This window comes from Ruminococcus flavefaciens, assembly GCF_900108555.1.
In the GTDB taxonomy this organism is placed as follows: domain Bacteria; phylum Bacillota; class Clostridia; order Oscillospirales; family Ruminococcaceae; genus Ruminococcus; species Ruminococcus flavefaciens_P.
Genome location: NZ_FNWV01000008.1, coordinates 1 through 107,274, shown reverse-complemented (window position 1 = coordinate 107,274; position 107,274 = coordinate 1). Strand labels below are relative to the sequence as shown.

Below are 107,274 nucleotides of genomic sequence, written 5' to 3'. Positions count from 1 at the left end.
CCGCCGAAATCGCCCCAGTTCATTCCGCCGCCGTTGCCGTCGAAGCCGCCGCCAACATTGCCGCCGCCTGCATTTCCGCCTGTAGTATTTCCTGTTTCAACAGTTACATCTGACTGACCTGAACCTGTCTTGACTGAAACGCTCTTAACGTTAGCTGAACCGTTTGATCTGTAGCCTTCGATATTGAGTGAAACTTCATAAAGTGTACCCGACATATCAAGTCCTGCTTTTTCCCAAGCATCAAAATGACCGCTTACGTCGATAGTGCCCTTCATGTAGTTTGTCTGATTGTTAGCTGAACCACTTGTCTTACGAACGCTCCAATACTGAGGGAATGTAGCTGTACCGTCAAGTGATGGCTGGTTGTAGCGCATAGACTTGCGGATATCATAAGTGTTGCCGTTGAGAGTTACGGTACCCTTATTTTCACCGTCATTTCCGGGTGGTCTCCAGTCGCCCCAGCCTTCAACGATGTAATATTCCATGAGAGGGTTTCTCGTCCAGCCGTATACGCACATATACGAATTACCCTTTGGTGTGTACTCTACATCGTATTCCAGTGTGATACCGTTCAACTTCTTGTAGTTGATCTTCTGGCTGTCATAGTTCTTGCCCATACGAGCAAGGAAGTTCTCAATGTTGCTCCATGAACAGGTGAAGGATCCTGCGCTTGGATTCATTGAAGCCTGTCCCTGACCGTTCTGATTCCACATTTCGTAATCAAAACCGCCGATGTTGCCTCGTGTCTGCTGGTCAGCAGCTGATGCAACTGATGGGATACTTGCAGCGATCATCAATGCAGATACGGTTCCGCTGATGACCTTTTTGAGTGTGTTTGATCTCACTCTAATCACTCCTTTGTTTAAACATTTTTATTTTTGTGTCGACAAATTAATGATTAAATAAACCCCAGATGAGCAAATGCTCTATATATTTCCCTTACAGGATAAACTATTTGGCTAATAAACACAAGCCAATACTTGCTGTAATTAATTTAAGTTGCCATAATTTGCTATTTTAATTAAATGTAAGAATTGGTACTACCAATAAGCTTTAACGATAAGGTGTAAAAAATGCGGTTTAAGTGGATTTTATACCATTCGTGATTGAATTGCTTTAAAAAAACAACTTTTAGTTATATTGTTAACAGTGGTAATTCCTATATCAAATCAGCAGTAAAACCACACATTTTTATCAAAATGAGATACAAGTAACACAAAAACAAAAAGGCAGCCGCTTCCTGTAAATGATCTCAGAAACGGCTGCATAAACGTTTAATTAACTTTTAATCACGACTTATAAAAGCGCAAAAATGAGTTGTTTTTTTATTATGTACATCATTTGTTCTTCTTTTCGTATACGGAAAAGCTCAGTCCAAGATCGTCTCGGCGTTCATGCTGTACAAGCTCATATTTGCTTTTGTCAAACTCGGGGAAGAAAGCATTTCCCTCATATGGGCGGTCAAGCTCGGTAAGGTAAATACGGTCGGCTATCTCAAGTCCCTCGGCGTATATTCTCTTTCCGCCGCAGAGGTAGATCTCCATATCTCCGCCGCACTGCTCTGCACATTTTTGAGCGAGCTTTACAGCTTCGTCAAGACTTTTCACTGTACGCAGATTGCGCGAAAAAAGGCTCTGCGATGAGGAAACGACTATATTTATCCTGTCGGGCAGCGGTCTGCCTATGCTCTCATAGGTCCTTGTGCCCATTATACATATATTTCCTTTTGTAAGCTTGCGGAAAAAGGCTCTGTCCTCGGGAATATCCCACGGTATCTTCCCATTGCTGCCTATAACACCATTTGCAGCTACTGCTGCCACTATATTGATCATTTTTCATTCAACCTTTCAAGAAGTTCCGAAACTTTGCAGCCCAGTACAGGGTGTACATACTCGGGCATAAGCTCTGCTGCAGGTCTGAGTACGAAGTCTCTGTTCTGCATATCAGGGTGTGGTACTGTGAGATCGGGCTCGGATATGATACTCCTGTCGTAGAATATCAGGTCAAGGTCAAGAGTCCTCGGTCCCCAGTGTATCTCACGGGTTCTGCCTGCTTCATTTTCTATACCATGCATAAGATCAAGGAGTCCGCGAGGTGAAAGCACAGTCTCGCAAATAAGTGCTCCGTTGAGGAAATCGTCCTGCTCCGTATAGCCATAGGGCTTGGTAACTATAAGTGACGACTGCTTTACGCTGCGGATATACTCGTTTTCCTCCAGTTTTTTTACTGCCTCTGCGATAATGCTTTTGCTGTCGCCTATGTTTGAACCGAGTGCGATAAGTGCAGTATGCCAGCTGCGGCTTATTTTTACCGATACAGAGCCGAATTCCATATCTATAGGCGCTTCGGGTTTCCTTATCTCGATATCTGTGCGGACTATGAGCGGCGAGCTTTTCAGCACAGCGAGTGCTACAGCATGCGCAGCTGCTTCTATAAGCTTATACGTATGCTGCGTCATGGCTTCTTTTATGACTCCGCAGACCATGCCGTAATCCACTGAATGTTCCAGTTCATCGGTAAGACCTGCCTTTTCGGTATCAACATAAAGTACAGCGTTAACGTAGAAATTCTGTCCGTTTATGTTCTCATGCTCAAATACACCGTGATGAGCAAATATTTTCAGTTCATCAATGCATATCCTGTCCATTTTTATAGCCTTTCATTACTGCCATTGTCATTTTTACGGCGCGAACGTTTTCTTTTATATCGTGAACGCGGAGAAAAGCTGCCCCTTTCATTGCTCCGATGACGGAAAGAGCTATAGTTCCCTCAAGTCGCTCATCTGAGGGCAGATCAAGAGCAATTCCTATGACGGATTTTCTCGATGCTCCCAGCAATACAGGATAGCCCAGCCTTTTACAAAACTCGTCCATGCGGTCCATGACTTCGAGATTGTTCTCGTATGTCTTGGCAAAGCCTACTCCGGGATCAAGGATTATCCTGTCACGGGCAATGCCAGCTTTTTCCGCTATTTTAAGGGTTTCCTCCATATCGGATACAACATCATCGAAGTAGGAAGTGTAATCCATGTTCTCCCTGTTATGCATAAGACAGCAGGCTTTTCCACTTTTGGCTATCAAAGAAGCCATTTCACCGCTATCGTATTTAAGTCCCCATATATCGTTGATAAGGTCTGCACCTGCACTAATGCCTGCTTCTGCAACTTTATATTTGTAAGTATCGAGAGATATGGGCACATCAAAGCGGCTCTTCACAGCCTCGATAACAGGTGCTGTACGCTGTATCTCCTCATCATCGGATATCTTTGTATATCCGGGACGGGTAGATTCTCCGCCGATATCAAGTATGTCAATTCCCTCTTCTATCATCTTTTCAGTCTGTCTCAAGGCTGAGTCCATATTATTGAAACGTCCGCCGTCCGAAAAAGAATCGGGAGTAACATTCAGTATCCCCATAATATAACAATTGCTGCTTACGTCAAATTCTTTATTGCCTATCTTCATTTTTATACCTCTATATTCTTATTCCGCTTTTCATATGGCCAGTTACATTCGTCCTGTGCCTTGCAGAAGCTGCACATTCTCGACTTTTTATCAGCTTCGTAAAATACAGCTTCAAGTGTATCGGCTTTGTCGCCCTCACTCCTGTGAGAACGTATGATACCGATTATTTTCTCTGCTTTTTTACTGCCGCAGCCGACCTCGGACAATATCCGCTGTGCCGTTTCTGCCCCCACTGTCTCATGGTGAAGCCCCTGCGTATACTCCTCAACTCTGCCTATATCATGAAGCAGGGCTGCGGAATAAACTATATCCTCATCGGCAGTTATACCTCTCTCTATGCATATGAGCATGGTCATCCTCGCCACAGCAAGGAGATGTTCAAGCCCGTGTCCGCAGAAAATACGCTCCTTTTCAAGCTCTTCAAGCTCCTCCAACTTTAGGCGGAAAGTGCTGTTTTTCAGTATTCTGTTTGCAGTTTCCAACATCATCTGCACCTCCTATGAACAGGTGGTTTCAATTAATTATATCACATAATATAAAATAAATCAATAAATGTCTAATTTATAGTTATTTATTGAATTTTCTTGTACAAACAGTCAATAATAATTGACTTATTATATAATATATGATATAATAATTACAAAAGATAAATGATAAATAATATTATAAGTATCCTAATTATCTGATCTGGCTCTATATGCTTATTTATCGGAAAGGAAAGCGCTTATGAACAGTACAAGAAAAAAGCTCGCATTGTTTGTCGGACAGGCTGACGAAGAATATCAAAGCCGTTTCATCAGTGGTTTCCTCAAGAAAGCACTCGCTGCAAATTATGACGTATGCATTTTCTCAATGTATCTCAAATATCAGGATACGCCTGAGCGCGAACAGGGTGAGTCAAATATCTTCTCACTGATGAATCCCGAAAAATTTGACGGTGCTATTATCCTGAAAGACAGCATACAAACAGAAGGGGCAGCAGAAAAGCTGGAAAACAGATTAAAAGAGACATTTGACAAACCTATCGTTGTTATAGAAAAAGAAAGCGACCTCTTCCCGAGTATATGCACCGACGGCTATTCTGCCGTATTTGAGCTTATCACTCATCTTATCGAGGCACACGGCTGCCGTGATATCGCTTTCGTTTCGGGTAAGAAATGGCATAAGCATTCAAAGGAGCGTTTAAAAGCCTACCGCGATGCAATGCAGAATGCAGGTCTCAATGTATCGGAGGATCGTATCTTTTACGGTGATTTCTGGTACAGGAGCGGTGAAGTGTACGCCGAAAAGCTTTTAGCCGATACTCCCCTGCCCGATGCTGTAGCCTGCGCAAATGACCAGATGGCTATAGGTCTGTGCAAGATATTCGCCGAACACGGCATACGTGTTCCCGAGGATATCGCGGTCATCGGATATGATTCAACATACGAGGGCAGAACAAGTCCCTGCTCTCTTACTTCTTCTCTTATACCTGCCTATGAGTTTGGCGAGTACGCATTCGGCTTCCTTATGGACAGAATGAATGATAAGACTCCCGACTCTTTCAAGCTGAAACCTCAGATGCTCTTAGGCGAGAGCTGCGGCTGTCACAACGAATCTATGCCGCAGTATCAGATAAAGCGCAGCGAATGGGGCACAGATATCTCAGAAGAGGGTTATGACTCAGTTTTCAATAATATGAACGAGAACCTTATCACTCAGTCATCTCTCACGGAATATCTCAGTACCGTTTATTCTTACGCTTATCAGCTCAAAGGTATAAGTGAATTTCATCTTTGTATAGACAGCAAATGGCAGAAGATCGGTCTCGGGGTAAGTGTTCCACATAACGGCTACAGAGATATGATCCACGCCATAAGATACAACAGCGATCACAAAAACAATATGGCTGGTCTGGAGGAGAAATTTTCAGCTGCTGAAATGCTCCCCGACCTTGAATTTGAACGCTCATCACCTGCCGCTTACTTCTTTACACCCGTTTACTTTGAAAACGAGTGCTTCGGCTATGCGGCGGTAAGATATGAAGATCCATGCAATTCCTACGACGATATCTACAGACGCTGGGCAGGTGCGGTATGCAGAGGCTTCGAGATACTCAAACGCAATATCACTCTCAAGCATATGCAGGATCAGCTTGACCGTCTGCGAAATAATAAATTCGCTGTTTATTCCTACGCCTACGGAAGTCTTGACGAAAAGGAAAAGAAAGAGTACGATCTTGTTGCAAAAATACTCGACGAAAATCTACTGGATTATCACTTCCAGCCTATCGTCAATACCACAGACGGCAGGATATACGGCTATGAAGCTCTTATGCGCTCAAAGACCGTTCCATACGTAAGTCCCCTTTCTATCATCAAGTTCGCAACTATGCAGGAACGCCTCGGTGATGTGGAACGCGCTACATTCCTGAACGTACTCCGTACAATAAAGGAAAAAAGCGAGTCATTGGGCAAGGTAAAAATATTCATTAACAGTATCCCGGGTGTAAGGATAAACAATGATGATCTTCCTGTACTCAAAGACTATCTGGACAATAATTCAACAGAAATAGTCGTTGAGCTTACGGAAGAAGCCGAACTCAGCGATACCGACCTTTCGAGACTCCAGAATTTCTATAGCCAGTACAACATCAGCTTTGCTGTTGATGATTACGGAACAGGTTATTCAAACGTGAGCAATCTTCTGAGATATATGCCCGACTATGTTAAAATAGACCGTTCTCTCCTGAGCGGCATACAGGATCAGCCTAAAAAACAGCACTTTGTCAGCGAGATCATTGATTTCTGCCACGATAACAATATCATGGCTCTCGCAGAGGGTGTTGAAACATCGGAAGAACTGCGTACTGTGATACATCTTGGTGCAGACCTGATACAGGGCTTCTATACTGCAAGGCCATCGGCAGATATCATTCCTCAGATAGACGAAAAGCTCAGAAATGAGATAAAACAATATCATCAGGAGCATATCGACGGCAGCAGCAAGAAAGTCTATTCAGCAGGCAAGACCAACCGTATCTCCCTCACAAAGCTGGTCAAGAACGGCTATACCGATATAGTTGTGGGCAAAGAAGAAATGGTATATAAAGATATTTCCATTATCGGAACTCCCGAAATGAAAACCAATGTCCACCTGCGCGTTGAAGCAGGCTATAACGGAAGCATAACTCTTGAGGACGTAGTCTTTACAAATATCAAAAAGCGTCCCTGTATCGAGATAGGTGCAAATTCAAACGTTACTATCGTTCTCTGCGGAACAAATCACCTGCTCGATTCGGGTATTCAGGTACATGAATCCTCAAAGCTTGTCACGGAAGGCGACGGCACTCTCAATATCGACCTCAATGCACCCGAATACTACGGTATCGGAAATGCTCTTGACGCCCGTCACGGTGAACTGGTATTCGAGCAGGACGGTGCGATAAGGATAAACTGCCGCGGACAAAAGGGTGTCTGCATAGGCTCGGGTCTTGGCGGCACTATAAGAATAAACCGCGGAGAATACAACTTCAAATCCTGCACCGAGACCTGTGTGGGCATAGGTGCTGTAACCGGCGAGACAAAGCCTGAGATAAATATGTGCCTTATAGAAGCGGATTTCACAGGCGAAACAGGTTTGCTCATCGGCTCGCTCGAAAACAATGCCTGTGTTTCAGTCAGCAAAAGCACTGTACATTTTTACGGCAAAAGCAATACTATGTGCGTTGTCGGCTCATTAAACGGAAATAAGGCTACTGTAAGCACAGACAGCTTCGGAGCAGTATTCAACGTTATGTCCGATAATGCAACTATATTCGGAGCTTTAAACGGCGATTCCGATATTGATTTCTCCGACTCCTCATTAAAGCTTGAAGGAACAGGCAAGAGATCACTTATTTTCGGCGGATATGACGGCGATACTTCTCTGAAGATCTTCAATTCCGATATCAATGCCGTTGTACGCTCTGCTATAGGAAAAGATACATATGCTCCCGAGGAAAGCATACATATCGTAAACGGAAGGATAAAGATACTTGTAAACGATAAGGAGATAAAGCATAATATCGTTTTCAACTATAAATGACAGATAATACGATCAAGCCGTGATCATCGGCAAAGTCGCAATAATATGCAGATCTCTCATTGGAGGTGAAAAAAACAATGATCAATTCCCTGAAAACAATAGCATTTTTCGGATGCGCTCTTACAAGCAGATACAGAAGCGGACTCTGCAAATGCTTCAATAAGGCAGCCAAAAAGATCAATGCAAATATTGTATATTTCAACTCTCTCGGAAAAATAGGAGAAAAGACTCTTGAATTCTCTGAGGGTGAATATGACCTGATAGATTATATCGACCTTGAACAGTTCGATGGCATAATCTACGACGGCGAAGGCTATAACGTAGAAGGTGCGGAAGAAAAGATCATCAAAAAGCTTCGTACCGCAAAATGCCCTGTAATATCCATAAGTACCTACGTTGACGGATTCTATAACATAGAATTTGAAGATGCATCGGGTATGCGCAGACTTGTGGAACATTTTCTTGATGTTCACAAGCATACAAAAATAGGCTTCATGACAGGCTATCTGTCACACCCTGACGCACAGCTGAGACTGAAAGTGTTCAGAGAGGTAATGAAAGAAAGAGGTCTGCCAGAGGACGGTGTAGGAATATTTGAGGGCGATTTCTGGTTCCACAAGGGCGAGGAAGCCGCAGATTTCTTCCTGTCACGCCCCGAGCGTCCCCAGTCTATAGTATGTTCAAACGACTATATGGCTATATCGTTGTCAACTGCACTTAAAAAAAGAGGGATAAGGATACCCGAGGATATCTCTGTATCAGGCTATGACGGCTCACTTGAAGGCAAACAGTTCGTTCCCCATATCACCACCGCTACACGTGAAAGAGAAGATATTGCCGAAAAGACAATGTCTATCTTGGCACAGCTTATGGACAACGGTACGTTCAGCGGTGACAATATCGTTTCTCCGAGAATACTCCTCTCTCAGTCATGCGGCTGTGAAAAAATAATATATAAGGAAGAGATTCATACTATTGATGAGATCAACAATAATATCAGATATTTCGATAACTGCGTAAACGATGCACAGGCTGCCATACTCAAGCTGAATAAAGTCGAAAAGCTGGACGAGCTTGAACATTCTTTCAGAGAGTGCGCAACAAACTTCGGTGATTACAGCGCTTTCTTCCTGTTCACTCAGACCGATACTAAAGGACGGCTTTCATGTACCAGTGAGTACTCCGTTCCGTCAGATAAATTCGTACCGCTGATATGGATAGATAAGGAAAATGAATATCTGAGAACGGACAAGCCTATGAGAAGTGCAAATATGGTACCGCAGGTAAAGTCTGAAGTTCCGCATTTCTATTACATAATGTGTATATACTGCTCTGAGAGAATGTTCGGTTATACCCTTATCGAAATGGAAGATGACGATATCTTCACCGATTTCTATAACATCTTCCTGCTCAACCTTTCGGTAACTATCGAACGTCTGTGGAAAAATGACAACATCAATAAGCTTTACGAAAAGCAGAAGGGACTCTACGAAAAACAAAAGCAGATAAGCATACATGATGCGCTCACAGGTATGTTCAACCGACGTGGTTTCAACGATGCATCGGAATATGCTATTAATAACCTCGAAAGAAAAAGTATCGTCTGCACAATGGTACTTGATATGGACGGTCTTAAACATATCAATGATGTTTACGGTCACAACGAGGGCGATGCTGCTATCAAGGCAGCAGCAGATATAATCACACAGTGCTGTACCTCAAATGAGATAGCAGGCCGTGCAGGCGGCGATGAATTCTACATCTATGCATCTGATTATTCGCAGGAAAAGCTTGATAAGTTCAATTTTGATCTGACGCGTCTGTGCAATGAGTATAATGCGAGTCAGGGCAAGCCCTACAAGCTCGAACTCAGTCACGGTGCATATCTCATTGAGGCTGATAAAAATACCCGCATTGAGGACCTTCTCAAAATAAGTGACGCAAGAATGTATAAGCAGAAAATGTCAAAGCCGGGAAGGCAAAAAAGATAATTAGTAAAATCATACCCCCGAAGCACCGTAAAAATGGCTCTTCGGGGGCGTTTTTTGTATTTTCATTACTTTTGTACAAACAGAAGCTATCTTGTTTATATATTTTGTCGATTTAACAGTTATTTAATAATATCAAATAATTGCAATAATATAACAAAATGTAAAAAACCGTTCTTTTTCTACAAAAATCATCATTTTTTGAGTTGACAGTAGACAAAAAACATGATAATAATAAATATATATATTGTATTTTTGGCATAACTGCATACTCTTACCGTTAATTCCCTCTACGGATAAAAATATCGTTATGATAAATATATGCAGTAATGTCTTAATTAATTTTTTTCTTAGGAGGATTGGAAATGAAAAAGAAAATCTTATCAATCGTGTCAGCCGCGGTGCTAACCCTCTCCTGTACCGCAGTTGCACCTGTCTGGGCAGCGGAAAGTGATTACCTGCTGCACAGCACATTCGAGGAAGGAAGCGAACAGTGGAGCGGACGCGGTGCAGCATCTGTAAAAACAGTAACAGACAAATCCCGTTCGGGTGAGGCTTCCCTGTACGCAAGCGGCAGAACAGCTTCATGGAACGGTGCTACAGTAAGTCTTGGTTCAAGCTTCAAAGCAGGACAGGATTACGCTTTCAGTGCTTATGTAATGACGGAAGATACTTCATCTCCTGTTACGTTCTATCTCACATTGCAGTACAGTGACGGAAGTACAACAAGCTATCCAAAGATAGCCGAAGTAACTGCTGAAAAAGGTCAGTGGGCACACCTTGAGAAAAGCAGCTTCACTATCCCGTCAGATGCTAAGGATATGCAGCTCTATATAGAAACTGATAAAAGCACTTGCAGCTTCTATATTGATGAAGTAGTGGGCGCAAGTGCAGGCACTGAGATCAGCGAACCGCCTGCTGCCGTACAGATGAGCAAGGGCGATATCAACTATGACGGATCTATCGACTCACTTGATATAGTCGCTGCAAGAAAGTGCCTTATCAATGAGACAAAGGACAAGAAAACTCTTAAAGCTGCCGATGCTGACAGCAACGGCGTTTTTGAAATAAACGATGCTCTGCTCATTATGCAGTTCGTTGCAGGCAAGATAAAGGAATTCCCTGTTGTTGAGCCTGTTGTGGTTCCCGGACAGCGCAAGTATACTATGGAAGAACTTACAGATATAGTTCAGAAGTCTCTTGTAAACAACGAGCCTAACGATTCTCATATGGAAAAGAGCGGCGTTAAGTACGGAACTATCAAGAGAGAAACTTACTTCTCCAAGAAGGCTAACAAGAACAAGCCTTACAATATCCTGCTCCCTGCTGATTACGATGAGAGCAAGCAGTACCCTGTACTCTACCTCCTCCACGGCTTCTTCGAGAACGAGAACCGTATGATAACAACAGGAAACGGTACGATGTATACACGCCAGATCATCGGCAACGCTATCGCTTCAGGCGAAGCTAAGGACATGATCGTTGTTGTTCCTTTCGTATTCACAAGTGCTACTATGAATGACGCTACAGGCTTTGCTGATGCAGGCTCAAACGAGGGCTATGACAACTTCGTTGACGATATCGTTGACAGCCTCATGCCGCATATCGAGTCCAAGTACAGCGTTGCTACAGGCAGAGAGAATACTGCTGTTACAGGCTTCTCAATGGGCGGACGTGAGTCACTCCAGATCGGTATGAAGCACGGCGACAAGTTCGGCTATGTTGGTGCTATATGTCCTGCTCCGGGCGCATCAGGAGCATGGAAGTGGAGCAGCGAGGACGAGACTCCTTACCTGGTAATGATCACAGGCGGTACACAGGACGACGTTGTTGGTCTTAACACTCCTGAGGGATACCACAACAACTTCACAAAGAACAATGTTCCTCACGTATGGCACGTTGTTCAGAACGGTCACCACGGTGATGACTCTATCCATTCACACATTTATTCATTCGTAAGAGGAATTTTCCAGGCAACTGAAGGCGGTTCAGTTTCATCATCTGCAGCAACTCAGACTCCTTCAACGACTCAGTCCCCTTCAACTACTCCAACTGAGACACCTTCTACAACACCGACCGAGACTCCTTCAACAGGTCAGCGCAAATATACAATGAAAGAGCTTACAGATATAGTTCAGAAGGCGCTTGTAAACAATGAGCCTAACGATTCTCACAACAAAAAGAACGGTGTTCAGTATGGTACTCTCAAGAGGGAGACTTACTTCTCCAAGAAGGCTAACAAGAACAAGCCTTACAATATCCTGCTTCCTGCAAACTATGACTCAAGCAAGAAGTACCCTGTACTCTATCTCCTCCACGGCTTCTTCGAGAACGAGAACCGTATGATAACTCAGGGCAACGGTACCATGTATACACAGCAGATCATCGGCAATGCTATTGCTGAGGGTGCAGCTAAGGATATGATCGTTGTTGTTCCTTTCGTATTCACAAGTGCTACTATGAACGACGCTACAGGCTTTGCTGATGCAGGCTCAAATGAAGGCTACGACAACTTCGTTGACGATATCGTTGACAGCCTCATGCCGCACATCGAGTCCAAGTACAGCGTTGCAACAGGCAGAGAGAATACTGCTGTTACAGGCTTCTCAATGGGCGGACGTGAATCACTCCAGATCGGTATGAAGCACGGTGACAAGTTTGGTTACGTTGGTGCTATATGTCCTGCTCCCGGTGCATCAGGCTCATGGAAGTGGAACAGCGAGGACGAGACTCCTTACCTGGTAATGATAACAGGCGGTACACAGGACGACGTTGTTGGTCTTAATACTCCTGAGGGATACCACAATAACTTCACAAGGAACGGCGTTCCTCACGTATGGCACGTTGTTCAGAACGGTCACCACGGTGATGACTCTATCCACTCACACATTTATTCATTCGTAAGAGGAATTTTCCAGGCTACAGAATGATATAACTCATAATAAAAAGATCTCCCTGTATTTCGCAGGGAGATCTTTTTGCATATTATTCTCTTATAAATGTCTTGTCCGTATCAGAAACTCCGCTCTCATCGGAAATATAACATTCCACCTTAGTATTATGTATAAAATATTCGCTCCCCGAACTCTACGGAGCGTGGATTGACGAAATATCAGCTATGGAGTATAATTAAAGCATGGATCGATAAGTACATTTTCAGAGAGGTGATAAATATGGATCAGATCAAAACAGGAGAGCTTATCAGACGTTTCAGAACAGAACTCAACCTCACTCAGAAACAGCTGGCAGAACGTATAAATGTAAGCGATAAGGCTGTATCAAAGTGGGAGCGCGGAAACGGCTGTCCCGATGTGTCATTGCTCTCTGCACTGGCTGAGGTTTTCGGGACTGATGTACAGGTGCTTCTGTCAGGTGAGATAGATAAAAACGAAAGTGAGAAAGGTAATATGAAAAAGATAAAGTTTTACGTATGCAGCAAGTGCGGTAATATCATTACTTCAACTTCAGAAGCAGCAGTCACCTGCTGCGGCAACAAATTAACTCCTGCCGAGCCGCGAAAGGCTGAGGAAAGCGAAATGCTAAAGATCGAGGATATAGGCGGTGAATGGTACATTTCTTCCGACCATGAGATGACTAAGGAGCACTATATCACATTCGCGGCTTATGTTTCGGACAGCAGCATAATGATGTTCAAGCAGTACCCCGAATGGAATTTGCAGTTCAATCTGCCAATGTACAGAACAGGCAGGCTCATGTGGTATTGTACCAAGTGCGGACTTTTATATCAGGATATCAGACCTAAGAGAAAGTAACATCATTATTCGCGTTTTCTGAATAAATGAACGAAACTGTAAAAGTTATCATAACAATTATACATCATTAACCAAAGAAATTCAAGCAAACAAAAAAGTCTCTGAAAACAGAGACTTTTTTGCTTTTTTATTGGAGGGGTTCATCTCATTTTTGAGAATGACTAAGCTGGTTTATTATTTTTTCTGCCCGTAATAAGCATTCGCACCATGCTTGCGGAAGAAATGCTTATCAAGCAGACGCTGGGGCATATTCGGGGTATCGGAACGAAGTGTCTTTGTTATCCACGCCATTGCGGAAAGCTCTTCAAGAACTACTGCATTGTGGACAGCTTCCATGCAATCCTTGCCCCACGCAAACGGTCCGTGATTTGCCACAAGTACAGCGGGTATCTTGTCATAATCCTTGCAGCATTCAACTATGACCTTGCCTGTTTCAAGCTCGTAGTCTCCGTTTACTTCTGTATCGGTCATCTCCCTTGTACAAGGTATCTCGCCGTAGAAATAATCTCCGTGAGTAGTTCCGAGAGGTGGGATACCCAGACAAGCCTGTGCAAAAGAAGTTGCATATCGGCTGTGGGTATGTACTACTCCGCATACACCGTCAAAATTTCTGTATATCTCCAAATGTGTAGGAGTGTCACTTGACGGTGATAATTCCCCTTCGACTTTCTCACCGTCAAGTGTCAGTATAACTATATCATCTGCTGTCATTGCGTCATATTCGACACCGCTGGGCTTTATGGCAACAAGTCCGCTCTCACGGTCATATTCGCTGACATTGCCCCATGTGAATGTAACAAGTCCGTACTTGGGAAGAAGCAGATTGGCTTTAAGGACACGTTCTTTTAGCTCCTTAACGTCCATATATCACATCTCCGATCATAATATCACGTTCGAGCTTTTCCTTTGTGGTATCCTTGTTGATTACCACAAGCTCTATTCCCAGAATACGTGCAAAATCACGTACAGTTTCATCTGTTATATCATATGACAGAACTGTATGATGTGCTCCGCCTGCGATTATCCAGCATTCAAGTCCTTCAAGGAATGACGGTGCAGGCTTCCACATAGTTCTTGCTACAGGGAGATTAGGCATTGACTGGAATGGCTTTTCGCACTCAACGTCCTGTGAGATAAGTCTGAATCTGCCGCCGATGTCGATAAGTGACAGTGCCTTTGCCGAGCCTGCTCTGCCCTCGAATACTATTCTTGCAGGTGCTTCCTTGCCTCCGATACCGAGCTTGTGTACCTCGATGCGAGGCTTGTCAGCTGCGATAGACGGGCATACCTCGAGCATATGTGAGCCCAGTATGAGCTCATGTTTATAGTCGTATGTATAGTCTTCCATGAAGGAGGTGTTTCCCTCAGGATACATTGCCTTTACGATCGCTGTCATACCTGCTGTTTTCCAGTCGCCCTCTGCTCCGAAGCCGTAGCCCTTGTGCATAAGGTGCTGTGTTGCAAGTCCGGGGAGCTGACGCATACCGTGAAGATCCTCAAAGGTATTTGAGAACGCCTTTGCACCCTCGCGTACAAGTATCTTCTCGATAGCTATCTCTTCACGAGCCTGATATCTGATAGTTTCTTCATCAGCCTTATCATAGTCGTAAAGCTCTGCGTACTCTTTCATAAGTGCGTCGATCTCTGCATCTGTTACAGCGTTCATTATCTCAACAAGATCGCCTACTGCAAAGGTATTTACCTGCCAGCCAAGCTTGAGCTGTGCTTCTATCTTGTCGCCCTCGGTAACTGCAACTTCACGCATATTATCGCCGAAGCGCACTATTTTAAGGCTCTTGCTGAACAGTGCTCCCACTGCTGCGCGCTGCCACTCTGCTATCTTTCCCTGTACCTTCTTATCCTTCCAGTGTCCTGCAACAACTGCTCTCGGCATACGCAGACGAGCTCCGATAAAGCCGTGCTCTCTGTCGCCGTGGGCGGACTGATGAAGGTTCATATAGTCCATATCTATACCCTCATTTGGGATAGTCTCATTGAACTGTGTGTGGAAATGCAGCCACGGCTTCTGTAAAAGTGCAAGTCCGTTTATCCACATCTTTGAGGGAGAGAATGTATGACAGAATGTGATTATTCCTGCGCACTCGTCGTCATAATTTGCTTCCTTTATTATACGCTCTATCTCCGACTCTTTCTTAACTGTCATTTTGTATTCAACAGGAAAAGGCAGATCAAGTCCGTCAACTATCTTCTTTGAGTCCTCTTCGACCTGTCTGAGAGTCTCTTCGCCATACAAAAACTGTGATCCGGTTACAAACCAAAATTTCATCCTATACCTATCCTTTCTATTTTTCGGGAACAGCTGCTTTTACTGCTGCAAGTCCCGAAAGGTAATTTCTCATATATTTATTGATCCCGTCCATGTCATCTGACTGTGGAGAAACTGTATTTCCTTTCATATCGGCAAATACTCTGTTATTAAGGTAATCCTCAAGAGTTTCGCCGCTTTCCTTACGGACCATATAATCCGCAAGAAGTGCTATTCCCCATGCGCCGCCTTCACCTGCGGTCTGCATAAGTGTTACGTCTGCACCGAGAGCAGCCGAAAGGAAATTCTGACTTGGCACGGGAGTCTTGAAGAAACCACCGTGTGCATATATCTTTTCGAGCTTTACGTGTTCCTGTTCCGTGAGTATGTCCATGCCTGCTTTTAGAGAAGCTATGCATGAATACACAAGACTGCGCAGAAGATTTCTTATATTGAACGCTGACTCGGGATCGCGCATCATAAGCAGCTTGCCGTCCTTAACTCCTGTTACGGGCTCACCTGCAAAATAGTTATATGAAACTATGCCGCTGCAATCTGTTTCGCCATCAGCTGCAAGGCTGTAAAGCAGGTCGTAAAGCTTGCCCTTTGGCATATCGCAGCCTGCTTCTTTAAGAAGCTCGCCAAATATGCCAAACCATGCGTCAAGATCAGATGTACAGCTGTTGCAGTGTACCATTGCTACAGGAGCACCGCAGGGGGTAGTAACAATGTCTATCTCACGATGAACAGAAGCGAGGTTCTCTTCAAGAACTATCATGGAGAATATAGACGTTCCTGCCGAAACATTGCCTGTTTTCGGTGTTATGCTGTTAGTGGCAGCCATTCCTGTCTGTGCATCGCCCTCGGGCGGACAGAACGGAGCTCCGGCTTTGAAAGTTCCTGTGGGATCAAGGAGCTTTGCACCCGCTTCTGTAAGTTTTCCTGCACATTCGCCTACGCGGACTATACGAGGCAGGATATCTTCAAGCTTTGCCGTAAGTTCTGTACCCTTTGCAAGCTCATTGAACTTTGCTGTCATTTCAGCATCATAATCGCAGGTGTCCTGAGCTATGGGGAATATACCCGAAGCATCGCCCGTTCCTATCACCTTTTCACCTGTAAGGAGATAGTGGACATAGCCTGCAAGGGTAGTCATAAATGATATCTTTCCAACATGAGGCTCTTTATTGAGCATAGCCTGATAAAGATGTGCTATGCTCCAACGCTGCGGGATATTGAAGCTGAATACTTCCGTCAGCTTGTCAGCTGCTTCCTCTGTCATGGTATTGCGCCATGTTCTGAACGGTACAAGCTGTTCATCTTTTTCATCGAACACGAGATAGCCGTGCATCATTGCAGATATGCCTATAGCAGCAGCTTTCTCAAGCTTTGTCCCGTATTTTTCTTCAACATTTTTCATCAGGTCTGCAAAGCAGTCACGAAGTCCTTTTCTGACATTATCAAGAGAGTATGTCCATACTCCGTCAAGCAATTCGTTCTGCCAGTCGTAAACACCAACTGCCAGAGGAGCACGTTCCTCATCTATAAGGACTGCCTTGATACGTGTCGAACCGAATTCGATCCCTATTACAGCTTTACCGTCTTTTATTATCTCTGCACTGCTCATTTTTTTACTCCTTTTGTTTCCATGGACTTTGCTGCTGAGAGATTAGTCTTTTTGCGCTTTGCTATAATGATACTCTGGACTACAAGGAATATGCACAGCATAGATGCATTTGTTATTCCTGTCCACCAAGCATCATCAAGTCCTACAGATGATACTATATTCTGGATAAGAGCAAGTGAAAGTACGCCGAAAAGTGTTCCTATAATATTTCCGACGCCGCCCGTAAGCATAGTTCCGCCGATGATAGAAGAAGCTATAGCATTCATCTCAGCTCCCGTTGCATGAGACGGAGATCCCGAACCTACGTGCATAAAATATACAAAACCGCCAATTCCACCTAAAATTCCGCACATAAGGTATGCAAGGAATGTGGTTCTCTTTACATTTATTCCAAGCATGAGTGCGCTTTGTTTATTTCCGCCTACTGCATAGAAATTTCTTCCTGTCTTTGTCCATTTAAGGAAGAGGAAAAGTGCAGCGACGATAACGAGTGCTACTATGACACCGATCTCTATATATGCATCTATGTAGACACCACGTTTATTTACCCAACCCATTTTGGGAATTATTATTCTTGTTTCTTTAAGCTTTACAAACGCCTCGTTCTGAACATTGAACTGATCCGGGTTTACAATGGTAGTCATACCTCTTGCAAAGAACATACCCGCCAGAGTTACTATAAACGGCTGGATATCAAGATAAGCTACAAGAAATCCCTGTATAAGTCCGAATGCAAGTCCGATGCCAAGTGATATCATCATTGCTCCGAATACGCTTCCGCTGTGTTTGTCAAGAAATACAGCTGAGCTCATGCTCACAAGAGCGGTCATACCGCCTACCGATATGTCGATGCCGCCTGTTATCATTACCAACGTCATACCGCAGGCAAGTATGATAAGTGCAGCGTTTGCATTAAGCATATTGAAAAATGTCTGTGCTTTGAGGAATCCCTCACCAAGTCCGAATATCGCATAAAGATACATAAGTATGAAAACGATTATCGTTATGGACATGAGCAGATTAGTGTCTGTTATTCCTCTGAGCAGATGTCGGCGCGGTTTGCCGACAGTCATGTCTTTTTGCGGCATATATTATTCCTCCGTTCTGCCCTGTGTTTTCAGCTCTTGCTCTCTGCATTCACAGGTGAACGCAGACTCTTGCAGAAAGCTGCTATCTTTTCACGTACTATCGGTGCGCTCAGTATAACAAGAAGTATTACTACTACTGCCTTGTATGCAGGAAGAGCGTCTGACTGTACATTGAACTTATAAAGCGTTGTTGTGAGGAACTGTATAACATATGCTCCGAGTATAGAAGCGGATATGCTGAATTTTCCGCCGCTGAGCGAGTTGCCGCCCAGTGCGACTGCAAGGATAGCATCCATTTCAATATCCTTTGCAACTACTGAATAGTTGATCGTTGAAACACGGCTTACCTTGATAAATGCTGCAACTGCTACACAGAGACCAAGTATAACATAGGTTATGAACTTGATGAATGCAGGATTGAGACCGTTCAGACGAGATGTCTTTTCATTGATACCTACAGCCTGTGCGTACAGTCCCAGAGTAGTGAATTTCAGAACAAGCCATATAACAATAAAGCAGGCTATTGCAATAAATACCGGTGTGGGTATCGGTATTCCCGGAATATATCCCCCGAAATAGGCAAATGTCTTATCATTAACTACAGGAAGCTTGTTATGGTTTATCCATGCTGCTATGGAACGTCCTGCCGTAAAAAGTATAAGTGTTGCGACCATTGGCTGTATCTTGAATATTGATACAAGTGCTCCGTTGAAAGCACCGAAAGCCATTGCAACAAGACAGCTTATAAGAAATGCAACTATTATAGGAGCCTGAAGCGTAGCAGCGTCTGCATTAGGTCCGCAGAGGATCCTGAGAACAACGCTTCCGCTTATTGCCATAGCTGCTCCCACACTGATATCCTGTCCGCGTGATGCTGCTGTTACCAGTGTCATACCTATTGCAAGTATGGCAAGCTCCGAACCGTAGTCGATTATGGAAATGATATTTCCCGAAAGCACAGGATCTCCCGCACTGTTATGTCCAAGGGTTATATTGAAGAATGAGGGATCCATTATAAGATTGAATATTGCAAGTAAGAGCAGGGCAGCTATAGGTATAAATATCTGCTTTTTTACGATACTTGCCAAGAAAGAGCTTTTTTCAGCACTTTTCGGTGTTGCTGTCATTCCTGCTCACCTCCTGCGATAGTATTCATTATTGTAGTCTGTGTAAGCTCATCGCCTGTAAGCTCGCCTACAAGCTTACGGTCGCGCATTACAAGCAGTCTTGAACAGGTACGGAGCATTTCATCTGTCTCAGATGAGATAAATGTTATGCTCATACCCTCAGAAGCAAGTTTCAGTACAAGCTTCTGTATATCTATCTTTGTGCCGACATCGATGCCGCGAGTCGGTTCATCAAGGATAAGATATTCGGGGTGTGTCAGCAGCCAGCGTCCAAGTATTACCTTCTGCTGATTTCCGCCTGAAAGAGACTTTATAGGCGTATTCACCGATGCTGTCTTTATATCGAGGAGCTTGATATACTCATCGGCAAATTTAGTTGCCTCAGCCTTTGTAAACGGCTTGAAGAAGCCTTTCTTTACCTGCAATGCAAGTATGATATTGTCACGGACGGAAAGGTCGCCTACTATTCCGTCACGCTTACGGTCCTCGGGAAGATAAGCAATGCCGTTCTTCATAGCGTCTATAGGCTTGTTTATCTTTACTTCCCTGCCGTTTACCTTTACTTTTCCCCCTGTTACCTTATCCGCTCCGAAGATAGCTCTTACACACTCGCTTCGTCCTGAGCCGAGAAGTCCCGTAAAGCCGTTGACTTCGCCCTTGCGGATATTGAAATTGAATGGTTTTATGCCTTCCGAACTGCATAAACCCTCAGCTTCATAAACGTAACCTTTGCCCTTCTCTTCAAAAACAGGTATATCGTTTTTGATGTCTGCCATATCATCGAGCTCTTTGCCGAGCATCTTTGATACGAGCTGTACACGGGGAAGATTTTCTATCTCATATTCACCTACCAGCTGTCCGTCACGAAGAACAGTTATCCTGTCGCACACTTCGTATACCTGATCGAGGAAGTGTGTTACGAATATTATACCTACTCCGCGCTCTTTAAGCTGTCTCATAAGCACGAACAGCTTTGCAACTTCCGATTCATCAAGAGATGAAGTAGGTTCGTCGAGAATAAGCACACTGCATTCCATATCAACTGCTCTTGCTATTGCGACCATCTGCTGAACAGCTATGGAACAGCTTGCCAGCTGCTGTGTAGGCTTGACTGCTATACCAAGCGAGTCAAGAAGCTTTCCTGCATGACGGTTCATATTTCTCCAGTTAACAAGTCCGCGCTTTCCTCTGCCAAGAAAGATATTCTCTGCCACTGAGAGGTTGGGACAAAGAGATATCTCCTGATATACCGTACTTATGCCCATATTCTGAGCATCCTGCGGAGAATGTATCTGGACAGCTCCGTCCTGTCCTTTTATATAAATATCCCCGCTGTCCTTTATATGCACACCTGTGAGCACCTTTATAAGAGTTGATTTGCCTGCGCCGTTCTCGCCCATAAGTGCATGGATCTCGCCCTCACGAAGCGTAAAATCTACGTTTCTGAGTGCCTTGACTCCCGGAAAGGATTTATATATACCGCGCATTTCCAGCAATGATCTTTCCTGCATTGCTTTTCCTCCTAAGTGAGTTTCAGCCTTTTCCGCACCTATTATACGGAAAAAATCTGTAAAATTAGTGCGGTGACTAAATACCCGAACGCGCCACCGCACTTATTTTATTATATAATTAATGTCCTGTAAAATTATTATCAGATACCGTAGTTATCTACATCTTCGGCTGTGATAGTCTTTGCATCAAAGCCCTTTTCGTCCATGATAATGGTTTTCTGAGAGAGAGTTTCACCATTTTCAAGCTTGTCGATAACTTCCTTGATATATGTTGACTGGAAAGGATTGCACTGTCCGTCATAGTTCCATGTGCCTTTTTTGAGTTCTTCAAGTGCCCACTTGTTGCAGTCAAAGCCTATAATGACTACGTCCTTGTCAACACCGTGTGAGATATTTGCTCTGTCAAGAGCAGCAACTGCGCCCTTAGCCATATCATCATTCTCAGCGTAAATTACGTTGAACTTCTTGCCTGAGTCGATAACAGACTGAACTATCTGCTGCGCCTTTTCAGCATTCCATTCAGCTGTCTGCTGTGTAAGTATGTTCCAGCCCTTTGCTTCAGCAGTTTCAGTGAGAGCACCCGAACGTCCCTTCTGAGCTGCCGAACCGATCACGCCCTGGAGATGAATGATGTCATATGATGCAAGGTCCTGTGATTCAAGCCATTCAACTGCCTGCTGTCCTTCCTTTGCCATATCGGAAACGATAGAAGCTTCGTAAAGGCTCTCATCTGCGTCAATTGTACGGTCAAAGAGGATAACTCTTGTGCCTGCATCTTTTGCGTCCTTGAGGACTGAATCCCAGCCTGCGGTATCAGCAGCCGAGAGAAGCAGGTAATCAACTTCGTCCTGTATGAACTTCTGCGCATAGTTGATCTGCTCTTCGTTCTTCAGACTGTAAGCAAACGATGCATCAAAGCCGTTTTCCTTTGTGAAAGTTGCTTTCAGGTCATTAACGTTAGCTGTACGGTAGCCTGACTCATTAGGATCGTTATTGATAATGCCTATCTTGATAAGATCACCCGATGAGCTTCCGCCGCCGTTGTCGTCAGAACCTTTATCAGCAGTAGTTTCTTCCGCATCTGTTGCTGCATCTGTTTTCTTTTCAGCCTCTGTTGTACTGTCAGAATTAGATGAACTGCCTGAGTTTGATGATTCGTTTGTGCTTCCGCAGCCTGTCAGCATTGCACCGCAGAGAAGCGTACTTACTGCCATTGCCAAGACTTTTTTCATTTTCATAATTAAAATTCCTCCATCCGAATTTATTATGTCATTAACGTCCTCGCCGTTAACTTGTATTTACATTATAGCCAATTTGTACATACATCGCAACCGAAAATGTTACACAAAATGTTTATTATTTTTGGAATATCATTACCAGTATATTTACGGACAAATATTGGCACTGTTCTGAAATTGTCTTGGAGTCTGACCTGTGTATTTCTTGAATATCTGGCTGAAATATCGATAATCCTTGAATCCGACGTCATAGGCTACCTCATATACCATTTTGGAAGTGCAGCATAACAACTCCCGTGCATGAGCTATTCTTGACAGTGCAAGATATTCAAACAAATTCTGACCGTACACCTTTTTGAACTGTGTACTGAGATAGGACGGACTGAGCCCAACCGCGTCTGCAACAACTATAAGCGAAAGCTCATCGTTCATGTAGTTTTTATCGATGTAATCCTTAGCCTTCGCAACGATACTGCTGCTGCTTCCTTTTGCCGATTCTATGCGCCATTTTATACACTCACGTATAAGAGTATGCAGGAATTTCATCGTATCCTCAACCGTCATAAGCTCATTGCCTATCTCATCGGCAGTACCGAAAGTGCTGTAGAATTTTTCGCTGCTAACGCCTATTTTCTGAGAAAACAAATAGGCTGTAACGTATATCTCCATACAGACGTACAATCTGAGCATCAGCGACTCTATGTATGCAAATTCCACATCTTCAAGCAGCGTATCCAGCATATCATCGCAGTTTTCAAGGCTTCCGCTCTGCAGCAGTTCCTCTGCTTTTTTGATGTCTATACGTTTGACATCATTGACCTTCTCCATATTTTTTTTCATAATAATACCCCACAAATTCTTTTATACTTCCAGACTCAAACACTTTACACTCAAATACTCTTTACCGATTCACGCACCCTTAACTCAGGTGGAAAAATAATGTCGCCGCTGTCCGAAGGATAGGTATTTATCAGGTCTATGAGCTTCTCGGCTGCTGCCTCTCCCAGCTTGCGCTGCGGGTGAACAACAGTTGTAAGCGGTACATCGCATATGGAAGCGAACTTCGAGTCGTCTATACCTATTACAGACAGATCGTCAGGAACGCTTATGTTATGCTCCTTGCAGAATTTAAGGAGCTTTATGGCTATGTTATCATTGTAGCAGACAAAAGCCGTAGATTCGCTGATAAGCTCAAGAAGTCTGGTACAGCCCGAAGTAAATACCGAATTCTTATCCGATGTTGCGAACCACATTACGTTGTCCTCAGCGTTTCTTATACCGTGGACAATACAACTTTTTGTAAAGCCGCTGTAACGCTTATGTCCCTGTATATCGTCAAGTGCGAATATTCCTGCGATCTTTTTGTGTCCGCAGTCGAACACCCTGTCTGTAGCTATCCTGCCTGCCGCTTCATCATCAAGGGATACGCAGGGACAATCAGACCACGGATATTTTGCATTAAAGAACACAACGGGGATATTCTTGATCTTCAGTTCTTCGTAAAGATCCATATTAGGATTTGGAAGAGCACTTTTTGACGGTTCTACAATAAGTCCCTGAACTCCGCCCGATATCATGCTCTGCAAAGCCTGTCGCTCTTCAGCTCCCCTGTTATGTGTTATGGCAAGCTGCATCGAATAGCCCGAATCATTGAGCACACTTTCGATACCCGTCACAATATTCGGGAAAATGTAATCATTGAAATAAGTTGATATAACGCCGATATTCCTTATCTGTCCGGCAGCAGGCTCACTCTTTGTATAGCCCGATGAAACAAAAGCTCCGCTGCCTCTTACGCGGCAGATAATGTTTTCTTTTTCAAGGCAGCTCAGTGCCTGTCTGACTGTCTGACGGCTGACACCATGTATCTCACACAGTTCCTTTTCTGTCAGAAAGCGGTCTTTCGGCTTTAGTTCTCTTGTACTTATATATTTTTTAGTCCATTCGACTATCGCCAAATATTTATAATCTTCCATATGTACCTCCCAAACCCACATCACACCGGATTTTTCTTCATAATAACACATTATTCATATTTTGTAAATACAACTTATAACAACTTTGCAAAATTTGTATGTACACACAAAAGATGTTTCTTCTCTTTGTGCAACACGCCAATAGTATTTCATGTTTCAACAATACAATTTCTCCTCATTCGCCAAAGTTGTATTGTTTTTTGAACATACAGCCATTCATATCAAACATTTTTCATAGCTTATCATGTCACATAAAAAGGCTCATGTACTAATTGTACATGAGCCTTTCAATAATATTTGTCTTATTCTGCATTTTTCAGTGCAAGCACTTTAGGTATTTTGCGTATACGTATAAAGTCAAGAACTGTAATGATGAGATATGCTGCAAATACAAGGAGAAATTCCTTTACAAATCCTGAAACGGGAAGTATAAATGCAAACCAGCCGCTCATCTGCATCATAATAAGCTTCCAGAAGAGATCCATAAGCTTATAGCCTATGTAAATTGCAAGAAATTCCGAGAAGAATACAACCAACGCCGTTGGGATAAGGTACAGCGATGCTATTTCGCCGTTTTCGTAGCCAAGTATCTTCGTCATTGAGATAGAGCGTTCGTTTTTCTCGATTATTACTTTCGTGAGCAGATAAAGAATTATAGCCGCCACTATAAAGCAAACATACTGGAAATACTTCATATATGCGCCCATTGATTTATCCAGCTGGTCAGCAACCTTTATCATATCCTGAGAAGTTATTTCCTTTGCGATATACTCCTTGCTGATATCGGTGATCATACTGTTGGAAATATATCCGCTGAAATCGTCTGCTTCCTTGTCGAATACTCTGTTGAACTGTTCGTTCTCCATAAATACGGCAACACCTGCGGAATAGTCGTAGATGTCATGGACCTTCCATTTGTAGTCTTTATGCTCATATTTCTCCGAAAGTGTAATGGTGTCGCCTGCACTTACACCGTATTTCTCGGCATAAGCCTTTGATATATACACCTCGTTATCATCGCACTTGTTCAGCTTTACGTATCTGCTGCCGTTTACGATACCCAAAACCGAGACTTCCTCATTATAGTCATCAGATCTTCTCTCCAGTGAAGCTATCGAAAAACGTTCCGCTCCGCTGTTGGCAGTTGTTATGATATTGCCGTCCTCGTCCTCTGTACTGCTGAGTATCAGCTGATCCTCGGCAAACATCATATCACCCATGGAGTCCTGATAATACGACAGAGTCTCAGGCATTCCCACTGCCATTGAGATAAGCAGCATAACAAATGTGATACCTACAAAAAGCATTATGTAGTTTGGTATGTTCTGTAAGAACACACGTATCCTGAAACGCTTGAAAAACTTCCATTTCGGCAGTCTTATCGCCTTTTTTCTCTTTTTGCGCTTCAGATCATGGCGTAAAAATCTCAGCGGAGAAAGTTTCAGCATCTTTGTTATCACAATGACGTTTATCACAAGCATGAGCACTGTAGGTACAATAGTTGTACGTATAAACGCTTCGGGAGTCCACATTGTTTCAAAGCTTGGCAGACTGTAGCTGCTGTAGTACATATCTGCGACTATATTCTTGAACATGGTATAGCCGAGAATATTTCCTATAACGGCAGCCATGATAACTATAAGCAGCGGAGCACTCATATAATAACGCAGAAGCTCTCCGCGAGTATAGCCCGATGCTCTGAGAGTACCTATTACGGACGACTCCTGTTCAAGAGTAGTGCTGATATTTACTGCAAAAATAAATGCCAGAACTGCTGTAAGGATATAGAGAAGCACCTCTCCCATAGCCTTGTCCTTGCCGATATCGTTCCTTGCAAAGCTCATAGCCTGATTTGCATATGCAGGAACATAGTCCTTAATTTCCATATTCTCGGTATCGGATACAGCCGTTTGCGTGATGAGAGCTTTCAGGAAATTCTCAGACATTTCCTTTTCCTCATACTCGTCAGCAGGCTTTTTATTGTAGGTGAACGCATAGTTTGCAGTAGTATTCGCGTGAATACGCTCAAAGCCTTCCTTCGTGGTCATACCGATATCAAATGTAAGTGCATCGAACATTGTATCGGTGTTGTTTTCATATAATGCACTGTAATCCACAAATGCAGCAAGTCCGACTACCTCAAAATCTGTATCTCCAACCGAAAGAGTATCTCCGACTTTTATTTTTACATTGTCGGCGTGCATACGGTCAATTATTATCTCATTTTCATTCGCAGGAGCACGTCCTTTGAGGATATCATAAAGGTCAATGTCACCGCGCTCACCGTAAACACGGATAGTTCCTGAATATTCGCTGTCTGAGGGGATATTCTCGTCAGCGTCCTTGTAGAAAAGCTCATAGACCGTAACAGGTACGTGAGTTGTTTCCTCGTTGAGTCCGTAGCGTTCTGCAAGCTCGCTGTACTTTTCGTCGATCTCCTTGTCTATCTCCTTTTTTGCTTCGTCCATTGCATCGGACAAAGCTTTTGAGTAGTCCTCGGAGTCCTTGGCAGTCTTTATTGCATCATCATAAGCCTTGTCATAGTTCTCGGCTATGGCAGTCTCATAAGCAGAGCTTATCATGCTTTCACGCTCTGCCTCGGGAATTTCCGCACCCATAACTTTTGCAGCTTCTATCTGCTCATCAGCTGCGGCAGTTACCTGTGCTTTTATAGCTTCTCTGACCTGTTCTGCAACCGTTTCTTCCATTGCTTCATTAACGGCTTTTTCAACTTCGTCAGCAGCTTCATCGTAAGCACGTTCACGATATACAGCAGCAACGTCAGCGCGCTCACCTGTTTCGATAGCTTTTACCGTAGCTTCATCTGCTTTTTTTGAAAGTGCGAAATGACCGTCCTCACGCTTCATATCCTCAATACTGTTATCAAGTTTGTTGAGCATACTGTTGTTTGCAACATACATTCCCGACACAAAGCCGATAGTCACGATAAGCATTAGACATATCATCAGATAGCGTTTCCAGTCGCGGAGCATATCCTTCCAGACACGCTTGCGAAGGGGATCTTTCGGACGCTTTCCGAAAGAGATCTTTTTCTTCTCCATGTCCGAGCCCCCCTTACCAATCTATCTCAGCAGCGGTGAGCTTTTCACTGTTGATATTATCGTGTCTTATCTTTCCGTCGCGTAGCTTTATAACATGGTCAGCCATTTGTTTTATGGCTTCGTTGTGAGTGACCATGATAACGGTATTTCCGTACTTCTGATTAACTTCCTCGATGAGCTGCAATATCTCCTTTGAGGTCTTGTAGTCAAGAGCTCCCGTAGGCTCATCGCAAAGGAGTATATCGGGATTTTTCACGATAGCCCGTCCTATGGACACTCTCTGCTGCTGACCGCCTGAAAGCTGGTTCGGAAGCTTGTGGCGATGCTCGTAAAGTCCGAGTATTTTAAGCAATTCGTCGATATCCAGCGGCTTATCCGACAGGTAAGCACCTGTTTCAATATTTTCCTTTACATTGAGATTAGGGATAAGATTGTACATCTGGAACACATAGCCAAGATGCTTGCGTCTGTAGCGTGTAAGACTTTTCTCGTTCATTTCCTCCAGCTTATCGCCGTTTATGGATATGTCACCCTCGTCTGCACTGTCTATGCCGCCCAGTATATTGAGCAGAGTTGACTTGCCTGAGCCCGAAGGTCCAAGAAGTACGCAAAACTCACCCTTACCTACCGTAAAGTCCAGTCCCTTCAGGACTTCCTGTTTGGTTTCGCCGCTGCCGAAGCTCTTTTTCAGTCCGCTGACCGAAAGAAATTTTTTGTCCTTTTCACTCATAGTGTTTTCCCCCTGTATCATTGATGTCAGCCATTCATTTCAGCAATCAGTTCAGATGAACATATGAATGTCTATTCATATGTTAGCATATATTTACTGATCTGTCAAGGGCTTTTTTAGTATTTCGTCAGTTTGGATATTAACAATTATTTTAGTTTGCAGCAATGTGTTAGTATATACAAATATTTATTTTTTAACAATTATTGATATATGAAAATTCCCCGCAGCTGCGGGGAATTTGTAGACTTTTAAGTTCATTGATTTTGTCATGTTTTATGGCTGATATCAGCTTTTTTCCTGCCGCCTGCAATGTCCAGACCTAAGCATACTAAAAGCATGATAATGCCAAATACGGAAACTGCTTTTCCTACTGCAAGAAGAGGAGCTTTGAAGCGTATCTCTACCTTATGTGAGGAGCTTTTTACAGGGAAGCCGAGAAACGCAGTATTCACCCTGACAGGCTCTACTTCTTTCCCGTCTACTGAAACGCTGAAGCCCTCGTTCATGACCAGACTCGTTGCAGCGATGCCGTCATAGTCGGCAGAAAAACTTCCCGATATAACATCACCGTGAGTTGCGGACATATCTGCCTTGAAAGGTATAAGTCCCGAGGAAGCTGCCGTCAGCTTATCCGTATCAATGGCATAAGCTTCGATATCGGAAATACGCACATCTCCTCCTGTGATAATGATATCGAGCTCATTGCTCATATCAGATATGACATACTCAAAAAAGTTATTGCCGTTTTTGTATTTCCATTCAGGATTGCAAAGGGTATTTTTTATGCCGTTTATATTGATCCTTACATCGCCTTTGTTCTCCCAGCTCATCTTACCCTTTTCAACGGGATCAGCAACATGAAAGCGCAGCATGATTATCCTGCCGCAGGCTTTCTCGGGCAGCTTATAGCTGAATTCAGCTATACCGTCATTAGTATCAATGATCTTTTCGCCGTTTCGCTCTTTCAAGACTGCACTGTCGAAAATATCGCTCATATCAACAGCTTCAAGCTCAGTGTCGAGCTCCACATCAGGCATATCCTGCGGCACTATAGTATAATTCATAAGTGCGATCATCTTATCGGGATATTTCAGTGTATCATACTGTCTTTCACTCATTACATCTCTGCGGATATATGCCATAGGAAAGGCACTTTTATTCTCATAAAGGTAGTATTCACCGTCATTCTTTATAAGCTCCAAGCCGTAATTTGAAACAGGCTGATTTGTTATGTAGTAGCGATCGCCCATGAATGAATTGAAGAATATATTCTTTGAACGTACAGTCAGTGCAGAATTTCGGTATTCATTCTCATTATACATCTCGTTGAAGTAGAAACTGTTGTAATAGGGCGAATGGAGCGAGGAATATATCGTATCGCTGTAATGCCGCTTAGAATAAACTTTATTTACTGTGTAAAGCCTTCTTGTATCAACTGCAGTGCGGTAGATATCATCGTCCGGCATTTCAGAGAACATTTTATATACTTCCTTTGAATTTGCTGTATCATATCCTTCCTTTGAAGCAAGCTGGTCGTAGTTGTTGGCAAACAGGCATACTACCATAGGTACAGCAAATGTCAGCACAACAAATACGCTTTTATGAGTTCGGATATAGATATACAAAGCAACTGCAACTACAGCTGCGTCTGCAAGGTATGCGCCAAGCATAGGGCTCATTCCGCTTATGAAAAAGGATAGTACCGAAAACAGCACGAAAAATACCAGAAACTTTTTGCTTTTGAACTCAGGAAGCCCGTTCAGCATATCAGCTGTCAGTGTAAGAGCCATAGGCAGGAACGGAAACAGCACCTTCGGATCGGTATAGAGCGTACCGTTGAGCAGATACAGCGTTACGGGAAATATAGGGAATGAAAGTATCAGTATCGCAGCAAAACGCTGGTGCTTTTTTCCCTTGAAAAGATAATACAATCCTGCAAGCACACCGAAGCCTGACAGTCCCATTGCCGAATTGTAATATGTCAGCTTGTCAAATCTCAATGTCGGGAGAAGTTCCTTTAGTGATACTGCATTTGCCGAAGCATCTCTGTTCTGAACAAGAAGATATGCAGTCGGGAGAGTCAACACTGCCGATGCGAGCAGTCCTGCTGCTATACAAAGCGAATAGGGTATGAGCTTTTTAAAGCTGATACTGCCGTTTTTCTCAAGTATGAGCCATACACCGTATGCGATAACAGCAGCTGCTTCCGCAGGTATAAAATAATAATTGCACATTGCCGTCAGAAACATTCCGAACGCAAGCATTGCTTTCTTTCCGCTGTGGAAGAACCTTTCAGCTCCATGCAGTGTCATGAGCATGAACGGCATATATGACGTGAACACTATCTGTCTGTGAGTATTGAGTATCAGCGGCACTGACAGTACGAAAAATGTAGTCGTGAGCAGGCTTATTGACGGAGTATAGCGTCTGCGCAGAAGCAGGTACAGTTCACACTCGGAAACAAGTGCAGCTATAAGCGAAGCCAGCATTATATATATTCCCATAGGTACAAAGGGAAGCAGATACGAAGGAAGTATTACAGGCGAAAGAAATCCGTAATACGAAAGCGAGAATATACTCTCTCCTCCGCCGATATTAGGTGCATACGAAGGTATGAGCTGCCCCGTATCGTAAAAAAGTGTACGGAAATATTCGGGGATAGCATAATGCTGCGATGCCCAGTCGGTCTGCGAACCATAGACCATGTCAGGCGACAGGAAGGCAGGTATTATCAGCATAGTCATAAGCATGAAGGATACAACAGCTATAATATCGCTGCGTAAATTCAGCTTGTCTGTAGTATTTTTCATTTGCTGTACTCCTTCCAGTTCTCAAAAGGAAACATATGTGAGAGCTTTTCCATTGTGCGCTTCTGAGAGGAGTAGATGTCGCAAAGCTCCAGCTTTTTCTGCATCACTTCATCAGGTATAACAGAAACGCCTGCCTTTTCGATATCGGAGGCTTTGTAGTAATCTCCGAAGAAATACAGCTTATCTGCACCCTGTGTCTCATTAAAAGCCTGAACTGTAAGAGCATTGGTCATCTTATGGTGGATATGACCATACTCCCCCTTTGGATTATGCGTAACTATGAAGTCCCAGTGCTTTGCGGACATGATGCGGCTGATATCGGACTCTATCCCATTTTTCGCGTCAGACCAGTCATCACGCATGAAAAATATCTTGTCGGGATAGCTGAGTATCAGAGGAGTATTTCCCGACTGCTCAACAGCTCTGCGAAACTCGTCAGTACGTTCAGTATTATAGCCATTGGTTATACATACCACAAGGTAGCCGCCGTCAAGCAAATGAACTCCGCCCCATATCGTCTCGTCATCAGGGTGAGCAACTATCATAAGCTTTGAAGCATTGCTGATATCAATATCATCAAGCTGCTCCTGACTTAATGGTGCAGGGATACTCCTTTCTCTTTTTATTCTTATTGCACCGCTGATACCAGAAAATATGCAGAAACATAAGATCAGAAATATCAGACATTTTATTTTTGCTTTGTTTTTTTCTTTCATTTTATTATTCCCATTGATCGTTTTATTGTTGTTCCATTAACAGCAGCAGGCACCAAAACAGTCAAATAGCCCGAATGTTCGGGCTCATGCTTCTGTATCATAATTTTTATAGCAAAAGACGTTATCTTAAATTTACTATTTGTCTCTCACATTGCATCAAATTAAAATGCGCAGACGAGATAATTGAAATTAAGCTGAAACCTGTACTGTTATGCTGCATATGATATCTCATCACAGGAGATATCATATATTTTACTTTTTGTCACTACCATTATAACCCATAACAAGCAAAAAATCAACTTTTTATATCAAATGCCTTCATATAGCTTGAATATACACCTTTTTCACGCCATTCCCATATCATTTTTTCATTCTTTGCGGCATAAAAAAATATTTTCCCCAAAGCTAAAAAGCTCTGAGGAAAATATCGGATATGAAATGATACTATTATTCACAGTTGGTTACGATGAACTTTCCGTTGCCGTCAAATTCCCAAGTATATAACTTATTATAATCCTTATCATCAATAACGAATGTGCCTACTAATGGGCTGCCATTTTTGAAGCTGCCGTAGAGTTCCTTAGTAACAACATCTTCTTCGATCACAATGTCTTCAACTCTTGTTTCAGGAGCATTCTGATAATTGAGAATTATCTTTCCGTTTTCATCAAACTTGAAATAAACATCGTTTATCTTGAAATAATTATCCTTAAATTCAACTGCGCATTTACGTGTAAGCTTGCCGTTCTCAAATCTCCATGTGAAGTTATCACAAGTGTATATACCGTCTAATGGCTCACCATTACCGTCTTTACCGTAAATATCGTTGCTTCCGATGACCTGCTCGATTCTTACATTTTCAACTGCCTCGTTGTTCTTATAGAGAAGAATATCGCCATTTTTATCGAACTTGAAATTAACACCGTTTATGCCGTAATATCCATCATTGAATATGAAAGCATCTGTGCTTGTGACAATGCCGCTTCTGATCTTCCATGTATGACCATTGCAAGTATATTCGCCGTCAAGTAAATTACCATCGAAATCAGTTACTATATATTTTCTGTCTTTTTCAAAGACCTTAGCAGTAACCTCTTCAGAGCCCTTGGTGAATACCAGTTTTCCTGAACCGTTGATATAGTACTTTACTGAACCTATCTCTATCCAAGTAAAATATACACTCTTTGCTTCGCCGTCAAAGAACTTCTGTGTATCATCATTAAAGCCGCCTGCTGCAAGATTCATATTGTTCTGTAAGTAATAATCGTTGCCGATTATCTTATTATGACCATACTTAAATATAACTACGCCTGTATCATCTTTAGTGAATATCTCACCATTTGTAATGCTGTTTACCGCTTCCAAAACTTTATCATGATCAATTTCTTTTCCGTATGAATAGATCATATGCTTGCTTCTGTCTGCATTGTAAATGAAACGATAGTTTTCGCTTCCGCTGATATGCTTTCCTTCGGACTTTTCAAACAGATCAAAGAAATCCTTTGCCGTAAGCCAAGCATTTGCGTGCTGAGATTTATCCATTATACAGTAGTACCACTGAGTAGGTTTATTGATAACATTGTAAAATTCATCATATATCTCAATATGCTTGACAATTTCACTGTCGCAGTTATCACTGTATACGAAGTTATTGTTATCATCAAGATCAATTGTTATAGAATCATCGTAGCATCTGTAATCGCTGAAATTGATATTGCTGTTTGCCTTTTCCATTATTTCCTTAGCTCTTGCGCCGCAGTGACCCGAAAGGTCAACAGTATACCACTTACCGTCTATATAAACCTGATTGAGAGCGTGAGCTGACTCTCCCATTGTAAGATTCTTAACACCGAGCCAGTCAAGAATGAGTGCATATGCTCTTGAGATACCGTCGCACTCTGTAAAACGTACATTAAGAGCTGCGTTCTCTGAACAATAAGCACCTCTTGCTATATCAATAGTCTGATAAAGTGCATTAGGATAAAGTGAGAACTCAGTATTCTGTGTAGCCCATGCACTGTAGTATGTATTGTTTACAAGGTACTTAGCAGCGACAAGAGCCTTTTCAGCGTCATTCATCTTATCATAGTTCTTGACGCTTGTGATCTGGTCTGTGATCTTTTTAAGCTGCTTCTGAGTTTCATTTGCCATAAACTGTGTGGTGTTGAACGAGCTTATGTATCTGTACATCAGATCCTGAAGATGCTCATTAACGTATGTAAAGGCAGTTCCGTTTACTGTCAAAAGGCTCTTGCAGCCGCTGAATGCGTCTTCGCCAATGAACTTTACATTATAATTATCATTTTTGTCCTTTTCAAACTTTATGTTCTTCAGCTTGTCTGCCGATTCTTTAAGTACATAATCATTACCTTTTTTATCATGCATAAAATGTTCGTTGATAGCAGTAACATTTGCAGGGATAGTAAGTGTGCCGTTCTCATCAATGGCTGTATCAAGGTCAACATCGTATGCAACAACTGTTCTGTTTTCATTTTTATCAGCTGAACCCTTTAATGTAATAACGCCCTTATAGTTGTTATTATTGTCTCTTAAAAACGGAGTACCGTTGAAAGCATCTTTTTCAACTGACACATTCTGTGGGAACACAACTTCTGAAAGAGATGAGCATTTTTCAAAAGCGTGGTCTTTGATGATCAGAGAAGTGCAGGCTGTGATCTGTCCTCTTGTAGCAATACGGTTGCCGTACTCATCGTACCAGTCAGGCTGTCTGTAATCAACAAACTCAACCCTTGAAATATTCTCATTGCCTTTAAATGCACCGCCTGCGATCTCGGCAACAGGGTAAATTCTGTCAGTTTTTGAATCATAGACCTCAGCAGGGATAGAAAGTTTACCTTCTACCTTAACGCCTTCTTTTAAGCCCTTTATTGTTGCATACAGCTGTGTGTTTGTACCATCATTTACTGATACTTTGATATCAAATTTATCAGAAATAACTTTGAGATAGCTGCAATAATCATCCGGAGATAATGCACCATCACCGTTGAGATCGAAGTTTGAGAAGTAATCCTTGTTATAATAGTAAATTGCATTTTCAGGATCTATCTTTTCAGGATCTATCTCCTTATTAACGACTCTTTTATCAAGTTCTTCAAAAACGATCTTATTAAATTCTGATACAAGGCTGCCGGTATTTTTATAATATGCTGTCTTTGTTATAGGATACAGCTGATTGATAAATTTCTCTGCGGTATATACGTCTCTATAATCGCATACACCATCATTATTGAAATCATATTTTAAATTGCCTTCATTATCTTCTTCTTTAAGATCGATCTCAACGAGATCTGTTCTGATCTTCTCAGGGAAACTTCCCTCAGCTGCATTTGTACTTGCAGGAACTGCTGCATTTACAGTACAGCAAGCCATTACCATTGCTGATAAAAGTGCACTTGTTTTTCTTCTATTGCTCATAATTTATACCTCCAAAATATTTATCCTTTTAAATTGACAGTAGGTTTATAATATTCTCATTTGTGCTGAGATTCTTTGGCTCATTATAAAACTCCTTTCTGTAATTTAGTTATTGATTTTTTAAACAGTGCGAGCCAAGTGATTTAATCTAAACTTACTGCTTATTGAGTACATTCGCTGACGTTTATGGTGGTCGGACAAGATAATGTTTTTTTGTTTATTCAAATACTTTTAGTCCTTATTTCTTGAAATATATTATCTAATTTATCAATATCTTTCAACAAAAAGCAATCGAATGAGTTAACGGAGCGTATCGTTCGGCAGTTGTTGTGCGATAATTTTTCACGCCCTGCTGATCACCCTCTTGCTAAAGAAAAAGCCGTCACACGCAAACAGCTGAAGAAACTGCCGCTTGTAGTGACGAGCCGTACAGCTCTGAAAAGCGAGATAGAAAAATGGCTGTGAGTATATTTCATAAAAAAAGTCTTATCCCTGTGATTTTGGGATAAGACTTTCTTTTTTACAGCAAATAAACTTATATCATTATAGAGTAGTATTTCTCAGTTTATGTCAGTTCATCGCCTTTTCCAATGCCTTGCGAGCCGCGTCGATGATACCGTTTGAACTGTATGTTGCTCCCGAGCAGGCATCAATACCGTCTGCGCTTACCTTTGCTCCTATCTGCGGAATGACCTTATTCATAGCGTCGCCGAAATACTCGGGATCGTCATCGTCAGCCCATGCGGAAATACTTGTGATCGCATCATTTTCAATGCTCAGCTTTACGTATACCTTTCCCGCATAGCCTTCTGCTTCTCCCTCGTATTCGCCGTTTCTGTATTTATATGTGACCTGCGGCTCTGTTGCAGGAGTTTCTTCCTCATGCTGCTCCTGTTCGGGCTCGTCATTATGATCCTGTTCTTCTTGTTTTTCTTCCTCAGCTGTGGGAGTATTTTCGTCCTTTTTATTTGTAGTTGCAGGCTCTGCGGCTGTAGTTTTTGATGTTGCAGCCACTGTGGTTGCGGAAGTCTTTTTGCTGTCGCTTGCAGTAGTCACAGCTTCTTCCGTAACGACTGTTGTAGTGGGGGCAAATGTAAAGGTCGCTGCATTTTCACTCACATCAGCCGACGGCTTCGCAGACTTAGTGCCCGTACCGTATGAAACAGCTCCCACAAGTGCAAACGGCAGGACAAAAGCGCAGGCGCATACTGCATTTGGGACAAGCTTTTTATCGGGCTTTTTATTTGCAATGTAATACTTCCTGATACGCATTACAGCATAGCCGATGAAAACTGCGCTGTACACAAGTACACTTAGGAAATAGCCCTCTCTTCCCTTCTGAGCCTTGGGTATAAACAGTACAAGGATATGGATATAGATAAGACCGTAGAAAATATACGCAAAACGCTGTATCTTCTTCCATGTTTTAGCGTTCATCTTTTTGCGTATCTTCTTCACTGACATTACCGTCAGTGGTGTCATAATCAGCACCATTACGATGCATACAATGCTTGTGATAACGAAATCCGAGCCTGTTCTGCCCTTGATAAGATTTGATATGTATGTCAGACCGTAGATGATGATGTGCGAGAAAGTAAGTATAGCCGCTGTTATGGAAAGCTCACCGCGTATGGGCATGAGCTTCTTTATGGGAGCTGAACCGTTTGGCAGTGCTCCTGCCCACATGACGACTGCCCAGAATGCAGTACCTATAGCTCCGCGTGAGAATATCCCGAGAACGTAATCGCGGACAAATCTGCTCGAAATATTTATGTCTGACTGAGTAATAACTACAGATGTCACGGTCAGTACAGCTGCTGTCACATAAAATGCCGCAGGACATTTTTTCAGCGGCTTGTCAAGGCAGAATGCGGTAATAACCGCTATGAAAAGTGCAATCAAAAATAACATATTATTTACCTCTTTACAGTATTTGACCTCCGCAGCATAAGCCGCAGAGGTCATTGTATCATGGAGAGTTAATCAAGATTTCTTCTTTCTGAATACAAATGCAGAAGCTCCTGCGATCGCAAGGAATGTAACGGGCAGTGCTGCTCCGCTTACTCCTGTTTTAGGACTGTCTGTCTTTGAAGCAGTTGTTGTCTTTTTAGCTGTAGTAGTTGTTGCTTTTGCTGTTGTCTTAGATGTTGAAGCTGTATTTGTTGATGTTGTGGTAGTTGTAGTAGTTGTTGTTACTGAAGCCTGATCGTTTATCTCAAATTCATAATTCTTCTCATATCCTGTTGCTTCAACAGTGAGTTTGTACTTGCCCGAGCCGTCAAAAACATTTTCCTCGCCTGACTTAGCATCAAGCTTGATCTCACCTGTCTGAGAGTCGATGACAGTTACGCCGCGTCTGCCTGTAGCATACTTCTTTTCGCCAACTGTTACAGATGTGATATTTTTGAGGTAGTTTGCTGCGTCTGTAAGAGAAGCACCGTCAGCTGCCACAAGCTTGCCGTCGGAATACTTAACAGGGATAGCATCAGTTGTAAGTGTGAAGCTTCCTCTTACGTCGGAATATTTGCCGTTTTCATCGGAAACAGTAAGCGTATAACTACCCGGCTGTGCGTTACTGTAGCTTACAGTATTTCCCGAAACCGTGAATCCGTCTGCAACTGTGCCCTTTAACTTGTAATCGGCAGGGAATGAAGTATTATCAAATGTAACAGAACCCTTGCCCGACTTGCCGCTCTCGACTGTAAGGCTGTCGGCGAATTTTATGGGAAGATATACATTCTGTCCCGAAAGAGTGCTGTAGCCGTTAAGTGTGATGAATGTTACGTCAGTGATAGTCTGTCCCTGAGATGTCTTGTAGTGTTCCGATGACAAAGTATTGCCGTGAGGCTCTTTCTCCTTTATGCCTGTGCCCCATGCTATCTGTCCGTTGCGCCAGATGTTTTCAAGAGCTCGCATACCGTAGTCAGTACCCTCTTTTGTCTTTACGATGACACCGTAAATATCACAGTTGGAAGGTATGCCCTTAACGTTTATCTGATAGTCGCCCCAGCTTGTAAGGCTCGATACGGTCATCTCACCGCTGAGAGTTTCAGCTCCGTCTGCATCCACAAGCTTGCCGAATGAAGCCTTGCCGCTCTCAACTGTAACAGGCTTGTATGCCTTTGGCTTTTCGGAAAGCTCTGTAAAGCCGTACTTATCGGTAAGTGCTTCAAGATCAGCCTTTGCGATCTCAACGGGATAGGTAACGCCGAGTATCTTTCCGCCGCCGTTTTCAGTCTTAACATTGAATGTACCTGCTGCAAGTCCGCCGCTCTGCCATTTTCCGTCATCGCCCATTTTTCCTGTACTGTTGCCATTCCACTTGCTTGTAGTTGCGGAAGAAACTGCGTCAACAGGAACGCTGTTATTAAGCTCTGCTGCATAGAAATCAGCATAAGGTATATTCATTGTGCCGTATACTTTGTCGCCGTCGGCAGCATTAGCTGTAAAAGGAACTGCTGCGGCTGCAAAGCAGGCTGCGGCGCATATAAATGATGTAAATTTCTTCATGGACCTGTCTCCTTATGCAAGCTGTGCAGCAAGCTCTTTAAGCTTTGAAAGATCGTCATCTGAAGCAGCTTCGTTTACAATAAATCCCTCATCGCCGATGAGCTCTGCGCCTGTAGCCTTTGTACGGTCATACCAGTTGCGCATCCACTCGCCGTCACCCCAGCCGTATGAGCCGAAAAGAAGTACCTTCTTGCCGCTGAGCGAAGTCTCTATTGATGTGAAGAACGGCTCGAACACATCTTCTTCAAGGACCTCTGCGCCCATTGCAGGGCAGCCAAATGCAAAAGCATCATAGTCTGCTGCATTGCCCTTGAACTCTGATACCTCAAAAAGCTCTGCATTTGCACCCTCGGCTGCTGCCTTGGCCATAGCCTCGGTATTGCCTGTGCCGCTCCAATAAATTACTGCTGTTTTCATATATTTTCCTCCTTGGAAATAGCCTGAAACAAGTTCAGACCTTGATTTAATCTATCGAACAGGATATCCCTGCAGCGATCGTAAGTTTTAAATGTCTGCTGTGCCTTTTCGGCGTTATCATAGACCTTCCAGTAACCGCACAGCAGACAGTTCTTTCCGCTGTTACTGATAAAGCCCCTGATATCCTCAACGGGATATCCTAGAAATGCTCCTATCTCATGCGGGAAACTTCCACAGCTTATACGGCATGATAGCCTGCGGAGCTTTTGTTCAATGCTCATATCGCAGGTATAGCCGTATTCTGAAAGGAATTGCTGAACCTGCGGCATATTGAGCCACGCTGTCAGCATTTTCGGGTTGTATATGTATACAAGTGTGCGTTCACGGCATTTGCAGAGCTGTACAGCGATCAATCCATTTTCAGACAAACTGTCTTTTGAACCGTTCAGATACTCCGCTATTATCCGCTCATTTCTGTCAACTGAAATAAGATTGGCACACTTTACTCCCAGAAGCGTGGGAGCACTGTGAAATGCAATGGTATTGTCAATACTTCTGCGTTCAACTTCGGACATATTTTTTCCCCTTAATGTCAGTAAGAAGCTGCTTCAGCGCACTTACGCTGGAGCTGTGAACGTGCTCAACAGGCACGCCGTTTTTCTCGGAGCTTTTCTTTACTGCTCCAAGCATTTTATGGGAACAAGTCCCCGTGAAAACTACCATAAGATCAGGAGTACCAAGCTTGTTCTCGAAGTCCGCAGGCATTTGAGTGAAGACCTTGGACTTGTGGTTGAATGATTTGCAGATATCCTGATAACGTGTTGCCATGCGGTCATTGCCGCCAACGATTACTATGCTCATTTTTACCTCCTTATATTAGCTTATACTAACAAATGTGCTTTTGTATGGGGCGATGACTGCATCGCCCCGTTGTTATGATGATCGATGTTTATTTTGTATGGCACTTCCCGTGCATAGCGCAGTGTTCGCAGCCGCAGCCGCATGAACCCTTGCCGCTTTTCTTGTCCTTTATCATCTTTACGATGATAAGTAAGACTACAGCAATGAGTATAAGTGATACGATGATAGTACCAAGATTTTCAGTCAGCCACGCCAGCATATTACCACTCCTTAAAGCCTTACGCTTTTACCTTTACATTGCCCTTGAGCTTTGAAGCTTCGTGATACTTCTTCACAAAGAGCATATAGCACATGAATACAAGTATTGCAGCTGCTGCAATAACACCGATAATGTTTGACTCGCCTGTGAAAAGTCCGCCAAACTGTGTTATCATAAGTGCAACAGCGTAAGCAAATCCGCACTGATAAATGATAGCAAATGCTGTCCATTTTGCATTATTCATCTCACGCTTGATAGCTCCGATAGCTGCAAAGCATGGTGCGCAGAGCAGATTGAACACAAGGAAAGAGAAGCCTGTGATGCTTGTGAACTTTGATGCAAGTGTCTGCCATACAGTTCCGTCGCCTCCGCCGTAAAGAACACCCATAGTTCCGACAATATTTTCCTTTGCAACGAGACCTGTGATAGATGCAACGGCTGCCTGCCAGTTGCCCCAGCCCAAAGGTGAGAATATCCACGCAATAAGTGAGCCGAAGCTTGCAAGGAGCGAGCTGTCAAGCTGATCTTCTTCAAGCATTGTAAAACTGCCGTCAACTGTTCCGAAACGTGACAGGAACCAGATGATGATCGTTGAGATAAGTATGATAGAGCCTGCCTTTTTAATAAAGGACCAGCCGCGCTCCCACATTGAGCGGAGAACATTGCTGAGTGTAGGCATATGGTATGCAGGGAGCTCCATAACGAATGGTGCAGGCTCGCCTGAGAACATAGCCGTCTTTTTCAGCATTATACCCGATATGATTATAGCAGCCATACCGATGAAGTATGCTGATACCGAGATAAGCGGTGAACCGCCGAAAATAGCTCCTGCTATCATTGCAATGAACGGTACTTTCGCACCGCAGGGAATGAACGTGGTAGTGATGATAGTCATACGTCTGTCGCGCTCATTTTCGATAGTTCTTGAAGCCATGATACCAGGAACTCCGCAGCCTACGCCTACAAGCATAGGAATGAAGGATTTACCCGAGAGACCGAACTTTCTGAACACGCGGTCGAGTACGAATGCGATACGAGCCATATATCCACAGGCTTCAAGGAAAGCAAGCAGGAAGAACAGTACTAACATCTGCGGTACAAATCCGAGAACTGCGCCCACACCTGCGATAATGCCGTCAAGGATAAGACTTTTCAGCCAGTCAGCTGCACCAATTTTGTCAAGACCTCTTTCAGCAAGATTGGGGATACTTGGTATGAATACGCCGTAGTCCGCAGGATCAGGTTCTTCACCGATACGCTCAATAGTTGCAAGTGCATCGTTGTAGTCCTCGATAGTTGCAGTTTCATCTGTTGTTTCGAGTGTTTCCTCGTCCTCGACAGAGTAAGTGAACTCGCCGTCGGGAGCTGCACCGTTTTCCTCGATATATGCGTCATAGCCGTCGATTATCTGCTGTGCGCCTGCATATTCATCTGCAATTTCAGAATACTTTGATGAACCGATACCGAAAAGGTGGAAGCCTTCGTCAAAGAGATTATCGTTAGTCCAGTCCGTAGCCCAGGCTCCCGGACCTTTCATTGCAATGAGATATACAAGTGTCATTATCACTGCAAATATAGGAAGTCCAAGCCAGCGGTTCGTAACGATCTTGTCTATCTTATCCGAAGCTGTAAGGCTGCCTGCGTTTTTCTTCCTGTAGCAAGCCTTTATAACTTCAGCTATATAGATGTAACGCTCATTGGTGATGATGCTCTCAGCGTCGTCGTCAAGCTCCTTTTCAGCAGCAACGATATCATCTTCTATGTGCTTATGTATGCTTTCCAAGATATTCAGCTTCTCCAGCACCTTTTCATCGCGCTCGAATACCTTTATAGCGTACCAGCGCTGCTGCTCCTCGGGCATATCGTGAAGAACAGCTTCTTCGATATGAGCGATAGCGTGTTCAACAGGACCGCTGAATGTGTGCTGTGGGATAGTCTTGCTGTTTCTTGCAGCAGCTATTGCAGCCTCGGCAGCTTCGTCAACTCCCGTACCTTTCAGTGCGGAGATCTCAACTATCTTGCAGCCCAGCTGCTTTGAAAGCTCGTCTATCTTTATTTTGTCCCCGTTTTTGTTTACCACATCCATCATATTGATAGCGATAACTACAGGTATTCCAAGTTCAACGAGCTGAGTGGTAAGGTAGAGATTACGTTCAAGGTTTGTGCCGTCAATGATATTGAGTATAGCGTCAGGTCTGGTTTCTATAAGGTAGTTTCTTGCAACGACTTCTTCGAGAGTATAGGGCGATAAAGAATAGATACCCGGCAGATCGGTGATGATGACATCACTGTGCTTTTTCAGCTTTCCCTCCTTCTTCTCAACAGTAACTCCGGGCCAGTTTCCTACGAACTGATTTGAACCCGTAAGCGCATTGAACAGAGTGGTCTTGCCTGCATTAGGGTTGCCTGCAAGTGCTATTCGCAGTTCCATTTATATCTTCCTTTCATGTTATTTGAAACTAACATTTTGTTAAAATTCAAGGACTTAGCATAGTCCTTGTTATAGTTATTCGACCTCGATAAGCTCAGCGTCTGCCTTTCTGAGCGAAAGCTCATAGCCGCGCACCTTTATCTCGATCGGATCTCCAAGCGGAGCGACCTTGCGGACGAATACCTCTGTACCCTTTGTAAGTCCCATATCCATGATACGGCGTTTTATCGCCCCCTCGCCGTGGAGCTTCTTCACCTTTGCTGTTGAACCTACAGCTGTTTCTCTAAGTGTTTTCATATTCTCACTCCTATCAGACCATTATTCTCCGTGCCATATCTGCACCGATAGCGATGCGTGACTCCTTCACCTTAACGATGACATTTTCCCCAAGCACGTTTATGAGCTTGACTGTCCCCCCCACTGTAAATCCCAGATTTTCAAGATGCTGACGTATCTCGGGAGTACCTCCCAGCTTCTTGATAGTCAGTTCCTTTTCGGGCTCTGCTAAACTTAACGGCATCATTTTCATCCTTCCGTTTCATTTATTATTTTGTATTCAGTTATGTAGAGAATATTTGATTATGGGTTAGTGCTATATAACATATTTATATTATCACCACAGCTGCGATTTGTCAACCGTTTAAAAGTTGTTTTTTACAATGTTTGTATACTGTAACATATTGTGAGCTTTGACTAACATATTTTTTGTTACTTAGTATATAATACGGCATTTCATTAATTATCAGCATGAACTAAAGGCTTTACGCTGTGAAGCAGCTTTAACTGATGTTTTGTTATATAAACATTAAATATATTCAGTCAATTCCAACACTATAATCACCAAATGCTTATCTCATTATATTAGTATTGACAAACTGATAAATATCCATTGACAAAAATGTTATATAATGATATAATATTTATGTTAGTTATTTCTAACAGAATAAATCATTATAGCAGGCTCCTTTCAGGTTTAAAAATGATAAGGTACGAATATCCTGCATACAAGAGCCTGCAACGTCAATAATGTTGATGCTCGCCTTTACTGTGATCTATCCATATCTTTCGACTGAAATTCCGTTTATCACCGTTGTACTTCTCGCCATACGCTGTATGCCTTTGTCGGCCGCCTTGATAAACATAATTTATGTTCAAGATCTATCGGATATCCCACAGCAAAGGCAGACATATCACATTAAATATATCAAAACAGGAGAAGACTATGGACTATTTAGAAATTGAAAAGGTCGTTGGACGCGAGATACTTGATTCACGCGGAAATCCTACTGTAGAAGCTGAGATAACTCTCGCTGACGGCACAGTTGCAAGAGGAACTGCTCCAAGCGGTGCGTCAACAGGCGAATTTGAAGCACTCGAGCTCCGTGACGGCGGTGAACGTTACCTCGGAAAAGGCGTAACAAAGGCAGTTGAGAACATCAACACTGTTATTGCCGAAACAATCACAGGTATGGACGCTTCCGACATTTACGCAATTGATGCAGCTATGATAAAGGCTGACGGCACAAAGGACAAGTCAAAGCTTGGTGCAAACGCAATACTTGCCGTATCTATCGCCTGTGCAAGAGCAGCTGCCACCTCACTTGATATTCCGCTTTACCGTTTCCTCGGCGGTATTCAGGGCACTAAGCTCCCTGTACCTATGATGAACATTCTCAACGGCGGTGCTCATGCTGACAGTGCTGTTGACACCCAGGAATTCATGATAATGCCTGTTGGAGCTCCTTCTTTCAAGGAAGCACTTCGCTGGTGTGCTGAGGTGTTCCACGCTCTGAAAAAACTGCTTAAAGATATGGGTGACGTTACAGCAGTCGGCGATGAGGGCGGCTTTGCTCCAAACAAGCTCACATCAGACGAAGAAGCTATCGAAAAGATACTTGAAGCTGTTAAAGCAGCAGGCTTTGAGCCGGGCAAGGAATTTATGATCGCTATGGACGCCGCTTCCTCAGAGTGGAAGAGCGAAAAAGGCAAGGGCTTCTACAAGCAGCCAAAATCAGGCAAGGAATTCACTTCCGACGAGCTTATCGCTCACTGGGAAGCACTTGTTGACAAGTACCCGATCATATCTATTGAGGATGGTCTCGATGAGGAGGACTGGGAAGGCTGGCAGCGAATGACCGCTAAGATAGGTCACAAGGTACAGCTTGTCGGTGATGACCTTTTCGTTACAAATACAGAACGTCTTGCAAAGGGTATCTCTCTCGGCGCAGGCAACTCAATACTCATCAAGCTCAATCAGATAGGCTCGGTATCCGAGACTCTCGAAGCTATAAAAATGGCTCACAAGGCAGGATACACAGCTATTTCTTCTCATCGTTCGGGTGAAACAGCAGATACAACTATCGCTGATCTCGCTGTTGCACTTAACACCTGCCAGATCAAAACAGGTGCGCCCTCACGTTCAGAGCGTGTTGCAAAGTATAACCAGCTTCTCCGCATCGAGGAACAGCTTGGTGCTGCTGCCTGCTACCCGGGTATAGGTGCTTTCAACGTTAAGAAGTAAGTATACGATACTGATATCTTCATGGACCTTCCTATTTTTTTATAACAAAACTCGCCTGTACTTTTCGGTACAGGCGAGTTTGCATTATATACGCTTTTATCCGAGTGCAACATCAAGTATCATCATGAGCGTAAATCCCACAGAAAACATGATAACGCCGATATTTGAATGTTCACCCTCTGACATTTCGGGTATGAGCTCCTCAACGACCACATATATCATAGCACCTGCGGCAAAGCTCAGTAAATAAGGCATTGCAGGCAGGAAAAGTCCTGCAAACAGTATCGTAAGTGCCGCTCCCATCGGTTCAACAATCCCCGAAAGCACACCGTCCGCAAATGCTCTGCCTTTGCTTTTTCCCTCGGCGTGAAGCGGCATGGAAATGATCGCGCCTTCGGGGAAATTCTGTATCGCAATTCCAAGAGCCAATGCAAACGCTCCACCCGATGTCATATCAGATGAGCCCGACAGAAAGCCTGCATAAACTATACCTACAGCCATACCTTCGGGGATATTATGAAGAGTTACCGCAAGCACCATCATAGTCGTTCTCGCAAGCCGTGACGGTACGCCCTCAGCTTTTTCGGCATTCATGTGCAGATGAGGTATAACACTGTCAAGAAGCAGAAGAAAAAGTATACCGCACCAAAAGCCGATAACAGCAGGCAGAAAAGCAAGCTTGCCTTTATCTTCTGACATATCCATTGCAGGAATGATAAGGCTCCATATCGAAGCAGCCGTCATAACGCCTGCTGCAAAGCCTGTCAACGCTCGCTGTATTTGTTTGCTCAGACTGTGCTTCATGAAGAATACACAGGCTGAACCGACCGCTGTACCAAGAAACGGCAGCAGCAATCCTGTTGTAACTTCTCTTTGCATAATAAACTACCTTTCTTTACCTTATCAGCTGTCATAATGTAAATAGCCTGCGCAGAGCTTTATAAACGTATCAAGTCAAGCTGTGCAGTAACGGTCTCAGAACAAAGTTACCATGTGAAAGTCGCCCAGCGGTCATTTAACTTTGGCAGAAGAAGCGCAAAAATTTTCGCACGAATACTGTATTTTTTCATTTCTTCATTGAAGCTGTGTTCCTCCACGAATTGTATGCCGTCTGTCAGATCGGCTATCTCCTGCCCCGAATCCGTACCCGACACGAAGTGTGCATTGGTGTTTTTTACTGTATCATGATGTTTTTCGTTTTTCTGCATCATCTTGCAGTTCTGCTCTGCGATAAGAGTACCGCCGTCAGGGAAATTATTTTTCAGCACTTCGAGAAATGTACGTATCTGTTCAAGTGTCAGGTACATGAATAATCCTTCAGCGATGATAACGGGCTTTGACTTTCTGCCAGCAAGAGACTCCCTTACCTGTCCGCACCAGCTGTCCTCCAATGCACTTCCTGCTATCATGGTAACACGTTCACGCTCAGGGAAAGCCTTTCTTCTTGCAGCTATCGCATCTGGAAGATCAAGGTCGAACCACAGTATTTTTCCGTTATCGACTCTGGAAAAACGATCATCAAAGCCTGCTCCCACATTTACGATAACGGTATCAGGATTTCTTTTAATGATACCTTTGAGCTGACGGTCGAGCATGATCGTTCTTGCAACAATGCCTTCGTGGGACATGAATTTATCATACTTCGCTGTATCTATGTTCAGCGTTCTGATGATATCGACAGCCATATTGTCTCTGATACGTGCATTTTTCCGCAGCGTCTCACTTGCCTTGACCGCAAGCGGGATAAGTGCAGTGGTTTGAACATCACCTAATTTAAGTTCCATAACAGATACTCCTTTTTTACTTTTATTTCCTGTACCCGATCATTCGGGTACGAATAATAAATTCAATTGTTTATTAAGTTAGTGACTACAAACTAAATATCAAAAAAATAATTCCTTTAATCCGCTATTCTCTTGTGATACGATCTCGGGGTGATTATGAAGAAAGAAATCCAAAAGTGCTTTATATGACTCATCGCCCATACTGTGTTCCATTTTACACGCATCAATTTTGGCGTTTTCTTCTCCAACTCCCATATATCGGAGCATCAAAAGGAAAAAACAATATCTTCCTTTTATTTTTTTAGCCAGCTCTATGCCTTTCCTTGTAAGAATTATATTGTAGCTGTTGGTACACTGGATATATCCTTCTTTTTCAAGCTCATGCACAGCAATACTTACCGTTGGCTTTGAAACACCAAGCTCACCGACGATATCAATGCCTCTTGCACTGCCGCACGTTTCCTGGATTTTTAGTATTGTTCTAAGATAATTTTCCGTTTTTTCTTTTCCAAGCATTAAAGCACATCCTTTTTTATTTAAAGATCATCATACACAAGACAGCTGACATTACGATTTTATATTGTTAGTATACGATAACTTCCTGAAACAAATTATATCACATATCTATCGTCTTGTCAATATGTATCACAAGAAGCCGTAAAAAATCCCGAAAAACAAATCAAAGTATAATACAGGCATTAGCCGTCGGCAGGATAATATGCTTACAGTTTTGTCTATAAAATAACAACGCTCAGGATATTTATTCCTGAGCGTTTCAGTATATCCGATCTATTTCAGCTCTGTCATGCTTTTCAAGCCTATGGCAAGAGTTGAAGCATTATGCAGCAGCGCAGATGTCGCAGGCGGCAGGACTCCCAGAACACCAAGTCCGATAAGTCCGCCGTTAAATCCTATTATCGTACGGTAATTCCAGCCGATACGCTTCATCAGAGCATTGCTCATTCGTTTCAGTTCCACAAGTGCGTACAGATCGTCGGCAGATATGGTTATATCCGCTATTTCACGGGCAATTGCAGCACCTGTGCTTATAGCTATACCTGCATCAGCTTCGCTAAGTGCAAGAGAATCGTTCACGCCGTCGCCTATCATTACGACCTTGCGCCCTGCCTCATGCTCGGCTCTTATAAACGCAGCCTTGTCCTCAGGAAGTACTTCTGCGTGATACTCGTCAACTCCTACTTTTTCGGCGACCGCCTTTGCTGTGCGTTCGTTGTCTCCCGTCATCATTACAACTCGGGATATGCCGTATTCGTGGAGCTTCTTCACCACATCGCCAGCTTCTTCACGGAGCGGATCTTCAATACATATTACAGCTGCAACTTCTCCGCCTATGGCAAGATACAGGTGTGAATACTCCTTGGGCAGATGTCTGAAAATACGCTCATCGGGCGGAGTACAGCCCTCGTCCTCGATAATGAAATGATGACTTCCGATGAGTACACGCTCATTCTCCACCATGCTTGAAATACCGTGTGCAACCACATACTCTACCTTTGAGTGGAACTCCTCGTGCTCAAGCCCTTTATCGGCTGCCGCAGCTACAACAGCATTTGCGATAGAGTGTGGATAATGCTCTTCAAGGCAGGCTGCCAGACGCAGCATTTCGTTCTCATCGCGTCTGCCGAAGGTTATGACCTGAGCCACTCTCGGACTTGAATGAGTGAGCGTACCCGTCTTGTCAAAAACTATCGTATCAGCCTCCGCAACAGCTTCGAGGAAACGTCCGCCCTTGACAGTTATCCCCTCGCGGCTGCAATCACGCATAGCGGAAAGCACTGATATAGGCATTGCGAGTTTAAGAGCGCAGGAGAAGTCCACCATAAGTATAGACAATGCCTTTGCAGCGTTTCTTGTCAGCAGCCATGTGAGCAGTGTACCGCCAAGACTCCACGGTACAAGCTTATCCGCAAGATGTGAAGCCTTGTCCTCGGCGGAGGATTTAAGCTTCTCGGACTCCTCTATCATCTTGACGATACGATCATAGCGTCCGCCGCCTGCGGTATTCTCCACACATACAGTACACTCGCCGTCCTCAACAACAGTTCCTGCGTAAACATACGCTCCCTCGCTCTTGTGAACAGGCACGGATTCGCCTGTCATAGAGGACTGATTTACCATAGCGTCACCCGAAATGACCTTGCCGTCAAGAGGTATCATAGAACCTGTTCTGACTACTATCATATCGCCCTTGTGTACTTCGTTGACAGACATGAGGACTTCCTGACCGTCGGCAGTTTTTGTCCACACCTGTTCTACTCCAAGAGACATGGTACGGGCAAGGTCGTCAATGGACTTCCTGTGTGTCCATTCGTCGAGGATATCTCCCACATTCAGCAGGAACATCACCGAGCCTGCGGTCTTGAAATCGTTGCGGAGAAGTGAAACTCCGATAGCAGTAGCGTCAAGTACAGACACTTCAAGCCTGCCTTTAAGCAGGCATTTCAGTCCGCGAAATATGTACCTTGCAGCTTTTATGACAGCAATTATCCTGCGAATGGACTGCGGCAGTATCAGCTTATTTATACCTCTTCTTATAACGACAGCCGCCAGCTTTTCCTCATAATGCTTATTCAGTTTTCTGCCTGTCTGCTCGGGTACAAGAGATATGTTTTTCTCATCATCGAAAGAGAAACTTGAAAGCTTCTGCACGATCTTGTCCCTGTCACAGTTATATGCAATGACCACATCGCAGGTACGGTCAAATACCTGAACTCTCGTTACTCCTATCACGGCAGAAAGTGCATATTCTGCAATATCCGCCTGCTTTACGGTCATTCGCTTTATACAGAAGCGGACTCGCATACGCCCTCTTGTTTCGTGAAGTATCTTGCATTTCATATTATATCCTCCTATAAAAACAGGTCGGAGGGAAGCCCCCTCAGGCGGCTCGTGGCATAAAATTACCGAGCCCATAGTTTTAGACTCGGTAACCCGCTTTTTTGCCAACAGAAGCCAACTTATCGGTCTGTTTCGTTTTATTCTTCGCTTGTATCTGCTATCTCTTCGCACTCATCTGCGATAACGGCAGCTTCTTCCTCAAGGGCTCTCTGCTCGTTTATCTCCTTTGCGTCAGCGAGGATATCATCGCAGTTCTCACGCACCTTTGAAGCAGTTGCCATTACGTCTGTCTTAGCACGGAGTACAGCCGCAGTCGCCTGTGTATAGCACTTCTTTGCGTCCTTGCTCGAAAGCACTCTGATACCTGCTGTACCGAAAAGAACTCCGCCTGCAAAGAGGCCTAATTTTTTCCATGGAATATCATTGAATTTCATAATATCACCTCATAAATTGTCGAAAGAATTGGTTTCGTTGATATTATGATACCATATAATAAGGCTCTTTTCCGCTCCGAACAGAAAAAGTTGGTATATGATACTAATAAGCAAAATTCTCCGATATAAAGCAATTCTGCCGAGTATTCAGCTTTTTGTGCTCCGTTTGGAAATACTTGGGATTAACTCCTATCACTTCACGGAACGCGCATGAAAACTTGCTTGCATTGCAGTATCCCACTTCCTCTGCAATATCTATTATGCGCATATCAGAAATGCTCATAAGCTCCGCAGCACGGAACATCTTCCTGTTTTTGGCATAAGCATACACAGGACAGCCGTAATACTGCTTGAACGCACTTTTCAGCGTAGTCGGATTGATACCGAACATTTCCGAAAGCTCGGAAATAGTATAGTGGTCCGATACGTTCCGACATATAAAAGCTCCAACCTGTTCTATAATCTCCTGCTGCTCACAATGAGATGTTTTCTGTTCACTTAGCAGCATAAGCAGCTCCAGCACCTTTATTCTAAGTATAGCAGCTTTTGAAGTTCCCTGTTCTTTATAAATTTCAGAAAAGAGCTTCTCTATTTTTTCATCTGCACTGAATATGCAGCTCTCACCGTGAGACATTTTTCTCATTATATCCTGCATATCAAGGATCTCCGAAAAAGCAGTGCTTTTGAACTGTGAGTCTATCAGCAGCGTTATACCGCAGTAATCAGAGGAATATGAGATCGCCGTATCAGAACTGCTTCGCAGAACGATACAATTCCTTGCTTTCAGATAATAGTATTTTTGCCCTACAGAGTATTCGCATATGCCGCTGATACAGAAACTTATTTCTGTCCCATTCGATACAAAATCAGTATCATGCCTGCCGATCATAAGTTTTATATCGGGGAACAATTGGTACTCCTCCACTTTCTCGCCACCTTTTAGTTAGCCTTTTATAACATTATAAATATTATCACTTAGAAACTCGCCTGTCAATGATAATAACTTATTTTTGTATTGTTATCTATAACAAACAACAATAATGTGGATATTTTTGTTAGTATATACAAATCGATATTTACAGATCTTTATATGATGCGAATGATGATAAAAAAGAGCTTATACATCAAAGTATAAGCTCTTTTTCGCATTATTTATTCCCTGTTTTTAAGTACCTCAGCAGGTGATATTTTCTTTATTTTTCCCATGAGGAGCCTGTTTATTACTGCGTATATAAGGATAACCGCGCAGTATATAAGTACATACAGATACCACGGGAATGCGAGCTTCATAGAACACGCAACATTCGGGATAAAACTCGGGAATATCATATCCACAGCCTTTTTCGCAAGAGGTACAGCTATCACCGCTCCGACAGCAACTACCAAAAGATTTCCGTTGAGATACAGCGACCTTATTTCCTTGGGACGATAGCCGAATATCTTGATAAGGGATATTCCCATTGCCGACCTGTCTATCATAACTCCCAGCATAAGATACATGACTACGCAGAATATAACAGAACCTGCTGCAATGAGAGTTGAAACAAGTGAAAACATCAGCTTTACGAACACGCTTGCGCTCCGCTCTATATCGTCCTTTGTCGTAACGGAGTACAGTCTGCCCTCGTCGATATCAAGCTCCTTATCGGAGTAAACGGTATTGAAATAATCCTCGTCCTGACCAAAAAGCTCGCGCATACTGCCGATATCCATAAATATTGTAAATCCAACAGAATAATCGCTTATGTCAGTAACTGTAAAGCTGTAATCAGCGTCAGCTGCCGAGTCGCTGAAAACTACTCTGTCGCCCACCTTGTAGCCGTAACGCTCCACAAGCGACGAATTGATAACTGCCTTCGTCTTGCCTTTTTCGGGCTTCGCGTCGAAATATCTGCTTTTGCCGTCAATGCCTATAACGGTAACGTCAAGAGTATAGCCCATACAGTCGGTGCTGAGAGTTTCGATGTATGCCGCTTCACCGCCATCGGGAACTGTATTTTCGGGATATTTGTACAAATACTGATACTCGTATTTGGTATCGCTGACGGTATAGTCCCTGACGCTGCTGCACATAACATAGCAGTCCAGTCCAAGCATGATGACTATGATCGCCACAAGCATACCAAGCACCATTGTAAGTGCCGAACGTGATTCTCTGACTAACTGACGTATAGCAAACACTTTCGGGAAGCTTTTTGTTTTCAGTTTGAACTGCCTGTAGTTGCCAGCAGACTGCTCGTTTCTCATAAGTGAAAGAGCTGTTCGGGACAGCTTTTTATTGATAACGAATGCATTTACAACAGCACATATCACAGGCGGCAGAACTATGGCGTAGGCAATAAGATAAAGCGGATATACAGTATCAAATTCGGGTATTGAAAAATAGCTGTAAGTATCCTTTGACTGCGAGCCTACACCTATAGGTGAAAATCCAAGTACAGCTCCGATAACTGCCGCAATAAGAGCTATAAGCGTCGGCATCGTTATATAGTGCCGCATAAGGTTTTTCTTCTTCACTCCAAGGGCGTACAAAGCACCTATAACGCTTTGTTCCTGCTCTATCTGATGAACTACGAATACAGATATCACATAGGCAAACAGCGCAAGAACTATTACACCGGCAATAAGACCTGCATTCCTGTCCATTACCACATCTCCTGCCGCAGCAGCGATACGGATATTGTCCTCAGCGGTAACAAATGAAGTGAGGTTTTCAATATCTATTTCAAACAATTCGTCAAGGAGCTCGTCTGTTTTCTCTTTCAGCTCCTTTGTACCGTCAGCAAGCTCCGCTGCACCGTCAGCCGCAGAATCCGCACCCTCGGTATAATCGTAAATGCCGTTTTTGAATTCAGCTATGTCATCAAGGCTTTTCATAAGGGCTGCAAGCTGCTCGGAATGAGTCAAAGCTATCATGTTTTCAAGGGTATCATGATAGTTTTCTTCAGTCAGCACCATATTCTGTCCCATTGCCGCAAGTGAAGAATTTGCCTGTGAGAGATAGCCCTCGAAGAGATTATCTGCCGCTTCACGCATATCGGAGCTATGACCGCTGAGTTCAGCAAGCCCCTCAGAGAGCTTATCTGAGCCGTCATTCAGCTCTTTTACGCCGTCCTCTATTTCATTGCGTTCATCAAGTATCTCGTCGATCGTTTCACGGAAATACTTATCCTCAACCTGCTCGTAACTTATCTTTATCCCCCTTATTTTATCTTTCAGCTCATTGCTTGTTGTATTGCCGAGACGGTAAGCATAGGTGTACTCCTCCGCATTCAGGTCGCCGCGGTTTTTAAGCTCATCATACTGTTCCGCAGTAATGAACAGCAGTCCGAAAGAGCTTCTCTCAACGGCAGTATCGCTGAAATGAGCTATGCACATATCGTAATCGGGAACAGAACCGATACCCGTTATCGTAAAGTCTGTGCCTCCTGCTTTTACAGTATCGCCCACATGGAGCTCATGTGCAGAGGCATAGCCCTTTTCGATAACAGCTTCACCCTTTTCAGAGGCGAGCCTGCCTTCATCAAGCTGTATGAGGTCTATATTTTCCCTTGTTCTGAACATACGAAGAACGGCATTATCCTCTGTTTTTAGGTCAAGTGAAAACATTGGCTCGATCTGAGTACCGTCAGCCGTCAGATCGGATATATCTTCATCTATAAGGGGCAGAAATACTGTAAACCGGCCGTCCTCCACCATATTTACAGACTTGCGGTCATCAGTACCCTGTATTATCATCTCCGACGCACCGACTATGGAAACCACAAGGTAAATTCCCATTGTAATCAAAAGAAACAATGCGAGATATCTGCCGAAATTTGCCCGAAGGTCGCGCAGAAGACGTTTTCTGAGTATCTTATCCATTATAAGTCCTCCAGTTCTGCGGCAGGGACTCTCTTTTCGTTTTCATACTCTTTCTTTACAAGTCCGTCTTTAATGATAATGACCTTGTGTACCATGTTTTTTATGGAATTATTATGAGTAACTATCAGCATAGTCGTTCCGTATTTTTCGTTTATCTTTTCAAGGAGAACAAGGATATCGCGGCTTGTTTTTGAGTCGAGAGCACCTGTGGGTTCATCACACAGAAGGAGCTTCGGATTTTTAACAAGTGCTCTTGCAATAGCGCATCTCTGCTGCTGACCGCCCGAAAGCTGTGCAGGGAACTTATTCTGATGCTCGGTAAGTCCAAGAGTTTCGAGAAGTTCGTCTATATCAAGGGGCTTTTCAGCTATATACTGGCATATCTGGGTATTCTCCCTGACAGTCAGATTAGGCACGAGGTTATAAAACTGAAAGATAAATCCGAGGTTATCACGGCGGTAATCGGACAGCTGTGCAGGCTTCATACCGAAAATCTCTGTTCCGTCAACTTTTATCGAGCCAGAATCCATCGTGTCAAGTCCGCCTATACAGTTGAGCAGAGTGGATTTGCCCGAGCCGCTTGTGCCCTGAATAACGCACATCTGCCCTTTTTCAAGTCCTGTGCTTATCCCTTTCAGCACCTGTATGTAGCTTGTATCCTTGCCGTAGCTTTTCTTTACGTCCTTCACCTGTAAATACATTATCTATCCCTCCAATGTAAGTGTATACTAACGCATATTCAAAAGCAAAGGGAGTTCATCTCCCTGCTTTAGGCATCATCGCACAAAGCACACCTTGCGTTTTGTGCTGAATATTTGTGTGGTGTTGCCTTATTCTATAACATAATTTATCCAAGTCTCAACCAGCATATCCATAACGGGTTTTATCTCTTTTACGGCACGTTCCTTTTCTTCAACGTGGGTTATAAGATGAACAAATGCATTTATCTGCACATGAGAAAACCAGTGCAGCATATATTCATTGATGCGCTTATCAGGAAACGCCGCAAGATAATTCTTAGCAAGCGCGTAATTATACTTTTCTATCATTCCTACAAAGCGGTCAACTATGCCGTCATAGCTTGAACCTGACGCTTTTTCAAGCATGATTATCATTGCATCGCGGTCAGCATAAAGAGCTTCTATCATCTGCTCTGCAAAGTCGTCGTGGTCACCGGAGGTATGCTGAAAATCCGCAATATCGGTTTCCATATCCTCTGAAAAATGCTGCTCTACCGCTGTGATCACTTTTTTCAGTGGCTCATCTATAACTGCGCCGAACAGTCCGTTTTTGTCCTTGAAAAAGAAGTATATCGCTCCCGTAGTCAAGCCTGCCGCAGAGCATATAGCCCGCAGAGAAGCCTTTTCAAAGCCTTTTTCCATAAACTCTTTTTTAGCGCAGACAATAAGCTTTTCACGGCTTTCTTTTTCGTTGTCCATAGCTCCACCTCACAAGATAACAGTGTTACGTAACAATGTTATCTTACCACATATCCAACGATTTGTCAAGTATCTATATAAAAAAATAACAGGCTTTTCGGAAAGCCTGTTTTGTATTATATTAAAACAACGTACATATCCACGCCGCAAGTGCAGATGCGGCAGGAAAAATAACAAACAGCTTCAATAGCTGGCTTTTGATGTTGTATCCGTATTTTCTGCCCGAATATACACTTTTGACCTCAGGAAAGTAAAACTGAAAGAACTGAAATTTCATCAGAAGAAAATAATCAAAGCATATCATGTCGTATAGTTTGTAAATGGTGAATATGGAAACAAAGCGCAGAAAGAACTGCCAAAACGTAAAATCACTTCTGAAACCGTTCCATATTGATATCACACCTACGCCTGCTATCATTAGTATGCTGAATATCATCAGCGTCCAGCCTATTACTCTTGCACCGTAGAATAATTCATTTTCTCTCGGCTGAATAGCTTCCTGTGCTTCCTTCGGTGCGGACGCGAAAAACTCTTTCTTCTGGATAAATGCGACTGCTGATAAAAGCATGATCGTGATAGCAGCACTGAACACGATCGCAAGAAAAATCGTTAAAAGCATAATATACGACCTCGATTTCAAGCTCTGCTTTTTCTGATAACGGCGTGCAGACGGCAAAAGTCTCTTTTTTCAAAAGATTCCAAGTGAAGCCCTGCATTATCGCACAGTTTCTTGATGTCAACTCTGCCATAAATGCGAACATCACCCTTGCCGATCAGATGCGCAAGCGGCATTTCAATATGATTGCAGAACCAGCGCACAGCAGCGGAATTCATCGTCATATCACGCAGAATGAATCTGCCATTCAGGCGGAGTACACGATAAACACTATTAAAGAAGTCCTGCGGATTAGGATAATGATGAAAGCTCTCGGAGCATATCACCGCATCGAATGAATTCTCTGCAAATGGCAGATTCTCGCAGTCACCGACTACAAGTTCAACATTTTCCATTTTCTTTGCTTTTGCGACTTCTATCATTTTGGGAGTCAGGTCAATGCCTGTATAGTGCTTGTCGGGGTATTTCTGATGCAATAGCGTCAGCATCGGTGCTGTTCCGCAGCCGCAGTCCAGCAGATCGTTAAACGGCTCTTTTTCCAGCTCTGCCAGTATGTCGGGATAATCTTTCTTGCACATATTATATACACCTGCATGATCCGATTCGTATATCTCGGCAGCTTTTGTAAACTCCTTTACGGATAGATTTTTGTATTCTGTACTTGTCATGTTAATAATTCCTTTCAGTTTTGTTTCAATTGTACACTCATCTCACATTTGCAGTTATTTTCCACTATATGCTCGTTGGGTGAAGCGTTTATCAGTCTTTCGGGCGTGATCAGAACTACGCATTTGAGTTCCATAGCTCCCTTGAAAGTGTCCAGCGTGAGCTGACTGTAATGCTCATAGGCTTCGCCCTCATAGACAAGCTCCGCTGTTCCTTTAACTTGATAGGCTTCCGCTGTCAGCGGATTTGCACAGGCTATAGCAACCTTACCGTTTGCCTTGATATTTTCAAGCGTTGTTTCAAGGAGAACAGCGCCTATCGCAAGTTTTCCGTCATCACATACACGCTTGAAGCCAACGTGAACGACATTCGGCGCATCGCCGCAGGTCGCTATATACCAAAGATTTTCATTGAAAACCTTTTTTACATTGTCAGGTATCATAGCGATCAAAGCTGCTGGTTCAGCCAGTTCTGGAGACCGATCTTTTCGATCAGTTCGAGCTGCTGCTCATCCCAGTACAGGTCTTCTTCCTCGTCCTGATAATACACTTTCAGAAAATCGAAGGTCTTGTAATCGTCCCTTGCTTCTTCAACAAGAGTTTTCAGCCAAGCAAGACCGTCCTTGGAAGTCTGGAGATCATACTTGATATACTCTACAATATCCGTGAAAACAGGTTCTTCTTTCTTCGCACCGTTCTTAACCTCTCCGCCGAGATCAAGGATACGGTCGATGCACTTGTCAACATAGCCTCTTTCCTCTGCTGCGTGTTCTGCGTACTTTGCTCCGAGCTTGGAAAAGCCCTGTGCTGCGAATATCTTCGACTGGATAGCGTGACCGTCTGCCTGCTGTGCGAGATCGGTAACGATGATCTGTAAACCTTCAAGAATCTTTTTTGTATCTGCCATGATGACATACCTCCGTTTATTTATGTTTTTCGGCAGGCTGTCTGCCTGCCATAGCTTTATCTTAACAGACGAGGCGGTATATGTCAATTTAGAAATACCCCCACTTTACAAAAGGATTTTGTAAAATGGGGTAAATTACAAAAATTCAATTGTTTTCAGTGGGATAGAGATACTGTTTCAGCGGTTCGGGCAGGCTCTTATCCCATATTTCAGCCACCTGTTCAGGCGAGAAGTTCATATCTCCAAGAAGCCATTCCAGCATAAACTGCACGAGTCCATAAGCATAGAACTTTATCATTCCCATGGTCTCATCGGGGATATACTCAGTCATCAGGTGTTTCTGAACTTCTGCTTTCAAAGCTGCTGTATTGATTCTCCGGACGTTCTCAACGAACGAATCCTGACCGCTTGTGTGTTTCAAAGCATTTTTGATAAACTCGGAGTTCTCGGAATAGTATAAGGCGGTACCAAGCAGGCAATCCTTCCACAGAAAAGTCTTGTTGTCGATCCTACACATGATCTCACGCACATGGTTTGTATATATCCATACGATCATATCGTACTTGTCTTTGAAATGATTGTAGAAGGTCGGCTGGGACATACCGCAGTTATTGGTTATCTCGGTTATTGTTATCTTGTCGATACGCTTTGTCTGCACAAGCTCCAGAAAGGACTCGACAAGGAGTTCTTTTGTGGTTTTTCTTTTCATTGCTATCACCTTGAAAAGCTGTTGTTTTTATTATTTTACCATAAATTGCTGTGCAAGTCAAACAATCAAAAGACATATGTATATATTTTTATTTATACCATAAAACACGCCCTGTATCACTGAATACCAGTGATACAGGGCTCTTCATATCTATTCTCATTTCGATGCTGATCGTCACACCCGACTTGAACCGGAATTCCAAGTAGTCGTCGTGGACGATTACCTTTTATTAGTTCCGTTTATTTCAGCTTGTTGTAATCTTCACCAGAAACAGCCTCACACCATTCGGTGCTGCCGTCCTCGCCCTCGATCTCGATAGCAAGATGTGAGAACCAACTATCGGGTGCAGCACCGTGCCAGTGCTTGATATTCGCAGGGATATTCACAACATCGCCCGGATGAAGCTCTCTCGCTTCCTTGCCCCATTCCTGATAATAACCCCGACCACCGACACAGATCAGCATCTGACCGCCGCCGCTTGTTGCGTGGTGGATATGCCAGTTGTTGCGGCAGGCAGGCTCAAAGGTCACGTTGAAAACAGAAAGCTGTTCCTTTGACACCTGTGCAAGATAGCTCTGCCCGACAAAGTAATCGCCGTAGGGGTTCGGTTCGCCTATGGGGAAGAATATCTCGTTCTGATACCTGTCCTTGTCGGTCATTTCGGGAGATTTCTCGTTCCATACTTCTTTTGCAAGGGTGAACACTGCCCAAGCGTGCGGCCAGCCTGCATAAAAGGCGGTATGGGTGATGATCGCTGCGATCTCTTTCTGTGATACGCCGTGGTTCTTCGCATTCATCAGGTGGAATTTCAGTGCATCGCTCGTCACGCCCTGCGACATGAGAGCAACAACAGTAATGATACTGCGTGTTTTCAGGTCGATGTCGGTGTTGTTCCAGTTCTCCCCGAAAAGAATATCATCGTTGTAATGGGCGAAATCGGGAGCAAACTCACCGAGGGCATCTCGCCCTGCGGTCTGTACTATTTTTTCAGACATAGTGTGACCTCCTTAAACGCCGAGTGATTCCACCCACTTTTTCAGCTCATCGACTGATGTGCTTGCAGAGAAACGCTTGCCGTCCTTGATGACTGCCGTATCGGAAACGCTTGTTTTTAGCTCCTTTGAGGAATTGCCCATTCCGCTGCCGCCAGAGGTCGCAAACAGAACTATGGTCTTTCCCGAAAAATCATAAGCTTCAAGGAAGGTATTGATGATTGTTGGAGCGACATACCACCAGATTGGGAAGCCAACGAAGATCGTGTCATAGTCTGCGATATTCGCATCTGTATCTGCAATTGCAGGGCGGAAGGACTTGTCATTCATCTCAACTGAGCTTCTGCTGTTCTTGTCCTGCCAGTTGAGGTCTGCATTTGTGTAAGGCACGGCAGGGCGTATCTCATAAAGGTCTGCTCCTGCGGCTTCTGTGAGGTTTTTAGCAAGTCCGGCAGTCACACCGCTTGCTGAAAAATATGCTACTAATTTTTTACTCATGATTATTTCCTCCTTGATCAAAGATCTTCTCTGATAAAATGTGTAGACTGCCACGGCTCTTTCTCAGGCAGTCCGTATTTTTCCTTTCCGAGAGCGATAGACTTCATCAGAAAGCTCATATTCTTTGCGAGCGTTCTCATGGTCTGCAAGCCCTCTGCGTCCTTTGCAGCTTCACCGATCTCACGCCCGTGAACGCTGTTCCAGTATTGGCTTGAAGCTATGGGCATATTGCTTATGGTAAAATACTTGTTCAGCTCGTCAAATGTTGCCGAACAGCCGCCTCGCCTTGCTACGGCAACACTTGCACCGATCTTCATGGTCTTATCGAAGTGCGTGCTGAAAAACAGTCTGTCAAGACAGGCAATGAGCGTTGCATTTGCCGAAGCATAATACACAGGTGAAGCCACTACAAGACCGTCCGCCGCTTCAAACTCAGGTGCAAGCTCGTTGACAACATCGTTGAACACGCAATGACCAAGCTCCGCACACTTTCGACAGGCGATACAGCCGCGAATATCCTTGTTTCCTATGTGACAGACCTCCGCTTCAACGCCCTGCGCTTCAAAGGTCTTTACAAGCTCATTCACAGCTATCGCAGTGTTGCCGTTTGCATGGGGACTGCCGTTTATTATCAATACTTTCATAAGTTTTTCTCCTATTTCACAATGAATTTCGTATCCTTATCAGGTATACCGCCCTCATCGGAGATATACCTCTCAACTTTCATTTTCAGTCCATACTTTTCCCGAAGCTCTGTAATTGTCTGCATCATAGGTGAAGCGTGGTGGACATCAATAGCGTCCTGACTTGTCCATTGGTCAATCAGCAGTACCGTTTCGGGATCGTCAAACGGCTGAAAATAGTCGTATCGGAGATTACCGTTCTCGCTGCGTATCCTGTCCACCGTACCGCTTTGTATCATTTCCTCTGCGAATTTACGGGCATTTCCGTTTTCACCCGTGTAATAGATGTTTACCGTGATACTCATACTCTCACCAAGTCATCGCAAACTCGACCTTTTCGGGAACTTCGGGATTTCCGATCATCGGCGCAGCCTTGTCGAGCGCCTGCAAGGACAGCATCTCGACCCCGGTCAGCTCAAAGTCAAATATGTCGATGTTTTCCCTGATACGCTCGGTATGCACTGACTTCGGGATAACTGCAACATCGCTCTGCACAAGGAAACGCAGAAGCACCTGTGCTGGCGTTTTTCCGTATTTCTCAGCAAGCTCCTTCACAGCAGGCTCGGAGAACATTTCATTCGCCCTGCCCTGACCGAGAGGTGCATAAGCCTGATGTGCGATGCCGTACTTTTCAAGCCATTCCTTTTCTTCAAGGCGCTGGCAGTAAAGGTGCGTTTCGATCTGGTTGAGCGCAGGCTTTATCTCGTTGAAATTGATGAGGTCGATGAAGCGGTCAGCTTCCATATTTGAAACGCCGATAGCCTTGATCTTACCTGCCTTATAGTATTCCTCAAGCACACGCCAAGCGGCATACACATTGCCGAAAGGCCAATGCAGAAGCACCATGTCGATATACTCCACACCGAGTTTTTTCATGGACTCGTCAAGGCTCTTGCGACAGTCCTCTGTCTCAAAGGAGCGAAACCACACCTTTGTTGTGATGAAAAGCTCCGAGCGTTCGCAAAGTCCCTCGTCAAGTGCCGCCTTAATGCCTGCACCGACAGCTTCTTCATTGCCGTAAGCCTGTGCCGTGTCGATCAGACGATAGCCTGCCCGTATCGCTTCAAGCACGCTGTTTTTGCACTCCGCCGCATCGGTCACCTGAAAAGTGCCATAGCCGAGCATGGGCATTTTTACGCCGTTGTTCAATACCTTGTAAATCATTGCGTGATCCTCCTTTTTCTGTGTAACAGCTATTTCGTATTGTTCCGGGCTTGTTACATACTCTCTTTCAGTATCTTAACGACCTCATCACGGTCAAGCACTTTATAACCGCCGTTCAGGATAATTGTTGCATCGGCAATGCCCTCTATCATATCCTCCGTTGCGCCGAGGTCTTTGAGGTTCATCACAAGCCCGATCTCCTTCATCCAGCTTTCCATAGCGGAAAGTCCTTCGTTTGCAAGCTGTTCGTCGGTCTTGCCCTCGGCAGAGATACCCCAGACCTCGGTTGCGAAACGGGCAAACTTCTTCAAGCCGTAGGGCATGATATAGCGGTAATAGGGCAGAGATACCGCCGCAAGTGTCATTCCGTGGGTAGCGTCGGTGTATGCGCCCACCGCCTGACCAAGCATATGCACCATCCAGTCGGTGGATTTGCCCCTTGAAACAAGGGTATTGAGCGCCCATGTGGCAGTCCACATGATATTGGAGCGTGCTTCATAGTCCTGCGGGTTTTCGACAGCTATGCGGCTTGCGTGGATAAGGCTTTTCATAAGTCCCTCGCTTATATAGTCGCTTGTGTTATCGTCCTCGCCTGAGAAATACTGCTCGCAGATGTGATTGAGAATATCATAAATACCTGCCACCATCTGATATTTCGGCAGTGTCATGGTGTATCTCGGGTTGAGGATAGAGAACTTCGGCATAACATCGTCACCAAACACATGACCTATCTTCAGCTTTGCTTCGTGGTTGGTGATGACCGAACCGCCATTCATCTCCGAGCCTGTGCCTGCCATTGTCAGCACACAGCCCACAGGAACGATCTCGCAGGTCGGCTCTTCAAAGCGGATATAGTATTTCTCCCAGGGGTCATCATCACAGTGGACAGAGACCGATACCGCTTTTGAGTAGTCGCAGACCGAGCCGCCGCCCACCGCAAGGATAAAGTCGGTCTTATGCTCACGGGCGACAGCTACACCTTCACGGAGCTTATCAACAGTCGGGTTCGGCATAACGCCCGAGACCTCGGAAACATTCTTGCCGCAGTCTTTCAGGATAGCGATGATCTCATCATACAGACCGCTTTTCTTGATTGAACCGCCGCCGTAAACGAGCAGAATGTTCTTGCCGTAGTTTTTCATCTCATCTTTCAGATAGCCGAGAGAGTCCTCACCGAAATAGAGCTTGGTCGGGTTGTGGTAGCTGAAATTTCCTAACATGATACATACCTCCGTTTATTAGTTTTTGTTTTCCGTGCACCATATCACATAGTCGAGCCTGTCGAGCAATGCTTGTTCCCTGTGGATAGAATCAAGGAGAGAACGCCTTGCACTGCGCAGTACACGCACCTTTTCGGCACAACAGTCCTTACCGCAGCAATCGGAAAGAAAAGCCTTTATCTGCTTGTCGGTCAGCCCTGCCTGCGATAGTACCTCAGCTATTTCTTTGTCTGTAACACTTGTATTCGTCACTTTCATTCTATCACCCCACAAAACAAAAAGAGTACAGGTTTTATGTCCTGTACTTATTATAGCATAGTTTCCTTGATATGTAAAATGCTTATATTCTATACTTTGGTATGCTCAAAATGTATACTTTTGTTTCTGACAGCCATTTGCCGCTTTCTCATATTCTGCCAACTGAAAAAGCTGTATATGTCATTTATGAGAAAAACCGAAAAGCAGACAACTACCGATATATACCTTGTGTCCGCTATACTTGCCATGATCCATAATACGATCAGCACAATGTCATTCGCAGCGTAGGCGACCGCATAGAACGGACTTCGCCTGAATGTCAGATAGACGGCTATAAAGCTCGTGGCTACCGATAGTGTACTCGGAAAGATATTCGCTGTACCGAAAGCCTGCAAAATAAAGAAAAACAGTATCGTTACCGCTAACATCAATACAGACATAAATATGGCTTCTCTTCTGCTTATGCTGTTTACTGTTACCTCCGATTTATTGCCGTTAAATGGATTTCTGAGCCATGAGATGAGCGCAAAAACAGCCATCGGCATTGTCATTCCAAGATAGGTCACCATTTCTCCGTAATAGGAAAAGGAGTAGGATATTATCCCGTACAGCAGGCTGAATATGATAACAAGCACCTGACCTATCGGATTTCCCTTTGCGTTAAGGATAAGGTAGGTCACTCCGATCAGCGATGCCGACAGGGCAAGATAGTTCTCTCTGTCGAACATGAAGAACGAAATAAGAACGCAAAGCGTTGAAATGCCCCACAGCATCAGCTCACCCTTTGAAAAATAATCCTTTATCTGTTTTAACAATCTGCATACCTCCAAAAAAATAAAGCATCTGCGTACACATCTTCTAAGACCTAACGATGTGTATACAAATGCTTATCGCATATACTACCCGGTGGCAGTTTTCATATTTTCTTTATTATAGCAGAGAAAGAAGAAAAAGTCAATTATTACTGTGTGGTAAAAATTCTTTTATTGCTCTGCGTGAACACTCTTGATATATTCAAGGAATTTCCCTGCCGCCCCCGAATAGGGACTGAGCTTCTTCCACGCAAGCACCGATGTGAACGACAGCTCAGGTGTCAGCGGACGGAAGGCAAATCGGGCAGGATCAAACATTGTTGTCGCTCCCTCAATCGTCAGCACACAGGCTATACCACGCTCCGCAAGAGGTGCGGCGTTGTTGATGAGGTTCATTGTTGCAACGATGTCCAGTTCCGATACGGGACACCTCAGCCATTCTTCGATCTCGCTTTTCAGAGCTGTACGGCTCGTCAGAACTAATGGCATTCCCTTTAGTTGTTTTCGGGTGATCGCTTTTTCCTTTGCAAGCGGATGATCCGCAGGCATCAACAAGCCCCATGTTTCCTTTGCAGGCAGGCGGATATAATCGAACTTCTCAATATCCACAGGCTCCAGCAGGATACCGAAGTCGAGCAGACCGTGTTCAAGCCGTTCCTTCACATGGTCAGCCGTACCCGTGTGAAGCTCAAAGCTGACAAGCGGATAGCGGTCACGGAAATGCGCTATAAGTTCGGGAAGAACCTCCGCTGCTTTCAGACCTCCGCTGCCGACCGAGATCACACCGCTGATCTCTTCCTGCTGTTGAAACTCACTGTCGATCTTCTTCATAAGCGACACGACTTCCTCTGCTCGTCTGCGGAGCATTAGCCCTGAATCGGTAAGCGTGAGCCGTTTGCCCCTGACAAACAGCGTAGTATGCAGCTCGTCCTCAAGCTCCTTCATCTGCCTGCTGAGTGTCGGCTGTGTCACATGAAGCACCTCGGCGGCTCTTGATATGTTTTCCTCACGAACGACCGTCAGGAAGTATTCCAGTAAACGCAGTTCCATGTTCATTCCTCCAAGCAAAGCAGAATATAGGATAATTATACCACATCAGTGCTGAAAGGTCAATCTGCATATTACAGAGATAGGGAAATGATACATCTGTATAAATAATATGCTTTTATTGACTTTTACAGTATTATGTTGTATAATAAGAACAAAACCTATCGAAATGCCGTCAGTATCATTAATCTGAGAGACTATTAAATGTGTGTTTCATCAAAGGAGAAGCGTATGAAAGATGATAAGGAAGCATTAAGCCAGATCGCACTTACACTTACACATCATTTTGACAGCCTGTATTATATTGACATCGAATCGGGAAACTATACCGAGTATATCCCTCACAAACTGTTTAAAGGATTGGATATCCCGGCTTACGGCGAGGATTTCTTTTCCGAAGTACAGGAAAGCGCCTCAAAATGCGTTCACCCCGACGATCTTGAGCTTGTGATAAAACTTCATGACAAAGAAGCTATGCTCGACAGGCTTTACAGCAACAAGTCCTATTCTGTTGTATACCGACTTATTCTGCATGGGAATATTATGCATATGCGGCATTTTGAACTAATGTGTGATGACAGAAAGCATATTATCTGCTGTCTGGAAAACATTGAGGAAGAATTCCGCAGAAAGGAAGAACAGGAAAAGGATCTGCAGTCTGCCAGACGTATGGCAAGAATGGACGCGCTGACAGGAATACGAAACAAGACCGCGTTCACGGAGTATATCGCAACTGTTGATGAGAGGATCAAAGCAGCCCCCGAGAGCTGTCATTTCGGCGTGATAATGTGCGATGTCAACGATCTTAAAAAGATCAACGATACCCGTGGACACAGCTTCGGAGATGAAGCAATACAGAGAACCAGCCGCCTGATTTGCGATACTTTCGATCACAGCCCCGTATTTAGGGTCGGCGGAGATGAGTTCGTCGTCGTACTGGACGGACGGGATTTTGATATGCGTGAACAGCTGCTTGCAAAGCTGCGGGAAGAATCCCTTGCCAATAAACGCTCGCGTTCGGGACCTGTGGTCGCTTGCGGAATGGCGGTTTTTGATCGTGTCAGCGATGACAGCTTTGAAGCGGTCTACAAAAGAGCCGACATGGAGATGTACGAGAATAAAAACGAACTGAAATCCATGAAGATAGTCGATTATTTCATGGGAATGAACAGTATGGATATACCGATAAACGCCGAGAGAAAACGGCTGCTTGACGGTATGTTCGGTGCGCTTTATACGGTCGCAGGCGAGGGGTATGTTTATCTTAACGATCTGAAGCATGATTTCTCGCGCTGGTCGCTGACTCTTGTAGATGATTTCGGTATGCAGTCGGAATATATGTACCATGCTGATAAATACTGGCAGAAGCATATCCACCCCGATGATATGAATACCTACCAAGAAGCTATCGACGCTGTTCTATGCGGAAATGCTGAGGTCAGACCGATACGCTACCGTGCAAGGCGTGCCGACGGTACATACGCAGTTTGCCATACAAGAGGCTTCGTATTGAGCGACAAAGACGGCAATCCCGAATATTTCGGCGGTATAATTATTGCAGAATAAAAAACTCTTTATTAGATTGAGAGTGACATATAAAACAATATACCGCACAGGGATACGTCCTTGTGCGGTATATTTATTTGTAACTTTGACTCCGGTTCAAAGTTTGTATCAGGTCTTAGTATCCATTCGCTTATACGCATATTCAAGCATACTGATGTTCAATGCAGCGAAGAATATAAGATATATTGGCATTATCCCGATACCAACTGCCTGCTGGATATGACCGAATACCATCGGCATAAAGGTGCTTCCAATGTATGCGGAAGCCATTTGCAGACCTATGACTGCTGCGCTGTTTTTTCTGCCGAAATTGTCAGGTGCCATGTGCTGTATGGCGGGATATACAGGTCCCATTCCGATACCTGTTATGACAAATCCAACAGCCGCTGATATATAGCCATCAAACGGCAGAAGTATCAACAGGATACCGACCGTTTCAACGACAATACCAATACGGATCAGTAATCTGTCACCAAGCTTGTTTGACACAAAGGCGGATATCAGCCTGCCAAGCATCAGACCTCCGAATATTAGAGAGCCGAATGCGGCAGCAGTCTCAGCCGATATCATCTTTGTACCGATAAAATAGCTTGATGTCCACAGGAAGCAGGTACATTCGCCTGAGCAGTATGCAAAAAATGCGATCAGTGTAGGGATAACGCCTCGGATCTTAAGAGCGTCTCTGATACCTGCGGCGTCATGCTCGCTGTCATCTTCTGCTGCTTCGTTTTTCTTCCAGAGAGGAACAGATAACAGACATACAAGCATGATGCCTGACTGTATATATGCAGTCCAGCGATATCCCTCATTCCAGTAAGCCTTTGCAAGTGCAAGAGACATGATATACGGACTGATCATAGCACCTACACCATAGAAGCAATGCAGAAAATTCATCACCGAAGAAGAATAGTGTTTTGCTACATAGTTATTAAGTGCTGAATCAACTGAGCCTGCACCAAGTCCATAAGGCACCACGAAAATGAAAAGCATGGCATACGATTTACAGCATGAAAAGCCGATCAGACCTATAACTGTCAGGAATACAGATGAAACGACTATCCATTGTGTTCTTACTCTTTTTATGATCGACGGAGCAACCAATGCTGATATGATCGTCATAAATGATATTGCCATAGACACATATCCGGCGTATGATGATGGAACGCCGAAATCTGTCTGCATTGTCGGCCAGCCTGAACCAAGAAGCGAATCAGGCAAGCCGAGACTGATAAATGCGAGATATATTATCGCAAGAAGAAGTGAACCCATATCATACTCCCCCCATTTTCTTGAGAAGTTCTCTCTTCATCAGGCAAAGGTCAAAGACATCAAGTTTATCATCCTTGCAGAGATCTGCTGCTTTCCAGTTCTTCAGATCGGTATTCGGAACGGCGAGCAGCCACTTCTGCAATAAAACTACATCTTCAATATCAAATGTTCCGTCAGCATTGACATCACCGACAAGGTACTCATCTTCAACAGGAACAAAAGATAAATGTTCGATCTTCACCTCGCCGCTTCCGCTAAAATTAAAGGCAAGCGAACAGTTGAAGTCAGTCGTGCCGGCTGTGAATATTTTTTCATAATGCTGCTGTTCTGCGGCAACAGATACGGAATCAGATTCATACCCTCTGTAATTATCGTGATTTGCCTGAAGTCTATAGCTGAGTTTAGCAGTTGATGCTCCGCTGTAATCATAACTTATCTTGTATTTATGACCTTCCTGCATCATCAAACCGGATGAGAGTGCTTGTCCGAAGCCTGAACCTGCCTGTGCAGTAAAACCTGGGCTGTTCGCATCTACTTCGCCTGTCATACCCCAGTAATTCAGAATGCTCACATAGACAGCATTCTTAGTGTCTATTGCCTTATTATTTTCATCCAGAAAAACACCGTTAGTGAAATCGTCAGAGTGGTAATAGTTATCAAGCCATGTAATGCGCTGTGTCAGCCAATCAGCAAGATACTGTGCGTGTGCCTGATGTGTAGCCAGTGCTGCTTCCTCTTCCGGCTCATTATAGATTGGCTTGCCGAGCAGATCCCATTTTGTAAAGTTGCGGTCATATGAATCCTGATGCACAGCGGCTTCAGATGTTACAAAGTCAGGGAGCGTCTGTATTTCACTGAGTTTCTCATTCCAACGTTCAACTATCATCTGCCTGAGCCAGTCACAGTTGAGCGCATAACACAGCCACGAATTTGAGCTTGCAGAGCAGTCTGTTACATCGAATATTCCCATACCGACAGCACTTTCAATTCCTTTTGCCTCGGTGTTGTTGCCGAGTGCAAGGTCATAGTCCCACATTGGATGAAATGTCAGCTTGCCTCCTGCGTCCTTTGACAGATAATAGCTGTCCCAGCCGGCATCTACATCTTTGCATATCCCATAAGCGATGCAGTTGTCTACAAGGGACGAAACATCAATATATTGCTCGATATCGGACTTATTTCCGCTTTTCAATGCGTGCAGAGCTTTCTCTGTATAATCAGAAATATACCCGATCTGCTGCTCTGCGACAGTCTGATCCGTTGAAACATCACTCTTTACTTCATATGTACAGCAATCGACAGTAAATACATTCTCTTTTGCATATCTGGACAGTTCTATCAGATAGCCGTTATCCTCAATAAGTGAAGGTTCTTCGGTTATTGCGATCCTGCTTTTAGCGACATTGACCGCTTCGCAAAGCAAATAAACGCCCTGATATTCTCCGTTCACATACACCTCAACGGAGCGCGTGTTTGCTGAATACGGCATATTATCCATCATATCACCAAGATGATAGGCGGTCATATTTCGGAGAAGCGATGCATCATAATAGTTTGCTACAAGATTCCATGATTTTGCAGCTCCATCGCCAACACCAAGAGGATTTTCTTTTTTCTGAAATTTGAAACGGTAACTCTTTTTATCTGCAAACAGCGTTAGATTACCACGCAAACGTATCTGAATGTCGGCGTTATTTGTGTCTGTTTCTCCGTTTTCATCGTAAATAGAAATTCTGGCATCGGTATAGCTGTTTTTGTAGTTACGCTGTTGCCCAAGGTGTCTATTGAGATGATAGGCATTGAAAGCTGTGAGGAGAGAATTTCAGTGTCATCAGCAGCATATACCGTATTTGTATTTATAAGTCCGCTGTATGAACTGATACTCATTGCAATCGCAGAAATAAATGCCACTGTTTTAATAATTGGTCTCATGTGGACTGCTCCTTTCATTTTTGACAAGTCGGACAATAGCAGCTGCTCCGTCCTCCAACGATGATCTTTTCAAACAGGCTGCCGCAGTTGTATATCTCGTCATAAATCGGCATTAGGTGCGGATATTTTTCCTTGATATATGAAAGTATATCCGCCTTATAGCTCCTACGGAGGCTGAGATTTTCAAGCCATATCAGGTTGCACATATCCTTTGTTCGCTCGATAATTGCTTTCACATCGGTAATTTCGGGGAATATTCTCTATAACACACTATATTGTGGAGAACGGATTGAGCTTTGACACATATTCGCCGTTCAGCTCCTTACATTTGAATACGGGGATAACGACATAGGGTGCATTTTTGAGCATAGTAAACTGTCTCGGCATAACCGAGCCGAACTCAGCTTGACTTTCTCACCAAATTGCTCACTCCTCCTTGTTTTCATATCCCCACGCACACATAGCATTCAGTATAGGTATAAGCGTTTTTCCTTTATCAGTTAAAGAATATTCGACCTTTGGCGGTATCTGCGGATATTCCTCACGATGAACAAGTCCGTCACGCTCCAGTTCTTTCAGGTTAGTGCTTAAAGTTTTGAACGATATTCCCTTGATATACCTCTGCATCTCGCCCCAGCGAATCACCTCAAACTGTGCGATCGTGTAGAGAATAGACATCTTGTATTTCCCATTTATCAAAGCCATAGTATAGTTGAAGCCTGTGTTCTGTATACACACCCTCGCTTCACACAAAACCTTGTTCTGTTCCTCTGTTGACATCTCGTTAAACTTCATGATCATCGCCTGCTACAAGGAGAAAAGAATGATTATAGTTTTCAAACGGATATTTTCAAGAAATTTCAGCGTCAGTGGGCAGTAATCACCGCAGGTTCGGCAGAGAAAAACAACAGTATGCTCGTGGCATGGGGTTCGATGGGAACGCTTTGGGAAAAGCCTGTCGTGACGGTCTATGCCGCTCATTCCCACTATACACACCAATTCCTTACGGAGAGCGAATATTTTACCGTATCATTTTTCCCGAATGATTTGCGCAAACGGATCGTAAAATTCGGCACAAAGTCTGGACGGGATACCGATAAGAATGCACTTGCAGGTGTAACACCGAGGTTCACAGAACATGGCTTGACTTTTGAAGAAGCAGAGTCAGCCATCATCTGCCGTAAGTTGTATGCAGATGATTTTGAGCTTGCAAAGCTTCCGCCTGAAATCGCCAAGATCTACCCCAATACTAACGAGATACACACGATGTTTATCGGTGAAGTTGTGGAGCTTATCCAGAAATAATTTCATTATTTGAAGAACAGAGAAGCTATAAATTACCACACTATGCAATGGAATAAAACAACAAGCAGCCGACTTTCAAAGCCGACTGCTTGTTTTACTTTTCAAGGCTCAAGAATCACTCAGTATCAGTCTGAAGCACAGGTCTTGTTTCTGTCCTGACAGTTTCGGGACTTATCTCCTTATAAGTCCTGATGATAAGGAAAAGTGCCACCACAAAAGTCAGAATATCCGCCACGGGCATTGAATACAGCACACCGTCAAGCCCGAAGAATACAGGGAGAAGCAATGCAAGTCCCACGCCGAACAATATCTCACGAATGACCGAAAGTGCTGTTGATTCGACCGCTTTGCCCATAGCCTGCAAGAAGATAAAGCATGACTTGTTCACACAGGCGAATATCATCATACAGAGATAAATACGGAAAGCCTTGACTGCAAAATCGGTATAGTAACTGCTCTCGTTGGCGGCACCGAATATACCGATAAGCTGATGTGGGAACAGCTCAACGATGACAAGTGCCACAGCACCCACACTTGCTTCTGCGATCAAGAGCTTTGTGAACAGCTCACGCACACGGCTTTTCAGCCCTGCACCCCTATTGAAGCCAACTATCGGGATACAGCCTGCCGCCATTCCGACTACGATAGAAATGACGATCTGAAAGAACTTCATCACGATACCGACCACAGCCATTGGTATCTGAGCGTACTGCTCCTGCCCGAAAATATCGTCCAATGCGCCGTATTTGCGTATCATATTATTGATAGCTGCCATAGCCGCTACAAGTGCTATCTGCGAAAGAAAGCTGGTCAGACCGAGAGTGAGTGTTTTTCCTGCAATAGTTTTGTTCAGCCGAAAATCGTGCTTTGAGGGCTTGACCTGCTTCATGTTCAGCAGATACCATACCGAAAGCACCGCTGTTGCGACCTGTCCGATGACCGTTGCGACCGCTGCCCCCATCATACCCCATTTGAAGCCGAATATGAATATTGGATCGAGAATCATATTGATGACCGCACCTGCAAGGGTTGAGAACATAGCGAATTTCGGACTGCCGTCAGCACGGATCACGGGGTTCATCGCCTGCCCGAACATATAGAACGGTATACCAAGCGAGATGTAGAAGAAGTATTCCTTTGAGTGCCTGAATGTTTCGGGATTGACCGTACCGCCGAACATTGCGATGATACTGTCGCTGAATATCAGATAGATTGCACACAGCACAAGACCGCCGATAATGCTCATAACTATCGAATTGCCGACGCTGTGCTTTGCCTTGTCATTTTCACGTTTTCCGAGACTGATACTCACGAACGCACAGCAGCCGTCACCGATCATTACGGCAATAGCGAGGGCTATGACCGTCAGCGGAAAGACTACGGTATTGGCAGCGTTTCCGTAAGAGCCGAGGTATGTCGCATTGGCGATGAATATCTGGTCTACGATGTTGTAGAGCGCACCCACAAGCAGAGAGATGATACACGGCACAGCGTATTTCTTCATCAGCTTGCCCACAGGCTCACGCCCTAAGAATTGATTTGCGGTTTCTTCCATTTGTTTTTCCTCCTAAAAAAAGTACAGCGTGAGCCATAAGCTGGATTTATGCTTTTGGCTACACGCTGTTTTTGATGATATTAAGTTGTATTAGTCGAGATAAGAGCCGACAGGAGAAGTATTGTACTGCTTCTTTATCTTTATGATGATCGAGCCGTCGGCCTGTTCGGTCTCCTCGATTATCTTGTATTTTGTTCTGGTCTTGTCAAGACTGGCTTTGTACTTCTCAACTTCTTCCTTTACAGCTCTGACAGCATAGTCGTGACCGAAATCCTCCTTGAGCATGAAGTGAAGTGTCTGGCAGATACACGCTTCTTTGATTCTTTTCATTTTGATATACCTCCATAAAAATATTAAAACGAGCAGCAATAACCGGACTTACGCGGAATGCTGCTCGTTATGTACTAATAATATCAAATTTTTCATATAAATCAGGCTATGTGCTTTTCGATATAGTCAACGACCTCGCTCCTGTCAATATCGAGAGCGTATGCGAATTCCTCATAGAGCATATTCTCTGCAAGAGTAAGATAGCTTCCATCAGAGGAACGGAGCTTTTTCTTCTCAGCGTAAAGCTCCTTACGGCGAAGATACAGAGTTTTTATCAGCCTTATGATCTCATGTTTATTGCCTTCCTTGATGATACGGCTGTATTCTTCTTTGCGCTTTATTTCGTTATCTATCCATATAGGAGCTTCAGCGTTCATGTGTCCGATAAGTTCGTCTACATCTGCTTTGGAACACACCTTATGAAGTCTGCTGACTGCCAGTTCGTTGTCAACAGGCACATAGAATGTATTTTTTTCATTATAAACATGGCGAAGGATATAATAATCATTTTCCTCGCCCATAAAGTCACGCTTTTCTATCGAAGCTATCTTACATATCCCGAATGTGCCATACATCACAACATCGCCAATGTTATACATATTATCACCTCGCAAAATAAAAAAACGAGCAGCAATAACTGGACTTACGCAGAATTGCTACTCGTTATACATATATTATATCACACTTTTCAGGCTTTTTCAAATGGTGTTTTTGCACAAAGTTTCATTCAACACTATTTTATGTCTCACACTTTCCGCAATTACTGCACCCGTTACAAGTCGGGCGCATACCGCAAGAATTGCACTTCTCACGGAAATAGGGCTTATATTTGTCCTCCTATATTGTCTCGCCGTTTTCTCGCAGAAAACGGCAGATTTCAATACACTTCAGGTGTAATAAACGCAGAATTTCAGGGCTGAAAAATGGTGATTCGTCATAATAAACAAATAGTTCCGCCTCTCGCAAAAGGCGGAACTACGCGGCAAACGCCGAATTAAGATTTGTGTCACCTATACAAAATGTATGACATATGACAAATGACTATTCTCCGTCAGAAAACGTCTATAGTTCATCTGCAACCATATTTATCTCCTGCATCATAGCGCGGCGATTGCAATAAAGCTCTCGCCACCTTTCGATGATTTCATTCACAGCTTTCTCTCCGTTATTTATATTTTTCATATGCCTGAGCTTATCCGCCCAGCATTTATAAGTCGGACGATCAGCAGTACGCTCCGCGGCTTTATTAAGCTCATTTGCATATGCGCCAAGAACCAATTCCGAATAGTCATCAACAAGAAGAGATTCATATTTTTCTATCAAATATATATTATTATTTTCAAAAACATAGTCTGCAAGCCTGTCGATCAATCCTTCTTCAATAAAGTATTCAGGAAGCATTGCCTTATATTTCATCGAAGAAAACAGTTTTTCCCTGTTCTCTTTCCATTCATCATCGGCAAAAAGAGATTTGTATTCAAGGTAATAATTCAAGTCTGTATTGCTGCATTTTGTAAGAATGATCCACAGTTCTTTGACATAGTTCCTTTTATCTCCGATCTGTTTATAAATGTCTTTAAGTTTGCTGTGAAGTGCTTCAAAAGCATTAATACTGCCCTTTTTAATTTCAAGTGATTCCTTAAGAACAGCTACTGCTTTTTCAGTATCTCCGTTTGCTAAATACTTATCTGCAAGATACTCGCGGACATCGTTGTATTTCCAATATCTTTTACAGAAAAATTCAATATCTTCAAAGGAGTAGTCAAGCTTTCCCATAAGCTCTATATGATAAACTATCCACTCCTCCAATTCATAATCATCAATGTTCTTCTTTAAAATAACTTTATCAGAATAATCAAGCATTTTTTCAAGAAATTCATCTTCATCAAAGCAGTTCCGAATAAAAAGAAAGTATATTTCACTGAAATAGCTGAAACGTGTGTCAAGCTTTTGGAAAGCCATATTGAATAAACGCCGCTTTGTATTTAGATCCGAAGCCACAGCTATAGCTTCAAGGATCTTGAAGCATTCACTCTGAAAGTAACTGATATCTCCGTCATCATCAATAGCTGTTATCATTATTTCATCATTATAATAGCTTGATATTTCAAACGCATCAACGAATCGTTTCCATTTGATCAGATTTTCAGTACACTCTTCCAGAAGTGCAACAGCATCGCCGATAAATGGACTTGCATTTTTCCAGTTTATAAAACCGCTCTTATCTGAGTAGTTCTTAACAAGTATTGAAAGGCGAGTTTTGTAATCATCTATATTGATATTTCCGTTTTCAGCACTGATAAAACGAACAAATCTATCTTTAAGAGCTGTATCGAATTTCATTGCATTTATAAGAAATTTCTTTATCAGCTCCGCATCTGTACTATTGAGCAGACCTTCCATATCAGTTACAGTCGATCCCGACATCTCTTTCAGACCTTCAGCCATGTATAATACTGCCGCCATATGCTTGCAGTTTTTTCCGTCCACAGCATATGGACAATCGCAAAACATATCATCTATCTCATTGCCGGAATAATATATATTTACTTCATAGTCATCTGTACCTGAAACAACTGCGCCGATCTCATCAGACGAAATAGTTGTTATCTCAACTTTATTGCTGCGATAGTAGTCGTATCCTCTTTCAAGTATCCTTTTTTCAAACAGTTCCTTCCAGTCCATATTTGCTCCTTATTGAACATTATCGGTCGTAATGATGATAAATTATTGCTCCGATCTGATATATTTCATATTTTATTATACAACAGATCAAATATAAAAGCAAGGCAATCTGCTTTTCAACTCAAATAATGTTGACGTATTCCAATTTATCAACTATAATATTCACACCGACAAAATGCGGAATAAAAGCATAGGAGTAATAATCATGAAACGATTATCAAAAGAAGAGAAGAAAGACTTGTTCAGCGTTGTATATCAGGTGAGAGTGTCACTTCTCTTGCAAATGAATATGGAATTTCAAGATGCTCAATATATAACTGGATCAAGAAATACAAAGTAAAAAAGAATTTAAAGGTGAATATTGGCGGATTCAGAAAGCTCAGTCAAAAATGTGAAAAGCTTGAAAGGATAATACAATTGCTTCAAGAATCACCATTTATAAAAGACCTGTCACACTCTGAAATACTTCCGTATTTAGAACAGCTTAATGAAAAAGGGAAAAACGTACACCTAATATGTGAAGCATTCAATGTACCTCGCGGAACTTTTTATAATTATATTCTCCGTGGTAAACACGGAAATACAAAAGCTGCACAAAATCGGAAAGAGCTTCTTCCGTTGCTCGAACAAATCTATTCTGACAGTGATTATAGATATGGTGCAGGAAAAGTTGCTGCAGTATCGAATAACAAAGGATATACAGTTTCAGACAGATTAGTTGCTCGCATTATGCATGAAAACGGTATGTTCAGCATAAGAGGCGGTGCCAAAAAGATGTATATGCAAAGGATGAGAGAAAACATAATCAAACAAAAGTTTAAAGTTACCAAGCCAAATGAAGTTTGGGCAAGTGATGTTACTTATTTCAAGTTTAAAAATAAGCGCTATTATATATGCGTTATAATTGATTTGTTCGCTCGTAAAGTTGTAGGTTATAATATATCGCTCAATAATAATTCTTCACTTACAAAAAGAACAGTCCGAGATGCTTATGCAGAACGTGTTCCTCAAGAGAGCTTGATTTTACACTCTGATAATGGCAGTAATTATATCTCAAACTCGTTTACGAACTACCTTAGTGAATTAAACATTATTCAATCATTCTCAAAAGCAGGCATTCCTTATGATAATTCAGTCTGTGAATCGTTTTTTAAAAATATGAAAACCGAAGAGCTGTACCGCAGAGATTATACTTCCGAGAAGCATTTCAGAAGATCTGTAGACGAGTATATAAGATTTTATAATCACGACAGGCCTCACTCAGCAAATATAAATTGCACACCTGATCAAAAAGAAGCACGATATTTCACTGATCATCGTGATTAACACTGATCGTTTGAATGAACACTTTTGTTCGATTATAGGATATTCCAGAATTTTCTGTCTGATTTTAAGCAATTTGGATTAAAGTGTTTTTTTTCAAGTATGTACTACAAATTCAAGCATATAAGCATAAACAGCATAAGAAAATCCCGAAAAATGAACATATTTGTTCATTTTTCGGGATCAATTCAATTTTCGTTATTGAGAATAACGCTCTCATCATGCATCAATTGCTCACCGCTGTGCAGAGCAATGAGCTTATCACCCATTATCTCTTTCATCAGTTCAAATGCTGGGATACCCGTGCAGTGACCGCTGTAAAATACGGTATTCATCTTTGCGAGTTCCTGTGCTGTCTGAATGATGACCGCTTTTTCTTCTTCGGTGTGCTCGCCGTCCTTTTTCATCATGTGGAATCCTGTGATAACGCAGTCGGGAGCATTTCCGAATATCTCCCTGTATCGGTCAAGAATATTGAGAATACCGTTATGAGAACAGCCCGAAAGCAGCCAGTACTTGCCGTTCTGCGTTATTACAAGGCACTGCTCATGTGCGAAATCATCTGGGACTTTTTCACCGTTCTCCATACGTGACAGCTTGTGGTTGCCCTGCGGATAGCACCGCCTGCCTGTGATACCGCTGAACAGGAACAGTTCGTCGTCAAGCCGAACATCTCCGTCAATAAGCCGCACATTCGGAAGGTCAAGAATAGACCTGTCGATACCGATATAGCGTTCGCCGTTGTAGTGAGGCTCGGCAGCTTTACTCTGCATGATTATCTGAGCGGTGTGGTTTATTTGCGAGAACGGCAGAATACCACCGGAATGGTCGTAGTGACCGTGGCTGAGCACCACCGTATCCACCGCGGACAGTTCTATACCGAGGACTTCTGCATTCTTCACAACTGCGTCGGTCTGCCCAGTGTCAAGCAGCAGCTTGTGCTTCTCAGTCTCAATATATAGAGAAAGCCCATGCTCCGCTATACACGCCTCATGTCCGCAGGTATTCTCAACAAGGGTCACGATTTTCATCAGTGGTTACCACAGCTGTGAGTTCCGCAGCCATGATCTCCGCAGGAATGACCTTCGCCGTGTTCGTGATCGTGATGATCACAGGTAGGGTTCTCGTTCTGAACAAGTGTCTGTGCAAGGAATGCCTTTACAGCTTCGTCAGCGCTTCCCATATTGCCGCCGTAGAGAGCGATACCAGCCTCCTGCATAGCCATCTGAGCTCCGCCGCCGATACCTCCGCAGATCAGAACGTCAGCCTGAGCGTTCTTCAGAAATCCTGCAAGCGCACCGTGTCCTGCACCCATTGTTCCTACTATCTGCTCGTTGATTATCTTTCCGTCGGCAACATCGTACAGCTTGAACTGCTCTGTTCTGCCGAAATGCTGAAAGATCTGTCCGTTTTCATAGGTTACTGCGATTCTCATAATACTGCTTCCTTTCCGTGCGATCTCCTCCGAGATCGTGTTATCAAGAGTATAATTTCCGCCTGAAATGATGATGCGTCTGCCCTCGACCAAAGCCTGAGCAAGTTTTTTTCTTGCGGTATCATAGATAGCCGTGACAGTTGTCCTCGCCACGTTCATCTCCTGAGCGCATTGTTCCTGCGTCTTTGACTGATAATCGATCAGACGTATCGTTTCAAACTCATCAAGCGACATAACGACCGTATCGTTTGCTGTATCCTGATCGGGTGCAAAGCTCCAGTAATCGGGATAACAGCAGATACGGCGTGATTTCTGAGGTCTTGGCATAATAGCATCTCCTTTCTGACTTATGTCAATTATAACATATTTATTGACTTATGTCAAGTATATTCTTGTCGTTTTCGGATATTGACGGATATTGCTTCATTTGGTATAATTTCTTTGTAGGAGTGATACAATGAATAAGAATCTTGATCTGTTCCTGACCTTTATGAAGATCGGGACTTTTACCTTTGGCGGCGGTTATGCGATGATACCGCTGATACAGAAGGAAGTTTGCGAAAACAAAAAATGGCTGAATGAAAAAGACATCACCGATATTGTTGCGATCTCTGAGTCAACGCCCGGACCGATCGCTATCAATGCCGCAACCTTTGTAGGATATAAGACGTCGGGCTTTCTTGGGGCTTGTATGGCAACACTCGGTGTTGTTCTGCCCTCGTTTCTTATAATCTCGCTTATATCCCTGATATTGACGCAGTTTCAGAGCATAAAAGCCGTCCACTATGCTTTTATGGGTATCAGGGCAGCTGTACTTGCACTGATACTGAAAGCCCTGTGGATGATGTTCAATTCAGTGAAAAAGAAAAAGAAACCATTTTCTTACGTGATAATGGGACTTTCACTTGTTCTGACTGCTTTTCTGAAAATAGATGCTGTATTTGTCATCATCGGATGTGGATTGTTCGGGCTGCTGTGGTCGCTTCTGAACAGAAAGGAGCAGAGCAATGGCACTGATTGAGTTGTTTCTTGCCTTTCTGAAAATAGGTGCGTTCACCTTTGGCGGCGGATATGCAATGATCGCTATGATACAGGCGGAAGCAGAACGTCACGGCTGGCTGACGCAGGAGGAGCTTGTGGATTTCGTCGCGCTGAGCGAAAGCACACCGGGACCGCTTGCAGTCAATATGGCGACCTTTGTAGGTATCAGGACAGGCGGAATTTTAGGGGCGATAATAGCTACCCTCGGTATAGTTTTGCCGTCCTTTATCATCATACTTATCATCGCAAAGTGCTTTGAAAAGTACAAGAAAAGCAAAGCGGTGGGCGGTATCATGTCGGGCTTGAAGCCTGCCGTTGTCGGAATGATAGGAGCCGCATTCATATCCGTTGCGAGGACGGTATTCTTTCTGTCAGGTATCAGCGTATCGGCTTTTTCTTCAGCGGGCTTTTGGATATTCCTCGGTTTATTCGCCGTTACCACCGTGCTTGCGTTCAAAAAGGTACACCCAATCAAGATCATTATTCTGTCTGCGGTAATAGGTGTAGGTGCAGGGTACGGATTGGGATTATAATAGAATTTAGAAAAACATATTGACATTTTTCTATGTGTATGATATAATATAGAAAATCTTCGATATGAGGTGAGGACGTGGAGTTATCAAACAAACAGATCACGGTAATATTCAAAGCCCTGTGTGATGAAAACAGAGTGCAGATATTCAAAATCCTGCAAAACGGCGAGCTATGCGCCTGTCATCTCCTTGAGGAGCTTCACCTGAGTCAACCGACACTCTCTCACCATATGAAGGTGCTCTGCGACAGCGGTCTTGTGGTCGGCAGAAAAGAGGGCAAGTGGATGCACTACTCTATTTCAGCAGAGGGCGTAAAAGTCGCTGTGGACTGCCTGAAAGAGATCACGGCAGTGACTGAAAACGAGTGTAATTGCTGTAATAAATAAGCCGTATGACTATACGGCTTAAAATAGTATCATCAAATAGATATATCTAAATATAACAATTGGAGGAAATGAAAATGGATATTGTTTCAAAAGCAGTTCAGTATTATGAGAATGGCTATAAGTGTTCGCAGGCGGTATTTGCGGCGTTTGCGGAGCAGTTCGGCATTACCGAAAAACAGGCTCTTCAAATCGGTGCCTGCTTCGGCGGAGGAATGGGCAAGGGCGAGGTCTGCGGTGCTTGCACAGGAGCTCTTATGGTTCTCGGTATGAAGTATGGGCAGTTCGACCTTAACGACACTGAAAGCCGTGCCCAAAGCGGAACTATGGCTGTCAAGTTCCTTGACGAGTTCGAGAAACGCAAGGGCTCGTATATCTGTCGTGATATTCTCGGCTGTGACCTCAGGACTGAGGAGGGTAAGAATTTTGCACTGTCAAACGGTCTGTTCAGGATGCTCTGTCCCGAAATGGTAAGGACGGCGGCAGAGATACTGACAGAAATGTTGGAAGGTGGAACTTAAGCGTGCTGAAATTTATACAAGACGAGATATTCGGCATGAAATGGCTTAACAGGCTTATCGGCTCACTGCTGAACGCCTGCGGTCTTGATACCGAAAGCAAACTGGGCGGCAGTCTGCAATTCTTCATCTATGATACGATAAAAATCACGGTACTGCTCGGCGTTCTGATTTTCGTGATAACCTATATACAGAGCTATTTCCCTCCTGAAAGAACAAAGAAGATCCTTGGCAGGTTTCACGGTATTGGTGCCAACTGCATTGCCGCTCTGCTCGGCACTGTCACGCCTTTCTGCTCCTGTTCCTCAATACCGCTGTTCATGGGCTTTACAAGTGCAGGACTTCCGCTGGGAGTGACGTTCTCGTTTCTTATATCATCGCCAATGGTTGACTTAGGCTCGCTCGTTCTGCTGATGAGCATTTTCGGCTGGAAGGTCGCTGTAATATATGTGATAGTGGGACTTGTAATTGCAGTCGCGGGCGGAACGCTTATCGAAAAGCTGCACCTTGAAGATCAGGTGGAGGAGTTTATCCGTAACGGAAGGAGCATTGATACTCCGCAGAATGAGCTGACAAAGCGCGATAGAATGAGATACGCCTGGGAGAAAGTTGCTGGAACGGCAAAGAAAGTCTTGCCATATATCATAGGCGGTGTTGGTATCGGAGCTATTATTCATAACTGGATACCGACAGAATGGATCGTTAAAGTTCTTGGCGCTGGAAATCCGTTCGGTGTTATCATTGCCACGATATGTGGAATACCGATGTATGCCGATATCTTCGGCTGTATCCCCATTGCAGAAGCGCTTGTCGCAAGAGGAGCAAATCTCGGCGTAGTTATCGCTTTTTTGATGGGCGTTATTACGCTGTCACTGCCGTCAATGATAATGCTGAAAAAGGCAATAAAGCCTAAGCTGCTTGGCATTTTCATCGCTATCTGTACGGTCGGAATTATCCTTGTCGGATATTTCTTTAATCTCATTCAGAATTACATCATTTAGGAGGAATATATCATGGCATTATTCGGGAAGAAAAAAGAAGAAAAGAAAGAGGGAGCTCCCTGCTGCTGTTGCAGTGGAGAGCAGACTATAGGCGAGACTGCATCTACTTGTTGTGGTGAAAAGGTTGACAGTATCTGCTGTATCAAGGTTCTCGGTTCGGGCTGCAAAGCCTGTCATCAGCTCTACGACAACACTGTCGAGGCTGTCAAGGGTATGGGCATTGAGGTCGAGTATGTCACCGACTTGCAGAAGATCATGGAGTACGGCGCAATGTTAATGCCTGCACTCGTTGTCAATGAGAAGCTCGTTTCATCGGGAAAGGTTTTGAAGCCTACGGAAATCATAAAACTAATAAGAGGATAATAACTTTGAACCCAATGGGATCAAAGTTGGTTATATAAGCTTCATAAGGTATGTGACGAATGTGACAAAACCTCATATACATTCCCTCAGATACTCCCCCGTCTTAGACCTTTCACATTTCAGCAGTTCCTCGTGCGTACCGCTGAACATGACCTCGCCGCCGTCCGAACCGCCCTCCGGTCCCATGTCGATGATATAGTCCGCCTGTGCGATGAGTTCAAGGCGATGTTCCACAATTATGACCGTGTTTCCGCCAGTAACGAGCTTCCGCAGGAGTGCAAGGAGCTTTTCAATATCCTTGCCGTGAAGTCCAGTGCTCGGCTCGTCAAGGACATAAATCTCGCCTTTGCTTTGCAGATGACTCGCCAGCTTGACACGCTGGACCTCGCCGCCCGAAAGAGTGCTTGTGGGCTGACCGAGGGTGAGATAACCAAGCCCTACATCTATCATGCTCTGCAAGGCGGAGCGTATCTTTTTGCTGTCGAAAAAGTCCATAGCCTCGGCTATCGTCAGCTTCATCACATCTTCGATATTCAGCCCCTTGTACTTGTAGGAAAGCGCAGTCGGGTTATACCGATGACCGCCGCACTCCTCGCAGGGGACGATCACTGGCTCGGCAAACGCCATATCATAGCTTATCTGCCCCGTACCCTTGCAGACCGCACATCCGCCCTTTGAATTATAGCTGAACCAGCTTGCAGCCACGCCGTTTTCCTTGCCGAACAGCTTTCGTATCTCGTCCATAACGCCTGTGTATGTGGCAGGAGTGGAACGGATAGATGTCCCTATCGGCTTCTGGTCGATGACGATAGCCTGCGGATACCGCTTCACAAATTCACAGCAGACAAGGGAACTTTTTCCCGAACCTGCAACGCCCGTAACGGCGGTCAGAACGCCCTTCGGTATCGTGACAGTAACATTTTTGAGGTTGTGACAATGGGCGTTTTCTATTTTATACCCTTCTGTTGCTGTCAGCGGTGAGGTGTTTATCTCTATCTTTTTGTTCATCATCTGCGCTGTCAGCGTATCGGCAGAACGCAAGCCCGACAGGTTGCCCTGATATACGATACGACCGCCATTCGTTCCTGCACCCTCGCCAAGCTCGATGATATGGTCTGCAAGCTCTATCATCTGACGGCTATGCTCCACGATGAAAACATTGTTGTGCTTGTCACGCAGATCGAGCAGGAGCTTTCCGATACGCTCCGCATCGGCAGGGTGCAAGCCCGAAGTCGGCTCGTCGAATATATATGTGATATTTGAAAGACTGCTGCCCAAGTTACGCACCATTTTGATACGCTGCAATTCACCGCCCGAAAGGGTGTCTGTCCGCCTTGAAAGAGAAAGATAACCGATACCCACATCTACCATTCTTTGCAAAATCGCCTTTATCTGCCTTGCAAGCGAAACACCCCTCGGCTCGGTGATCTTATCCAGCACGGGCAGAAGCTCCATCACTGTCATATTGCCATAGTCCACGATATTCAGCCCGTTTATCATTGAAGCAAGTGCAGCAGAATTTAAGCCAGTACCGCCGCAGGTCGGGCAAGCGCCCTTCTCCACAAGAGACATAATTTCGTCCTGCAAGCTCTGTTTCAGCTTTGTGATGTCACGGCGCAGATACAGCCGATAAAATCGAGGGATAACGCCCTCGTAGTCCACCTTATCCACACGCCCCGTATTGTTGGAGCGTATCTCCACCTGCACCTTGTCCTTTGCCCCGTGTTTCAGAATATCCATTTCTTCGGGCGTGAAGTCGCAGAGCCTTTTGTGCGGATCGAGCAAGGGATTGTTCTGATAAAGATAGGTCTGCCAGCCTGCCGAAAACTGACTGAACCGCAAAGCACCCTCCGCAAGTGTTTTGCTCATATCGAACATTCTGTCCTCCACAAGCACAAGCTGTTCACCGATGCCTGTGCAGTCGGGACACATACCGAGAGGGTGATTGAAGCTGTACGCCATAGAACCGCCAGCGGAGGGCTGTCCGATACGGCTGAACAGCAGGCGGACAAGCGGTGCGGCATCTATCGCCGTACCGACAGTGGAGCGTGTGCTTGCGCCCATAGCTCTTTGGTCTACCACGATCGCAGGGGTAAGGTTATGTATCTCCTCGACCTTCGGACGTTCATAATGCGGCATTTTGTTCCGCAGATACAGCGGATAGGAGCTTTGCCACTCACGGCTGCTCTCGACCGCTATCGTATCGAAGGCAAGAGAGCTTTTCCCCGAACCAGACACGCCTGCAAATACCACAAGCTGACCTTTCGGTATCGTGACATTGATGTGCTTCAGGTTGTTTTCTCTTGCCCCGATGATCTCTATGTTGTCAGCCCTTTGCATCGCACAAGCCCTCCCGTTCAAATTCATTATGCAGATGTTTAAAAAATTCCTCATACAGCGTTACGAAACGCTTGATATCTGACATCTCGGACACGGCTCGTTCCTCCGCATGTATCATACGCAGAACGGTTCTCTCCGCAAAAGCTCTGCCTTCATCGGTCAACAGGATACGCTTGCGATTTTTGGTATTCGGTATCATTTCAAGCGTGACATAGCCGTTCTTCGCAAGCCCCGCCACAGCGGAATTGATCGTCTGCTTCGGGAACAGCATGAGTTCAATCAGGTCTTGCTGAGAAAGCGGCTCCTCGGCACTTTGCAGATAATACAGCACCCACATCGAGCAGTCGGAGAGCCCGAAGGCTGCCGCTGCTCCACGATAGAGCGAGTCATATTTCTTTTCACAGCCTGCAAGAGCTGCGAGATATTCTTTGTTTTCCATGTTATATACCTCTTTAGTCCGAAATCGGACACTGATATTATAACATAGGGCGGGGGCTATGTCAAGTACAACAAAAAACAGCCGACATTGCTGCCGACTGCGTTTCTTGCTGTTATGCTATAATCATAAATAAGAACGATAAGCGCAATGAACTGCTTTTAAAGTTCATATAGCATGACCGCTCATGATCCTGAGCGGTTTCATTTTATTTGACCTTTCGGTATTTTTGATTCTTACTGTTAGGCTTGTCGGGGATCGTTCTCTCGATTATTCCCTTTTCCAATGCAGGAGCAAGGTAATTTTTGCGGAAGGTAGGCCGATGAGAGAGTCCGAGTCCGGTCATAATATCAGTCGCCGACATCTCCCTGTCACCGAGGACTTTGGTTAACCTGCTGATGTTATCATCTTGGTCGGTATCTTGGTCGGTATCTTGGTCGCTAACTTGGTCGGTCGACCGACTAACATTTTCCATCTCCTTCAATGTTGAATAAATAATATCAAGCATAAGCTCTACAAAAACAGCGCTGTCTGCACTCTTGTCTGCCTTGCCCAAAGCGTTATAATATTCAGCTTGCTTTGATCGTATCAGTTCTTCGATTGGGAGCCAATAGAAAAGTTCCTTCCATTGTCCGAGCAGCAGGCTGTGCCACATTCTTCCCATACGTCCGTTACCGTCAGCGAATGGATGAATAAACTCAAATTCGTAATGAAAAACGGCACTTTTTATAAGAGGATGCACTTCAGAATTCTTATACCATTCAAAAAGATCAGCTATCAGTTTCGGAACAAGGTCAGTAGGCGGAGCCATATGAATAAGCTGCTCACCATCGAAGATACCAACGCCCTTTGAACGGAACCTGCCGTTTTCAGGAACAAGTCCCTTCATCATAAGTCTATGAGCCGATAACAGGTCTTCCACAGAATTGGGATCAAGTTTCAGCATAAGCTCATATGCTTCATAGGCGTTCTTGACTTCCTGTATTTCATTAGGGCTTCCAAGCACACGTTTACCGTCGATAATAGCTGTGACCTGATCAATTGTCAGCGTATTATGTTCAATTGCGAGAGAGGAATGGATAGTTCTTATTCGGTTTTCTCTTCTCAGGCGAGGATTGATCGTGCCTTGATGCTGGATCGTTATTTTACCTATCTGCTCACTTATATCAGCAATAAGAGCTACTATCCTGTCAGTTACTGTAAACGGCGGTCTGTAATCAGCCATATGAACCTCCCTGCAAATAAAGAATCTATGTGTATATTATACCATAGAATAGATAGATAATCAAGTTTACAGGTGAGAAAAGGCTTGCCGTTCCTTTAAATTTGTATTTTTTATTATAATAGAATTGATTTATGAAATTCGATATGGTATAATATGTGAAAATGACGGAGGTAAGCCTTATGGAAGAGTATAATGAACTGGATTCAACCTGCGGCGTAAGCGATGATGAACTGACAAGGCGATTCATTGAAGCAGTTCGCATTGATGATGAAATACGCCGTATAAAAGGACTCCCTGTTTCACGGTATGATTACGGCAAAAAAATGCCGTATATCGAGTATCCTGACGGCAGAAAAATATATGACACAGATCAAATAGCTGCAACTACAGAGGAGAAATCTAATGGCTAAAGTATTAAATATAAATGGAATGGTCATCAATGTAATAGAACCTCATGAACAAGACAAATATCTGACTCAGGATGATATAGATATGGACATAAGGGCAACTGCCGCTGTAAGAGCTGCACTTAAAAAGGCGAAAATCTGTAGGAAACCAATTGCACATTATGATATGCTTATTCACAGAGCTTATATTGAGAATGCTGACGGTACAATAAAATTTATCAAATAAAAGGTTATAATTTTTATCATAATAATTTATTGAGTCAATCCCGAGTCTATCCTAAAATTTGTGTAAACCTCTGAAGTAGTGTATAATAGAAGAGACACTACTTCGGAGGTTTTAATTATGATCAGAAAACGAAGAAACGAAACAGAAGAACAGCGTGCAAGAAGAGAGCTGATAAGCGATTTTCTTTCGGCGGCAAATATCCAAAGCATGGACGATATCCAGGTGCTGTTCAAGGAAGCACTTGCAGGATTTATGGAAGGCAGCCTTGAATCAGAACTTGACGACGAGCTTGGATACGATCCATATGACGTTAATGCTGATGAGTCCGTACAGAAACGGCACTGCATCGACCACTCGCTTGATAACGGAATTTGTCTTTGTCTGCATTGTCAGCCCTCCTTTGTTCAGTTATATTTGCTTATCCAAGTTTTTAGCTCGTCCTCGGAGATACCCCCGTCGAGCCTGTCACCGTCAAGCCAATTTCCACTGCCTGCCTGTGAAGCAAGATTGCTGCCGCTTCTGCCGATACCGCTACCGCCCGATGTGCAGAACGGAATGACCGTCAGACCGCTGAAATCGTGTGCTTCAACAAAGGTACTCATGATCCTCGGAGCGTCGCCCCACCATATCGGATAGCCGATATATACAGTAGAGTAACCGTCAAAGCTGATCGTATCATCAGCGATAGCAGGACGGGCATTCGGATCGTTCATTTCTATTGTGGTACGGCTGTTTTTATCGTTCCAATTAAGATCGGCATCGCTGTAAGGCTCGGCAGGGATTATCTCGTAAAGATCGGCATTCGTGACACTTGCGATACGCTCCGCAATTTTTTTCGTAGTCCCTGTTGCGGAAAAATAGACAACTATCGTATCCTTGCCCGATGATTTGGCTTCGTCTGCCGTTTCGGGTGCTGCCGCAGTATCGGCAGGAGTTGACTTATCCTCTCTGTTTTCGGTTTGCTTTGCCGTTTCTGTCTGCTGTGTTTCTGTTTTGGAAGTTGTTGCCGTTGAAGAAGTATTCCCATCATTTTCCGCACTTCCGCAGGCGGTCAATCCAAGCATACATGTATATCATCTGGAAGAAGTATCAGGTGTTCTCTCCGATAGCAGAACTGTTTCTGAAAAAGCTGAAAGAAGATTATAACTAACTGAATAGGCTTCTAAAAAGAAAAATAAGGGCTATGCCTTCCGTACATAATACGGAGGACATAGCCCTTTGGCTTATATTATTATAAAAGTCTACATGTTTTTCAGCGAATCCGCTGTGAATGCGTGGGAGATCGTCTATAAGATCGGCGGCGTGTATAAGCTGTACATCTATTGGGCGAAGAACGGTTACAAGGAAACGCTGCAGGAAGTAGCGGAGCTTGTGGGGATATGAACGCTGATACAATTTGATAGATAGGAAAAGCGATGCTTACTATTTGGTAGGCATCGCTTTTGCTTTAATGTTTAGATAGTAGTTAGATTATTGTTTCATCGAATTTGGTCTGCTTGTTATGGGGTTACTTAATGGCTATTTGTCATTCCAGTCAGCATCAGATCTCCATTGACACTCTGTAACGGTCATATCGGTAAATACAGCTTTGAATGAACCTGTAGTCGGACTTGCGGCATAAATACCGAACTTTATACTTTCCGCCCCTGCGAACATATGGAAGATACGCATCTGCTTAAAATCTTCGCCGTCCCTGCTGCATTCGATACAGAAGTCGCTCTCACGGCGGCTGAAACGATACCACATTTCCTTTATATCGGAAGAAATATCAGTAGTCGCCCAGTCGGAATAGCCGTTGTTCGTGACAACACTGCCAAGCCGCTGACAGTTTTCGTACTCGTATTCAATAGAAGCCTTGAACCAGTTGTCACTGTCGAGATACATCGCCACACCGCACTGATCGAAGCGGTCTTTGCTTGCGAACTGCGTCTTTACAATGAATGAGAAGTACTTCTCGTCGGTCTGTGCCTGCAATACAGGTGCATTATCGTTCGTGAAACCGTAATATGTCCTTTGCCAGAGATCGGTGCCGCTTTCGGTAATGATCTCGATCCTGTCATCCGATAATGTAACATTATTCGGCTTGCGTACCCATTCGGGGGACATTTCGGTAAACTTTCTGTTTGTCATAATAATTCTCCTTCACATATTATTTCGGACTGCTTTTCATTCTTGTTTACGGTCAGGTCTTTCACCCATTTGTATTTTCGCAGACGCAGCATGACCCAAGGTATTTTTCCAACTTCGTCAAGACAGGTGCAGGCGTAAACAACGAGAACGGGAAAATGAAATACGAATGCACAGAGCAGTGCCAGCGGGATAGCTATGCACCACATACACACGAACAGACTGTACATATCGAAAACAGTATCTCCGCCGCCGTCAAGTACACCGTTTATCGTGACGGTATTAACGCATCTGCCTATCATATATACCGACATTATAATCATCATTCCGGTGAGGTAGCTTCTCGCTTCATCGGTCAGCTTGACGGCGTTCACCACAACGGGCGTCACCGCCAGTACCAATGCTGTTGACAAAAAGCCGATCACAAAGGATATATTTTTCAGCTTTATCCCGTAAGCCTTTCCTGTGTCCAGCTTTCCTGCCCCAAGCTCGTTACCGACGATGATACCCGCCGCACTGCCGATACCGTTGCAGATACAGCAGATCAGGTCACGCACCACCGATGCCACTGAGTTTGCCGCTGCGGCATCCGTTCCGATATGTCCGATGATAGCCGTATATGAGGTAAAGCCTACGCCCCAGAAAAGTGAACCGCCCATAAGCGGCAGACATTGCTTCATAAAATCCTTAGTAAGCTGTTTGTTTGTGCTGAAAAGACTGCTCCATACAGGACGTATATGCTCTTTGCCCGATGTCAGATACACCGCAAGAATAAGCTCTGTGACACGGGCTAAAGTCGTTGCAAGTGCCGCCCCTCTTGCTTTCATGGCAGGGAAACCGAGCATACCGAATATCAGTACCAAATTAAAAATGATGTTGAGTACCACCGCACATGAACTGACAAAGGCACTTGCTTTCACTCTGTCGGTGACCTTCATCATCGTAAGGTAGCACTGAGATATGCCTGTTATCAGATAAGACCAGCCTGCTGTCCGCAGATACGCCGAGCCTATGCCAATTATTACTTCATCACCTGAAAATATCTGCATTAGCAGTGAGGGGATAAGCTCGCAGGCTGTGAAGAATATCAGTGAAACGATGCCGCTGACACGCAGCATCAGGCAGAATATTTCCTCCATAGTGCGTCTGGCGCCCTTGCCCCAATATTGTGCTCCGAGTATCGCCCCCGCACCTGTCACGGCGGAGATGAACATATTCTGCACGAACTGTATCTGCGTCGCAAGAGATACCGCAGTCATTTCGTTCTGCTCTACCCGTCCGAGCATAAGAGCGTCACAGGCGGCTACAAGAGCGAGCATCAGGCTTTGAAGTGCTATCGGCAAGGAAAGCATTATAAGTTTATGATAGAACGCTTTGTTTTCTGATCTTGACAATCAACCACCTCCGAAATATTGACTTTATCATTGCTCTGTGTTATACTGATTATATTATATACGATTTTTTCAGACTGATTCAATGCATAAAATCATATTTTTATTACACAATATCACAAATAATAGAGAGGACGGTGAATATATGCCTGACAGCAGCTATCCGAAAATATCAGCGGACGAAACTTTCCGTGAAACAGTCGCTCACGGAAGTAATGAGTATCCGTTCAGATACTATTATGAAGATATATGGGAGTTTGAGCTTCATACGATCGACTGGCACTGGCACAGCGAGGTGGAGTTTATCCTTGTGGAAAGAGGAACAGCTTACCTACTGGCAGGCTGCAAAAGGTATGTACTTCATGAAGGCGAAGGCGTTTTCATTAATTCCAGAGTGATACACCGTCTTGAATGCGAAGGCAGTACGGTCATTCCGAACATTGTATTCTCGCCATGTTTGCTTGCAGACGAGGGCAGCCTGATATACGAAAAATATATCGAACCTGTCATCAACTCGACAAATGGATGTATGGTTTTCACACGGAAAAACAGCGCCGAACAGAAGATCATTTTTATTATGAAAGAGATATTTGACCTGCAAAGCGAAAGTGATAATGAGATAAAAACTGTCAGTGCATTACTTGAATTATGGAGACTTATATATGAGATCTCCGCCCCGGCGAGACAAGTCTCGTCACAAAGCACTACATCTCTGACACGTTCGAGATTGCAGATGATCCTGCAGTATATCCATACCAATTATGCCCGTCAGATCACCCTTGATGAGCTTGCGGCTGTAATCTCCCTCAGCAAAAGCAGCGTTCTGGAGCTTTTTAAGCAGTATCTTCACACTTCTCCTGTCAACTATCTGATAGAATACAGACTCAAATGTGCGGCAAGGCTGCTTTCGGATACCGAAAAGAGCGTTTCAGCCATTGCTGCCGATACAGGATTTGAAAATATAGGGTATTTCTGCCGCAAATTCAAGAGTCTGTTTGGTATGACCCCATCGGAATACAGAAAAAACTGAACAAGAAATGCTCTGCAGGTTTGTAGGATATGATCTAAAGTTCTTTATAACAGTTTTTCTAAAAGCACCGCAACCTCAATAAATCATCATGAACCATATTCTATTGATACTTTGCTTCGGCAAGTGCCTTTTAACTATTTAATTGGAAGAACGATTTTGAAAACAGTACCGTTTTTTTCATTTACAGCTTCAATTCTTCTGTTGTGAAGCATTATTATTTCGTGTGCAATTGAAAGACCGATACCTGAGCCGCCCTTATGTCCTGTATAAAAACGATCAAAAATATGTGGCAGCATATCAGGTTGGATCGATTCACCATCGTTACGCACAGTCATTACTATATCTTTTTTATCGTTCACACATGAAACGATAACTTCCGTACAGCAATGATATACCGCATTTATGACTATATTGGATATTGCACGCATTATCTGTTCCTCATCGCATTTGACAAGCTGCGTCTCTTCACTGAATTTCGGAACGACTGCGCACTGTTTCTTTTCTGCAAGAGGTTCTGCAAAGCGTATACAATCATATATTATCTCATGTATGTCTATTTCCTTCATATGCAGCTCAAGCTGATTTGCGTCTATCCTTGAAATATAAAGCGATTCATCGACAAGCTTTGCCATACGCTCGCTTTCTCTTAATATTACTGATGCAGCTTTTTTCGGTTCGTCGACCTCCATCTGTATTCCTTCCGCATATCCCTGTATTGACATCAGCGGAGTTTTTAATTCGTGTGAAGAATTCTGAAAGAATTTTTTCTCAGCTTCTCTTGATGCATCTAATATGCTTCCGATTTTAGATCCGATAATGCTCATAAGAACAGATACACAGATATACAGCAGAAAAATAACCAGATCAAGAGTATGAGTGTGATCCAAAAACGGCTTAATATTGATATACATTATCACTATCATATCATTTTCGACTATATTCATATAAAAACCTGTCATTACATAGTATGAGCCCGTAGTTTTATATGTATAGCATTGTCCGCCTGATATTTCAACATCTTCACAGAAATCACTTATCTCAGACCGTTCCTTGTTCAGTTTGCTGCGATACTGTTTAAGGCTGTTATAAATATCTTTTTCGTCAATATAAAGCTTGCCGTTCTCATCAAGGAACATATATGATATACTGCCTGAAAGATAAGTCGGAGAATAACTATGCTCGGTATCATTTGCAAAGAGTTCATACTCTCTCATAAGAGCTTTTTCAGCGTCACGCTTGTAGGCTTGCGGTATCAGTAAATTGAAAGCCACAGTTATTACAAGAAAAAGCAGTGTGTTTGAAAGCAATATCAGAAGCAGCAGCTTATATTTTATCCTTTTCATTATTCTGCTCCTTCAAGTTTTAGCTGATATCCATAGCCCCAGACTGTCCCGATAGTTACACTGCTTTCAGCAATGGACAGTTTCTTTCGTACACGGCGGAGCATTTCATCTACGACTCTCGACTCGACTGCGTTGGTATACCCCCATATATTTTCAAGAAGCTCGTCACGAGAAAAAGCTTTATCGGGGATAGTCATCATATACACCAGCACCTGCTGTTCAAGTCTTGTAAGACTCATCTGCCGTTTTCTGCAATACATGATGTTCTTTTCCGAATCGAAGGAAAGATCTCCAAACGAAAGATTTCCGCCGTTTGCTTCACTCGTTCTGTCCATATTCATTCTTCTGAGCAGTGCTTTTATCTTCATAAGAAGTATCGTTGGTCTGAATGGCTTTGTAAGATAATCGTCGCTGCCGGTAGTGATACCCTGAACGTAATCAAGCTCACTATCCTTTGCAGTAAGCATGATTATCGGTACATTGGTACGCTGCCGAAGCTCTGCGCAGCATTCCAGACCGTCCTTTTTCGGCATCATGATATACTATGATGATATAGATGAAGAATTAAAAGAAATTCTTTGCAATTTAGGTGGTAATGTGGAAGAAGAATTAATTAATAAAAATCTTGTGCGTTACCCAGTATTTGAATCAAGGAATAACAATTACATTGCTGAAAAAATCAGTAGTAAGATTAGGGAAGAACTAACAAAAGAAAACAGTAATTCAAATTTCAGACGAAGTAATGAAACTCAGCAAACTTTTACAAAACTAATTATTTGGTTTATGAGGCATCAAGAAGAAGCAAAGCAATTATTCCCTGATATATACGAAAAACAGCATTTATTATGTAAACCAGAAGATACGATAAAGAAATTGGAGATTGCCAACCAAGTTGAAACCGCTATGAAAAATAACAATCTAAGCATGGATCAATTAGACTCCGTTATTTCAAGCATAGGAGAATTAGCCCAACTGCTTAATGAAGATAAGGACCTTCCAGAAAAAGCTAAGAAATTACTCAAACACATAACTTCTCATAGTCCATATTTAGCACAAAGAGTTCAAGAGATGATTGAAAGAAGTATCGGAAATGTTTACAACGTATTAAAGAAGAATCCTATATACAGTGTAAGTGAAACATTAGAAAAATGGAAGGACGAACGAGCCTCCAAAACAGTCTTTTTTGCAAAAAAAAGCAAATAAAGACATACGAATTGTAATTCGACCAAGAGATTACAATAAAGTAATTTTCTTTGAAGACGCTGAATTTGATGCAGTAGATGATTACGAATATGAATTATGGACAGACGACGGAAATAGCGTTAAACAAATTACCTTAAAAGACTTATTAAAAACTACAGGAATAACATGTTTTCCGTTAAAAAATTTATACAAGTGAGGGATAATAAATGTATGAAACCATCATGAAATACTTAAAAGACTACAGTGAAATAAAAAATACTGTTTTTATTTATCCTGCTAAAGAGTTAGATTATCTTGGACGTTTGATATGTTCTTTTATGAATTCAAATGGCGGAGTAATTGTATTTGGAGTAGAAGATACTGGTGTTTCAATCAAAATAAAAGGTTCCCATTACGATATAACTGGCGTTTATGAAAAGCTAAAAAATTTGTTTCCAGATTATTGTGATTTTATTAAATATGCGAATTGTAGTATAGATGGAGAAAAGATTGATTATATTACAGTATCACCATCAAAAACTAAAGTCACTTTAAATAACAAAGCATATTACTATGACAATGATTCACATTTGGCTATTGAAAAAAAGGACATTAATATATTCTTATCGTATTGCTGGAATGATAGTAACATAGCAGATATAATAGACAGAGACATTCCAATAAGAAACAAGCATATTAATATCGTTCGTGATACCAGAGAATTAGAGTATAAAGATAGCATTGAAACGTATATGCAAACAATTAAGGAGCAGGATTATGTTTTATCCTTAATTAGTGATTCATATTTAAAATCTAAGAATTGTATGTATGAAATATGTGAACTTAAGACCACGCTTATGTTCTGCAGGAAGATCATTTTCACGGATGAAGGTGTTGATATCATCCGCATATCCAGCCATATCTGCATTATCAAGAATACAGTTATCCTTCGGATGATCCTTGATATGCTGATATATTTCTATTGGACAGCAAAGGTGTATTTCGTTCAAGTGAGAATCGAGAAACTGTTCATAAATGTATTTGGCCTGTGGTATATACTGAGCGTATCGTGTGTAGGTGCTACCCTCAGATTCTATAAGTATCCAATCACCAAAATCGATATCATAGAGGAGAATGCAGTGATACATATTTTCCTCGTCATCATAGTACATGAAATCCTTGTTTCTTTCTAGAAACGCCAAACTCATAAAAGGGAACCGTGAGATATGCTCGAAGTTTTTATGAGTTACGGCAATTGCCTTTTCGATTACACATTTTTTAACATTAAAAGTGGCAGGTTTCTCCTCAAGATGTGTGTTCAACACCAGCTTATCAGAAAACTCCATAAAGTGATCTGCAAACAATTTTTTGATGCCGTTTATACATCTGGCATCACTACATAAGATGGTTTTAAAAATTAAATCATGATCTGCAATGTTATCCAGAATTCCACAAAGATTATTGAGTTCAAATAGATTATCATTATTACATAATCTATCTATAATGAGATCATCAAGTGGGTTATTGGTATAGAGACCGACAAGATACTGTTCTTTGGCACTGCTTCTGAGCTTTAGTTTTTCAGCAGGCAGGTCTATTCCTGCCTTTTTCAGATCTGCTCTCAGCTCATCATTACATTTAGGTAATATTGTTGATAGTTCTTTTCCCTTATATCGGATATTAACGTTTATCATTAAGTAGCTCACCTCACATTCTCATGCCGATATCCTCTGACGGTGACTCAGGAGCCGCCTTTACTTCTTCCTCAGTCATAAGTTCCCATGCACCGCAGGTGTCATAGAAGCTGACGTAGATATCTCCCTCGGAAGTGTGGATCTCATGCTGCTCAAAAGACTCGGCCCACCCATCACTTGCTTGTCCACGGAGCTCTTGAAGCAATTCGTCATACTCGTAACTGTCAAGCTCACCGCAGATCTGGCAGGTAAACACTCCCATGAGCCTGTCGCCGACATTCTCAACGGAGGGGAATATGGAGTAGACCTTATCTGCGAAACGCTTTCTGTCGCCGAGATATGCCATTATTCCACGGTTTTCTTCCTCGTCTGACTGATATGCCTCAATAGCTCCGCTGATCTCACTTTCGTACTCAAGTACCTCGAAATCCGAGAGTTCCTCGGTGTCCTCAAAGAATTCGTCTTCATCCTCATCAAATGAAGGTCTGATTTCTCGCTGAACCTTAAGGGGACAGTAGAACTTCAGCTCGGTGAGCTTCTCAGCCTCAACATGGATATCCGGCTGAAAGTCTACGCCGATATCCGTATTCTTAGCCATTTTGATATCATACCTCTGAGCGAGCTGCTGTACGATAGCATTTTTGACAAGACTCTCGACCTCGTCCATGTCGATCATATCAGCCGATGTGAAGTCTGTCTTGTCTGTGTGAGCAAGTTCAGCGATCTTTTCAACAGTATCCTTGATCATGTCGTGAAGTTTCAGTTCGGGTTCGGAAGTCTGGTACCTTTCGTAGATCGACTTAGCATCAGGTACGAACATGGAAAGGCGAGGATAATCAAATCCTTCCGCTTCGATGAGCAGTCCGTCTTCGCCGTACTCATCAAGCAGCATTATGCAGTGGTAGGCATTATTGTCCTCGTACATAAGGTCCCTGGCGGCAGTTATCGCTTCATGCTCCTGATATGGGTTTGCTTTCAGCCTTTCAAAGTCGGAGTGAGGAAGAAATACCCATTTCTCGACCTCACAACGTTTGGTGTTGTGATCGGAAGCCTTGTGTATCAGCTTACCGTTCATGTAGAATTTGTTCATCTGTTTTCCTCCTGTCATAATTATTCCATAGACTGCAGGCGTGATCTGCTTTCTATGTATCTGCCTCACAGGAGGCTCAAAAATCGCTCACAGCGGCTTCAATCGCTCTCGGTGGCGCAGTTTCCCGACCAACCACCAATGCCGTCAGAAACGGCTCATAAATCGCTGAGAGGTTTACTATCAATTGGCGTTCGGGGAAACAAAAAAGGACTCGATCCCAGTGTTTTCACATTTCGTGAAAACCACTAAAACCGAGTCCGAAACTTTGTATACTATTTTTTACTGATAAAATCGAGATTTACCTGTATTTCGACCTTGAGTGGGCTGGAAACAAGCTCGTGTGAGGGGTCAACTCCCACCAAAGTGGTAAAATAGCCCAATGTCAACATTCGTTTTTTATAGTTTCTTTCGACTTTTTAGCCGTGTCAATATTTTTATTCGGCTAAGATGGCGCAGTGGGTGGGATTCGAACCCACGTCCCTCAAGGGGCATCATGATTTCGAGCAAATTATAAAACTTCCCATTTGGTCACTTATCGTCTTAAAAAAACGCCGTTTTTCCCTGATTTTGAGCACTTTTCTGCGAGAATTCGGAAATTTGCGAGAAAAGTGCGAGAAAACTGCGAGAAATTTCAGGCGGCTAAAGCGAAAAATGAAAGGAAAAAGTGACAATGAACAAGGAAGAAAAACGTAGAGAATTAGAGCGTATGCTCAGAAGATGTCCCGAGATATTATCACCGATAAAAGCCGCCAGGTGGTCTCCGCTTGGAAAGAACAGAGTCTACGAACTCATACACAGCGGCGAACTTCGCTCCTTCGTGTATCAGGGCGGATACATACTTAGCAAGGATGACCTCATCGACTATCTGCTCAAGCACTGCGATGATGAACCTGCACGTTCGATAAAGCGAGGCGGCAAGGATGAATGATTACAGCTACCTGTACGATGAGTTCCCCGAAGTGATATCGGGAGAACAGCTTCGTAAGATACTCCATATCAGCAAGCGGAAGTGTGCATGGCTCCTCCAAAGCGGAGCTATTCCTTGCACTAATAACTGCAATAAAACTCGCCGATACGCTGTGAAGCTCGATGACGTTATCGAATATATAATACGGACTGAGAACGCAGCAGAAAGGGTTCAGCCGCAGCGACCGCCGGAGTGTTTCCGTGAACAGCTGAACGATGTGTGGTTCGATGTACCTGATGTGCTGACTATCACGGAGGTGTCAACCATAACAGGCTACACTCCCAATGCCGTGGACCGATGGATAGTGAAAGGCAGTCTCCGTTCAGTAATAGTACAGACAGGACTCATAACCTGCCGCGAATGGCTCATCGACTTCTACTGCGGTGACGGATATAACATCGTGAAAAAGGTTGATATGCACTTGGAATTGCTTAGAAAGCTCATATGACATTACCGCTCAGGAGCAATCCTGAGCGAAGCCTTTCTTAGTTCTGAGTGGTTTCCTTTTTCTTCTTTATTGCAGCAAGAATATCATTAACATTATCGGTATTTGCAGCATCCGGATAGTCTTCTTGGAACTGTAAAAGAATATCCTTATTATCAGCTTCCATTCGCCTTACACTTTTATACATTTCCTCATAACTCTTATCAGAAATTGCTTTCTCAATAAAAATTCTGGAGTGTTCAGGAAGTTTATCATAAGAATCATATAGATTACTTACTGCTTCTCTTATCATATCTATGGTAATTGGATTGTTAGCTTTTTCATGTTCCCATAAGATGCCGATAATATCGGATAAATCGTATTTGTATTGACGACCTGCCATAAGTTTCATTGCTATGAGGTATTCGCCTGTTACTGTACGGAAAGTAACAATATTGGAAAAAGTGCGGTAAAACTTGGAATACCGAACAATTTTCGGAGTATATGACGTTGTTTTCATGAAATCCGTATTCAGCCAACCGTTTGGTAAGTTGAATTTATCACCAACATGATTGATAGCGTCTTTCATAGAAGAAGCAGCATTTATAACTGCGTCCATATCATATGTCATTTCGCGGAATCCGTAATTAATTACTACAGAAGCTCCGCCAATAAGAATAATATCGGCAGGCATATTTTTACCATTAATTTTTCTGAATTCCTTTGCAAGTTCCTTCAGATACTGATCAAGGTTTTCTTTTGTAAATGGCTGCTCAAACAACGTTTCTCACTTCGCTTTCGATAATATTAAATCTTCTGAATTCAGGAATAGCCTCTTTTTCTGCTATTCGCAAAGGTTCATCTGATTTTAAAACCTCGCTGTTAAGCAACACGCCTACTGGATATATGGGCTTTTCCAGTTTCCTCATGCGAAGATCGTTATACTTGGAACAAAGCGGTATTTCGTTAATCCTTGATAAATAATCGAGCATAGCAAGTAAATAAAGAGCTTCGGGATACCAATGCTTGTTATAGAGCTTGCGGACTTCATCGGATTCCAGCACAACTACAATAAAGTCCAGATCACCCATATCCTTTACATGATGACAGGTATTGCTTTTAAATATTTCAAAGGAACTGCGAATATCATCTTTGGCTGAGTCTAATATAGACTCTATTGATATTCCGAGAACTTTTGCTATTTTATAGAGTGTTCCTGCCGAGCATTTTTCAAGGTCGGCTTTTCCGCTGCAAATATCATTGATAGTTGCCTGTGGCACTCCGCTGTCCTTACTTAGACGATACTTGGTCATATTGATTTTTTCGAGCTTTTCATTTATCAACATGAAAATCCCTCCTCTCTTACATATATTATAACGGTTTACCGAAGTAATTGCAACAGAAAAATGTGTTCAAATGATGAAATTTTTTCATACACTTCCTTTGATGTCAACCTTTCTCTTTGAGTGTTTATCGAGACATAACAGCACACTGTGAATTCTTTCATTATGCAACATAATAGATCACTCCGCTTTCTATGAGATTTCGCAAAGCCTTGTCAGGAAAAAACGGCGCATATTTTGTAACAAGTTCCTGAGAAATATTACATTTTCTGATCCAGTTTTTGATGACAGCTTTTCTTTCATCGTCAAAATAGCCCGATGAGGTGCTGTTCATCATTTCAAGGAACTGCAAAACGAATATATTGTCATTATCTATTGTAACTCTTGCCTTTCGTAAAATAACTTCCTGATTTCCAATTTTAACTCTGCGGAGCTTAGAGTTTTCATTATTCGTTTGAATTTCGGGGATATTCGACATCTGCGTAGAAAGACCTGCCTGTTGCAATGCAGTGATTCCGGTGTAAAACCCGATTCGCTTTCCTTTTTCGGATAAATACTTTCGCTCAATGATCCTGTTTGGATTCAGAATACTGTTTCCAAACGGTGTTTTGATAGGGATATAGTAGATACCTCTTTCGTAACGAATGATCTGGCCGCTGTCACAGAGCTTGGCAAGCTCTTTTTTGAGCCAGATATCAGAGTAATCCTTATAACGAATATCCGAAAGGAATATCGGTTCATTCTTACCAAACGTTTCAAGAAGATAATCATACAGCATATTTAGCACCTCCCATGTTGTACTGAATTTATTATACCATATTTGACTCTACAAGTCAATAGAAATATATTTTTGAAATTTAATCTAAGTGTTTCTTAGTATTGGCGGAAAAGCTCAAAGTTTGGAACGCAAATCGATCATAGTGATGGTACTGTTATTAAACGGCTGTCCGTGATCAGACATATTGATCTCTCTGTAAATAAAAAACATGCTATTATTTTATTGTAATAGAATTGATTTATGAAGCCTGATGTGATATAATATGTGAAAAACACGGAGGTAAGCCTTTATGGAAGAATTAAATGAACTGGATTCAACCTGTGGAGTAAGCGATGATGAGCTCACAAGACGCTTTATTGAAGCAGTCAGAATAGAGAACGAGATACGTAGTATTAAGGGACTCCCTATCTCCGGATATGATCATGATAAGAAAATGCCATATATTGAGTATCCTGATGGAAAAAGAATATACACCGGAGAACAGGTAGTTGCAGATACAGAGGAGGTCTTCAATGGCTAAAGTAGTAGAATTAAACGGAATGACAATCAAAGTAATAGATTCTCAAGAAAAAGATGCTTTCCTGACTCAGGATGATAAAGATATGGATATAAGAGCCATAGAAGCTGTCAGAGCAGCACTGAATAAGGCTAAAATTTGCGGAAAGCCAATTGCACGTTATGATACTGTCACTCATAGAGCGTACATTGAAAATGCGGACGGGACGATAAGAATGGTTAAATAATACATCATTTTTCTGAGGTATAGTCAATTAATCCCCCAATATTCACAATTCATTTTCGACTTCTATGGTTATTATTTTCCTGTCTTGTTTCACAGCATAGTGTGTTCTCAATCATTTCTGTTGTACACTGGAATACTCTACTTTTAGCGAGCGACTTCATGCTCAGAAAAACAACAGTGCAATCCTCAGCGGCGCAGACATCGACAAGCATTACCTTAACTCAGAGGGAGAAAAGAACGATAAGACCGAGAAAAACGAAGGCGAAGGCGGCGGAAATAACACTCTCCTTATTCTCGTAGGTGTTCTTGCTCTTGCTGGCGGCGGTGCTTTCTACTACTTTAAGGTTTACAAGGCAAAGCCGAAAGCTCCGAAGCAGTCCCTTTATGATGAGGACGAGGAGGAATATGAGGAAGAAACCGTAAATGAAGATACCGTTGACGAGGAAGCCGACGAAGATGAGGAGTAATCCTCACAAGCCTGATTACTCAGGCTTGGTACATAACAGTTTGGACAAGCGATATTATCATATATTCTCCGTCAAAGGTAAATGCTCTGACTTTAAGGAAAGCAAGAATTAACACTAAATTTCTTCTGTTTTTCATTGCCTGGCATTCCTTTCTCTGTAATTCTCAAATAAGTTTACCGCATATTCCGAAAATGGAGTGTCAAGATAAACATAGTTGAATTCACGGGAAACATTCCACCCTTTGATGCAAAATTCAGCAAGTGCATCATTATTCTCACCTACTGCACGGTAGGCAAATGTGATACAGTTGTTGTTCTCCAACAGCTTTGTAATAAGTCCGAAATTGCTGATGGTTGTAATTCTGTCAAACTCCGCAAAAGAGTGATTATATTCTGTAAGAAGCTGTCCGAGAATATCTCTTGTGCCGCTGCCCTCTTCACGAAGAATAAGATTTTCTATCCATATCTTATCAATCGGAACAGTTTTGTTTGCAAAGGGATGATTTTTTCCGCAGAGCCCCACAAACGGTTCTTTTCTGTAAAGCCTTGAAGCGTATCTACTTTTATCGAAATAACCTTCTATAAGTGCAAAATCAAGCTTTCCTGCGGATAATTCCGATAACAACGTTTCGGTGTTTTCCACGTTGACGGAAATACTGTTTTTCGGCACTGAAAGAAATGCGGAAATATGCTTGTCGATAACATACTCGCCGATAGTTTTTGTTGCACCGATTGAAAGGCTTACGCCATCACTGTGTTTAAGCTCGGCTTTCAGCTTTTTCTCTTGATACAGGACATTTTCGGCATACTTTTGCAGAAGTTCAGCCTCTTTGGTCATAGTCAATGTTCTGCGGTCGTAACTGAACAGCTTACAGCCGTACTGCTCCTCAAGAAAGTGGATATGCTGTGTAACGGCAGGCTGTGTCATATTTAAAAGCTCCGCTGTTTTACGGTAGTTCATCACTCTGCACAGCGTTAAAAATGTTTCAATCCTTGTATCAATCATAGTTTCCTCCTTGATAAGTTTATCTTATCAACATATAATAAATGATAATTTGATTTTATCACATTTCTGTGGTAAAATCAATACATCAGGAAAAAACAAGGAGGACATTATGGAAAAGATAAAAAGCGTGGTAAAATTAGTGCCGGGATTTGCTCTTGCACTTGCAATAGCAGCGGTTGCAAAGCTGATTGAAAGCTTGCTGCCTATTCATTTAATCGGTGCGTCGGTTATAGCACTTTTCATCGGTATGATAATCAATCACTTCTGGAAACCAAACAAAATCTTTTCGGGCGGTCTGAAATTCACCTCGAAGAAGATACTGAAATTTGCAATTATTCTGCTTGGTGCAAGCCTTAACATCAGCATTGTTCTTGAGGTTGGAAAAATGTCACTGTGCGTGATGGTGTTCACGCTACTGACCTGCTTCGGTATCGGACATTTTGTCGGCAAGGCTCTGAAAATCAACTGGAAATTATCTAACCTCATTTCGGCAGGAACAGGTATCTGCGGCGGTTCGGCTATTGCGGCGATTGCACCTGTTATTGATGCTGACGACAGCGATATTGCCTATTCAATGTCCGCTACATTTCTTTTTGATATGGCAATGATTGTACTGTTTCCTATTATGGGTCAGGCAATGGGACTTTCCGATATGGCTTACGGTTTATGGGCAGGCACAGCAGTAAACGATACATCAAGCGTTGTTGCGGCAGGATATGCCTTTTCTGAAGCGGCAGGCGATTTTGCCACAATGGTAAAGCTCACCCGTACACTTTCAATTATCCCCACAGTTATCACCTTTGCTCTTATCAACGCACATCTTAAACGCAAGGAAGCCGGAGCAAACGGCGAGGCAGTCAAGGCAAAATTCAGCATTACAAAAATTATCCCTTGGTTTATTCTCGGATTTTTAGCACTTACTGTTATAAACAGCTTCGGTGTAATACCTGTGGCAGTTTCTTCGGGAATGAAGGACGTAAGCAAGTTTCTTATGATTTCAGCACTTGCGGCAATCGGGCTTAACACAAGCTTCAAGGATATGAAGAAATCAGGCTTTGCACCAATGCTTCACGGATTTATCATCTCAGCACTCGTAGTTGTGGTTGCTATTGCTGTTGAGTATTTTATTGGAATTGTTTAAATATGCATACTTTACATAGAGCTTCTCAGACGAGAGACTTTTTTGATATATTGATACTTATTGATTTCTCAATGGAATTATGCTAACAAAATAAAAATGCAGCATATTATATGCTACATTTTTGAGTTTTAATATTGGTTACAAAGTGATATTCACCCTACACACCCCAAAGCTCTGTTTGTCACGGTCAAGCAAGGTGTCAGGGAACATATTGAGCCACTTGCGGCTGAAAGAAGTATTCCCAAAGTAAGCATCGAAGTTGGAAACAGGAAGAATAACATAGTCAGAATCATCGGGCTTGTTGGCAATGCAGTAAGCGAGAACCATTTCCGCAACCCCGTATGGCAGCCCGTCAGGCAGAAGCGCCTGTATACGCTCTTTTTCATCATCAGAGAAGGAAAAAGTCTTATCTGCCAGCGGTCCAAGCTCCAGAGCATCCGCAAGCACATCATCAAACCGCAGCACCCACGCACCTTTGGTCTCGGGCGAATAGAGCGACACCTGATACTGCTTCACCTTATCTCTCCAGGCAGCGTCAAATTTAGTTTTCAACGGCTCAGCGTTGGAAATAGTAGTCTTGCTCATGTTTTCACTGTTCTTTGTGATGAACCTTTCAACCTTGTGAACGTGCCTGTAAAACCAGCCTTTTCCTGTTTTATCCACCAATTCGGGAAACTCCTCATGCAAATCGCAAAAATCAGTCCTGAACTGCCACTCCTCCTTCGGAGCGGCAGTTTTTTTGTCTGGAATACTGCACCACGCACAGAGAGCTCGCCGTGCATAAACCACATCGGGAGCACCTTTTCTGAACATATATCCCCGAGCAATTATAGTCAGCACACGGCTCAAACCTGTGAACTCCTTCATCATCTCAAAGCTGAAACGGCCGAGAAAGGAAAGGTCACGCTTGCCGCTGCACTTGTAAACGGGCTTGACCGTGTAAGCCTTGAATTCTTCAATTTCGTTCAGCATTACTTCTCCCTCCTGACGTGCTTTTCGATCCTGTCCAACAGCAGATCGAAGAGCACTTTTCTTTTGCCCAGAGCCACTATGTACCTGACCGCTTCATCAGGCTTTGTTATGGCTTCTATGAGCTTTCGGCACTCAGCAGCAACAGCGTCACGGTAGTACGCATTCACGGATCTATTGAGGTAAGCCTCCATAAGCCGCATGAACTCAGGCGAATCACCGTCACGGATAAGCCGTTTCCTGTCCGTGAGGTTGTTTTCATCGTCAATGTCAGCTATGAGGTCAATGAGAACACGGTAACCGCCGAAACGGAAGTCGCTGAAAAGCGGATAGTACCGTTCAAGCTCAGGTATCAAATCTGCAAGAAAATCTTCACGCTGTTCTTTCGGAGTAAGGTGCCAGTTCTTAGCCTGCAGCTCCTGCCTGATAGCAGTTATCCTCTCTGGAGGTGTGCCCTGAAACAGTGGATACAGCATATCTGCGTCGTATTCACGGTCCTGACCACGGCTGTACAGAATTCGCTGAATGTCGTTCCTGCGCTGCCTGTCCTTGACTGGCTGACCGCAGGCTCTTATGCGCGAAAGGCAGCGTTCATAGTCCGTCACAAGAGATTTAATCCGCTCCATTTTATCACTGCTGAGCTTGTCCTTCCAGTTTTCATCAGTTGCAAATGTGAAAAGTTCGCTGTCATCGGCAGGCTTGTCAACGACAGTCTTCGTGTTCTTTTCAAGCATATATGCAAGGTACGGCAGGCGTTCAACATTGGAGTCCACCTTGTCCCAGTCCGTGTCTGCGAAAAACTTCTCAAACTGTTCCTCAAAGGTTGGTTCGTACCATGCACGGCGTCCCTCGCTCTTTTCAAGCAGGCTCTTGTATTTCAGGAACTTGCTCTTGGAGACAGTTTTAGTGCCGAGATATTCCGTCAGATCAGGCTTCACACCGCTCTTTGCCGAATCAATTTCAAGTCCGGTGAGGATAGCAAGAGTCTCAGTTTCCTCACGGCATTTGTCTCGAAGCTCGTCGTCGGAGTTCTCGTTGTATGCGATGATACTTCTGTTCAGCGCCGCATTTGAGATCTGTCCAACTCGTGAAGAAAACGTGCTCCTGACCGTTTCAAAACGCGCCTGCCAGTCGGTGGCATCACGGATAACTGGTTCAGCACTTGGTATCTTCAACAGCGGAGTATCCGCCTTGGAATTGCGCTTGACACATCGGTTGACGATTGGATCGGAGATAGTTTTTATCATATCGCCGTCGAAGTCAGCACCGCCGAGACGCTCTGCCGTCAGCGAATCCCAGTTCACCATAACAACATCGGTGAGGTGGCTGAGATAATACTTCCTCATATTCTCAACATCGGGATAGACCTGTAACTGCACCTCTTCGTTTCGGGAAATATGCGGATTTCGCAGAAGCGTACACTCATTGCTGTGAGCATACGCCATTGACGGAGCATAGAAAGCATTCTTCTCAAAATCACTCTGCACCGCACCGTTGTAGAAGTTGCGCTGACTTGTGTTTCGCTTTGCCTTTTTGGGGATAAAATCTTTAAGGAAACCGAGAAGGTCTGCGGAAAGATAGCGATTGTCACCTGCAACGATAAGACGTCCGAGAGCATATTGTTTCAGAACAGCCTGCGCTCGCGACTTCAATCTGTCAGCGTAAACTGATTCGGCTATGAACTTCGGATTTTTCTCAAGTATATTTTTGAGATAGTAGTCCTTGCTGCCACGACTGTACTTCCTGCCTGTGAAGAAGCTCAGGCGGTACTCCCTGTCGGTGCAAAGTCTGTAATATTCACGTTCAGTTTCTTTGGTGAGCCAATGCCGATTGTCGTTCTCAGGGAAAGACAGCGGCAGGTCGAGAGGTCGGAACTCGTCCGCTGTCATTGAAAGTGTATTGAGGAACTGATAGTTCAACTCCGTGAATTTCTGCGGACTGTCTTTGCTTACACCAGAGATGTACAGAGCGTGCCTGTATCTGCGGAATGCGTCCCAATAGTCCTCCCAGCTCATATTGTTATCGCAGAGCCAACTGTAGCCCTTGAACATACTCTTGGTTAGGATAATATCAACGTCAGCAACCTTGTGCTCAACTCCCCAGATGTCGGTGAGCGTTACAACTCCTGCGCTCTTGAAAAAGTCGTGAATATCTATCTGATGCAGCATTCCCTTGATGTACGGCAGTCGTATCTGAAACGAGGTATGCTCGCCGTTCAGCTTTTTATTGATGACCTTGGCGAACTCCTTGGAGATAATGCCCTCTCCGTCATAACCGAGAATATCCACACTCTCCCTGTGCTCAACACGATGATACTTCCGAACGGCATTGTCGCTGCCATCGTCTTCAACAGTGATAACATCTGTGTCGTGAACAGTGTGTTTTTGATTATCCACAACGATAACTCTGTGCGGCTTGTCGATGTTTATTCCATCAACACGAATGCCGCCTGAGAGCATAAGTCCGTTGTATGCGTACAGCTTGCTGAGCTGACACTTGGTTATCTCCATGCCGAGGCGAATGCGCTCTGTGACCTTCCAGAAAAGGTCCTCACGGATAAATGACAGCACAGCATTTCTGCTCATGCTTGCGGAGCGCTCAAACGCAACGTACTTGTGCATACCGTTGCCGAAGTCTATCTCCACACCTCTGTTCGTGAAAAGTGCCGCAGCCTTCTCTTGGAGCTGTGCATAGTAAGGGTGCGATGCGTCTCGGTCAAACACCTGTGAGAAGTCTGCGTAGAAAATAACATCGGAAAGGTCCGTCACAAGTTCAGCGCCGTCATATTTGAAATCGTCACCGTGCAGCACGCACATTATCTGATAGAAAAGTGCGTTGTCGTCCTGCTCGTGTGCGGAGTGTTTTAGACAGCTCCGCAGTGC

104 protein-coding genes and 2 pseudogenes are annotated in these 107,274 nt (G+C 43.5%); 28 read left to right on the top strand and 78 right to left on the bottom strand.

Annotation, left to right across the window (positions count from 1 at the left end; all coding sequences use genetic code 11):
* From BLW60_RS16860 to BLW60_RS11720, 5 genes are all read right to left on the bottom strand, one after another.
* Positions 1-845: glycoside hydrolase family 11 protein (locus BLW60_RS16860; RefSeq protein WP_175460932.1), on the bottom strand; the 845-nt coding region annotated here is incomplete at its 3' end.
* 492 nt (positions 846-1,337) lie between these two features.
* The gene (locus BLW60_RS11735) at positions 1,338-1,832 is read right to left on the bottom strand and encodes a dihydrofolate reductase (RefSeq protein WP_074717547.1); all 495 of its coding nucleotides are present in this window, start codon (positions 1,830-1,832) and stop codon (positions 1,338-1,340) included.
* Positions 1,829-2,647, bottom strand: a complete 819-nt coding sequence (gene folK / locus BLW60_RS11730) for a 2-amino-4-hydroxy-6-hydroxymethyldihydropteridine diphosphokinase (protein ID WP_074717545.1) — start codon at positions 2,645-2,647, stop codon at positions 1,829-1,831. The genes BLW60_RS11735 and folK overlap by 4 nt, the downstream gene beginning before the upstream one ends.
* The gene (gene folP, locus BLW60_RS11725; protein ID WP_074717543.1) at positions 2,628-3,464 is read right to left on the bottom strand and encodes a dihydropteroate synthase; all 837 of its coding nucleotides are present in this window, start codon (positions 3,462-3,464) and stop codon (positions 2,628-2,630) included. The genes folK and folP overlap by 20 nt, the downstream gene beginning before the upstream one ends.
* Positions 3,465-3,466: 2 nt before the next feature.
* Positions 3,467-3,952, bottom strand: coding sequence for an HD domain-containing protein (locus BLW60_RS11720; RefSeq protein WP_081348230.1), 486 nt, complete (start codon positions 3,950-3,952; stop codon positions 3,467-3,469).
* Between the two features lie 238 nt (positions 3,953-4,190).
* Here BLW60_RS11720 and BLW60_RS11715 point away from each other — a divergent pair, with 238 nt between their 5' ends.
* From BLW60_RS11715 to BLW60_RS11700, 4 genes are all read left to right on the top strand, one after another.
* Positions 4,191-7,529, top strand: a complete 3,339-nt coding sequence (locus BLW60_RS11715; protein WP_074717541.1) for an EAL domain-containing protein — start codon at positions 4,191-4,193, stop codon at positions 7,527-7,529.
* A gap of 65 nt (positions 7,530-7,594) precedes the next feature.
* Positions 7,595-9,520, top strand: a complete 1,926-nt coding sequence (locus BLW60_RS11710; protein WP_207645939.1) for a substrate-binding and GGDEF domain-containing protein — start codon at positions 7,595-7,597, stop codon at positions 9,518-9,520.
* 362 nt (positions 9,521-9,882) lie between these two features.
* A complete protein-coding gene (locus tag BLW60_RS11705) occupies positions 9,883-12,447 on the top strand; it encodes an alpha/beta hydrolase-fold protein (protein WP_074717537.1) in 2,565 nt (854 codons plus the stop codon).
* A 243-nt stretch (positions 12,448-12,690) separates the two neighbouring features.
* Positions 12,691-13,290: a helix-turn-helix domain-containing protein gene (locus BLW60_RS11700; RefSeq protein WP_074717535.1), complete on the top strand. Its 600-nt coding sequence runs from the start codon at positions 12,691-12,693 to the stop codon at positions 13,288-13,290.
* A 174-nt stretch (positions 13,291-13,464) separates the two neighbouring features.
* On the opposite strand, the gene BLW60_RS11695 is transcribed toward BLW60_RS11700, so the two are convergent.
* The 14 genes from BLW60_RS11695 to BLW60_RS11630 all read right to left on the bottom strand — a co-directional run bounded on the left by BLW60_RS11695 (position 13,465) and on the right by BLW60_RS11630 (position 34,876).
* Positions 13,465-14,154 carry an L-ribulose-5-phosphate 4-epimerase gene (locus tag BLW60_RS11695; RefSeq protein ID WP_074717533.1) on the bottom strand — a complete coding sequence of 230 codons (690 nt, stop codon included), beginning with the start codon at positions 14,152-14,154 and terminating at the stop codon, positions 13,465-13,467.
* Positions 14,144-15,577, bottom strand: coding sequence for an L-arabinose isomerase (gene araA, locus BLW60_RS11690; RefSeq protein ID WP_074717531.1), 1,434 nt, complete (start codon positions 15,575-15,577; stop codon positions 14,144-14,146). The genes BLW60_RS11695 and araA overlap by 11 nt, the downstream gene beginning before the upstream one ends.
* Before the next feature lie 16 nt (positions 15,578-15,593).
* Positions 15,594-17,183, bottom strand: coding sequence for a xylulokinase (locus tag BLW60_RS11685; RefSeq protein WP_074717529.1), 1,590 nt, complete (start codon positions 17,181-17,183; stop codon positions 15,594-15,596).
* Positions 17,180-18,271: an ABC transporter permease gene (locus BLW60_RS11680; protein ID WP_081348229.1), complete on the bottom strand. Its 1,092-nt coding sequence runs from the start codon at positions 18,269-18,271 to the stop codon at positions 17,180-17,182. Before BLW60_RS11680 ends, BLW60_RS11685 begins: the two co-directional genes overlap by 4 nt.
* A 29-nt stretch (positions 18,272-18,300) precedes the next feature.
* On the bottom strand, positions 18,301-19,398 hold the full coding sequence (locus BLW60_RS11675) for an ABC transporter permease (RefSeq protein WP_074717526.1): 1,098 nt from the start codon (positions 19,396-19,398) through the stop codon (positions 18,301-18,303).
* A complete protein-coding gene (locus BLW60_RS11670; protein WP_074717524.1) occupies positions 19,395-20,909 on the bottom strand; it encodes a sugar ABC transporter ATP-binding protein in 1,515 nt (504 codons plus the stop codon). Before BLW60_RS11670 ends, BLW60_RS11675 begins: the two co-directional genes overlap by 4 nt.
* A gap of 140 nt (positions 20,910-21,049) precedes the next feature.
* Entirely contained in the window at positions 21,050-22,147 is a 1,098-nt protein-coding gene (locus BLW60_RS11665; RefSeq protein WP_074717522.1) for an ABC transporter substrate-binding protein, read from the bottom strand.
* A 147-nt stretch (positions 22,148-22,294) separates the two neighbouring features.
* Positions 22,295-22,987: a helix-turn-helix domain-containing protein gene (locus BLW60_RS11660; protein WP_074717520.1), complete on the bottom strand. Its 693-nt coding sequence runs from the start codon at positions 22,985-22,987 to the stop codon at positions 22,295-22,297.
* A gap of 50 nt (positions 22,988-23,037) precedes the next feature.
* Positions 23,038-24,123, bottom strand: a complete 1,086-nt coding sequence (locus tag BLW60_RS11655; protein WP_074717518.1) for a GntR family transcriptional regulator — start codon at positions 24,121-24,123, stop codon at positions 23,038-23,040.
* Positions 24,124-24,425: 302 nt separating this feature from the next.
* Positions 24,426-27,185 carry an ABC transporter permease gene (locus BLW60_RS11650; protein WP_074717516.1) on the bottom strand — a complete coding sequence of 920 codons (2,760 nt, stop codon included), beginning with the start codon at positions 27,183-27,185 and terminating at the stop codon, positions 24,426-24,428.
* Positions 27,186-27,198: 13 nt separating this feature from the next.
* The gene (locus tag BLW60_RS11645) at positions 27,199-27,915 is read right to left on the bottom strand and encodes an ABC transporter ATP-binding protein (protein WP_074717514.1); all 717 of its coding nucleotides are present in this window, start codon (positions 27,913-27,915) and stop codon (positions 27,199-27,201) included.
* Between the two features lie 266 nt (positions 27,916-28,181).
* On the bottom strand, positions 28,182-30,725 hold the full coding sequence (locus BLW60_RS11640) for a YfhO family protein (RefSeq protein WP_074717512.1): 2,544 nt from the start codon (positions 30,723-30,725) through the stop codon (positions 28,182-28,184).
* Positions 30,722-31,441, bottom strand: a complete 720-nt coding sequence (locus tag BLW60_RS11635) for a PIG-L family deacetylase (protein ID WP_081348228.1) — start codon at positions 31,439-31,441, stop codon at positions 30,722-30,724. The genes BLW60_RS11640 and BLW60_RS11635 overlap by 4 nt, the downstream gene beginning before the upstream one ends.
* 447 nt (positions 31,442-31,888) lie before the next feature.
* Entirely contained in the window at positions 31,889-34,876 is a 2,988-nt protein-coding gene (locus tag BLW60_RS11630) for a leucine-rich repeat protein (protein ID WP_074717510.1), read from the bottom strand.
* A 327-nt stretch (positions 34,877-35,203) separates the two neighbouring features.
* Here BLW60_RS11630 and BLW60_RS17035 point away from each other — a divergent pair, with 327 nt between their 5' ends.
* Entirely contained in the window at positions 35,204-35,341 is a 138-nt protein-coding gene (locus tag BLW60_RS17035; RefSeq protein ID WP_207645938.1) for a hypothetical protein, read from the top strand.
* 105 nt (positions 35,342-35,446) lie between these two features.
* Here the strand turns inward: BLW60_RS17035 and BLW60_RS11625 are convergent, their stop codons facing one another.
* From BLW60_RS11625 to BLW60_RS11585, 9 genes are all read right to left on the bottom strand, one after another.
* Positions 35,447-36,787, bottom strand: coding sequence for an FMN-binding protein (locus tag BLW60_RS11625; protein ID WP_074717508.1), 1,341 nt, complete (start codon positions 36,785-36,787; stop codon positions 35,447-35,449).
* 72 nt (positions 36,788-36,859) lie between these two features.
* A complete protein-coding gene (locus tag BLW60_RS11620; RefSeq protein WP_074717506.1) occupies positions 36,860-38,386 on the bottom strand; it encodes a hemoblobin-interacting domain-containing protein in 1,527 nt (508 codons plus the stop codon).
* A 12-nt stretch (positions 38,387-38,398) separates the two neighbouring features.
* A complete protein-coding gene (locus BLW60_RS11615) occupies positions 38,399-38,803 on the bottom strand; it encodes a flavodoxin (protein WP_074717504.1) in 405 nt (134 codons plus the stop codon).
* Positions 38,800-39,378, bottom strand: coding sequence for a DUF3793 family protein (locus BLW60_RS11610; RefSeq protein ID WP_074717502.1), 579 nt, complete (start codon positions 39,376-39,378; stop codon positions 38,800-38,802). The genes BLW60_RS11615 and BLW60_RS11610 overlap by 4 nt, the downstream gene beginning before the upstream one ends.
* On the bottom strand, positions 39,365-39,664 hold the full coding sequence (locus BLW60_RS11605; protein WP_024860593.1) for a DUF2325 domain-containing protein: 300 nt from the start codon (positions 39,662-39,664) through the stop codon (positions 39,365-39,367). The genes BLW60_RS11610 and BLW60_RS11605 overlap by 14 nt, the downstream gene beginning before the upstream one ends.
* An 88-nt stretch (positions 39,665-39,752) precedes the next feature.
* A complete protein-coding gene (locus BLW60_RS11600) occupies positions 39,753-39,923 on the bottom strand; it encodes a FeoB-associated Cys-rich membrane protein (protein ID WP_081348227.1) in 171 nt (56 codons plus the stop codon).
* Positions 39,924-39,942: 19 nt separating this feature from the next.
* Complete coding sequence (feoB, locus tag BLW60_RS11595) at positions 39,943-42,354, bottom strand: ferrous iron transport protein B (protein ID WP_074717500.1); 2,412 nt, start codon at positions 42,352-42,354, stop codon at positions 39,943-39,945.
* Between the two features lie 75 nt (positions 42,355-42,429).
* On the bottom strand, positions 42,430-42,651 hold the full coding sequence (locus BLW60_RS11590) for a FeoA family protein (protein ID WP_028514680.1): 222 nt from the start codon (positions 42,649-42,651) through the stop codon (positions 42,430-42,432).
* Positions 42,652-42,664: 13 nt separating this feature from the next.
* Positions 42,665-42,877 carry a FeoA family protein gene (locus BLW60_RS11585; protein WP_074717498.1) on the bottom strand — a complete coding sequence of 71 codons (213 nt, stop codon included), beginning with the start codon at positions 42,875-42,877 and terminating at the stop codon, positions 42,665-42,667.
* Positions 42,878-43,576: 699 nt separating this feature from the next.
* On the opposite strand from BLW60_RS11585, the gene eno reads away from it, so the two are divergent.
* Positions 43,577-44,875 carry a phosphopyruvate hydratase gene (eno, locus tag BLW60_RS11580; protein WP_074717497.1) on the top strand — a complete coding sequence of 433 codons (1,299 nt, stop codon included), beginning with the start codon at positions 43,577-43,579 and terminating at the stop codon, positions 44,873-44,875.
* A 96-nt stretch (positions 44,876-44,971) separates the two neighbouring features.
* Here the strand turns inward: eno and BLW60_RS11575 are convergent, their stop codons facing one another.
* The 23 genes from BLW60_RS11575 to BLW60_RS11465 form a co-directional block, all read right to left on the bottom strand.
* Positions 44,972-45,754, bottom strand: coding sequence for a ZIP family metal transporter (locus BLW60_RS11575; RefSeq protein WP_074717495.1), 783 nt, complete (start codon positions 45,752-45,754; stop codon positions 44,972-44,974).
* A gap of 107 nt (positions 45,755-45,861) precedes the next feature.
* A complete protein-coding gene (locus tag BLW60_RS11570) occupies positions 45,862-46,659 on the bottom strand; it encodes a class I SAM-dependent methyltransferase (protein WP_074717493.1) in 798 nt (265 codons plus the stop codon).
* A gap of 99 nt (positions 46,660-46,758) precedes the next feature.
* A complete protein-coding gene (locus tag BLW60_RS11565; RefSeq protein WP_074717491.1) occupies positions 46,759-47,175 on the bottom strand; it encodes a metal-dependent transcriptional regulator in 417 nt (138 codons plus the stop codon).
* Between the two features lie 273 nt (positions 47,176-47,448).
* Entirely contained in the window at positions 47,449-49,518 is a 2,070-nt protein-coding gene (locus BLW60_RS11560; protein WP_074717489.1) for a heavy metal translocating P-type ATPase, read from the bottom strand.
* 137 nt (positions 49,519-49,655) lie between these two features.
* On the bottom strand, positions 49,656-49,952 hold the full coding sequence (locus BLW60_RS11555) for a DUF6110 family protein (RefSeq protein ID WP_074717487.1): 297 nt from the start codon (positions 49,950-49,952) through the stop codon (positions 49,656-49,658).
* Positions 49,953-50,055: 103 nt separating this feature from the next.
* Positions 50,056-50,877, bottom strand: a complete 822-nt coding sequence (locus BLW60_RS11550; RefSeq protein WP_139283411.1) for a helix-turn-helix domain-containing protein — start codon at positions 50,875-50,877, stop codon at positions 50,056-50,058.
* A gap of 227 nt (positions 50,878-51,104) precedes the next feature.
* The gene (locus tag BLW60_RS11545) at positions 51,105-53,816 is read right to left on the bottom strand and encodes an ABC transporter permease (RefSeq protein WP_074717483.1); all 2,712 of its coding nucleotides are present in this window, start codon (positions 53,814-53,816) and stop codon (positions 51,105-51,107) included.
* Complete coding sequence (locus BLW60_RS11540; RefSeq protein WP_074717481.1) at positions 53,816-54,517, bottom strand: ABC transporter ATP-binding protein; 702 nt, start codon at positions 54,515-54,517, stop codon at positions 53,816-53,818. The genes BLW60_RS11545 and BLW60_RS11540 overlap by 1 nt, the downstream gene beginning before the upstream one ends.
* A gap of 129 nt (positions 54,518-54,646) precedes the next feature.
* Positions 54,647-55,255, bottom strand: a complete 609-nt coding sequence (locus BLW60_RS11535) for a TetR/AcrR family transcriptional regulator (protein WP_074717479.1) — start codon at positions 55,253-55,255, stop codon at positions 54,647-54,649.
* Positions 55,256-55,376: 121 nt separating this feature from the next.
* The gene (locus BLW60_RS11530; RefSeq protein ID WP_074717477.1) at positions 55,377-55,874 is read right to left on the bottom strand and encodes a hypothetical protein; all 498 of its coding nucleotides are present in this window, start codon (positions 55,872-55,874) and stop codon (positions 55,377-55,379) included.
* A gap of 17 nt (positions 55,875-55,891) precedes the next feature.
* Positions 55,892-56,539 carry a class I SAM-dependent methyltransferase gene (locus tag BLW60_RS11525; protein ID WP_074717475.1) on the bottom strand — a complete coding sequence of 216 codons (648 nt, stop codon included), beginning with the start codon at positions 56,537-56,539 and terminating at the stop codon, positions 55,892-55,894.
* Between the two features lie 14 nt (positions 56,540-56,553).
* On the bottom strand, positions 56,554-56,979 hold the full coding sequence (locus BLW60_RS11520; protein WP_074717473.1) for a pyridoxamine 5'-phosphate oxidase family protein: 426 nt from the start codon (positions 56,977-56,979) through the stop codon (positions 56,554-56,556).
* Positions 56,980-56,984: 5 nt separating this feature from the next.
* Positions 56,985-57,443, bottom strand: coding sequence for a ferritin-like domain-containing protein (locus BLW60_RS11515; protein ID WP_074717471.1), 459 nt, complete (start codon positions 57,441-57,443; stop codon positions 56,985-56,987).
* 145 nt (positions 57,444-57,588) lie between these two features.
* Positions 57,589-58,152, bottom strand: coding sequence for a TetR/AcrR family transcriptional regulator C-terminal domain-containing protein (locus BLW60_RS11510; protein WP_074717469.1), 564 nt, complete (start codon positions 58,150-58,152; stop codon positions 57,589-57,591).
* Positions 58,153-58,391: 239 nt separating this feature from the next.
* On the bottom strand, positions 58,392-59,147 hold the full coding sequence (locus BLW60_RS11505) for a carboxymuconolactone decarboxylase family protein (protein ID WP_074717467.1): 756 nt from the start codon (positions 59,145-59,147) through the stop codon (positions 58,392-58,394).
* Between the two features lie 12 nt (positions 59,148-59,159).
* Positions 59,160-59,642 (bottom strand): flavodoxin, encoded by a 483-nt coding sequence (locus BLW60_RS11500; protein ID WP_074717465.1) that lies wholly within the window; start codon positions 59,640-59,642, stop codon positions 59,160-59,162.
* 17 nt (positions 59,643-59,659) lie between these two features.
* Positions 59,660-60,286: a flavodoxin family protein gene (locus BLW60_RS11495; RefSeq protein ID WP_074717463.1), complete on the bottom strand. Its 627-nt coding sequence runs from the start codon at positions 60,284-60,286 to the stop codon at positions 59,660-59,662.
* A gap of 11 nt (positions 60,287-60,297) precedes the next feature.
* The gene (locus BLW60_RS11490) at positions 60,298-60,630 is read right to left on the bottom strand and encodes a putative quinol monooxygenase (RefSeq protein WP_074717461.1); all 333 of its coding nucleotides are present in this window, start codon (positions 60,628-60,630) and stop codon (positions 60,298-60,300) included.
* Between the two features lie 4 nt (positions 60,631-60,634).
* On the bottom strand, positions 60,635-61,489 hold the full coding sequence (locus BLW60_RS11485; RefSeq protein WP_074717460.1) for an aldo/keto reductase: 855 nt from the start codon (positions 61,487-61,489) through the stop codon (positions 60,635-60,637).
* Positions 61,490-61,542: 53 nt separating this feature from the next.
* A complete protein-coding gene (locus BLW60_RS11480) occupies positions 61,543-62,709 on the bottom strand; it encodes an iron-containing alcohol dehydrogenase (RefSeq protein WP_074717458.1) in 1,167 nt (388 codons plus the stop codon).
* Between the two features lie 18 nt (positions 62,710-62,727).
* Positions 62,728-62,967 (bottom strand): hypothetical protein, encoded by a 240-nt coding sequence (locus BLW60_RS11475; RefSeq protein WP_074717456.1) that lies wholly within the window; start codon positions 62,965-62,967, stop codon positions 62,728-62,730.
* Positions 62,968-63,056: 89 nt separating this feature from the next.
* Complete coding sequence (gene pnuC / locus BLW60_RS11470; protein WP_074717454.1) at positions 63,057-63,782, bottom strand: nicotinamide riboside transporter PnuC; 726 nt, start codon at positions 63,780-63,782, stop codon at positions 63,057-63,059.
* A gap of 168 nt (positions 63,783-63,950) precedes the next feature.
* Complete coding sequence (locus BLW60_RS11465) at positions 63,951-64,829, bottom strand: LysR family transcriptional regulator (RefSeq protein ID WP_074717452.1); 879 nt, start codon at positions 64,827-64,829, stop codon at positions 63,951-63,953.
* A gap of 228 nt (positions 64,830-65,057) precedes the next feature.
* Between BLW60_RS11465 and BLW60_RS11460 the strand changes: the two genes are divergently transcribed.
* Positions 65,058-66,392 (top strand): sensor domain-containing diguanylate cyclase, encoded by a 1,335-nt coding sequence (locus BLW60_RS11460; protein WP_074717450.1) that lies wholly within the window; start codon positions 65,058-65,060, stop codon positions 66,390-66,392.
* A gap of 108 nt (positions 66,393-66,500) precedes the next feature.
* On the opposite strand, the gene BLW60_RS11455 is transcribed toward BLW60_RS11460, so the two are convergent.
* The 5 genes from BLW60_RS11455 to BLW60_RS11435 form a co-directional block, all read right to left on the bottom strand.
* Entirely contained in the window at positions 66,501-67,661 is a 1,161-nt protein-coding gene (locus BLW60_RS11455) for an MFS transporter (RefSeq protein WP_074717448.1), read from the bottom strand.
* 1 nt (position 67,662) lies between these two features.
* Positions 67,663-69,333, bottom strand: coding sequence for a CotH kinase family protein (locus tag BLW60_RS11450; protein ID WP_074717446.1), 1,671 nt, complete (start codon positions 69,331-69,333; stop codon positions 67,663-67,665).
* Complete coding sequence (locus BLW60_RS11445; protein WP_074717444.1) at positions 69,318-69,593, bottom strand: hypothetical protein; 276 nt, start codon at positions 69,591-69,593, stop codon at positions 69,318-69,320. The genes BLW60_RS11450 and BLW60_RS11445 overlap by 16 nt, the downstream gene beginning before the upstream one ends.
* 14 nt (positions 69,594-69,607) lie before the next feature.
* On the bottom strand, positions 69,608-69,829 hold the full coding sequence (locus BLW60_RS11440) for a zinc finger domain-containing protein (protein WP_074717442.1): 222 nt from the start codon (positions 69,827-69,829) through the stop codon (positions 69,608-69,610).
* A gap of 190 nt (positions 69,830-70,019) precedes the next feature.
* Positions 70,020-70,373: a winged helix-turn-helix transcriptional regulator gene (locus BLW60_RS11435; protein ID WP_074717676.1), complete on the bottom strand. Its 354-nt coding sequence runs from the start codon at positions 70,371-70,373 to the stop codon at positions 70,020-70,022.
* Between the two features lie 24 nt (positions 70,374-70,397).
* Here BLW60_RS11435 and BLW60_RS11430 point away from each other — a divergent pair, with 24 nt between their 5' ends.
* Positions 70,398-70,898 (top strand): flavin reductase, encoded by a 501-nt coding sequence (locus BLW60_RS11430; protein WP_074717441.1) that lies wholly within the window; start codon positions 70,398-70,400, stop codon positions 70,896-70,898.
* A 115-nt stretch (positions 70,899-71,013) separates the two neighbouring features.
* Here the strand turns inward: BLW60_RS11430 and BLW60_RS11425 are convergent, their stop codons facing one another.
* From BLW60_RS11425 to BLW60_RS11410, 4 genes are all read right to left on the bottom strand, one after another.
* Complete coding sequence (locus tag BLW60_RS11425) at positions 71,014-72,453, bottom strand: MATE family efflux transporter (RefSeq protein WP_074717440.1); 1,440 nt, start codon at positions 72,451-72,453, stop codon at positions 71,014-71,016.
* Positions 72,454-72,543: 90 nt separating this feature from the next.
* Positions 72,544-72,783 carry a hypothetical protein gene (locus BLW60_RS11420; protein ID WP_074717438.1) on the bottom strand — a complete coding sequence of 80 codons (240 nt, stop codon included), beginning with the start codon at positions 72,781-72,783 and terminating at the stop codon, positions 72,544-72,546.
* 101 nt (positions 72,784-72,884) lie between these two features.
* Entirely contained in the window at positions 72,885-73,382 is a 498-nt protein-coding gene (locus BLW60_RS11415; RefSeq protein ID WP_074717436.1) for a CarD family transcriptional regulator, read from the bottom strand.
* 463 nt (positions 73,383-73,845) lie between these two features.
* On the bottom strand, positions 73,846-75,468 hold the full coding sequence (locus BLW60_RS11410; protein WP_074717434.1) for an SWIM zinc finger family protein: 1,623 nt from the start codon (positions 75,466-75,468) through the stop codon (positions 73,846-73,848).
* Between the two features lie 213 nt (positions 75,469-75,681).
* On the opposite strand from BLW60_RS11410, the gene BLW60_RS11405 reads away from it, so the two are divergent.
* Positions 75,682-76,794: an IS3 family transposase gene (locus BLW60_RS11405; RefSeq protein WP_074717432.1), complete on the top strand. Its 1,113-nt coding sequence runs from the start codon at positions 75,682-75,684 to the stop codon at positions 76,792-76,794.
* 185 nt (positions 76,795-76,979) lie between these two features.
* Here the strand turns inward: BLW60_RS11405 and BLW60_RS11400 are convergent, their stop codons facing one another.
* The gene (locus BLW60_RS11400) at positions 76,980-77,822 is read right to left on the bottom strand and encodes an MBL fold metallo-hydrolase (protein WP_074717430.1); all 843 of its coding nucleotides are present in this window, start codon (positions 77,820-77,822) and stop codon (positions 76,980-76,982) included.
* Positions 77,822-78,553: a DUF134 domain-containing protein gene (locus BLW60_RS11395; protein ID WP_074717428.1), complete on the bottom strand. Its 732-nt coding sequence runs from the start codon at positions 78,551-78,553 to the stop codon at positions 77,822-77,824. The genes BLW60_RS11400 and BLW60_RS11395 overlap by 1 nt, the downstream gene beginning before the upstream one ends.
* A 130-nt stretch (positions 78,554-78,683) precedes the next feature.
* On the opposite strand from BLW60_RS11395, the gene BLW60_RS11390 reads away from it, so the two are divergent.
* The 6 genes from BLW60_RS11390 (at position 78,684) to BLW60_RS11365 (ending at position 82,065) form a co-directional block, all read left to right on the top strand.
* On the top strand, positions 78,684-79,247 hold the full coding sequence (locus BLW60_RS11390) for a chromate transporter (RefSeq protein WP_074717426.1): 564 nt from the start codon (positions 78,684-78,686) through the stop codon (positions 79,245-79,247).
* A complete protein-coding gene (locus tag BLW60_RS11385; protein WP_074717425.1) occupies positions 79,234-79,800 on the top strand; it encodes a chromate transporter in 567 nt (188 codons plus the stop codon). Before BLW60_RS11390 ends, BLW60_RS11385 begins: the two co-directional genes overlap by 14 nt.
* 77 nt (positions 79,801-79,877) lie before the next feature.
* Positions 79,878-80,186 carry an ArsR/SmtB family transcription factor gene (locus BLW60_RS11380; RefSeq protein ID WP_074717423.1) on the top strand — a complete coding sequence of 103 codons (309 nt, stop codon included), beginning with the start codon at positions 79,878-79,880 and terminating at the stop codon, positions 80,184-80,186.
* A gap of 74 nt (positions 80,187-80,260) precedes the next feature.
* Positions 80,261-80,704 (top strand): C-GCAxxG-C-C family protein, encoded by a 444-nt coding sequence (locus tag BLW60_RS11375; protein ID WP_074717421.1) that lies wholly within the window; start codon positions 80,261-80,263, stop codon positions 80,702-80,704.
* 35 nt (positions 80,705-80,739) lie between these two features.
* Positions 80,740-81,702: a permease gene (locus tag BLW60_RS11370; RefSeq protein WP_074717673.1), complete on the top strand. Its 963-nt coding sequence runs from the start codon at positions 80,740-80,742 to the stop codon at positions 81,700-81,702.
* A gap of 12 nt (positions 81,703-81,714) precedes the next feature.
* The gene (locus BLW60_RS11365; protein WP_074717419.1) at positions 81,715-82,065 is read left to right on the top strand and encodes a thioredoxin family protein; all 351 of its coding nucleotides are present in this window, start codon (positions 81,715-81,717) and stop codon (positions 82,063-82,065) included.
* A gap of 72 nt (positions 82,066-82,137) precedes the next feature.
* On the opposite strand, the gene BLW60_RS11360 is transcribed toward BLW60_RS11365, so the two are convergent.
* From BLW60_RS11360 to BLW60_RS11350, 3 genes are all read right to left on the bottom strand, one after another.
* Positions 82,138-84,405: an ATP-binding cassette domain-containing protein gene (locus BLW60_RS11360; protein ID WP_074717417.1), complete on the bottom strand. Its 2,268-nt coding sequence runs from the start codon at positions 84,403-84,405 to the stop codon at positions 82,138-82,140.
* A complete protein-coding gene (locus BLW60_RS11355; RefSeq protein WP_074717415.1) occupies positions 84,392-84,844 on the bottom strand; it encodes a MarR family winged helix-turn-helix transcriptional regulator in 453 nt (150 codons plus the stop codon). Before BLW60_RS11355 ends, BLW60_RS11360 begins: the two co-directional genes overlap by 14 nt.
* A 205-nt stretch (positions 84,845-85,049) precedes the next feature.
* Complete coding sequence (locus tag BLW60_RS11350; protein ID WP_074717413.1) at positions 85,050-86,066, bottom strand: Fic family protein; 1,017 nt, start codon at positions 86,064-86,066, stop codon at positions 85,050-85,052.
* Positions 86,067-86,245: 179 nt separating this feature from the next.
* Between BLW60_RS11350 and BLW60_RS11345 the strand changes: the two genes are divergently transcribed.
* The 3 genes and pseudogenes from BLW60_RS11345 to BLW60_RS17420 form a co-directional block, all read left to right on the top strand.
* Positions 86,246-86,476, top strand: a complete 231-nt coding sequence (locus tag BLW60_RS11345) for a hypothetical protein (RefSeq protein ID WP_074717411.1) — start codon at positions 86,246-86,248, stop codon at positions 86,474-86,476.
* The gene (locus tag BLW60_RS11340; RefSeq protein ID WP_074717409.1) at positions 86,469-86,699 is read left to right on the top strand and encodes a hypothetical protein; all 231 of its coding nucleotides are present in this window, start codon (positions 86,469-86,471) and stop codon (positions 86,697-86,699) included. Before BLW60_RS11345 ends, BLW60_RS11340 begins: the two co-directional genes overlap by 8 nt.
* A 117-nt stretch (positions 86,700-86,816) precedes the next feature.
* Positions 86,817-87,011 (top strand): annotated as a pseudogene (locus BLW60_RS17420) (IS256 family transposase); the annotation flags it as partial.
* A gap of 92 nt (positions 87,012-87,103) precedes the next feature.
* Here the strand turns inward: BLW60_RS17420 and BLW60_RS11330 are convergent.
* Positions 87,104-87,763, bottom strand: coding sequence for a flavodoxin (locus tag BLW60_RS11330; RefSeq protein WP_074717407.1), 660 nt, complete (start codon positions 87,761-87,763; stop codon positions 87,104-87,106).
* A 181-nt stretch (positions 87,764-87,944) separates the two neighbouring features.
* On the opposite strand from BLW60_RS11330, the gene BLW60_RS16855 reads away from it, so the two are divergent.
* Positions 87,945-88,082, top strand: coding sequence for a hypothetical protein (locus tag BLW60_RS16855; protein WP_207645937.1), 138 nt, complete (start codon positions 87,945-87,947; stop codon positions 88,080-88,082).
* A 135-nt stretch (positions 88,083-88,217) separates the two neighbouring features.
* Here BLW60_RS16855 and BLW60_RS11320 read toward each other — a convergent pair whose 3' ends face one another.
* Together BLW60_RS11320 and BLW60_RS11315 are read right to left on the bottom strand one after the other, a co-directional pair.
* Positions 88,218-88,829 (bottom strand): DUF1349 domain-containing protein, encoded by a 612-nt coding sequence (locus BLW60_RS11320; RefSeq protein ID WP_074717406.1) that lies wholly within the window; start codon positions 88,827-88,829, stop codon positions 88,218-88,220.
* Positions 88,826-90,220: an MATE family efflux transporter gene (locus BLW60_RS11315; RefSeq protein WP_347496484.1), complete on the bottom strand. Its 1,395-nt coding sequence runs from the start codon at positions 90,218-90,220 to the stop codon at positions 88,826-88,828. Before BLW60_RS11315 ends, BLW60_RS11320 begins: the two co-directional genes overlap by 4 nt.
* Before the next feature lie 142 nt (positions 90,221-90,362).
* Here BLW60_RS11315 and BLW60_RS11310 point away from each other — a divergent pair, with 142 nt between their 5' ends.
* A complete protein-coding gene (locus tag BLW60_RS11310) occupies positions 90,363-91,247 on the top strand; it encodes an AraC family transcriptional regulator (protein ID WP_074717405.1) in 885 nt (294 codons plus the stop codon).
* A 134-nt stretch (positions 91,248-91,381) separates the two neighbouring features.
* On the opposite strand, the gene BLW60_RS11305 is transcribed toward BLW60_RS11310, so the two are convergent.
* Complete coding sequence (locus BLW60_RS11305) at positions 91,382-92,590, bottom strand: sensor histidine kinase (protein WP_074717404.1); 1,209 nt, start codon at positions 92,588-92,590, stop codon at positions 91,382-91,384.
* The gene (locus BLW60_RS11300) at positions 92,590-93,126 is read right to left on the bottom strand and encodes a response regulator transcription factor (protein ID WP_074717403.1); all 537 of its coding nucleotides are present in this window, start codon (positions 93,124-93,126) and stop codon (positions 92,590-92,592) included. The genes BLW60_RS11305 and BLW60_RS11300 overlap by 1 nt, the downstream gene beginning before the upstream one ends.
* Here BLW60_RS11300 and BLW60_RS11295 point away from each other — a divergent pair.
* Entirely contained in the window at positions 93,125-93,793 is a 669-nt protein-coding gene (locus BLW60_RS11295) for a hypothetical protein (protein WP_074717402.1), read from the top strand. The genes BLW60_RS11300 and BLW60_RS11295 overlap by 2 nt on opposite strands.
* Positions 93,794-93,999: 206 nt before the next feature.
* A pseudogene (locus tag BLW60_RS17415) lies at positions 94,000-94,548 on the top strand (AlbA family DNA-binding domain-containing protein); the annotation flags it as partial.
* Between the two features lie 30 nt (positions 94,549-94,578).
* Here BLW60_RS17415 and BLW60_RS17195 read toward each other — a convergent pair.
* Positions 94,579-95,466 carry a DUF6329 domain-containing protein gene (locus tag BLW60_RS17195; protein WP_242872873.1) on the bottom strand — a complete coding sequence of 296 codons (888 nt, stop codon included), beginning with the start codon at positions 95,464-95,466 and terminating at the stop codon, positions 94,579-94,581.
* Positions 95,467-95,479: 13 nt separating this feature from the next.
* Positions 95,480-96,556, bottom strand: a complete 1,077-nt coding sequence (locus BLW60_RS11280; RefSeq protein WP_074717394.1) for a DUF6329 domain-containing protein — start codon at positions 96,554-96,556, stop codon at positions 95,480-95,482.
* A gap of 670 nt (positions 96,557-97,226) precedes the next feature.
* Between BLW60_RS11280 and BLW60_RS11275 the strand changes: the two genes are divergently transcribed.
* Both BLW60_RS11275 and BLW60_RS11270 read left to right on the top strand, forming a co-directional pair.
* Entirely contained in the window at positions 97,227-97,484 is a 258-nt protein-coding gene (locus BLW60_RS11275) for a MerR family transcriptional regulator (protein ID WP_031561577.1), read from the top strand.
* Positions 97,477-97,971, top strand: coding sequence for a hypothetical protein (locus tag BLW60_RS11270; RefSeq protein WP_074717392.1), 495 nt, complete (start codon positions 97,477-97,479; stop codon positions 97,969-97,971). The genes BLW60_RS11275 and BLW60_RS11270 overlap by 8 nt, the downstream gene beginning before the upstream one ends.
* Before the next feature lie 37 nt (positions 97,972-98,008).
* Here BLW60_RS11270 and BLW60_RS11265 read toward each other — a convergent pair whose 3' ends face one another.
* The 3 genes from BLW60_RS11265 to BLW60_RS11255 form a co-directional block, all read right to left on the bottom strand.
* Complete coding sequence (locus tag BLW60_RS11265) at positions 98,009-98,728, bottom strand: DUF6036 family nucleotidyltransferase (RefSeq protein WP_031561576.1); 720 nt, start codon at positions 98,726-98,728, stop codon at positions 98,009-98,011.
* Positions 98,721-99,293, bottom strand: a complete 573-nt coding sequence (locus tag BLW60_RS11260) for a helix-turn-helix transcriptional regulator (RefSeq protein ID WP_031561575.1) — start codon at positions 99,291-99,293, stop codon at positions 98,721-98,723. The genes BLW60_RS11265 and BLW60_RS11260 overlap by 8 nt, the downstream gene beginning before the upstream one ends.
* A 160-nt stretch (positions 99,294-99,453) precedes the next feature.
* Positions 99,454-100,068 carry a DUF6088 family protein gene (locus tag BLW60_RS11255; protein ID WP_031561574.1) on the bottom strand — a complete coding sequence of 205 codons (615 nt, stop codon included), beginning with the start codon at positions 100,066-100,068 and terminating at the stop codon, positions 99,454-99,456.
* A gap of 289 nt (positions 100,069-100,357) precedes the next feature.
* On the opposite strand from BLW60_RS11255, the gene BLW60_RS11250 reads away from it, so the two are divergent.
* The 3 genes from BLW60_RS11250 (at position 100,358) to BLW60_RS17410 (ending at position 101,277) form a co-directional block, all read left to right on the top strand.
* Positions 100,358-100,588: a hypothetical protein gene (locus tag BLW60_RS11250; RefSeq protein WP_051629788.1), complete on the top strand. Its 231-nt coding sequence runs from the start codon at positions 100,358-100,360 to the stop codon at positions 100,586-100,588.
* Positions 100,581-100,811: a hypothetical protein gene (locus BLW60_RS11245; protein ID WP_074717391.1), complete on the top strand. Its 231-nt coding sequence runs from the start codon at positions 100,581-100,583 to the stop codon at positions 100,809-100,811. Before BLW60_RS11250 ends, BLW60_RS11245 begins: the two co-directional genes overlap by 8 nt.
* Positions 100,812-100,938: 127 nt before the next feature.
* Positions 100,939-101,277, top strand: a complete 339-nt coding sequence (locus BLW60_RS17410) for a CD1107 family mobile element protein (protein WP_080706783.1) — start codon at positions 100,939-100,941, stop codon at positions 101,275-101,277.
* 132 nt (positions 101,278-101,409) lie between these two features.
* Here BLW60_RS17410 and BLW60_RS11235 read toward each other — a convergent pair whose 3' ends face one another.
* Positions 101,410-102,282, bottom strand: coding sequence for a LysR family transcriptional regulator (locus BLW60_RS11235; protein ID WP_074717389.1), 873 nt, complete (start codon positions 102,280-102,282; stop codon positions 101,410-101,412).
* Between the two features lie 109 nt (positions 102,283-102,391).
* On the opposite strand from BLW60_RS11235, the gene BLW60_RS11230 reads away from it, so the two are divergent.
* The gene (locus BLW60_RS11230) at positions 102,392-103,423 is read left to right on the top strand and encodes a YeiH family protein (protein WP_031561569.1); all 1,032 of its coding nucleotides are present in this window, start codon (positions 102,392-102,394) and stop codon (positions 103,421-103,423) included.
* Between the two features lie 138 nt (positions 103,424-103,561).
* Here BLW60_RS11230 and BLW60_RS11225 read toward each other — a convergent pair whose 3' ends face one another.
* Together BLW60_RS11225 and BLW60_RS11220 are read right to left on the bottom strand one after the other, a co-directional pair.
* Entirely contained in the window at positions 103,562-104,395 is an 834-nt protein-coding gene (locus tag BLW60_RS11225; RefSeq protein ID WP_031561568.1) for a hypothetical protein, read from the bottom strand.
* Positions 104,395-107,274 (bottom strand): RNA dependent RNA polymerase (locus tag BLW60_RS11220; RefSeq protein WP_242872872.1); only part of this gene is annotated, 2,880 nt, incomplete at its 5' end. The genes BLW60_RS11225 and BLW60_RS11220, both read right to left, overlap by 1 nt.

Excerpts from the sequence above, each read along its gene's own strand:
- BLW60_RS11735 (WP_074717547.1), bottom strand. The coding sequence starts at position 1,832 with ATGATCAATATAGTGGCAGCAGTAGCTGCAAATGGTGTTATAGGCAGC.
- folK (WP_074717545.1), bottom strand. The coding sequence starts at position 2,647 with ATGGACAGGATATGCATTGATGAACTGAAAATATTTGCTCATCACGGT.
- folP (WP_074717543.1), bottom strand. The coding sequence starts at position 3,464 with ATGAAGATAGGCAATAAAGAATTTGACGTAAGCAGCAATTGTTATATT.
- BLW60_RS11720 (WP_081348230.1), bottom strand. The coding sequence starts at position 3,952 with ATGATGTTGGAAACTGCAAACAGAATACTGAAAAACAGCACTTTCCGC.
- BLW60_RS11715 (WP_074717541.1), top strand. The coding sequence starts at position 4,191 with ATGAACAGTACAAGAAAAAAGCTCGCATTGTTTGTCGGACAGGCTGAC.
- BLW60_RS11705 (WP_074717537.1), top strand. The coding sequence starts at position 9,883 with ATGAAAAAGAAAATCTTATCAATCGTGTCAGCCGCGGTGCTAACCCTC.
- BLW60_RS11700 (WP_074717535.1), top strand. The coding sequence starts at position 12,691 with ATGGATCAGATCAAAACAGGAGAGCTTATCAGACGTTTCAGAACAGAA.
- BLW60_RS11695 (WP_074717533.1), bottom strand. The coding sequence starts at position 14,154 with ATGGACGTTAAGGAGCTAAAAGAACGTGTCCTTAAAGCCAATCTGCTT.
- araA (WP_074717531.1), bottom strand. The coding sequence starts at position 15,577 with ATGAAATTTTGGTTTGTAACCGGATCACAGTTTTTGTATGGCGAAGAG.
- BLW60_RS11685 (WP_074717529.1), bottom strand. The coding sequence starts at position 17,183 with ATGAGCAGTGCAGAGATAATAAAAGACGGTAAAGCTGTAATAGGGATC.
- BLW60_RS11680 (WP_081348229.1), bottom strand. The coding sequence starts at position 18,271 with ATGCCGCAAAAAGACATGACTGTCGGCAAACCGCGCCGACATCTGCTC.
- BLW60_RS11675 (WP_074717526.1), bottom strand. The coding sequence starts at position 19,398 with ATGACAGCAACACCGAAAAGTGCTGAAAAAAGCTCTTTCTTGGCAAGT.
- BLW60_RS11670 (WP_074717524.1), bottom strand. The coding sequence starts at position 20,909 with ATGCAGGAAAGATCATTGCTGGAAATGCGCGGTATATATAAATCCTTT.
- BLW60_RS11665 (WP_074717522.1), bottom strand. The coding sequence starts at position 22,147 with ATGAAAATGAAAAAAGTCTTGGCAATGGCAGTAAGTACGCTTCTCTGC.
- BLW60_RS11660 (WP_074717520.1), bottom strand. The coding sequence starts at position 22,987 with ATGAAAAAAAATATGGAGAAGGTCAATGATGTCAAACGTATAGACATC.
- BLW60_RS11655 (WP_074717518.1), bottom strand. The coding sequence starts at position 24,123 with ATGGAAGATTATAAATATTTGGCGATAGTCGAATGGACTAAAAAATAT.
- BLW60_RS11650 (WP_074717516.1), bottom strand. The coding sequence starts at position 27,185 with ATGGAGAAGAAAAAGATCTCTTTCGGAAAGCGTCCGAAAGATCCCCTT.
- BLW60_RS11645 (WP_074717514.1), bottom strand. The coding sequence starts at position 27,915 with ATGAGTGAAAAGGACAAAAAATTTCTTTCGGTCAGCGGACTGAAAAAG.
- BLW60_RS11640 (WP_074717512.1), bottom strand. The coding sequence starts at position 30,725 with ATGAAAAATACTACAGACAAGCTGAATTTACGCAGCGATATTATAGCT.
- BLW60_RS11635 (WP_081348228.1), bottom strand. The coding sequence starts at position 31,441 with ATGAAAGAAAAAAACAAAGCAAAAATAAAATGTCTGATATTTCTGATC.
- BLW60_RS11630 (WP_074717510.1), bottom strand. The coding sequence starts at position 34,876 with ATGAGCAATAGAAGAAAAACAAGTGCACTTTTATCAGCAATGGTAATG.
- BLW60_RS11625 (WP_074717508.1), bottom strand. The coding sequence starts at position 36,787 with ATGTTATTTTTGATTGCACTTTTCATAGCGGTTATTACCGCATTCTGC.
- BLW60_RS11620 (WP_074717506.1), bottom strand. The coding sequence starts at position 38,386 with ATGAAGAAATTTACATCATTTATATGCGCCGCAGCCTGCTTTGCAGCC.
- BLW60_RS11615 (WP_074717504.1), bottom strand. The coding sequence starts at position 38,803 with ATGAAAACAGCAGTAATTTATTGGAGCGGCACAGGCAATACCGAGGCT.
- BLW60_RS11610 (WP_074717502.1), bottom strand. The coding sequence starts at position 39,378 with ATGTCCGAAGTTGAACGCAGAAGTATTGACAATACCATTGCATTTCAC.
- BLW60_RS11605 (WP_024860593.1), bottom strand. The coding sequence starts at position 39,664 with ATGAGCATAGTAATCGTTGGCGGCAATGACCGCATGGCAACACGTTAT.
- BLW60_RS11600 (WP_081348227.1), bottom strand. The coding sequence starts at position 39,923 with ATGCTGGCGTGGCTGACTGAAAATCTTGGTACTATCATCGTATCACTT.
- feoB (WP_074717500.1), bottom strand. The coding sequence starts at position 42,354 with ATGGAACTGCGAATAGCACTTGCAGGCAACCCTAATGCAGGCAAGACC.
- BLW60_RS11590 (WP_028514680.1), bottom strand. The coding sequence starts at position 42,651 with ATGAAAACACTTAGAGAAACAGCTGTAGGTTCAACAGCAAAGGTGAAG.
- BLW60_RS11585 (WP_074717498.1), bottom strand. The coding sequence starts at position 42,877 with ATGATGCCGTTAAGTTTAGCAGAGCCCGAAAAGGAACTGACTATCAAG.
- eno (WP_074717497.1), top strand. The coding sequence starts at position 43,577 with ATGGACTATTTAGAAATTGAAAAGGTCGTTGGACGCGAGATACTTGAT.
- BLW60_RS11575 (WP_074717495.1), bottom strand. The coding sequence starts at position 45,754 with ATGCAAAGAGAAGTTACAACAGGATTGCTGCTGCCGTTTCTTGGTACA.
- BLW60_RS11570 (WP_074717493.1), bottom strand. The coding sequence starts at position 46,659 with ATGGAACTTAAATTAGGTGATGTTCAAACCACTGCACTTATCCCGCTT.
- BLW60_RS11565 (WP_074717491.1), bottom strand. The coding sequence starts at position 47,175 with ATGCTTGGAAAAGAAAAAACGGAAAATTATCTTAGAACAATACTAAAA.
- BLW60_RS11560 (WP_074717489.1), bottom strand. The coding sequence starts at position 49,518 with ATGAAATGCAAGATACTTCACGAAACAAGAGGGCGTATGCGAGTCCGC.
- BLW60_RS11555 (WP_074717487.1), bottom strand. The coding sequence starts at position 49,952 with ATGAAATTCAATGATATTCCATGGAAAAAATTAGGCCTCTTTGCAGGC.
- BLW60_RS11545 (WP_074717483.1), bottom strand. The coding sequence starts at position 53,816 with ATGGATAAGATACTCAGAAAACGTCTTCTGCGCGACCTTCGGGCAAAT.
- BLW60_RS11540 (WP_074717481.1), bottom strand. The coding sequence starts at position 54,517 with ATGTATTTACAGGTGAAGGACGTAAAGAAAAGCTACGGCAAGGATACA.
- BLW60_RS11535 (WP_074717479.1), bottom strand. The coding sequence starts at position 55,255 with ATGGACAACGAAAAAGAAAGCCGTGAAAAGCTTATTGTCTGCGCTAAA.
- BLW60_RS11530 (WP_074717477.1), bottom strand. The coding sequence starts at position 55,874 with ATGCTTTTAACGATTTTTCTTGCGATCGTGTTCAGTGCTGCTATCACG.
- BLW60_RS11525 (WP_074717475.1), bottom strand. The coding sequence starts at position 56,539 with ATGACAAGTACAGAATACAAAAATCTATCCGTAAAGGAGTTTACAAAA.
- BLW60_RS11520 (WP_074717473.1), bottom strand. The coding sequence starts at position 56,979 with ATGATACCTGACAATGTAAAAAAGGTTTTCAATGAAAATCTTTGGTAT.
- BLW60_RS11515 (WP_074717471.1), bottom strand. The coding sequence starts at position 57,443 with ATGGCAGATACAAAAAAGATTCTTGAAGGTTTACAGATCATCGTTACC.
- BLW60_RS11510 (WP_074717469.1), bottom strand. The coding sequence starts at position 58,152 with ATGAAAAGAAAAACCACAAAAGAACTCCTTGTCGAGTCCTTTCTGGAG.
- BLW60_RS11505 (WP_074717467.1), bottom strand. The coding sequence starts at position 59,147 with ATGTCTGAAAAAATAGTACAGACCGCAGGGCGAGATGCCCTCGGTGAG.
- BLW60_RS11500 (WP_074717465.1), bottom strand. The coding sequence starts at position 59,642 with ATGAGTAAAAAATTAGTAGCATATTTTTCAGCAAGCGGTGTGACTGCC.
- BLW60_RS11495 (WP_074717463.1), bottom strand. The coding sequence starts at position 60,286 with ATGAAAGTATTGATAATAAACGGCAGTCCCCATGCAAACGGCAACACT.
- BLW60_RS11490 (WP_074717461.1), bottom strand. The coding sequence starts at position 60,630 with ATGAGTATCACGGTAAACATCTATTACACGGGTGAAAACGGAAATGCC.
- BLW60_RS11485 (WP_074717460.1), bottom strand. The coding sequence starts at position 61,489 with ATGATTTACAAGGTATTGAACAACGGCGTAAAAATGCCCATGCTCGGC.
- BLW60_RS11480 (WP_074717458.1), bottom strand. The coding sequence starts at position 62,709 with ATGTTAGGAAATTTCAGCTACCACAACCCGACCAAGCTCTATTTCGGT.
- BLW60_RS11475 (WP_074717456.1), bottom strand. The coding sequence starts at position 62,967 with ATGAAAGTGACGAATACAAGTGTTACAGACAAAGAAATAGCTGAGGTA.
- BLW60_RS11465 (WP_074717452.1), bottom strand. The coding sequence starts at position 64,829 with ATGGAACTGCGTTTACTGGAATACTTCCTGACGGTCGTTCGTGAGGAA.
- BLW60_RS11460 (WP_074717450.1), top strand. The coding sequence starts at position 65,058 with ATGAAAGATGATAAGGAAGCATTAAGCCAGATCGCACTTACACTTACA.
- BLW60_RS11455 (WP_074717448.1), bottom strand. The coding sequence starts at position 67,661 with ATGGGTTCACTTCTTCTTGCGATAATATATCTCGCATTTATCAGTCTC.
- BLW60_RS11445 (WP_074717444.1), bottom strand. The coding sequence starts at position 69,593 with ATGAGACCAATTATTAAAACAGTGGCATTTATTTCTGCGATTGCAATG.
- BLW60_RS11435 (WP_074717676.1), bottom strand. The coding sequence starts at position 70,373 with ATGTCAACAGAGGAACAGAACAAGGTTTTGTGTGAAGCGAGGGTGTGT.
- BLW60_RS11425 (WP_074717440.1), bottom strand. The coding sequence starts at position 72,453 with ATGGAAGAAACCGCAAATCAATTCTTAGGGCGTGAGCCTGTGGGCAAG.
- BLW60_RS11420 (WP_074717438.1), bottom strand. The coding sequence starts at position 72,783 with ATGAAAAGAATCAAAGAAGCGTGTATCTGCCAGACACTTCACTTCATG.
- BLW60_RS11415 (WP_074717436.1), bottom strand. The coding sequence starts at position 73,382 with ATGTATAACATTGGCGATGTTGTGATGTATGGCACATTCGGGATATGT.
- BLW60_RS11410 (WP_074717434.1), bottom strand. The coding sequence starts at position 75,468 with ATGGACTGGAAGGAACTGTTTGAAAAAAGGATACTTGAAAGAGGATAC.
- BLW60_RS11400 (WP_074717430.1), bottom strand. The coding sequence starts at position 77,822 with ATGAAAATCGTGACCCTTGTTGAGAATACCTGCGGACATGAGGCGTGT.
- BLW60_RS11395 (WP_074717428.1), bottom strand. The coding sequence starts at position 78,553 with ATGCCAAGACCTCAGAAATCACGCCGTATCTGCTGTTATCCCGATTAC.
- BLW60_RS11390 (WP_074717426.1), top strand. The coding sequence starts at position 78,684 with ATGAATAAGAATCTTGATCTGTTCCTGACCTTTATGAAGATCGGGACT.
- BLW60_RS11385 (WP_074717425.1), top strand. The coding sequence starts at position 79,234 with ATGGCACTGATTGAGTTGTTTCTTGCCTTTCTGAAAATAGGTGCGTTC.
- BLW60_RS11375 (WP_074717421.1), top strand. The coding sequence starts at position 80,261 with ATGGATATTGTTTCAAAAGCAGTTCAGTATTATGAGAATGGCTATAAG.
- BLW60_RS11370 (WP_074717673.1), top strand. The coding sequence starts at position 80,740 with ATGAAATGGCTTAACAGGCTTATCGGCTCACTGCTGAACGCCTGCGGT.
- BLW60_RS11365 (WP_074717419.1), top strand. The coding sequence starts at position 81,715 with ATGGCATTATTCGGGAAGAAAAAAGAAGAAAAGAAAGAGGGAGCTCCC.
- BLW60_RS11360 (WP_074717417.1), bottom strand. The coding sequence starts at position 84,405 with ATGCAAAGGGCTGACAACATAGAGATCATCGGGGCAAGAGAAAACAAC.
- BLW60_RS11355 (WP_074717415.1), bottom strand. The coding sequence starts at position 84,844 with ATGGAAAACAAAGAATATCTCGCAGCTCTTGCAGGCTGTGAAAAGAAA.
- BLW60_RS11350 (WP_074717413.1), bottom strand. The coding sequence starts at position 86,066 with ATGGCTGATTACAGACCGCCGTTTACAGTAACTGACAGGATAGTAGCT.
- BLW60_RS11345 (WP_074717411.1), top strand. The coding sequence starts at position 86,246 with ATGGAAGAGTATAATGAACTGGATTCAACCTGCGGCGTAAGCGATGAT.
- BLW60_RS11340 (WP_074717409.1), top strand. The coding sequence starts at position 86,469 with ATGGCTAAAGTATTAAATATAAATGGAATGGTCATCAATGTAATAGAA.
- BLW60_RS11330 (WP_074717407.1), bottom strand. The coding sequence starts at position 87,763 with ATGCTTGGATTGACCGCCTGCGGAAGTGCGGAAAATGATGGGAATACT.
- BLW60_RS16855 (WP_207645937.1), top strand. The coding sequence starts at position 87,945 with ATGTTTTTCAGCGAATCCGCTGTGAATGCGTGGGAGATCGTCTATAAG.
- BLW60_RS11320 (WP_074717406.1), bottom strand. The coding sequence starts at position 88,829 with ATGACAAACAGAAAGTTTACCGAAATGTCCCCCGAATGGGTACGCAAG.
- BLW60_RS11310 (WP_074717405.1), top strand. The coding sequence starts at position 90,363 with ATGCCTGACAGCAGCTATCCGAAAATATCAGCGGACGAAACTTTCCGT.
- BLW60_RS11305 (WP_074717404.1), bottom strand. The coding sequence starts at position 92,590 with ATGAAAAGGATAAAATATAAGCTGCTGCTTCTGATATTGCTTTCAAAC.
- BLW60_RS11295 (WP_074717402.1), top strand. The coding sequence starts at position 93,125 with ATGATATACTATGATGATATAGATGAAGAATTAAAAGAAATTCTTTGC.
- BLW60_RS11300 (WP_074717403.1), bottom strand. The coding sequence starts at position 93,126 with ATGATGCCGAAAAAGGACGGTCTGGAATGCTGCGCAGAGCTTCGGCAG.
- BLW60_RS17195 (WP_242872873.1), bottom strand. The coding sequence starts at position 95,466 with ATGATAAACGTTAATATCCGATATAAGGGAAAAGAACTATCAACAATA.
- BLW60_RS11280 (WP_074717394.1), bottom strand. The coding sequence starts at position 96,556 with ATGAACAAATTCTACATGAACGGTAAGCTGATACACAAGGCTTCCGAT.
- BLW60_RS11275 (WP_031561577.1), top strand. The coding sequence starts at position 97,227 with ATGAACAAGGAAGAAAAACGTAGAGAATTAGAGCGTATGCTCAGAAGA.
- BLW60_RS11270 (WP_074717392.1), top strand. The coding sequence starts at position 97,477 with ATGAATGATTACAGCTACCTGTACGATGAGTTCCCCGAAGTGATATCG.
- BLW60_RS11260 (WP_031561575.1), bottom strand. The coding sequence starts at position 99,293 with ATGTTGATAAATGAAAAGCTCGAAAAAATCAATATGACCAAGTATCGT.
- BLW60_RS11255 (WP_031561574.1), bottom strand. The coding sequence starts at position 100,068 with ATGCTGTATGATTATCTTCTTGAAACGTTTGGTAAGAATGAACCGATA.
- BLW60_RS11250 (WP_051629788.1), top strand. The coding sequence starts at position 100,358 with ATGGAAGAATTAAATGAACTGGATTCAACCTGTGGAGTAAGCGATGAT.
- BLW60_RS11245 (WP_074717391.1), top strand. The coding sequence starts at position 100,581 with ATGGCTAAAGTAGTAGAATTAAACGGAATGACAATCAAAGTAATAGAT.
- BLW60_RS11235 (WP_074717389.1), bottom strand. The coding sequence starts at position 102,282 with ATGATTGATACAAGGATTGAAACATTTTTAACGCTGTGCAGAGTGATG.
- BLW60_RS11230 (WP_031561569.1), top strand. The coding sequence starts at position 102,392 with ATGGAAAAGATAAAAAGCGTGGTAAAATTAGTGCCGGGATTTGCTCTT.
- BLW60_RS11225 (WP_031561568.1), bottom strand. The coding sequence starts at position 104,395 with ATGCTGAACGAAATTGAAGAATTCAAGGCTTACACGGTCAAGCCCGTT.